Origin of the sequence: Streptomyces sp. 3N207, assembly GCF_052246355.1 — a bacterium.
GTDB lineage: Bacteria > Actinomycetota > Actinomycetes > Streptomycetales > Streptomycetaceae > Streptomyces.
Genome location: NZ_JBQQBV010000003.1, coordinates 400,700 through 505,405, shown reverse-complemented (window position 1 = coordinate 505,405; position 104,706 = coordinate 400,700). Strand labels below are relative to the sequence as shown.

97 protein-coding genes and 1 pseudogene (1 of these 98 running past the window's edge) are annotated in these 104,706 nt (G+C 71.2%); 46 read left to right on the top strand and 52 right to left on the bottom strand.

The window, feature by feature from the left end:
- Both ACTWP9_RS07810 and ACTWP9_RS07805 read right to left on the bottom strand, forming a co-directional pair.
- The coding region (locus ACTWP9_RS07810) for a carbon starvation CstA family protein (RefSeq protein ID WP_443245241.1) at window positions 1–917 on the bottom strand (917 nt) is incomplete at its 3' end.
- A 209-nt stretch (window positions 918–1,126) separates the two neighbouring features.
- A complete protein-coding gene (locus tag ACTWP9_RS07805) occupies window positions 1,127–1,921 on the bottom strand; it encodes a GntR family transcriptional regulator (RefSeq protein WP_443245240.1) in 795 nt (264 codons plus the stop codon).
- A gap of 286 nt (window positions 1,922–2,207) precedes the next feature.
- On the opposite strand from ACTWP9_RS07805, the gene ACTWP9_RS07800 reads away from it, so the two are divergent.
- From ACTWP9_RS07800 to ACTWP9_RS07770, 7 genes are all read left to right on the top strand, one after another.
- Complete coding sequence (locus tag ACTWP9_RS07800; RefSeq protein WP_443245239.1) at window positions 2,208–3,485, top strand: extracellular solute-binding protein; 1,278 nt, start codon at window positions 2,208–2,210, stop codon at window positions 3,483–3,485.
- Window positions 3,486–3,547: 62 nt separating this feature from the next.
- Window positions 3,548–4,555, top strand: a complete 1,008-nt coding sequence (locus ACTWP9_RS07795) for a carbohydrate ABC transporter permease (protein ID WP_443245238.1) — start codon at window positions 3,548–3,550, stop codon at window positions 4,553–4,555.
- Window positions 4,555–5,385 carry a carbohydrate ABC transporter permease gene (locus ACTWP9_RS07790; protein WP_443245237.1) on the top strand — a complete coding sequence of 277 codons (831 nt, stop codon included), beginning with the start codon at window positions 4,555–4,557 and terminating at the stop codon, window positions 5,383–5,385. Before ACTWP9_RS07795 ends, ACTWP9_RS07790 begins: the two co-directional genes overlap by 1 nt.
- Before the next feature lie 90 nt (window positions 5,386–5,475).
- On the top strand, window positions 5,476–7,017 hold the full coding sequence (locus tag ACTWP9_RS07785; protein WP_443245236.1) for a glycoside hydrolase family 3 protein: 1,542 nt from the start codon (window positions 5,476–5,478) through the stop codon (window positions 7,015–7,017).
- Between the two features lie 90 nt (window positions 7,018–7,107).
- Window positions 7,108–8,169: an SIS domain-containing protein gene (locus tag ACTWP9_RS07780; RefSeq protein ID WP_443245235.1), complete on the top strand. Its 1,062-nt coding sequence runs from the start codon at window positions 7,108–7,110 to the stop codon at window positions 8,167–8,169.
- Between the two features lie 14 nt (window positions 8,170–8,183).
- On the top strand, window positions 8,184–8,834 hold the full coding sequence (locus ACTWP9_RS07775; protein ID WP_443245234.1) for a class II aldolase/adducin family protein: 651 nt from the start codon (window positions 8,184–8,186) through the stop codon (window positions 8,832–8,834).
- A gap of 306 nt (window positions 8,835–9,140) precedes the next feature.
- Window positions 9,141–10,616 carry a histidine kinase N-terminal domain-containing protein gene (locus ACTWP9_RS07770; RefSeq protein ID WP_443245270.1) on the top strand — a complete coding sequence of 492 codons (1,476 nt, stop codon included), beginning with the start codon at window positions 9,141–9,143 and terminating at the stop codon, window positions 10,614–10,616.
- A 170-nt stretch (window positions 10,617–10,786) separates the two neighbouring features.
- Here the strand turns inward: ACTWP9_RS07770 and ACTWP9_RS07765 are convergent, their stop codons facing one another.
- Window positions 10,787–11,050, bottom strand: a complete 264-nt coding sequence (locus ACTWP9_RS07765; protein ID WP_016469673.1) for a WhiB family transcriptional regulator — start codon at window positions 11,048–11,050, stop codon at window positions 10,787–10,789.
- Between the two features lie 313 nt (window positions 11,051–11,363).
- The gene (locus ACTWP9_RS07760) at window positions 11,364–12,332 is read right to left on the bottom strand and encodes a diacylglycerol/lipid kinase family protein (protein WP_443245233.1); all 969 of its coding nucleotides are present in this window, start codon (window positions 12,330–12,332) and stop codon (window positions 11,364–11,366) included.
- Between the two features lie 108 nt (window positions 12,333–12,440).
- Between ACTWP9_RS07760 and ACTWP9_RS07755 the strand changes: the two genes are divergently transcribed.
- Window positions 12,441–12,845, top strand: coding sequence for a hypothetical protein (locus tag ACTWP9_RS07755; RefSeq protein WP_443245269.1), 405 nt, complete (start codon window positions 12,441–12,443; stop codon window positions 12,843–12,845).
- 93 nt (window positions 12,846–12,938) lie between these two features.
- Here ACTWP9_RS07755 and ACTWP9_RS07750 read toward each other — a convergent pair whose 3' ends face one another.
- From ACTWP9_RS07750 to ACTWP9_RS07730, 5 genes are all read right to left on the bottom strand, one after another.
- The gene (locus ACTWP9_RS07750; RefSeq protein WP_443245268.1) at window positions 12,939–13,868 is read right to left on the bottom strand and encodes an RNA polymerase sigma factor SigF; all 930 of its coding nucleotides are present in this window, start codon (window positions 13,866–13,868) and stop codon (window positions 12,939–12,941) included.
- Between the two features lie 20 nt (window positions 13,869–13,888).
- On the bottom strand, window positions 13,889–14,302 hold the full coding sequence (locus tag ACTWP9_RS07745) for an anti-sigma regulatory factor (RefSeq protein ID WP_019354516.1): 414 nt from the start codon (window positions 14,300–14,302) through the stop codon (window positions 13,889–13,891).
- A gap of 521 nt (window positions 14,303–14,823) precedes the next feature.
- Complete coding sequence (locus ACTWP9_RS07740) at window positions 14,824–15,744, bottom strand: 1-aminocyclopropane-1-carboxylate deaminase/D-cysteine desulfhydrase (protein ID WP_443245232.1); 921 nt, start codon at window positions 15,742–15,744, stop codon at window positions 14,824–14,826.
- Window positions 15,745–15,786: 42 nt separating this feature from the next.
- Complete coding sequence (locus ACTWP9_RS07735) at window positions 15,787–16,377, bottom strand: N-acetylmuramoyl-L-alanine amidase (protein ID WP_443245231.1); 591 nt, start codon at window positions 16,375–16,377, stop codon at window positions 15,787–15,789.
- A gap of 93 nt (window positions 16,378–16,470) precedes the next feature.
- Window positions 16,471–18,237 carry a hypothetical protein gene (locus ACTWP9_RS07730; protein ID WP_443245230.1) on the bottom strand — a complete coding sequence of 589 codons (1,767 nt, stop codon included), beginning with the start codon at window positions 18,235–18,237 and terminating at the stop codon, window positions 16,471–16,473.
- 250 nt (window positions 18,238–18,487) lie between these two features.
- On the opposite strand from ACTWP9_RS07730, the gene ACTWP9_RS07725 reads away from it, so the two are divergent.
- Window positions 18,488–19,843, top strand: coding sequence for a transcriptional regulator (locus tag ACTWP9_RS07725; protein WP_443245229.1), 1,356 nt, complete (start codon window positions 18,488–18,490; stop codon window positions 19,841–19,843).
- An 85-nt stretch (window positions 19,844–19,928) separates the two neighbouring features.
- A complete protein-coding gene (locus ACTWP9_RS07720) occupies window positions 19,929–20,459 on the top strand; it encodes an NUDIX hydrolase (RefSeq protein WP_443245228.1) in 531 nt (176 codons plus the stop codon).
- 85 nt (window positions 20,460–20,544) lie between these two features.
- Here the strand turns inward: ACTWP9_RS07720 and ACTWP9_RS07715 are convergent, their stop codons facing one another.
- Window positions 20,545–20,778: a hypothetical protein gene (locus ACTWP9_RS07715; protein ID WP_443245227.1), complete on the bottom strand. Its 234-nt coding sequence runs from the start codon at window positions 20,776–20,778 to the stop codon at window positions 20,545–20,547.
- Between the two features lie 160 nt (window positions 20,779–20,938).
- Here ACTWP9_RS07715 and ACTWP9_RS07710 point away from each other — a divergent pair, with 160 nt between their 5' ends.
- Window positions 20,939–21,877: an EamA family transporter gene (locus tag ACTWP9_RS07710; RefSeq protein ID WP_443245226.1), complete on the top strand. Its 939-nt coding sequence runs from the start codon at window positions 20,939–20,941 to the stop codon at window positions 21,875–21,877.
- A 79-nt stretch (window positions 21,878–21,956) separates the two neighbouring features.
- A complete protein-coding gene (locus tag ACTWP9_RS07705; protein WP_443245225.1) occupies window positions 21,957–23,147 on the top strand; it encodes a methyltransferase in 1,191 nt (396 codons plus the stop codon).
- A gap of 34 nt (window positions 23,148–23,181) precedes the next feature.
- On the opposite strand, the gene ACTWP9_RS07700 is transcribed toward ACTWP9_RS07705, so the two are convergent.
- Window positions 23,182–24,144, bottom strand: a complete 963-nt coding sequence (locus tag ACTWP9_RS07700) for an AraC family transcriptional regulator (RefSeq protein WP_443245224.1) — start codon at window positions 24,142–24,144, stop codon at window positions 23,182–23,184.
- 280 nt (window positions 24,145–24,424) lie between these two features.
- On the opposite strand from ACTWP9_RS07700, the gene ACTWP9_RS07695 reads away from it, so the two are divergent.
- Complete coding sequence (locus ACTWP9_RS07695; RefSeq protein WP_443245223.1) at window positions 24,425–25,264, top strand: ANTAR domain-containing protein; 840 nt, start codon at window positions 24,425–24,427, stop codon at window positions 25,262–25,264.
- Window positions 25,265–25,514: 250 nt separating this feature from the next.
- Here the strand turns inward: ACTWP9_RS07695 and ACTWP9_RS07690 are convergent, their stop codons facing one another.
- From ACTWP9_RS07690 to ACTWP9_RS07640, 11 genes are all read right to left on the bottom strand, one after another.
- Entirely contained in the window at window positions 25,515–25,775 is a 261-nt protein-coding gene (locus tag ACTWP9_RS07690; RefSeq protein WP_443245267.1) for a gas vesicle protein K, read from the bottom strand.
- Between the two features lie 104 nt (window positions 25,776–25,879).
- On the bottom strand, window positions 25,880–26,119 hold the full coding sequence (locus ACTWP9_RS07685; protein ID WP_443245222.1) for a gas vesicle protein: 240 nt from the start codon (window positions 26,117–26,119) through the stop codon (window positions 25,880–25,882).
- The gene (locus ACTWP9_RS07680; protein WP_443245221.1) at window positions 26,106–27,026 is read right to left on the bottom strand and encodes a GvpL/GvpF family gas vesicle protein; all 921 of its coding nucleotides are present in this window, start codon (window positions 27,024–27,026) and stop codon (window positions 26,106–26,108) included. Before ACTWP9_RS07680 ends, ACTWP9_RS07685 begins: the two co-directional genes overlap by 14 nt.
- Window positions 27,023–27,433: a gas vesicle protein gene (locus tag ACTWP9_RS07675; protein ID WP_443245220.1), complete on the bottom strand. Its 411-nt coding sequence runs from the start codon at window positions 27,431–27,433 to the stop codon at window positions 27,023–27,025. Before ACTWP9_RS07675 ends, ACTWP9_RS07680 begins: the two co-directional genes overlap by 4 nt.
- A 12-nt stretch (window positions 27,434–27,445) precedes the next feature.
- The gene (locus ACTWP9_RS07670; RefSeq protein ID WP_443245219.1) at window positions 27,446–28,486 is read right to left on the bottom strand and encodes an SRPBCC family protein; all 1,041 of its coding nucleotides are present in this window, start codon (window positions 28,484–28,486) and stop codon (window positions 27,446–27,448) included.
- A complete protein-coding gene (locus ACTWP9_RS07665) occupies window positions 28,479–29,141 on the bottom strand; it encodes a hypothetical protein (RefSeq protein WP_443245218.1) in 663 nt (220 codons plus the stop codon). The genes ACTWP9_RS07670 and ACTWP9_RS07665 overlap by 8 nt, the downstream gene beginning before the upstream one ends.
- The gene (locus ACTWP9_RS07660; RefSeq protein ID WP_443245217.1) at window positions 29,138–29,494 is read right to left on the bottom strand and encodes a gas vesicle protein GvpG; all 357 of its coding nucleotides are present in this window, start codon (window positions 29,492–29,494) and stop codon (window positions 29,138–29,140) included. Before ACTWP9_RS07660 ends, ACTWP9_RS07665 begins: the two co-directional genes overlap by 4 nt.
- Window position 29,495: 1 nt before the next feature.
- The gene (locus tag ACTWP9_RS07655) at window positions 29,496–30,275 is read right to left on the bottom strand and encodes a GvpL/GvpF family gas vesicle protein (RefSeq protein WP_443245216.1); all 780 of its coding nucleotides are present in this window, start codon (window positions 30,273–30,275) and stop codon (window positions 29,496–29,498) included.
- Between the two features lie 3 nt (window positions 30,276–30,278).
- The gene (gene gvpJ / locus ACTWP9_RS07650) at window positions 30,279–30,806 is read right to left on the bottom strand and encodes a gas vesicle protein GvpJ (RefSeq protein ID WP_443245215.1); all 528 of its coding nucleotides are present in this window, start codon (window positions 30,804–30,806) and stop codon (window positions 30,279–30,281) included.
- Window positions 30,807–30,857: 51 nt separating this feature from the next.
- Window positions 30,858–31,187 carry a gas vesicle protein GvpO gene (locus ACTWP9_RS07645; RefSeq protein WP_443245214.1) on the bottom strand — a complete coding sequence of 110 codons (330 nt, stop codon included), beginning with the start codon at window positions 31,185–31,187 and terminating at the stop codon, window positions 30,858–30,860.
- A gap of 78 nt (window positions 31,188–31,265) precedes the next feature.
- Entirely contained in the window at window positions 31,266–32,930 is a 1,665-nt protein-coding gene (locus tag ACTWP9_RS07640) for a serine/threonine-protein kinase (protein WP_443245213.1), read from the bottom strand.
- Window positions 32,931–33,176: 246 nt separating this feature from the next.
- Here ACTWP9_RS07640 and ACTWP9_RS07635 point away from each other — a divergent pair, with 246 nt between their 5' ends.
- Genes ACTWP9_RS07635 through ACTWP9_RS07625 form a run of 3 tightly spaced genes read left to right on the top strand, consistent with a single transcriptional unit; the run spans window position 33,177 to window position 36,041 of the window.
- Window positions 33,177–34,262 (top strand): type III polyketide synthase, encoded by a 1,086-nt coding sequence (locus tag ACTWP9_RS07635; RefSeq protein ID WP_443245212.1) that lies wholly within the window; start codon window positions 33,177–33,179, stop codon window positions 34,260–34,262.
- On the top strand, window positions 34,259–34,843 hold the full coding sequence (locus ACTWP9_RS07630; RefSeq protein WP_443245211.1) for a cupin domain-containing protein: 585 nt from the start codon (window positions 34,259–34,261) through the stop codon (window positions 34,841–34,843). The genes ACTWP9_RS07635 and ACTWP9_RS07630 overlap by 4 nt, the downstream gene beginning before the upstream one ends.
- Before the next feature lies 1 nt (window position 34,844).
- A complete protein-coding gene (locus ACTWP9_RS07625; RefSeq protein WP_443245210.1) occupies window positions 34,845–36,041 on the top strand; it encodes a cytochrome P450 in 1,197 nt (398 codons plus the stop codon).
- A gap of 166 nt (window positions 36,042–36,207) precedes the next feature.
- On the opposite strand, the gene sodN is transcribed toward ACTWP9_RS07625, so the two are convergent.
- The gene (sodN, locus tag ACTWP9_RS07620) at window positions 36,208–36,603 is read right to left on the bottom strand and encodes a superoxide dismutase, Ni (protein ID WP_209241145.1); all 396 of its coding nucleotides are present in this window, start codon (window positions 36,601–36,603) and stop codon (window positions 36,208–36,210) included.
- Window positions 36,604–36,765: 162 nt separating this feature from the next.
- Between sodN and ACTWP9_RS07615 the strand changes: the two are divergent.
- A pseudogene (locus tag ACTWP9_RS07615) lies at window positions 36,766–37,047 on the top strand (S24 family peptidase); the annotation flags it as partial.
- Window positions 37,048–37,139: 92 nt separating this feature from the next.
- Here ACTWP9_RS07615 and ACTWP9_RS07610 read toward each other — a convergent pair.
- The gene (locus ACTWP9_RS07610) at window positions 37,140–37,820 is read right to left on the bottom strand and encodes a CGNR zinc finger domain-containing protein (RefSeq protein ID WP_443245209.1); all 681 of its coding nucleotides are present in this window, start codon (window positions 37,818–37,820) and stop codon (window positions 37,140–37,142) included.
- A gap of 77 nt (window positions 37,821–37,897) precedes the next feature.
- On the opposite strand from ACTWP9_RS07610, the gene ACTWP9_RS07605 reads away from it, so the two are divergent.
- A complete protein-coding gene (locus tag ACTWP9_RS07605) occupies window positions 37,898–38,680 on the top strand; it encodes a class I SAM-dependent methyltransferase (RefSeq protein ID WP_443245208.1) in 783 nt (260 codons plus the stop codon).
- Window positions 38,681–38,850: 170 nt separating this feature from the next.
- Here ACTWP9_RS07605 and ACTWP9_RS07600 read toward each other — a convergent pair whose 3' ends face one another.
- On the bottom strand, window positions 38,851–40,047 hold the full coding sequence (locus tag ACTWP9_RS07600) for an NAD(P)-dependent malic enzyme (protein ID WP_443245207.1): 1,197 nt from the start codon (window positions 40,045–40,047) through the stop codon (window positions 38,851–38,853).
- A 531-nt stretch (window positions 40,048–40,578) separates the two neighbouring features.
- Between ACTWP9_RS07600 and ACTWP9_RS07595 the strand changes: the two genes are divergently transcribed.
- From ACTWP9_RS07595 to ACTWP9_RS07575, 5 genes are all read left to right on the top strand, one after another.
- Window positions 40,579–41,535 carry an ABC transporter substrate-binding protein gene (locus ACTWP9_RS07595; RefSeq protein ID WP_443245206.1) on the top strand — a complete coding sequence of 319 codons (957 nt, stop codon included), beginning with the start codon at window positions 40,579–40,581 and terminating at the stop codon, window positions 41,533–41,535.
- Between the two features lie 79 nt (window positions 41,536–41,614).
- Window positions 41,615–42,574, top strand: coding sequence for an amino acid ABC transporter permease (locus tag ACTWP9_RS07590; RefSeq protein ID WP_443245266.1), 960 nt, complete (start codon window positions 41,615–41,617; stop codon window positions 42,572–42,574).
- Window positions 42,571–43,332, top strand: coding sequence for an amino acid ABC transporter ATP-binding protein (locus ACTWP9_RS07585; protein ID WP_443245205.1), 762 nt, complete (start codon window positions 42,571–42,573; stop codon window positions 43,330–43,332). The genes ACTWP9_RS07590 and ACTWP9_RS07585 overlap by 4 nt, the downstream gene beginning before the upstream one ends.
- A gap of 85 nt (window positions 43,333–43,417) precedes the next feature.
- Complete coding sequence (locus tag ACTWP9_RS07580) at window positions 43,418–44,323, top strand: TIGR03620 family F420-dependent LLM class oxidoreductase (protein ID WP_443245204.1); 906 nt, start codon at window positions 43,418–43,420, stop codon at window positions 44,321–44,323.
- 111 nt (window positions 44,324–44,434) lie between these two features.
- Complete coding sequence (locus ACTWP9_RS07575) at window positions 44,435–45,397, top strand: zinc-binding dehydrogenase (RefSeq protein ID WP_443245203.1); 963 nt, start codon at window positions 44,435–44,437, stop codon at window positions 45,395–45,397.
- 24 nt (window positions 45,398–45,421) lie between these two features.
- Here ACTWP9_RS07575 and ACTWP9_RS07570 read toward each other — a convergent pair whose 3' ends face one another.
- Together ACTWP9_RS07570 and ACTWP9_RS07565 are read right to left on the bottom strand one after the other, a co-directional pair.
- Complete coding sequence (locus ACTWP9_RS07570) at window positions 45,422–45,952, bottom strand: DUF6624 domain-containing protein (protein ID WP_443245202.1); 531 nt, start codon at window positions 45,950–45,952, stop codon at window positions 45,422–45,424.
- 73 nt (window positions 45,953–46,025) lie between these two features.
- Complete coding sequence (locus ACTWP9_RS07565) at window positions 46,026–46,832, bottom strand: class I SAM-dependent methyltransferase (protein WP_443245201.1); 807 nt, start codon at window positions 46,830–46,832, stop codon at window positions 46,026–46,028.
- Window positions 46,833–47,070: 238 nt separating this feature from the next.
- Between ACTWP9_RS07565 and ACTWP9_RS07560 the strand changes: the two genes are divergently transcribed.
- Window positions 47,071–47,667, top strand: coding sequence for an NADAR family protein (locus ACTWP9_RS07560; protein WP_443245200.1), 597 nt, complete (start codon window positions 47,071–47,073; stop codon window positions 47,665–47,667).
- Here the strand turns inward: ACTWP9_RS07560 and ACTWP9_RS07555 are convergent.
- From ACTWP9_RS07555 to ACTWP9_RS07540, 4 genes are read right to left on the bottom strand one after another with little or no spacing between them, the layout of a single operon-like run.
- On the bottom strand, window positions 47,642–48,763 hold the full coding sequence (locus tag ACTWP9_RS07555; RefSeq protein ID WP_443245199.1) for an NAD(P)H-dependent flavin oxidoreductase: 1,122 nt from the start codon (window positions 48,761–48,763) through the stop codon (window positions 47,642–47,644). The genes ACTWP9_RS07560 and ACTWP9_RS07555 overlap by 26 nt on opposite strands.
- Window positions 48,760–49,527, bottom strand: coding sequence for a CoA-transferase subunit beta (locus tag ACTWP9_RS07550; RefSeq protein ID WP_443245198.1), 768 nt, complete (start codon window positions 49,525–49,527; stop codon window positions 48,760–48,762). The genes ACTWP9_RS07555 and ACTWP9_RS07550 overlap by 4 nt, the downstream gene beginning before the upstream one ends.
- Window positions 49,524–50,387 carry a CoA transferase subunit A gene (locus ACTWP9_RS07545; protein WP_443245197.1) on the bottom strand — a complete coding sequence of 288 codons (864 nt, stop codon included), beginning with the start codon at window positions 50,385–50,387 and terminating at the stop codon, window positions 49,524–49,526. Before ACTWP9_RS07545 ends, ACTWP9_RS07550 begins: the two co-directional genes overlap by 4 nt.
- A 4-nt stretch (window positions 50,388–50,391) precedes the next feature.
- The gene (locus ACTWP9_RS07540; RefSeq protein WP_443245196.1) at window positions 50,392–51,153 is read right to left on the bottom strand and encodes an enoyl-CoA hydratase family protein; all 762 of its coding nucleotides are present in this window, start codon (window positions 51,151–51,153) and stop codon (window positions 50,392–50,394) included.
- Window positions 51,154–51,239: 86 nt separating this feature from the next.
- Here ACTWP9_RS07540 and ACTWP9_RS07535 point away from each other — a divergent pair, with 86 nt between their 5' ends.
- On the top strand, window positions 51,240–51,998 hold the full coding sequence (locus tag ACTWP9_RS07535; protein WP_443245195.1) for an SDR family oxidoreductase: 759 nt from the start codon (window positions 51,240–51,242) through the stop codon (window positions 51,996–51,998).
- A gap of 14 nt (window positions 51,999–52,012) precedes the next feature.
- Window positions 52,013–52,960, top strand: a complete 948-nt coding sequence (locus ACTWP9_RS07530; protein ID WP_443245194.1) for an SDR family oxidoreductase — start codon at window positions 52,013–52,015, stop codon at window positions 52,958–52,960.
- A 126-nt stretch (window positions 52,961–53,086) separates the two neighbouring features.
- On the opposite strand, the gene ACTWP9_RS07525 is transcribed toward ACTWP9_RS07530, so the two are convergent.
- The 4 genes from ACTWP9_RS07525 to ACTWP9_RS07510 are packed head-to-tail and all read right to left on the bottom strand — an operon-like array spanning window position 53,087 to window position 56,592.
- On the bottom strand, window positions 53,087–53,905 hold the full coding sequence (locus ACTWP9_RS07525; RefSeq protein ID WP_443245193.1) for a hypothetical protein: 819 nt from the start codon (window positions 53,903–53,905) through the stop codon (window positions 53,087–53,089).
- Between the two features lie 46 nt (window positions 53,906–53,951).
- Window positions 53,952–55,115 carry an acetyl-CoA C-acetyltransferase gene (locus tag ACTWP9_RS07520; protein ID WP_443245192.1) on the bottom strand — a complete coding sequence of 388 codons (1,164 nt, stop codon included), beginning with the start codon at window positions 55,113–55,115 and terminating at the stop codon, window positions 53,952–53,954.
- Window positions 55,116–55,133: 18 nt separating this feature from the next.
- Complete coding sequence (locus ACTWP9_RS07515; protein WP_443245191.1) at window positions 55,134–55,748, bottom strand: TetR family transcriptional regulator; 615 nt, start codon at window positions 55,746–55,748, stop codon at window positions 55,134–55,136.
- Window positions 55,749–55,797: 49 nt separating this feature from the next.
- Window positions 55,798–56,592: an SDR family oxidoreductase gene (locus tag ACTWP9_RS07510; protein WP_443245190.1), complete on the bottom strand. Its 795-nt coding sequence runs from the start codon at window positions 56,590–56,592 to the stop codon at window positions 55,798–55,800.
- 134 nt (window positions 56,593–56,726) lie between these two features.
- Between ACTWP9_RS07510 and ACTWP9_RS07505 the strand changes: the two genes are divergently transcribed.
- Genes ACTWP9_RS07505 through ACTWP9_RS07495 form a run of 3 tightly spaced genes read left to right on the top strand, consistent with a single transcriptional unit; the run spans window position 56,727 to window position 59,827 of the window.
- Entirely contained in the window at window positions 56,727–57,671 is a 945-nt protein-coding gene (locus ACTWP9_RS07505; protein WP_443245189.1) for an enoyl-CoA hydratase, read from the top strand.
- A 2-nt stretch (window positions 57,672–57,673) separates the two neighbouring features.
- Window positions 57,674–58,858, top strand: coding sequence for an acyl-CoA dehydrogenase family protein (locus ACTWP9_RS07500; RefSeq protein ID WP_443245188.1), 1,185 nt, complete (start codon window positions 57,674–57,676; stop codon window positions 58,856–58,858).
- 6 nt (window positions 58,859–58,864) lie between these two features.
- Window positions 58,865–59,827 carry an acyl-CoA dehydrogenase family protein gene (locus ACTWP9_RS07495; protein WP_443245187.1) on the top strand — a complete coding sequence of 321 codons (963 nt, stop codon included), beginning with the start codon at window positions 58,865–58,867 and terminating at the stop codon, window positions 59,825–59,827.
- Between the two features lie 30 nt (window positions 59,828–59,857).
- On the opposite strand, the gene ACTWP9_RS07490 is transcribed toward ACTWP9_RS07495, so the two are convergent.
- Both ACTWP9_RS07490 and ACTWP9_RS07485 read right to left on the bottom strand, forming a co-directional pair.
- On the bottom strand, window positions 59,858–60,565 hold the full coding sequence (locus tag ACTWP9_RS07490) for a permease prefix domain 1-containing protein (protein WP_443245186.1): 708 nt from the start codon (window positions 60,563–60,565) through the stop codon (window positions 59,858–59,860).
- The gene (locus ACTWP9_RS07485; RefSeq protein ID WP_443245185.1) at window positions 60,562–60,936 is read right to left on the bottom strand and encodes a PadR family transcriptional regulator; all 375 of its coding nucleotides are present in this window, start codon (window positions 60,934–60,936) and stop codon (window positions 60,562–60,564) included. Before ACTWP9_RS07485 ends, ACTWP9_RS07490 begins: the two co-directional genes overlap by 4 nt.
- A gap of 103 nt (window positions 60,937–61,039) precedes the next feature.
- Between ACTWP9_RS07485 and ACTWP9_RS07480 the strand changes: the two genes are divergently transcribed.
- The gene (locus ACTWP9_RS07480) at window positions 61,040–61,540 is read left to right on the top strand and encodes a hypothetical protein (protein ID WP_443245184.1); all 501 of its coding nucleotides are present in this window, start codon (window positions 61,040–61,042) and stop codon (window positions 61,538–61,540) included.
- A gap of 190 nt (window positions 61,541–61,730) precedes the next feature.
- On the opposite strand, the gene ACTWP9_RS07475 is transcribed toward ACTWP9_RS07480, so the two are convergent.
- On the bottom strand, window positions 61,731–62,285 hold the full coding sequence (locus tag ACTWP9_RS07475; RefSeq protein WP_443245183.1) for a transglycosylase SLT domain-containing protein: 555 nt from the start codon (window positions 62,283–62,285) through the stop codon (window positions 61,731–61,733).
- Between the two features lie 347 nt (window positions 62,286–62,632).
- On the bottom strand, window positions 62,633–63,778 hold the full coding sequence (locus ACTWP9_RS07470) for a sensor histidine kinase (protein WP_443245182.1): 1,146 nt from the start codon (window positions 63,776–63,778) through the stop codon (window positions 62,633–62,635).
- A gap of 324 nt (window positions 63,779–64,102) precedes the next feature.
- On the opposite strand from ACTWP9_RS07470, the gene ACTWP9_RS07465 reads away from it, so the two are divergent.
- From ACTWP9_RS07465 to fxsT, 11 genes are all read left to right on the top strand, one after another.
- Entirely contained in the window at window positions 64,103–64,315 is a 213-nt protein-coding gene (locus tag ACTWP9_RS07465) for a hypothetical protein (RefSeq protein ID WP_443245181.1), read from the top strand.
- A 175-nt stretch (window positions 64,316–64,490) separates the two neighbouring features.
- Window positions 64,491–64,670 carry a DUF6104 family protein gene (locus ACTWP9_RS07460; RefSeq protein WP_433099658.1) on the top strand — a complete coding sequence of 60 codons (180 nt, stop codon included), beginning with the start codon at window positions 64,491–64,493 and terminating at the stop codon, window positions 64,668–64,670.
- A gap of 186 nt (window positions 64,671–64,856) precedes the next feature.
- Window positions 64,857–65,897 (top strand): DUF4097 family beta strand repeat-containing protein, encoded by a 1,041-nt coding sequence (locus ACTWP9_RS07455; protein WP_443245180.1) that lies wholly within the window; start codon window positions 64,857–64,859, stop codon window positions 65,895–65,897.
- Between the two features lies 1 nt (window position 65,898).
- Window positions 65,899–66,990 (top strand): helix-turn-helix transcriptional regulator, encoded by a 1,092-nt coding sequence (locus tag ACTWP9_RS07450; protein WP_443245179.1) that lies wholly within the window; start codon window positions 65,899–65,901, stop codon window positions 66,988–66,990.
- 201 nt (window positions 66,991–67,191) lie between these two features.
- Window positions 67,192–67,635 (top strand): CU044_2847 family protein, encoded by a 444-nt coding sequence (locus ACTWP9_RS07445; protein ID WP_443245178.1) that lies wholly within the window; start codon window positions 67,192–67,194, stop codon window positions 67,633–67,635.
- A gap of 335 nt (window positions 67,636–67,970) precedes the next feature.
- A complete protein-coding gene (locus ACTWP9_RS07440) occupies window positions 67,971–70,325 on the top strand; it encodes a VMAP-C domain-containing protein (RefSeq protein WP_443245177.1) in 2,355 nt (784 codons plus the stop codon).
- Between the two features lie 11 nt (window positions 70,326–70,336).
- Window positions 70,337–71,401, top strand: coding sequence for an AAA family ATPase (locus ACTWP9_RS07435; protein ID WP_443245176.1), 1,065 nt, complete (start codon window positions 70,337–70,339; stop codon window positions 71,399–71,401).
- 7 nt (window positions 71,402–71,408) lie between these two features.
- The gene (locus ACTWP9_RS07430; RefSeq protein ID WP_443245175.1) at window positions 71,409–74,612 is read left to right on the top strand and encodes an SAV_2336 N-terminal domain-related protein; all 3,204 of its coding nucleotides are present in this window, start codon (window positions 71,409–71,411) and stop codon (window positions 74,610–74,612) included.
- A gap of 254 nt (window positions 74,613–74,866) precedes the next feature.
- Window positions 74,867–75,229, top strand: a complete 363-nt coding sequence (locus tag ACTWP9_RS07425) for a hypothetical protein (RefSeq protein WP_443245174.1) — start codon at window positions 74,867–74,869, stop codon at window positions 75,227–75,229.
- A complete protein-coding gene (locus ACTWP9_RS07420; RefSeq protein ID WP_443245173.1) occupies window positions 75,216–76,580 on the top strand; it encodes an aKG-HExxH-type peptide beta-hydroxylase in 1,365 nt (454 codons plus the stop codon). The genes ACTWP9_RS07425 and ACTWP9_RS07420 overlap by 14 nt, the downstream gene beginning before the upstream one ends.
- A 60-nt stretch (window positions 76,581–76,640) precedes the next feature.
- The gene (gene fxsT / locus ACTWP9_RS07415; protein ID WP_443245172.1) at window positions 76,641–79,661 is read left to right on the top strand and encodes an FxSxx-COOH system tetratricopeptide repeat protein; all 3,021 of its coding nucleotides are present in this window, start codon (window positions 76,641–76,643) and stop codon (window positions 79,659–79,661) included.
- 116 nt (window positions 79,662–79,777) lie between these two features.
- Here the strand turns inward: fxsT and ACTWP9_RS07410 are convergent, their stop codons facing one another.
- The 4 genes from ACTWP9_RS07410 to ACTWP9_RS07395 all read right to left on the bottom strand — a co-directional run bounded on the left by ACTWP9_RS07410 (window position 79,778) and on the right by ACTWP9_RS07395 (window position 86,763).
- Window positions 79,778–83,653: a multifunctional oxoglutarate decarboxylase/oxoglutarate dehydrogenase thiamine pyrophosphate-binding subunit/dihydrolipoyllysine-residue succinyltransferase subunit gene (locus ACTWP9_RS07410; RefSeq protein WP_443245171.1), complete on the bottom strand. Its 3,876-nt coding sequence runs from the start codon at window positions 83,651–83,653 to the stop codon at window positions 79,778–79,780.
- A gap of 224 nt (window positions 83,654–83,877) precedes the next feature.
- Complete coding sequence (locus ACTWP9_RS07405) at window positions 83,878–85,101, bottom strand: ATP-binding protein (RefSeq protein WP_443245170.1); 1,224 nt, start codon at window positions 85,099–85,101, stop codon at window positions 83,878–83,880.
- 21 nt (window positions 85,102–85,122) lie between these two features.
- Complete coding sequence (locus ACTWP9_RS07400) at window positions 85,123–85,920, bottom strand: response regulator transcription factor (protein ID WP_443245169.1); 798 nt, start codon at window positions 85,918–85,920, stop codon at window positions 85,123–85,125.
- Window positions 85,921–85,989: 69 nt separating this feature from the next.
- Complete coding sequence (locus tag ACTWP9_RS07395; protein WP_443245168.1) at window positions 85,990–86,763, bottom strand: spermidine synthase; 774 nt, start codon at window positions 86,761–86,763, stop codon at window positions 85,990–85,992.
- A 413-nt stretch (window positions 86,764–87,176) separates the two neighbouring features.
- Here ACTWP9_RS07395 and lon point away from each other — a divergent pair, with 413 nt between their 5' ends.
- The gene (gene lon / locus ACTWP9_RS07390) at window positions 87,177–89,663 is read left to right on the top strand and encodes an endopeptidase La (RefSeq protein ID WP_443245167.1); all 2,487 of its coding nucleotides are present in this window, start codon (window positions 87,177–87,179) and stop codon (window positions 89,661–89,663) included.
- Between the two features lie 80 nt (window positions 89,664–89,743).
- On the opposite strand, the gene ACTWP9_RS07385 is transcribed toward lon, so the two are convergent.
- Window positions 89,744–90,697: a lysozyme gene (locus ACTWP9_RS07385; RefSeq protein WP_443245166.1), complete on the bottom strand. Its 954-nt coding sequence runs from the start codon at window positions 90,695–90,697 to the stop codon at window positions 89,744–89,746.
- A gap of 237 nt (window positions 90,698–90,934) precedes the next feature.
- On the opposite strand from ACTWP9_RS07385, the gene ACTWP9_RS07380 reads away from it, so the two are divergent.
- On the top strand, window positions 90,935–91,504 hold the full coding sequence (locus tag ACTWP9_RS07380; protein ID WP_443245165.1) for a MarR family winged helix-turn-helix transcriptional regulator: 570 nt from the start codon (window positions 90,935–90,937) through the stop codon (window positions 91,502–91,504).
- A 21-nt stretch (window positions 91,505–91,525) separates the two neighbouring features.
- On the opposite strand, the gene ACTWP9_RS07375 is transcribed toward ACTWP9_RS07380, so the two are convergent.
- Complete coding sequence (locus ACTWP9_RS07375) at window positions 91,526–92,155, bottom strand: roadblock/LC7 domain-containing protein (RefSeq protein WP_443245164.1); 630 nt, start codon at window positions 92,153–92,155, stop codon at window positions 91,526–91,528.
- Window positions 92,156–94,858 carry a sensor histidine kinase gene (locus tag ACTWP9_RS07370; protein WP_443245163.1) on the bottom strand — a complete coding sequence of 901 codons (2,703 nt, stop codon included), beginning with the start codon at window positions 94,856–94,858 and terminating at the stop codon, window positions 92,156–92,158. It lies immediately after the preceding gene.
- A gap of 653 nt (window positions 94,859–95,511) precedes the next feature.
- Between ACTWP9_RS07370 and ACTWP9_RS07365 the strand changes: the two genes are divergently transcribed.
- Window positions 95,512–96,339, top strand: a complete 828-nt coding sequence (locus ACTWP9_RS07365) for a protein phosphatase 2C domain-containing protein (RefSeq protein ID WP_443245162.1) — start codon at window positions 95,512–95,514, stop codon at window positions 96,337–96,339.
- A 62-nt stretch (window positions 96,340–96,401) separates the two neighbouring features.
- Here ACTWP9_RS07365 and ACTWP9_RS07360 read toward each other — a convergent pair whose 3' ends face one another.
- The 6 genes from ACTWP9_RS07360 to ACTWP9_RS07335 all read right to left on the bottom strand — a co-directional run bounded on the left by ACTWP9_RS07360 (window position 96,402) and on the right by ACTWP9_RS07335 (window position 102,153).
- Window positions 96,402–97,382, bottom strand: a complete 981-nt coding sequence (locus tag ACTWP9_RS07360; RefSeq protein WP_443245161.1) for a C40 family peptidase — start codon at window positions 97,380–97,382, stop codon at window positions 96,402–96,404.
- A 715-nt stretch (window positions 97,383–98,097) separates the two neighbouring features.
- Window positions 98,098–98,982 (bottom strand): protein kinase domain-containing protein, encoded by an 885-nt coding sequence (locus ACTWP9_RS07355; protein WP_443245160.1) that lies wholly within the window; start codon window positions 98,980–98,982, stop codon window positions 98,098–98,100.
- A 371-nt stretch (window positions 98,983–99,353) separates the two neighbouring features.
- Window positions 99,354–99,635, bottom strand: coding sequence for a hypothetical protein (locus ACTWP9_RS07350; RefSeq protein WP_443245159.1), 282 nt, complete (start codon window positions 99,633–99,635; stop codon window positions 99,354–99,356).
- A 4-nt stretch (window positions 99,636–99,639) separates the two neighbouring features.
- The gene (gene soxR, locus ACTWP9_RS07345) at window positions 99,640–100,254 is read right to left on the bottom strand and encodes a redox-sensitive transcriptional activator SoxR (protein WP_443245158.1); all 615 of its coding nucleotides are present in this window, start codon (window positions 100,252–100,254) and stop codon (window positions 99,640–99,642) included.
- 119 nt (window positions 100,255–100,373) lie between these two features.
- Window positions 100,374–101,114: a TetR/AcrR family transcriptional regulator gene (locus tag ACTWP9_RS07340; protein ID WP_443245157.1), complete on the bottom strand. Its 741-nt coding sequence runs from the start codon at window positions 101,112–101,114 to the stop codon at window positions 100,374–100,376.
- A 91-nt stretch (window positions 101,115–101,205) separates the two neighbouring features.
- Window positions 101,206–102,153: an AurF N-oxygenase family protein gene (locus ACTWP9_RS07335; protein WP_443245156.1), complete on the bottom strand. Its 948-nt coding sequence runs from the start codon at window positions 102,151–102,153 to the stop codon at window positions 101,206–101,208.
- A gap of 237 nt (window positions 102,154–102,390) precedes the next feature.
- On the opposite strand from ACTWP9_RS07335, the gene ACTWP9_RS07330 reads away from it, so the two are divergent.
- Both ACTWP9_RS07330 and dnaK read left to right on the top strand, forming a co-directional pair.
- Complete coding sequence (locus ACTWP9_RS07330; RefSeq protein ID WP_443245155.1) at window positions 102,391–103,500, top strand: ferritin-like domain-containing protein; 1,110 nt, start codon at window positions 102,391–102,393, stop codon at window positions 103,498–103,500.
- A 55-nt stretch (window positions 103,501–103,555) separates the two neighbouring features.
- Window positions 103,556–104,706, top strand: partial view of a molecular chaperone DnaK gene (gene dnaK, locus ACTWP9_RS07325; RefSeq protein ID WP_443245154.1) — the 5' portion only. Its footprint extends 826 nt past the window's final position; only the first 1,151 of its 1,977 coding nucleotides appear in the window; it begins with the start codon at window positions 103,556–103,558; the stop codon falls past the right edge of the window.

Genomic DNA, 104,706 nt, shown 5'->3' with positions numbered 1-104,706 from the left:
ACACCGACGGCCAGCAGCCCGATGGTGCCGATCTTCATGAACGTCGACAGGTAGTCGCGGGGCGCCAGCAGCATCCACACCGGGAGGATGGAGGCCACGAAGCTGTAGACCAGGATCCAGATGACCAGCGTGCTGGGCTCCAGGGTGAAGGTGTCGGCCCAGGACGACTCCGCGACCCACCGCCCGGAGACCAGCGCGAGCAGCAGCAGCGCGATGCCGATGAGGGAGACCTCGGTGACCCGCCCGGGCCGCAGCACCCGCAGGTAGAAGCCCATGAACAGGGCGATCGGGATGGTCATGCCGATCGAGAAGGTGCCCCAGGGCGACTCGGCCAGTGCGTTGACGACGACGAGCGCCAGCACGGCGAGCAGGATGATCATGATGGCGAGTACCGCGAGCAGCGCGGCGGCGCCGCCGATCGGGCCGATCTCCTCACGCGCCATCTGCCCCAGCGATTTGCCGTCCCGCCGCATGGAGAAGAACAGCGTCACCATGTCCTGCACGGCGCCCGCGAAGATCACGCCGACGATGATCCAGATGGTGCCCGGCAGATACCCCATCTGGGCCGCCAGCACCGGGCCGACCAGCGGTCCGGCACCCGCGATGGCGGCGAAGTGGTGGCCGAGCAGCACGCGCCGGTCGGTGGGGTGGAAGTCGATGCCGTTGTTGAGCCGCTCGGCAGGTGTGGCCCGCGTCTTGTCGACGCGGAGCACCCGCGTGGCGATGAAGCGCGAGTAGAAGCGGTAACCGATGGCGTACGAGCCGAGGGCGGCCGCCACCATCCAGGCCGCCGAGATCTCCTCGCCGCGGGCGAGCGCCAGCATGGTCCAGCCCGCGGCGCCGATCAGCGCGACGGCGGTCCAGACGGCTATGGACCGTGGGCTGAGCTTTCTTGCCGGCTGTGCAGTGCTGCGCACGCGTTCCTCCTCGACCTCACCCGCCGACCGTTCGGGGCGGCGGGCAATACCACGACGGCAGGCCGACGGTAGAACAACCGCCTGATCAGCGCCATACCTGAGGAGCGATGAGCACGATCCGAGAGCCGGGTGTGGGCAAACCGTGATCTGCGGCTCCACCCCCGGCCGGCTGCCACGGCGGGCACCCTCCGGGGTAGCAGCAGGCGCTGTCAGTCCGCCGGGCGCTGGAGGGTGGCCACGAATTTGTAGCGGTCGCCGCGGTAGACCGAGCGCACCCACTCCACCGGCTCCCCGGCGGTGTCGCGGGAGTGCCGGGAGAGCATCAGCATCGGCAGTCCGACATCGGTGCCGAGCAGCCCGGCCTCGCGCGGGGTGGCCAGCGAGGTCTCGATCGTCTCTTCGGCCTCGGCGAGATGGATGTCGTACACCTCGGCGAGCGCGGTGTAGAGGGAGGCGTATTTGACCAGGCTGCGGCGTAGCGCGGGGAACCGTTTCTGGGACAGGTGGGTGGTCTCGATGGCCATCGGCTCACCGCTGGCCAGCCGCAGCCGTTCGATGCGGAGGACGCGTCCGCCGGTGGGGATGTCCAGCAGTGCGGCGAGCCGGTCGTCGGAGGTGACGTAGCCGATGTCCAGCAGCTGGGAGGTGGGTTCGAGGCCCTGTGCCCGCATGTCCTCCGTGTAGGAGGTCAGTTGCAGCGCCTGGGAGACCTTGGGCTTGGCGACGAAGGTGCCCTTGCCCTGGATGCGCTCCAGCCGTCCCTCGACGACGAGCTCCTGGAGCGCCTGCCGCACGGTGGTGCGCGAGGTGTCGAACTCGCTGGCCAGCGTCCGCTCGGGCGGTACGGGGGTGCCGGGCGGCAGGGTCTCGGTCATCTCCAGCAAGTGCCGCTTCAGCCGGTAGTACTTGGGCACGCGCGCGGTGCGGGCTGCCGATCCGTTGCCGCCGGCGGTTTCGGTGTCCGCCGCGGCCGGCGCGACCGCGCCGCCCCCGTCCGTGCTCATGGCCCGCCTTCCCAACCCATGTCGTGCTGCCGTCACCGGCTTCCTCCGTGTATCTAGCGGCTCACATCGTGGCACGGCCCCGGCGTGGGCGGGCGTCCCAGCTCAGATGTCGTTCCGATAACGGAACCGACAGCGAGCTTTATACACCGTTGACACCCCTAAAGGTCTAGGCCAAGCTGCGCATGGTTCTTATTGGTCTAAACCAACTCCGGGAAACGTCGGGAAACTCCGGGAATCCACCCCGGGTTTGCTGGGCGGAGCGTTCCAGTGTGCAGGGGAGAATGCTGTGGTACGCAGACAAAGAGGGCTCATAGCCGCGGCGGGTGTCGCGGTGCTGGCGGTGAACGTCGCGGCCTGTGGCTCCGACGGCGACGACAAGAGCGGGCCCGACAGCTTCAAGGGCCAGACCCTGACCCTCTGGGCGATGGACGGCTCCACGCCCAAGCAGTGGACCAAGGACGTCAAGGCGGCCTTCGAGAAGAAGACCGGGGCCAAGCTCAAGCTCGAAGTCCAGCAGTGGAACGGCATCCAGCAGAAGATCACCACAGCCCTCTCGGAGTCCGACCCGCCGGACGTGATCGAGGTCGGCAACACCCAGACCCCCGCCTACGCCCGCACCGGCGGTCTGGCCGATCTCAGCGACCTGAAGAAGGGGCTGGGCAAGGACTGGACGCCCTCCCTCAACAAGTCCGCGGTCTACGACGGCAAGCAGTACGCAGCGCCGTGGTTCGCCGTCAACCGCACGGTGATCTACAACAAGGAGATCTGGGCCGAAGCGGGCATCAAGGGCACGCCCAAGACTCGCGAGGAATTCTTCGACGCGCTCCAGAAGATCGACAAGAAGACCGGCGCCGAGCCGCTCTACATGCCCGGCCAGAACTGGTACTTCCTGGACGGCCTGCTCATCGGCCAGGACGCCGACCTGGTGAAGAGGAAGGGCGGCAAGTGGGTCTCCAACCTCTCCGACCCCAAGGTCGGCAAGGCCATGGAGATCTACAAGAAGTACGCCTCCTACTCCAAGGCACCCAAGAACAAGGACGAGGCCACCCCGCAGCAGGCCGAGGTCTTCGCCAAGGGCAGGACCGGCGCGTTCATCGGGCTGAGCTGGGAGGCGGCGACCGCGATCGAAGCCAACAAGAAGCTCGAGAAGGACATCGGCTACTTCACCATTCCGGGTGAGACCGCCGGCAAGCCCGAGGGGGTCTTCCTCGGCGGCTCCAACCTCGCGATCGCCGCGGGCAGCGAGAAGCAGGAACTTGCCAAGGAGTTCCTGAAGATCGCGCTGTCCGACAAGTACGAGGGCGCGCTCGCCAAGGAGAGCGGGGTCATCCCGAACAAGTCGGCCCTGCAGAGCAATCTGAAGGGTAACCCCGCCGCGGAGGCGGCTGCGCCGGCTGTCGAGGGCGGCGGGCTCACGCCGCTCATCCCCGAGTGGGGGGCCGTGGAGAACCCGCCCAACCCGATCAAGACATATATGACGTCGGTGCTGAACGGAAAGTCGCACGGCGCCGCTGCGCGGGGCGTCGAGGGCGAGATGAACAAGAGGCTGTCGCAGAAGCAGTGACCCTCTTGCAAGGGCGGTTGTGGGGGCGGCTGCTGCGGCCCCACAGCCGGGTTGGAGTTCGGATGTCTGTGAGAACCCAAGAGGCGCCACCGCGGGGCAAGGTGCCGGTCAAGGCGGTGGGGACCCCCGGGCCGCCGCCGCGTGAGGCGCGGGTTGCCAGGAAGGGCACGCTGCCCTATCTCCTGCTGTTGCCCGCCCTCGCGCTGACCGCCGTCTTCCTCGGTTATCCGCTGGTCACCAACGGCATGTTGTCGTTCCAGAACCTCAATATGACGCAGCTGATCCAGCACCTCACCGAGTGGAACGGGGGCACCAACTACACCGACACGCTGGGCAGCGAGACGTTCTGGCGGGTCACCCTGCGGTCGGTGATCTTCACGGCGGTCAACGTCGTCGTCATCGTCGTCGTCGGCACCCTCGTCGGACTGCTGCTGGCGCGGCTCGGGCCCAGGATGCGGCTGCTGTTGTCGGTCGGGCTGGTGCTCGCCTGGGCGATGCCGATCATCGCCGCGACCACCGTCTACCAGTGGCTGTTCGCCCAGCGGTTCGGCGTCGTCAACTGGGTGCTGGCCAAGCTCGGCTTCGACTCGATGGCGGACTACAACTGGACGGGAAGCCAGCTGTCCACCTTCTTCGTCATCTCGCTGCTGATCGTGTGGACCTCCGTCCCGTTCGTCGCGATCAACCTCTACGCCGCGACGACCACGATCGCCAACGAGCTGTACGAGGCGGCGGCGCTGGACGGCGCGGGGGCGTGGCAGAGCTTCAAGAGCGTCACCTTCCCGTTCCTCAGACCGTTCCTGCTGGTCGCGACGTTCCTCGAAGTCATCTGGATCTTCAAGGCGTTCCCGCACGTCTTCGCCATCAACGAGGGCGGCCCCGACCGGCTGACCGAGACGCTGCCCGTCTACGCCTTCGTGGAGGGCGTCGGCAACCAGCACTACGGCACCGGCGCGGCGATCTCCGTCCTCACCATCCTGATCCTGCTGGCCCTGATGTCGTACTACCTGCGCCTGGTGCTGCGGCAGGAGGACGCCGACGAGACCGACAACAAGGGGAAGAGGGTCTGATGCAACGGTCACTGCTGGGCCGGGTATGGCCGAACGTCACCGCGGTGATGCTGTTCGTGGCGTTCGCCTTTCCCGTGTACTGGATGTTCAACACGGCGTTCAAGCCGAACGGGCAGATCATCAGCGAGGACCCGGTCTGGTTTCCCACCTCGCCGACCCTCGAACACTTCAGGACGGCGGTCGACGCCGAGCACTTCTGGACGCTGGTGCGCAACTCCGTCACCGTCACGGTGCTGGCCGTCGGAATCTCGCTCCTGGTGGCGCTCTTCGCCTCGTTCGCCCTGGCCCGGATGCGGTTCAAGGGGCGCAAGGGGATCGTCCTCACCTTCATGATCGCCCAGATGGCGCCCTGGGAGGTCATGGTCATCGCGATCTACATGATCGTGCGGGACGCCGAGATGCTGAACAGCCTGGTGCCGCTGACGCTCTTCTACACCGTTATGGTGCTGCCGCTGACCGTCATCACGCTGCGCGGGTACGTCGCGGCCGTGCCCAAGGACCTGGAGGAGTCGGCCATGGTGGACGGCTGCACCCGGCTCCAGGCGTTCCGCCGGGTCATCTTCCCGCTGCTGGCCCCCGGTCTGATGGCCACCTCGCTGTTCGGCTTCATCACGGCGTGGAACGAGTTCCCCATGGTCCTCATCCTCAACAAGGACGCCGAGGCCCAGACGCTGCCGCTGTGGCTGTCGCAGTTCCAGACCGCCTTCGGCGACGACTGGGGTGCCACGATGGCGGCAGCCTCCCTGTTCGCCGTCCCGATCCTGCTGCTCTTCCTCTACCTCCAGCGCAGAGCAGTCGCCGGCCTCACCTCCGGCGCGGTGAAGGGGTAGCCGATGGCCGACAGGACCGAAGGGAAAGCCGTGCAGCACCGCCGCCGCAACCCCATGGCTCACCAGTGAAGTGAAGGGACACCGCTCCGCATGACCACTTCCGTACGAGCGTCCGACACCCTCACCCGCGACGCCCTCGCCGTCCTCCAGCCCGGCTTCACCGGGACCTCGGCACCCACCTGGCTGCTGCGCCGGCTGGACGAAGGGCTCGCGTCGGTCGGTCTGTTCGGGCGCAACATCGACTCTCCCGAGCAACTCGCCCTGCTCACCGAGCAGCTGCGCGACGTACGCCCGGAGCTGCTGGTCGCCATCGACGAGGAGGGCGGCGACGTCACCCGGCTGGAGGCCAGGACCGGCTCCTCCTACCCCGGCAACCTCGCCCTCGGCCATATCGACGACCCCGACCTCACCCGGGCCGTGGCGCACGAACTCGGCAGCAGGCTCGCCGCGGCCGGAGTGAACCTCAACTGGGCGCCCTCCGCCGACGTGAACTCCAACCCCGACAACCCCGTCATCGGCGTACGGTCCTTCGGCGGCGACCCCAAGCTGGTCGCCCGGCACACCGTCGCCTACGTCGAGGGCCTCCAGGCTGCGGGCGTCGCCGCCTGCGTCAAGCACTTCCCGGGGCACGGCGACACCGCTGTCGACTCGCACCACGCCATGCCCCGCATCGACGCCGACCTGGAAACGCTCAGGGCCCGCGAGCTCGTACCCTTCGCCGCGGCCGTCGACGCGGGCAGCAAGTGCGTGATGAGCGCCCACATCCTGCTGCCGGCCCTCGACGACGCCCGCCCCGGCACCCTCAGCCCGGCGGCACTGACCGGCCTGCTCCGGGCCCCGCGCAGCGAGGGCGGCCTGGGCCACCAGGGGCTCATCGTCACCGACGGCATGGAGATGCGGGCCATCTCCGCCACCTACGGCCTCGAACGCGGCAGCGTCCTCGCGCTCGCCGCCGGGGCAGACGCGATCTGCGTGGGCGGCGGACTGTCCGGCGAAGACACCGTGCTGCGGCTGCGCGACGCGCTGGTGAGGGCCGTACGCGACGGCGAGCTGCCTGTGGAGCGGCTCGCTGACGCCGCAGCACGGGTACGCGGTCTCGCCGCGTGGGCGCAGGGGGCGCGGCGGTCGGACACGGGGGGACTGGCCGACCCCGCTCTCCGCGCGGATCCGGCCGCCACCGGTGCGGGCATCGGACTGGAGGCGGCGCGGCGCGCGCTGGTCGTGACCGGGCTGGAGAACTACCGCCGCCCCGCCGGGCCGCTGTTCGTCGCGGCGCTCACCACCGTCGCCAACATCGCCGTCGGCGATGAGACACCCTGGGGGCCCGCGGCCGAACTGGAACGCATGGTTCCGGGCACCAGGACCGGTACGTACGCAAGCACGGACGGGAAGGTGGGCGCAGCGGTGCTCGCCGATGCGGGGGAGCGGCCCGTCGTCGTGGTCGTCCGCGATCTGCACCGGCACCCGTGGATGGCCGACGCGGTGGAGCAACTCGTCGCCGCCCGGCCGGAGACGGTGGTCGTCGAGATGGGGGTCCCCCAGGCCCCTCCGCAGGGCGCCCTGCACGTCGCCACCCGAGGCGCGGCCCGCGTGTGCGGAAGGGCCGCCGCCGAGGTGATCGCCCGCGGGTGAGAGCGGGCAGGGCAAACCACACCGTTTCGGCCACGCCGTAGGATCGGACCGCGACTCACATCCACTTGACGCACCCCCGGAGGGACCCGCATGTCCTCGAACGCCCCGTCCGAGCCGGGCACCGTGATGGCCGGCGAGATGGCCGAGCAGCCGACCGTGCTGCGCCGCATCCTGGACGAGGGCGCCCCGGCCATCCGCGAGGTGGCCGAACGGATCGCCGCGAAGAACCCCCGCTTCGTACTGCTGACGGCGCGTGGCACCTCCGACAACGCCGCGCTGTACGCGAAGTACCTGCTGGAGATCCAGCTGGGCAAGCCGTGCGGGCTTACCTCCATGTCGACGACGACCGCGTACGGCGCGCAGCCGGACCTCAACGACTGCCTGGTCATCACCATCAGCCAGTCCGGCGGCAGCCCGGACCTGGTGGCCTCCACCGAGGCGGCCCGCGAGGCCGGCGCGCTCACCCTCGCGGTCACCAACAACGCCGACTCGCCGCTCGCGCAGGTCAGCGAGTTCCACATCGACGTACTGGCGGGCCCGGAAAAGGCGCTGCCCGCCACCAAGACCTACACCGCCGAGCTGCTGGCGCTGTATCTGTTCGTGGACGGTCTGCGCGGCGGCAGCAGGGCCGAGGCCGCCAAGGCGCTGCCCGAGCTCGCCGAGGCGGTGCTGGCCCGAAAGAGCGAGGTCAAGGCGCTGGCGGCGCGCTACCGGTTCGCAGAGCGCATGGTGCTCACCGCCCGCGGCTACAGCTACCCGACGGCGAAGGAAGCCGCGCTGAAGCTGATGGAGACCAGCTACATCCCCGCACTCTCCTACTCCGGTGCCGACCTGCTGCACGGACCGCTGGCCATGGTGGACAACATCTCGCCGGTGATCGCCGTCGTCGCCGACGGCAAGGGCGGCGAGGCGCTCGGGCCCGTGCTGGAGCGGCTCCGGGACCGGGGCGCCGACCTGGTGGTCATCGGCCGCCAGGAGGAGGTGGACCGGGCCTCGGCCGGGTTCGCGCTGCCCACCGAGGGGCTGCCGGAGGAGCTGCAGCCCATCGTGCAGATCCTGCCGCTGCAGATGCTCGCCTACGAGGTCACCATGGCGCGCGGCCAGGACCCGGACGCGCCGCGTTCGCTGGCCAAGGTCACCAAGACCCGCTGAGGGAGGGACGGCGGATGACACAGCCGGCCATGAAGCAGGCGTCCACCGTCGACGGCCTGATAGAGCAGCTCATCGATGTCGGGGCGACCGCCGTGCGGCGGGGCTTCGTGCTGGCCAGCGGCGGCAATCTGTCCGCCCGGCTGCCGGGCTCCGAGGAGTACGTCGTCACGGGCCAGGGGACCTGGCTGGACCGGCTGACGCCCGAGGACTTCTCCGTCATGAACCTGGCGGGCCAGGTCGTCGGCGGCAACCAGAAGCCCTCCAGCGAGTGGAAGCTGCACCAGCGCACCTACCGGGTTCGGGGCGACGCCAATGCGATCGTCCACATGCACCCGCAGCACGCCGTGCTGGTCGACGCGCTCGGCCACCCGATCCGGCTGCTGACGCTGGACCACGCGGTGTACGTACGGTCCATCGGCCGTACCGACTTCTACCCGAACGGGTCGGACGAGCTGGCCGACACCGCCGCCGAGCAGGCCAAGGAGCACAACTGCGTGCTGCTGGCCCACCACGGCTGCTCGGCCCTGGGGGAGGACGTGGGGATGGCCTTCCGGCGGGCGATGAACCTGGAGGAGGCCGCCACGGCCACCTACCGCGCCCTGCTGCTGGGCGACCGTACGACGTGCTTCCCGGTGAGCGCGGACGAGGCCATCCAGCACGCCTGACAGCCGCGTCCGGGGCCGCGAAAGGCCCGGAACGCACTTCGGGCCGCGGCGCCGGCGCGGGACCCTCAACCCGCCCGGCACCGCAGCCCGGAGCTACAAGACCCGGACGCTGTCAGGGCAGAGAGCGCCGCGGGCCTCGATCTGCCCTCCTGTGCGGGGAGGGCAGAAGTTCTTTCGGGAGGATTCTGGACTAGACCACGGCCGTCTGTCTACGGATCGCGCGGTTCTGGTCATCGATTCTCCACCGCGCCCCGACCGGCGTCCGCCCGCCCCCCGGCCTGTCGTACCCTCGGCCCCGTGCCCTCCATGAACGACCTCGTACGCCAGCACACTGCTCTCTCCGACGTGGAGCTGGAGTGGCTGCACCTGCTGGTGTCCGAGTGGCAGCTGCTCGCCGACCTCTCCTTCGCCGATCTCGTGCTGTGGGTGCCCACGCTGGACGGCACCCGCTATGTCTCGGTCGCCCAGATGCGCCCGAACACCGGCCCGACCTCGCACCAGGACGACATGGTCGGCCATCTGGTGCCCCGGGGCCGCCGGCCGCTGCTGGATGCCGCGCTGGACGAGGGCAGGATCGTCCGGGAGGGCGACCCGGAGTGGCGCGAGGAGGTGCCGGTACGGGTCGAATCCATCCCCGTCCGGCGCGAGGGCCGGGTGCTGGGCGTCATCGCACGCAACACCAACCTGCTGACCGTCCGCACCCCCAGCAGGCTGGAGCTGACCTATCTCCAGAGCGCCTCCGACCTCGCCCAGATGATCGCGGCGGGCGGCTTCCCCTTCCCTGGGCACGAGGTGGACATGGACCATGTGCCGCGGGTCGGCGACGGACTGATCCGGCTGGACGCCGACGGGCATGTGCAGTACGCCAGCCCGAACGCGCTGTCCGCCTACCACCGGCTGGGCCTGGCCACCGACCTGGTCGGCCTGCACCTGGGGGAGGCCACCGCCGAACTGGCCCCCTCCCGCGGCCCGGTCGACGAGGCGATGGTCAAGCTCGCCAGCGGCTGGGCTCCGCGCGGTGCGGAGGTGGAGGCCAACGACTGCATCGTGCAGTTGCGTGCCATCCCGCTCAAACCCAAGGGCACCCGCATCGGTTCGCTCATCCTGCTGCGTGACATCACAGAAGTGCGCCGCCGCGAGCGCGAGTTGATCACCAAGGACGCCACCATCCGGGAAATCCACCACCGGGTGAAGAACAACCTCCAGACGGTGGCCGCGCTGCTGCGCCTCCAGGCCCGCAGGATGGACTCCGACCGCGGCAAGGAGGCGCTCAACGAGGCGGTGCGCCGGGTCGGTTCCATCGCCATCGTGCACGAGACGCTCTCCCAGAACCTGGACGAGCGCGTGGAGTTCGACGAGATCGCCGACCGGGTGCTCGCGATGGTGGCCGAGATCTCCCCCGGCCGGATCGCCGGACGCCGTACGGGGCGCTTCGGCATCCTCGGTGCCGAGGTCGCCACACCGCTGTCCATGGTGCTCACCGAAGTCCTCCAGAACGCCATCGAGCACGGTTTCGGCCCCGAACAGCAGGGCTCCGTCGAGGTGCACGCCGTCCGCGGGGCGGCCGCGGGCCATGACGAGGCACGGCTGCTGGTCACGGTCCAGGACAACGGCCGCGGGCTGCCGGCCGGCTTCGACGCCAAGAACGGCGGCAACCTGGGCCTCCAGATCGTCCGCACCCTGGTGGAAGGCGAGTTGGGCGGCACCTTCGACATGCTCCCCGGCCCCACAGGCGGCACCCGAGTCCTCTTCGACCTCCCGGTGGCGACGGAGAAACGTTGACTCGGCAATCTGCGCAGCAAAAAGCGCCGAGCCCCCGGTCCTTGGGCCAGGACGGGGGCTCGGCACTTTCAAGCTCTGCGTTTAAGTTGTGCGGGCGCTCTGCGTGCTGCTAGGCGCTCCGAGTGCACTGCGCGCTGCGTCTCGGGGTGCAGCTGGTGCAGGGCTGGGCGTCAGGCGGTCGCGGCGTTGTTCCGCGCCCGGTTGCGGGCGGCACGGCGCTTCATCGCGCGGCGCTCGTCCTCGCTGAGACCACCCCAGACACCGGAGTCCTGACCTGACTCCAGAGCCCACTGCAGGCACTGCTCCATGACGGGGCAGCGGCGGCAGACGGCCTTGGCTTCCTCGATCTGCAGCAGCGCAGGACCGGTGTTGCCGATGGGGAAGAACAGCTCGGGGTCTTCCTCGCGGCAAACGGCGTGGTGACGCCAGTCCATGGCTGCTACCTCTCCTCGTGTGTGGTGCTTGTGAATGTGAACGCTTTCACGAATCCCTCGACGGGGGAAGTGGGGCCTCACAGATGTGATGCGGGTCCCACTGGAGTCAAAGGAAGGGATTCCGGCTCTCAAGGGGGCCCTGATGACGGGGCCGTCCCGATCGCCATGAAGAGACTCGCAAACCTCGGCGGCGGATACAACCCCTTCCGGAAACTTTTTTTTGAATCCTTGGTGTCGACTAGCTCACAGCCCTCATTCGAGGGGGTGGATCCTGGCCTAAACGTTCGAGTGGAAGGACTTTCGCCCCTTCCACTTACACAATCACACGCAGTGCACGCCGTACGCCTGTGAAGCTCACGCTCGTACGCAGTCCCAGATGGTCACCGTCCATCTGAAACGGCAGCGGTACCTGCGAATGCAAGGTGAACCGGGTGAGGTCGTGCAGCGTCACTGCGTGCTTGCCGCGGGGGCCCCGGTCCGGGCTGGAGGTCAGCAGCTGAGTGCCGTAACGGCTCACCGCCAGCGGCGTCAGTCTGCGCAGGCCCAGCACGTCGAGACCGGTGTCGAAGGACGCCTCCGGCGCCGCGTAGAGCGGCTTGTTCCCCAGGTACGACCACGGTGCCGTGTTGCACACGATCGAGAGCGCCAGCTCCGTCGCGGGCTCGGCGCCCTCCCGCTCCAGCGTGATCGTCCCCTTACGGCGGTGCGGCTCGTTCAGGAACTGCCGTACGACCTGGCGCACATAGAGCGGATGTGTGGAGCGCTTGCCGCGCTCCCGCTGCTGTTCGACCCTGCCGATCACCCCGGCGTCGAACCCCAGACCCGCCGTGAAGGTGAACCAGCGCTCGGGGATCTCGGCGTCGTCGGTCCCCGGTACGCCGCCGGCGATGCCCAGCCCGATGGTTCTCTCCGAGCGCGCCTCCAGCGCGTCCAGCAGATGTCCGGTCGCCTCCACGACGTCGTTGGGCATCCCCAGCGCGCGCGCGAAGACATTGGTGGAGCCGCCCGGCACCACGGCCAGCCGCGGCAGCTGCTCCGGGTCGGGGCCGTCGTGCAGCAGGCCGTTGACCACCTCGTTGACCGTGCCGTCCCCGCCGAGCGCGATGACCAGCTCGGCGGCGCCGCCCTGCGCCGCCTGCCGGGCGAGGTCGCGGGCGTGGCCCCGGTACCGGGTGGTCGCGACCTCCAGCTTGAGGTCGCTGGCGAGCGCATGCGCCAGCACATCACGGGTCCGTGCGCTGGTGGTGGTGGCTGCCGGGTTGACCACGAGTAGTGCGCGCATGGAGTGAGCGTACCTACCGCGTGGTACACGGCCCAGCCCCGCCGGGGGCCGGAGGGCTAGGCTGCGGGCGTGAACGAGAGCGGGACCGAGACGGATACGGAAGATTCGATGGAGACGCAGCCGAAGGTGCACGGGCCGCGCAGAATCGTGGCCGCCGCCGTGGTGACCGGTGTCGAAGGGCTGGTCGTCGCCGCGTTCGGGATCGTCTCGCTCGTGATGCTGGTCACCGGCCGGCCGGACGACATGATGCAGGCCGCCACCCTCGCGGTGACCGTTCTCGCGCTGTCCGTGCTGCCGCTCGCCGCGGCGCGTGGACTGTGGCTGCGGCGTCGCTGGAGCCGGGGGCCCTCGATGATCGTCCAGCTGATCGCGCTGCCGGTGGCTTGGCAGATGGCGCAGAACGGGGGCGCGTTGCTGGCCGCCGCCGTCGCGCTGGCGCTGGCCGCCGTCGCTGCCCTGGGGTGCCTGGTGAACCCCACGGCCACCGAAGCCCTCGGCATCGGCCCGCGATGAGCCCGGAATAAGCCCGGAATGAGAGAGCCCCCTGCCCCGCAGGGGGCAGGGGGCAGGGGGAAGATCACTCCGAAGACCGCTCCGGCGGGAGGATCACTCCTCGACCAGCAGCCGGTCCCGTAGCTGGGCCAGGGTCCTGGCGAGGAGCCTGGAGACGTGCATCTGGGAGATGCCGACCTCCTGGGCGATCTGTGACTGGGTCATGTTGCCGAAGAACCGCAGCAGCAGGATCTTCTTCTCCCGCGGCGGCAGCTCCTCCAGCAGCGGCTTGAGGGATTCCCGGTATTCGACGCCCTCCAGGGCGTCGTCCTCGGCGCCGAGGGTGTCGGCGACGGCCGGGGACTCGTCGTCGGTGTCGGGCACGTCCAGCGACAGGGTGCTGTAGGCGTTCGCCGATTCCAGGCCCTCCAGGACCTCTTCCTCGGAGATCGACAGCCGCTGGGCGAGCTCGTGCACGGTCGGCGCCCGGCCGTGCTGCTGGGAGAGCTCGGCGGTCGCGGAGGTGAGGGAGAGCCTCAGCTCCTGGAGACGGCGGGGCACGCGCACGGCCCAGCCCTTGTCGCGGAAGTGGCGCTTGATCTCGCCGACAACCGTGGGTGTCGCGTACGTCGAGAACTCGACGCCGCGCTCGGGGTCGAAACGGTCGACCGACTTGATCAGACCGATCGTCGCGACCTGCGTCAGGTCGTCCAGCGGCTCGCCGCGGTTGCGGAAGCGGCGGGCCAGATGCTCGACCAGGGGCAGATGCATACGCACCAGATGGTTGCGCAGCTCGGCGCGCTCGGGGCCGTCGGGCAGCTTGCGCAGTTCGACGAAGAGCGCACGCGCACCGCCGCGCTCCTGCGGATCGAATCGGCGGGAGTCGCCGCCTGCGGCCCGCTCACGCCGCTCGTGCTGCTGCTGGTCCATAGCGTCCGCCCGCTCTGCCTGCTTGGGTCGCTGCATGCTGGGGTCGGCCGGGTGCGGCCGGGGCTGTTGCTCAGGAATGCCCCGGGAGACCGCCCCCGGGCGGCCTGACCACATCTGACTTGCCTCGTGCTCGGTCACGACGCTCCGGGCCCCGCACCGCGCTTCTTGTGCAGGCTGATGCTGACCGTACGGTCATCCGACACTGCTGAACCCACCTCACCGGCCAGGGCCGAGAGCACCGTCCACGCGAAGGTGTCGCGCTCGGGAGCACGGCCATCGGTCGTCGGCGCCGAGACGGTGACGTGCAGCGAGTCGCCGACGAGTTGGAAGACACAACTGAGTACGGAGCCGGGGACGGCCTGCTGGAGCAGGATCGCGCACGCCTCGTCCACGGCGATCCGCAGATCCTCGATCTCGTCGAGGGTGAAGTCCAAGCGGGCCGCGAGCCCGGCGGTGGCCGTCCGCAGCACCGACAGATAGGCACCCGCCGCCGGCAGCCGGACCTCGACGAAGTCCTGCGACGCGGGCTCGCCTGCGATCTGGGACACCCTCACCTCCAAGGTGACACGAGCCGGTTGGGCCTCGCGGGCCGAAGCGGCTGTTGGTTCGCTTTCGTCAGTGACGCTATCGCGATCCGTGTCACGATGCCGCACGCATCGATCACTGCCGCCTCATTCGCGAGCGTCACCCATAGTAAACATATGGGTACTGTCTGTGGCTAGGGGGTGGAGGCCCCAAATCCTCCGCGATTACGCTGCGTTGGTTTTACGGGGCCACCCTGGGCCGCTTCCAGGGATCGTTCCCCGGACTCCGGCGGCCACCCTGTGTGTCCGGTCGTCGGGGGCCGGGGTGTCGCTGGAAGGGCCTGTCATGTCAATACCCGTCACCTGATGCGTTCATAGCCCCTCGAGGCACACCCTCCGACAAGGGCCGAAACCTGCCCCTGTGGGCGACCCCGGGGTGGACCCGAGTTGCCTGAGGGGTGCGAGGGGTGACTACTCAGCGTAAAAATGAAGGGGAATGCGGTGCGGCGGCGGGTGCGGAGAGTGACGAAATTTGTGACTCAGGGTTATGGCTTTGCGGGGAACGACTGCCCCGTCACGACCGCCGTCACGGTGCTGCCCCGGGGGAAGGCGCCCTCCGCCGCCAGATTCGTGAGGGCGAACAGCAGCTTGGCGACATAGATCTCGTCCAGCGCGGGCAGCCCGTGGTGCCCGGCGAAGTCGGCCGCGAAGTCGGAGAGCCGAGGGCTCACCTTCGCGTAGCCGCCGCCGTGGAAACGTCCCTCCAGCCACCAGTCGCCGCGCGGCCCGCCGAAGGACTCCCGCTGGAGCCGTGCCACCTCACCGGCGAGGAACCCGCCCTTCAGCACCGGCACGCCAAGAGCGCGCTGACCTGCGGAAAGACCCGCCGCCATCCCGGCGAGGGTGCCGCCGGTGCCACATGCGACGGCTGCCACATCGGTACGCCCGCGCAGTTCTCCGCCCAGCAGGGCGCACCCGCGTACGGCTGCCGTGTTACTGCCGCCCTCGGGGACAACGGCGCATGCGCCGAAGCGGGCGCGCAGCTCGTCGTGGAAGTCCGGATCGGCCCGGCGGCGGTATTCGGCCCGCGAGACGAAGTGCAGCAGCATGCCGTCCTGGGCGCAGCGCGCCAGGGACGGATTCAGCGGCCGGCCGGCGAGCTCGTCGCCGCGGACCACCCCGACCGTGTGCAGCCCGAGCAGCCGGCCCGCCGCCGCGGTGGCCCGGAGATGGTTGGAGTAGGCGCCCCCGAAGGTCAGCAGCCGACGGTGACCGGTCTCGGCCACGGACCGCAGGTTAGGGGCGAGTTTCCGCCACTTGTTACCGGGGAGTGCGGGGTGTATGAGGTCGTCGCGCTTCAGGAGGAGCCGCAGCCCCCGGCGCGTGAACCGCTCGTCCTCGACCTCCTGGAGCGGGGACGGCAGCCGTGGGGCGAGCGGGGCGAGCGAGTCGAGCTGGAGCGGCACCCTCCCATTGTGGTGCAGGGGCAGGGGGTGCCGCCCGGTCCCTCATTTCAGTCGCTCGGCGATCCGCTCGCGCATGTCGTCCATGGTGAAGCCGCGCGGGTCGCTTTTCTGGTCCGTCCACTCCAGATGGCCGATGACCGAGCGGGCGCCCCACCCGTGGTGCCGGCACAGCGCGGCGGCGGCCCGCTCGATCGCGTCCAGCTGCTCGTCGGGCCACGGGTCCTTGCCGTCCCCGAGGTTCTCGCACTCGAAGCCGTAGAAGTATCTGTTCCCGTCGGTGTTCTGCTGGTTCGGCCGCGGGGTGGCGCGCTCGGCGATGACGGCGCGCAGCACGTCGTCATCGCCCGAGCCCGCGTGGTTGGCCCGGCCGTGCCCCGTCAGGTGCACCGTGCCGTCCTTGGTGATGCAGCCGTGCGAGAGGGGACCCGGCAGCTCCGGATGGCCGTCGTAGATCAGGTCGACCGTCTCGGCCGAGCCGCTGGTGACGGTGTGGTGGATCATGATGCCGTGCACCGGGCCCCACGGCCCCTGCTGGTTGCGGTTGTGGTTGCGCCAGTCGCGGACCTCCTCGACCTGTACGCCCTCTTTCTTGAGGGCCTGGACGAAAGCGGTCGCGGTGATGGGTGTGGCCATGCTCGCCCCCGTCTGCTGGGTGTGTCCGGTCGCCGATGCCGCTGTGCTGCTGCCGGAACGTGCCCCAGCTACATACCCGTTATCGGGCTCCTTCTAGCCGACCTGCCCCACACCTGCCGGTGGGCTCGCCCGTACGAGGAGCGAACGCACCCGGCGGTCGCGCGCGTACGGGCGCAACAGCCCCGGTATCCGGGAGCGGGCCGCCAGCACCCGGCCCGAGCGGACCTGCGCCGACACCTCCAGGAAGCCGCTCCAGGTGGCGCACGCCTCCTCCAGCCGCCCACGGGAGAGCAGCAGTTCGGCCAGCTCCGCCTGGCACAGGGCACGCGTGCGGCGCTCGGCGGTGGGGCGCGAGGACAGCGAGGCCCGCAGATCGCGGATGGCGCCCTCGCGGTCGCCCAGCGCCACCCGTACCTGGCTGGACTGGTAGAGCAGCGCCGCGCTCTGATACGTGCCGACCGGCTCGCCGCTCGGGCTCTCCGGGCCCGTCGTCAGATCGGCCGGCGCGCGGGCCAGCTGGCGCTCGGCGCGGCCCAGCGCGTCCAGCGCCCGGTCCCGCTCGCCGCATGCCGCGTCGGCGACGGCCAGCCCCGCGTACAGGAAGGCGCGGGCCGAGGGGTCGGTGTCCGCGGGCGCCGCCGCCAGGGCCGCCTCGGCGAGGGCCAGGCTCGCGCGGGGGTGGCCCAGTTGGTGTGCCTGCGAGCTGAGCGCGCGGCGGGCCAGTGCCACCCCCTCCGGGTCCGCCGCCTCCTCGGCGAGTTCGGCGGCGGTGAGGAAGGCACGCTGGGCGAGGCCGTGCCGCTGTTCGTCGGCGTAGACCCGGGCCAGCAGATAGCTGAGCCGTGCGGCGCCCGCCTGCATTCCACGCTGGTGCACGCCCTCCTCCCCGCTGCGCAGGGTGCGGACGAGCCCGGAGAGGTAGGCGGCGAGCGAGGTGCGGATGTGACCGCCGCCGTGCCGGTCCGCCTGGAGCGCGAAGAACCGGGCGTGCTCGTGGACCGAGGCCACCTCACCGGGACCCGGACTGCTGGTGGGGCGGGAGCCGCGCGCCGTGCAGGTGTTGCGCGCGCCGGGCAGCGGAGCCGGAGTGGGGGCACCCGGCTCCGCGGCGGGGTGGGCGCCGGCGGGCGCTGCGGAGGCCGCATCGGCCGCGCCGTCCCGGTGGCCGGCCCCGGATCGCCGTACCGTCTCGGCGAGCAGCCTCAGGGTGTACGGCGCCGGGGGAGGGGCGTCGGCGCGCGGTGGCGGGACCACCGGGGCGGTGAGGGCGGTGAGCTGGTCGGCGGGGCGGGACGGCCTGCCCAGCCCGAAGAGCCGTACGTCAACCGGGTGCGCACGCACCGCTGTTCCCGTCCCGGCGTCGGCCGGGGCGTGCGCCTCCACGGTGCCGGCGGTCGCCGGTGCAGGTTCTCCGTACGCGAAGTGCCCGGGCTCCGCGGCGGGTTGCGGTCCGTCTCCTGGATCGGAGGCGTCGTCGTCCCCGTCACCTCCCCCGGATTCCGTCCGGGGGGACCCCCAGCCGCGCGAGCGCGCTGCCGCGCCCGCGTGTCCGCCCCGTGCGCCGTGCATGCCCAGGTCCGCCACCGTGACCCGGCGGCCGAGGCGGCGGGAGAGCGCCTCCGCCATGAGGTGCTGGACCCGGGGGTCGGGGCGGCTGCCGCGCAGCCAGTGGGCGACTGAAGTTCTGTCGTACCGAAGGTGGATGCCGACCTCGGCGCCGAGACGAGCCAGTGCGCGCGCGAACGCCGCCTGCGTCCACTCGGTCTCCTCCAGCAGGGCGCGCAGCGCACGGTTGGGGGTGCGGCTGCGGGACCGGGAGCTCGGGTACGCCGTGGCACGTACGGGGTCAGCGGGACACATAGTCGTTCCCGGGGTGGAATTTGATGGGGTCGTTCACGGTTCTGCCTCACTTCCGGAATCGGGTGATGTCTTTCCGTAGCTCTCCGTGTGCTGAATGTGCTGTCATGCACGCGGACGGTTTCAGGTAAGCGCATCGCTCGCGGCTTCGGGAGCATGTGCCGGGCGCACGACTGCGTGGTGCTTTCACACCCCGTGTGAACGCAGGTCCGTTACTCTGCGAAACAACACGTTGGACCCGACGGAGGGCGGCATGGAGCCCAACAGTCAACTGGACGCGCTCCTTGACCAGTCAGGAATGTCGCGGGCTGGTCTTGCGGCGAGAGTCAATCGATTAGGCAACCAAGCAGGGGTAACCCTGCGTTACGACCACACGGCCGTGGCGCGCTGGCTCAAGGGGCAGCGTCCGCGCGGCAGGGTCCCCGAGTTGATCTGCGAGATCCTCGGCCGCCAGCTTGGCAGGACCCTTACCCTCAGTGACATCGGGATGGATGTCACGGCGGCAGCACGGCTCCCCGGCCCCCCGCCCGGCCCCGAAGAGGCGGGACTCGACCGGTTCGTGGAGCGCGCCGCCTCGCTGTGGCGCTCCGATCAGGTGCACAGCGACTGGCCCGGCCCCTCCCTGCTGACCGGCGCCGCGGCAGTCGCCCCCGTATGGGAGTGGGAGAACCCTCCCGAGGACCGGGACGTCTCGCACGCGGGCGGACCCGAGGTCACCGGCGCCGATGTAAGCGTGCTGCACGCCGCGCGGGGCCACTACGAGCACCTCTACCGCAACGCCGGCGGGGTCGCCACCCGGGCCCGCGTCGTCGGCTTCCTCAACGGCGAGGTCGCCCCGCTGCTGCGCGGCAGCTACAACGACACCACCGGCCGCGAACTGTGCCGCGCCGCAGGCACGCTGGCGGCCATCAGCGGTATCTGCGCCTACGACGCCGACGCGCAAGGGCTGGCCCAGCGCTACTTCCATCAGGCACTCCGGCTGGGCAAGGCGTCCGGTGATCTGTTCTTCGGCGGCTATGTGGTCGCCCTTCTCGTCAACCAGGCGCTGTTTCTCGGCGACACCCGCCATGCGCTCGCCTGCGCCCAGGCCGTGCTGCGCACCACCGGGCCGCACATCAGCCCCGCGCTCGCCACGGATGTGTACGCGATGCAGGCCAGCGCGTACGCACGGCTGGGCGACCGGCACAATGCGCACGACTGCATGCGCCGGGCCGAGGAGTACTCCGAGCGCATCCGTCCCGAGGAAGAGCCCGAGGAGACCAGCTACGTCCAACCCGGCCTGGTCGAGGTGCGGTTGGCCGAGGCGCTGATCCTCCTGGGAGAGCTGTCCGCGGCTGCCCGGTACGCGCAGGAGGCGGCGCGTGCGCCCGCGCACGTCCGTGGCCGCGTCAACCGGCTCGCCACCCTCACCGACGTGGCGCTGCACGCCGGGGAACCGGAGCGCGCGGCGGCCAGCGCGGCGGAGATGGTGGACACCGCGCAGGGCATCGAGTCACAGCGGCTGCGCGGGCGCATGCGCAGGGTCAGGAAGCAGCTGGAGCAGCACCCCGGGACTTCGGCGGTCGAGGCGGCGAAGCTCATCGAGGACTCGCTGAGCGTGCCGTTCTGAGCCGGGGCGCGTGGAGCGCCTCTGTCAGTGGGAGCGCACGACATGCTGGGATGTGCCCAACCTCCGTCGGGAAGGGGGCACATACGTGCGATGGAAGAACCTGGGTGAACACACTGTGTACGAGAACCAGTGGCTTCGGGTGAATCTGGCGGACGTGGAACTGCCGGACGGGCGGCATCTGGATCACTATCTGATCCGGCTGCGGCCCGTCGCCATGGCGACCGCGGTCAACGAGCGCAACGAAGTGCTGCTGCTGTGGCGGCACCGCTTCATCACGGACAGCTGGGGGTGGGAACTGGCGGCGGGCGTCGTCGAGGAGGGCGAGGACCTCGTCGAGGCCGCGGCACGGGAGATGGTGGAGGAGACGGGCTGGCGTCCCGGACCGCTCCGCCACCTGATGACGGTCGAGCCGTCCAACGGGCTGACCGACGCACGGCACCACATCTACTGGTCACCGAGTGCCGAGTACGTCGGCCCGCCCGAGGACGACTTCGAGTCCGAGAAGCGGGAGTGGGTCCCGCTCAAGGAAGTGCCCGACCTCATCGCCGCGGGCGAGGTGCCCGCGGCGAACATGGCCGCGGCGCTGCTGATGCTGTATCGCGTCCGCTTCGGATAGGCCGGACGATGGTGTTGCGGTTGTCGCTTCTTCGTCCCCCAGCCTCAAGCCGGGAGGTGCCCCCAGGCTCTGCCGGCGTCCGAGGTCAGCTCCTGAGGAAGCTGTCACCGTTCTGGGCCACGTGCTCCTGGACGGCGGCCAGGGCGCGCTGGACCTCCTGGGCCGAGCCGGTGCCGTTCTGCTCCGCGTAGTAGGCGGCGCCGAGGCGGCGCAGCAGGTCGTTGCCCGCGCGCTGGGCCTGGACCTCCTCCATCTTGCCCTTGCCCTGCGCGATGCCCCGCTGAGCCTGCTCCTTGGCGCGGTCGAGAAAGCCTGCCATGGTCCTGCCTCCGTCGTGTGCGGCTGTACCGGCCGGGTCGGCTCCGGTACTGGGCTCAACGTATGCCGTGATCAGCTGGTTCCCCACCGTTCACGGCGATACCGAAAAGGCAGGCCGGAGCATTTCACGCGATCGCCCGAGGGCGCTTAGCGTGTCGTGCATGACCGCCGCCGACCGCTCTGCCGCACCCGCCGCCGACCTCGCCGCTCCCTCCTCAGGAGGCGCCACCGGTACGGCGCCGGGAACGTCCGGGGTGGGCGGTCCGCGGGCCGGGCCGGGGGCCGTCGGACTGGTGCTCGGCAGCGCCTTCTCGCTCCAGTTCGGGTCCGCCGTCGCGGCGCTGCTCTTCCCGCGTGCCGGGGCGCTGGGTGTGGTGGCGCTGCGGCTGATTTTCTCCGCGGTGCTGCTGCTGGCCCTTTTCCGGCCGAGGCTGCGGGGGTACACACGTGCGGACTGGCTGGCGGTTGTCGGGCTCGGGGTCGCCCTCGGCACCATGAACAGCCTCTTCTACCAGGCCATCGACCGGATCCCGCTCGGCGCGGCCGTCACCCTCGAACTCCTCGGCCCGCTCACGCTGTCCGTCATCGCCTCGCGGCGGGTCATCAGCCTGGTCTGGGCGGCGCTGGCGGGAGCCGGCGTCTATCTGCTGGCAGTCGGCGACTTCGGGCGGCTCAATGTCGCCGGGGTGGCCTTCGCGCTGGCGGCGGGGGCGATGTGGGTGGCGTACATCCTCTTCAACGCCCGCGCCGGTGCGCGCTTTCCCAAGGTCGACGGGCTGGCGCTGGCCATGGGCATCGGGGCGCTGGTGAGTGCGCCGCTCGGGGTGGTCAGCGCCGGTACGGCGCTGCTGGACCCCGTCACGCTGGGGCTCGGCGCCGCGGTGGCCGTGCTCTCCTCGGGGCTGCCCTACACCCTGGAGATGCTCGCGCTGCGCAGGATGCCGGCCGCGACCTTCGCCGTGCTGATGAGCCTGATGCCGGTCGCCGCGACGACGGCGGGCTTCGTGGTGCTGCACCAGAACCTGGGCCCGGCGCAGCTGCTGGCCATCGCCCTCGTGGTGGCGGCCAGCATGGGTGCCGTACGCACCTCGCGCGGCTAGGGGTTGAACGCACCGGCTGTACGCAGCTCGCGCGGGAAGCGCGGTCAGCGGTGTCGGTGCGCGCGGTTACCGTTGTCCGGTGAGCGCACAGCCTGAGGACGAGGCCGGGACCGTCAGCTGGGAAGAGGGTGGCCGGGAGCGTACTGCCGCCTGGCGGTCCGAGAGCGGGGCGCGACCGCCGCGGCGGATCGCCGTCGCCGACGACCGGATGGCGGCCGACATCGCCTACAAGCTCGTCTGCGAGGGCACCGCGCTGCTGTGGCGCGGCGACTACCACGGTGCCCGGCAACTGTTGGCGGCGCTCGGCCGCCGGGTGGACCGCAAGCCGCCCAAGCAGGGCGCGACACCCCGCGAGAGCTTCCACCTCTACCGGCAGGCACGCTCCCGCCGCGCCCGGGTGCTCGGCATGCTGCTGGTGCAGCTGGAGACGGCGCCCGACGGTTCGTATGCCGTGCCGCTGCGCCGTGCGCCCGACGTGGGCCCGGCCTGCGTGGCGGCGTACGGCCCCGCGGGCGGCGCTGTCGGCGAGCTGGCGCTGGTCTCGCTGCGCGAGTTGCAGGGCGTGCTCGGCGCGTACGAGTGGTGGCGCAAGGGCGTGGCCGTCGAGGCGCTGGGCGGCGAGACCATCCACCCGTATCACGGGGTCTTCTCACCGGTGCGCGGCGAATACGTCGACCTGGTGGCGCAGGCCCCGCTGCCCCGCCAGGAGGCCGGGGAGCTCGTGGCGTTCGACGTCGGCACCGGTACGGGCGTCCTCGCCGCCGTGCTGGCCCGGCGCGGGGTGGGCAGGGTGATCGCCACCGATGTGGGGGAGCGGGCGCTGGCCTGTGCGCGGGAGAACGTGACGCGGCTCGGCGTGGCGGGGACGGTCGAGGTCATACGGTGCGACCTGTTCCCGCCCGAGTCCGCAGGGCAGGCCGACCTCGCCGTCTGCAACCCGCCGTGGCTGCCCGCCAAACCGACCTCCGTACTGGAGCAGGCTGTCTACGACCCCGACAGCCGGATGCTGCGGGGCTTCCTCGGCTCACTGGCCGGACGGCTGGCGCCCGGCGGCGAGGGCTGGCTGATCCTCTCCGACCTCGCCGAGCACCTGGGGCTGCGGCCCCGCGAACAGTTGCTGGAGTGGATCGAGGGCGCCGGTCTTCAGGTCGCCGGTCATCTCGATGCCCGTCCCCGGCACGGCAGGGCCGGCGACCCGGAAGCCCCCTTGCACGCGGCGAGAGCGGCCGAGACGACGCGGCTGTGGCGGCTGCGCCACGCGGCGGGCTGAGCCGGCCGGTCCCGGACGGCCGCCGCGGATCCGGTCAGGTGCGGAGCGTGTGGCTGGGAGACACCCCGTACCGCTCGCGGTACTGCCCCGCGAAACGCCCCGCCTTGGCGAAGCCCCAGCGCGCGGCCACCGCGGCGACCGTCACCTCCGAAGGGTCGGCGGCCTGCAGATCACGGTGCGCCCCCTCCAGCCGGACCCGGCGCAGATATGCGGTCGGCGTGGTCTCGCAGTACCGCGCAAAGGCGTGCTGGAGGGCGCGCGGACTGGTACGGGCCGCCTGCGCAATGTCGCGCAGGGAGAGGGGGCGTGCCGCGTTGGCATCGATGTACGCCATGGCCCGGCGCAGCGCCGCGGGCGCCAGCCAGCCGGGGGACGGCAGCCGGGACCGCTCCGCGGAGTCGTGGGGGAAGGTCGCCAGCGCGGCGGTGGCCAGCAGCCGCGCCGCCTCGTCCAGGATCAGCGGGCTTGCCGCGGCCTGCGGGTTGCCCAGCACATCGTGGCTGACGTGCCGGACGACGGCCTGCCAGTAGCGCGCCCGCTCCGGAGAGAGGGGGCGTGCGAAGGAGAGCCGCGCCGTCGCCGTCTCCGTTCCCGCCAGGTCCGCCGCGACCTGCTCCACCTCGCGCAGCCCGATACGCACGACACCCAGCCGCAGGTTCTCCCACCTCACCAGCGTCGGCGCGTACGGATCGCACAGGTGCAGGTCGCCGGGGCCGGAGCGGAGCTCGTTGCGTCCGGCGGTGACCTCCAGCGTGCCGCCGAGCACCTGTACCACGTAGACGCAGTGGTGCGGTTCGGCCTCCGCCCGCACCCGCATCGAGTGCGCGAAGCGCTCCACACCGATCGATCCCGCCTGGGTGAGCGCGGCGTCGAACCTGAACCGCTCGCGGTCGCCGAAGAGTTGCGGGGTGTGGTCGGCGTAGGTCCGCCGCAGGAAGTCCTCCGCCTCCTGCGGATCGGAGGTCCTCATCCGGATACGGCGCACAGGGTCGTCCATGGCCCCGTACCTCCTCGCTCGGGCCGCGGGCCGCCGACGCTTTCCTTCTCAACCGGCGATGCTAGGCCCGCGCGACGGCCGGGCGCAGCCCACATCGCGAAGGCGACAGCCGGAAAACGACACGGGGGCAGAGCGCCGCTTGCGCCGTGGACGAGACGCGCGCTGTTCTGACCCCTGCCCTGTCGTGTGCCCTTCTCGTCCCGAACCGTACGGGACGGCCCCGACTTGACGGATTCGGCGGAAGCGACGGAGCAGAACAGACCGGAGTCCCGGAGTGAAGATGTCTGTGCCCAGCTCCCGTGCGGCGGCCGTACCCGGGCCGTTCGCCGACGCGGACGTACGCGAACGGGAGCTGGTCGAGGCGCTGTTGGACCTGGCAGGCGGAGCCGCGGCCGACGACTCCGCGCCGGGTACCGGCACAGCGGACGGCAGCCATCCGAAGCTGACCGCGCTGGCGGTGCACGCCTGCCGCCGCCTCGCCCGCGAGGGCCTGCGCTGCGAGGCAGCCGCACACCTGGGTGCCCCCATGGGCGCTGACCCGGCGCCGTACGGTGAGAGCGGCCCACGTGCCGCGCGGCTACGGCTGGTGGAGCACGAGCAGTGTGAGGGCCCCGCAACGGACACCCTCCGCACAGGGCTGGCTCTCCCCGGCCTGCCCCTGGACGACGCCGCCCTGCGCCGCTGGCCCCGGTACGTCCCGGCGGCGCTGGAGGCGGGCGTACGTGCCGTGCACACCGTTCCGTTGCCGGGCGGCCCGCGGCCGAAGGACGTACCGGGCGCGGGCGTGCTCGTCGTCCATCTGCTCGACGACGGTCCGCTCGGCCCCGCCGCCACCGGAGCGCTGACCGCGCTGGCCCGGGCGTGCGCACTGGGCCTGGCGCATCAGACCGCACTGCGCCGCGGGGACGAACTGCAAGAAGCCCTCGGCAGCAGGGTGGTGATCGAGCAGGCCAAGGGCGTGCTCGCGGAGCGCCGGCGCGGCTCCGTCGACGATGCCTTCCGTGCGCTGCGGGCCTACGCCCGCTCCCGGCAGCGCCCGCTGCACCATGTGGCCCGCGATGTGGTCGAGGCGCGGCTGGCGGACCCGCCTTTCGAGCGGCGCACGGACCCGCCGCCGTGAGTCCGGGGGCGGAACCGGTGGACGGAGCCGGGCGCACGACACGGCCCGGGGCGTTGAGGGGGTTGCAGGGCCGCCCCGGGCCGTTCGGGCCCGCCGCCGATAGGCGCGGCGGCGGGCCCCACACCGGCGGGGGCTCGCCGTCCAAGCCCCCGAGGTGTGCCCCGGCGGACGAGCCACCGGGGTCTCCCATCATCCTCTTTCCGGACCGCGTTCGGCTCGACTTCGGTCAAAAGAGCGCGAGTTGACAACCTCAGCGCTCAAGCAGCGTCCCCAGCGGGCCGAGGTCGAGGTTCAGCTCGTCCCGCGTGAGCCCGTGCTGTGCGCACAGCTCGTCCATGCGTTCGTCCAGCAGCATCAGCGTCGTACCGATCCGCTCGATCTGGTCGTCGGTCACATCACCCTGGTCGCAGCGGTGCAGGGCCTGGCGTTCCATGAGCTGGCGCAGCAGCTCCACGACCGTGAGAACGAGGCAGACCAGGTCCCGCCCTACCCGGTCGGGGTCCAGCTCCAGCCGCCCGTTCGCACCGCGGACAGTACCGCGGACCGGTTCGCGCCCCGGTCCCGGTCGGGCCGGTCCCGCCTCTGACGGTCCTGCTTCCGCCGGTCCCGCCTCCGTCACAGCGGACCCCCGTCGCCCCACGGTGCGGCCACGCGTTCGTTGACCGAGGACAGCAGCGCGTTCAAGGAGAGCCGCACCAACGGCACCTCCGCGATCGCCAGCACCAGATCACCGCTGACCACGACACCGGTCGCCAGCACCCGGTCCAGCAGGTCCACCAGCGGTACCCCGATCGGTGCCCCGCTCTCCGGCCCCTCCCACGGCACGACCTCGCCGATATGTTCACCCACGGGCATCCGGCCCACCCCCGTCCACGAACGAGTACGGCACCCACGGCCCGGTGACCTCCACCTCGACGCCCCGGCACGTGGGGGCGCGCCGCACGTCTTCCACCGCTTCGGCGACCTCACGCTCGCGCCCCTCGGCCACCAGATACGCGGCGTTCAGCAGCTGCGCGCCGCGTTCGCCGGTGAGTGCCGTGTCGTGTGTGCGGAGTCGGCGGCTCGCCACCGCGATGCCACGCAGCGCCCGGTCCACCGCGTCCGCCGCGTCGAGCCCGGCCTGCTGGCGCCGCTCGCGCTCCTGGCGTGCGCCGCGTACCCGCTCCAGATACGCGCGCCCGGAGCGCCCGCCGCGGCTTGCGGCTTCCGCGGCGTCCGCGCCCGCAGCGCCGGGCTCCGCAGGTGGCCCCGTTGGTGTCCGCGCCGGGGTCACCGTCGCGGACCTCTCCGGCCGGGCGGTGGTCTCCCGCCGTGCGTACACCTTGACGCCCCACTCGACCCGGCCCGCGATGCGCTCCAGCACCGTATGAAAGCGGCGCTCGTCCTCGCGCAGCGCCACCCGGGCTCGTTCGTCGCCCAGATACAGGGTCGCCAGCGGCAGCGGCACCGTCGGAGCGCTGCCGGCCACGGCGGCGATCACCGCGTGGTGGGCGCGGGCGCAGCGCTCCAGCTCCGTGCGGTCGGTCAGCCGTTCCCGCAGCGACTCCTCGCCGAACTCCGCCGCGGGGACGTCCTGGACCACCGCATCCAGCGAGCCGAACCGCAGCAGACGTACCGGGGACCCCGGGGCCTGGCCCGGCAGCCCGGCTACGGCGGCCGGATCGCCGCCGCGGCAGACTGCGAAGACATACGTGGCGGTGGCCGCCGCGGCATCCGACTCCGGCGGCGTCCGCGGTCCGGGTTCATCCACCGTCTGTGTCATCTGCCGCCCGCCTCCTTCACGTGGTGCCAGCTGCGGCGTCGGCGCTCGTTGTCCCAGCCCGCGTCCCGCCGCTCGTCCCGGCCTTCGCCGGCGCCCGCCTCCAGCTCGGCGACCCGCTCCCGCAGCCGCTGGTTCTCCTCGTCGACGGCGTCCCGGTGGGCGCGGGTGGAGAGCGCTGGATCGGTCTCCCACCAGTTGATGCCGGCCTTCTTCGCCGTCTCGACGGAGGAGACGAACAGCCGCAGCCGGATGGTGAGCAACTCGATGTCGAGCAGGTCGATCTTGATGTCTCCCGCGATCACGATGCCCTTGTCCAGCACCCGTTCGAGGATGTCGGCGAGGTTGGCCGGGCCGGACGGGGTGGAGGGTGCGTGGCTGATGGGCCGTTCGGCGGTGCTCTCGGTCATGGCCGGCCTGCCTCACCGTTGGTCATCCTCGGCCTCCTCCTCGTCGGCGTAGTCCTCGTCTTCGTCCTGGTCTTCGTCCTCGTCCTCGTTCCCTTCTTCGTCCCCGCCCTGGTCTTCGTCCTCGTTCTCGTCGTCCTCTTCCTCCGCCTCGCCGTAGTCCTCGTCCTCCTCGCCCTCGGCGCGCTCTTCCTCGTCGGGCTCCCGGCCCTCCCGCTCCTCCTCTTCCTCCTGCCGGACCACGTCCTCGTGGCTGCGGACGACCTCCCCGTCCCGGATCTCGCCGCGCCAGCCGTCCACCTCCTCGGCCTTGAGCGTGACGTAGCGCTGGAAGTGCTTGAGGTCGAGGCGGAGCCGCCTGCCCTGGGCGCGCCAGATGTTGCCGGTCTTCTCGAAGAAGCCCGAGGGGTAGTACTCGACGACCGCGGTGATGCGGGTGAGGTTCTCATCGAGACGGTGGAAGCTGACGGCGCCCTTCGTGGTGCCCTTCGAGCCCTCGGAGGTCCAGACGATCCGCTTGTCCGGGATCTGCTCCAGCACGGTGGCGTCGTAGCTCCGCGTCGAGGGCCACACGCGGACCTTCCAGATGGACTTGGTCTCGTCGTCCTCGTCCCGCTGCGCGCTGCTGACGCCGTTCATGAAGCTGCCGAAGTCCCAGTACTGCGTGAACTGGTCGTAGACCGGGCGCAGCGGTCGGCCGATGTCGATGTGCTCGATGATGTTGATGGCCTTGAGGTCTCCGGGCTTGCTGCCGCCACCACCGAAGGCTTCCTTGGTCTTCTCGACGACCTTGTCCTTGGCGCCCTTGATCTTCTCCTTGGCGACGGCCTTGCCCGGGCTCTCGCCCTGGAGCGTGCGGGCTGCCACCCCGGCGACACCGCCGCCGTCGCCCTTCCCGTCGCCGGGCAGCAGCTTGCTCGGGTCGGCGACATTCGTCAGCTTGTCGGTGGCCTTGCCGACGGCCTGCCGGCCGACCGCGCCCAGATACTCCAGCAGCTCCTCGCGCACCCGGTGCAGGGGCGAGTCGCCGTCGTCCGTCTTCTTCTGCTCAGCCATGGCGCCTACCTCCTGCGGCCCCGGACCGTTCTGCGGGCTTCCGGCGCGTGCCGTCGGCGGACGGCCTCCCGCCGGTCCCGCCGGACGACGGTTTCTTCTTGGGCCGGTCGGACTGCGAGGTGCTTCTGGGGCGGTCCGACGGTGGCTTCCTGCTGCGCCGGTCCGCGGACGAATCCGCCCCGGACGGCGCTTTCCGCTCGCCCTCGCCCCGTTCACCCTCGTCCTGCTCGCCCTCCTCGCGCCGGCCGGCTTCCGGGCCCTCGCGGTCCTCGCGGTCCTCTCCGCCCTCGCGGTTCTTGCCTTCCTCGCCGTCACCGTCGTCCGGCGACCCGCCCTCCCCGCCTTCGCCGAGCCGGGTCGTACGGTCGCGGAGCGAGTCGGCCAGGGACTCCAGGCGGCGGTTGGCCGCCGAGCTGACCGCGGTGCGTGCGGCCGCCATCAGCTGGTGCTTGACCTGGTCGGTCAGCTCTTCGAACTGCGGCGTCGCGGCGATCTTCCGGACACCTGCTCTGAGCAGCTCCTGCGGATCGAGGCCGAGCTTCCGGCCCGCCACCACCGAACCGAGGGTCAGGGCCAGCTTGGCCTTCCTGGTGCGGCCGAGGAGGTAGCCGCCCGCGACAGCGGCGAGGACGGCCGTCTTGCAACTGTCAGTCATGACTGGTCCCTTGAGCTCGATCTGTCCCGGTCTGTTCTGTCGTCGGGGGAGTCCGCCCCGGATTCTTCGTCCTCGATCACGGTCCGGACCCGGGTGCGGGTCGTCACCACGTTGGGAGCGACGACGGGCCCGCGCTGTTCCAGCTGGTCGAGCAGGCGCTCCTCCTCCTGCTCGAACTCCTCCTCGGTGAGCTCTCCCGCCTCGTAGGCACGGTTGAGCTCACCGAGGCGCGCCCGCAGCGTGGCCGGGTCGCACACCTCCTGCTCCGCGGCCTCCAGCAGCCGGTCGGCCACCCATTCGACACCCCGCACCGGCGCCAGCGGCAGCAGCAGCACTCCGCTGAAGAGCCCCATGTCAGCTCCCCACCACGGCGTGCTCGGCGCCCGGACGGCCGGCCGACACCGGTTCGGCACCCTCCTGGGGGACGAAGCTGTAGCAGGGCAGCGGACCCGTCAGCCGCAGCTCGACGCGCTCCGCGTGCACGGCGGCACAGCGCTCCACCTCCGCACGGAAGCGTTCGCCCGCCGCCTTCGGCACCAGGAACGACCCGTTCAGCACGCAGCCGGGCACGTCCGGGCCGCGTACGAACCCGTCCGCGAGTGCGGTCAGTCCGGGCAGCGCCTCCTCGACCGCCTCCCTCGCGCGACGTGCCAGCCCCTCTGCGACCGCCTGGCCGAGCCGCACGTTCCCCTCGTACGAGGGCCTGCTCCGCACGTCCGCCAGCAGCCTTCGTACGCCCGCGTCGGCCCGGACCAGGGCCTCGATCTCGGACTGCGCCGGGGTGGCCTTGAGGTTCATCTCGGTGCGGTCGCACAGGCGTTCTAGGGCTGCCAGATGTGCTGCCGCGGCGGCCTCGACGGCCCGCTCCACCGTCGCCGCGTCCTCGGCCACCATGCCGAACCGCATCGGCAGCACCGGCGCATCGTCCCCGAGCCGCGTCAGCAACTCCTGATGTGCCATCAGGTCGCGGCGGCGTGCGCGGAGGTCGTCCGGTACCTCGCTGACCACCGCCGCCAGCTCGCCCACCGGCAGCAGCCGCACCGCTGCCGCGGGACGGCCCACGCCGCGGACGTCCGGCGGGAGACTCCGCCCCGCGTGGACGATGCCGTAGACGTACACCCGGGAGCTGTCCATACCTCATGCCTCCTGAGCGCGACGGGTCCCGCGCGTCGTCCGGCCGCTGCCCGAGCTGCGGGAGGCGGCGGAGCTGTCGGCGGTACGGCGCTTGCGGGGCTTCTCGGCGTGCTCTGCCTCCTCCTCACCCCGGTCCTCGGCCTCGTGCTCCTCGTCCTCGTCGTCCTCGCCCGCCACCCCGATGGCTTCCTTGACCTTGCCGCCGACCTTGCCGCCGGCTGACTTGACGGCCCTCTTCGCGCCCGTCGTGGTCACGCCGCTCGCCATGTTGGAGAAGAGCTCGGGCACCGTCCTGCTGGCCGCGTCCTGGTTGAGGTCGAGCCGGTTGCAGACCTCGGCGAAGCGCAGATATGTGTCGACGCTGGCAACCACGATCCGGGCGTCGATCTTGAGGATCTCGATACCGACGAGGGAGACCCGTACGAAGATGTCGATCACCATGCCGCGATCGAGGATCAGCTCGAGGACGTCGTAGAGGGTTCCGGCTCGCGGGACGCACACCGCAGCCTCGTTGTAGGTGGTCGTCGTCATGGGTGGCTCTTCCTCTCGGAGGGTGACGGGCACCTCGGGCGGGACGGACCGTCAGTCGTCGCTCGCGCCACGCCGGTAACGTCGGATCCTTCGGTACTGGGTGAGCTCTCCCTTGCCGTCGAGCTCCACCTCGTAGGTGGCCAGGAGGCTCGTGGTGTCCGGGATGCGCGGCACCTCCAGCACGTCGACGTGCACGCGCCAGCCCTCCTCCGCGCGGCGTACTGCCGACACCCCTTCGGCCCGGTGGCCGATGAGCCGGCTCAGGCCGCGGCAGGCCCGCCGCGCCGCTTCCTCCGGACCCTTCGTACGGGAGGCGGACCGTTTCGAGGCAGCCGTGGACTTCGTCGCCGTCCGCGTGTGCCGTTCACGTTGCTCAGGCATGAACACAGTCTGTTTTCATGCGAGCACTTTTCGCACACGGAGTTGATCCGTACGGGCGCTACCCCAGAGCTGGGGCGGTCACTTCGGCACTGCGCACAAGGTGCGGGCGGAGGCCGTGACCGGCACGGTGCCGGCGGTGCAGCGCCGGGTGCCGTTGACATACAGCGGGGGGTACAGGCTGCGTACCTCGTACGCGGCGGCCGCGGACCAGCACGGCACCTTCACCCACTCGCTCTGCACCCTGGCCTGCCGGCCCTCGCCCTCCTGCGAGGTGTCGTAGTAGAGGCAGTCGCCGACCTTGGCCGACGCGGCGGAGTCGTGCAGCTCGTGGCTGACCCAGCCGGAGAAGCCCTCGTGCTGCCCGTACAGCAGCAGTGCCAGACCCACGGCGGCCAGCACGAGGAGGAAGCAGCCCGCCCCGGAGTTGTCGGAGGAGGTGCTGCTCGCCGCTCCGGACGTGCTCGATCCCGAGCCGGCCGGGGACGCAGCGGACGACGACCCCGCGGACGACGACCCCGTGGACGAGTGCGCCCTGGAGGAGGCCGGTGCCGAGGTCCCGGCGCTGCTCAGCAGCAGATCCCTCCCTCGCTTACGGGCAGCGAGTCGTACGGTCTCACCGGGCTTGGCCTTCAGCGGCCACACTCCGCGGTTGAGGCCGGAGCTCGTCACCTCGACAGTGCGGGCCTTGGCCTTGACCTGGAAGGTGGCGGTCGTCCCGCTTGCGGCCCAGCCCACGGTCACCTCGTCCGCCCGAACCCGGAGCGGGACCCCGGACTCGTTGACGATCTTCAGTTGCACCTTCTGGGCGGAGGACGTGACCGGCTTCTTCGCCGGAGGGATCTTCTTGGTCGTGGTCCTCGTCGGCAACTCGGCCGTGCTTCCGCTGCCCTCTCCCGTCGTACCCTCCGCCGGTTTCTTCGGCAGGTCCTTGCCCTTGAGCATGGCCGTCGCCTCGGCGACCGAGGGCCGGTCCGCGGGAGCCTTCGCCAGCAGCGCGGTGACCAGTGGTTCGAGGGGGCCGGCCCGCCGCATCGTGGGGGCTTCCTCGTACGCCACCGCGTGCAGGGAAGCCGGACTGGAGTCCCGCCGGAACGGCGAGACGCCCTCCAGCGCCTCGAACAGCGTCACCCCGAGCGAGAACAAATCGCTGGCGGCCCCGTACTTCTCGCCCCTGGCCCGCTCCGGCGCCAGATACGGGGCCGAGCCGACGACCACCCCGGTCGCGGTCAGGCCCGTGCCGGCCTCGGAGGAGGCGATACCGAAGTCGGTGAGCAGGATCTGCCGTTCCTCGGTCACCATCACGTTGGCCGGTTTGACGTCGCGGTGCACGATGTTCTGCCGGTGCGCGGCGTCGAGCGCGCCGAGCAGGGACTTGGCGAGCTTCTTGGCGGCGGAGACGGACACCGGCCCCTTGGTCAGGCGCTCCTGGAGCGTGCCGCCGGAGACGAGCTGCATCACGATCCAGGGGCAGCCGTCCTCGACGAGGACGTCATGGACGGTGACGATGTTCGGGTGGTCGCGCAGTCTGGCGGCGTTGAGTGCTTCCAGCTCGGCCCGCTTCAGGCGCTCGGCCCGCTCCTCGGGTGCCATCACGTGCGGCAGCCACAGCTCCTTGAGCGCCACCCGGGTCTCCAGCCGCCCGTCGTGGGCCTCCCAGACCCGGCCCATACCGCCGGAACCGAGCGTGCGGAGCAGTCGATAGCGAGCTCCTATCACATCGCCCTGCTGGGCCCCCTGTGTCACTGTTCCCCCGAATGAGCGCGTGAGCTTGCGGGCCCGGACACCTCTTGTGCCGGGCAACTGACGGAAGTTGAGCATCGCCGCGCGCACGCCACCAGGCAAGAGGGCCCTGAAGCCCCGGACTTCGAAGGCTCGACGTTCATTCCGCTTATGGGAGATTGACCAACAGAGGGAAAATTGCCGGTGTTTTGGGTCAATTGCCCCCACAGGTGGAGTATCCGCTGATACCAGAACGTCGTTGACTCCTGTATGGCGACATTGTGCAGACCTGCTGTGCAGGTCCCGCCACATGTGATCACGATGGCGGACACTCTCGCACTGGCGCGTTCCCGGCACCCGGACCATCCTCAGCTCCCGCTCGTGCTGCGGCTGATCGAGAACACCGGCGTCCTGACGAGACATCTCGTACAGCCGCTGGAACTGACGCTGCAGCACCCGGGCTTCGAGGCGCGGAACACGGTGTACGAGACCGAGGCGAAGGCCCGGGTACCGCAAGTGATCTCCCGGGCGCTGGAGGCCGCCGAGCTGGACGCCGAGGACATCGACCTCATCGTCTATGTGTCCTGCACGGGCTTCATGATGCCTTCGCTCACCGCCTGGCTGATCAACACCCAGGGGTTCCGTTCCACGACCCGCCAACTGCCCATCGCACAGCTGGGATGTGCGGGCGGCGGGGCGGCGATCAACCGGGCGCACGACTTCTGCACGGCACACCCCGACGCGAACGTCCTCATCGTCGCCTGCGAGTTCTGCTCGCTGTGCTACCAGCCGGCCGACGTCGGTGTCGGTTCGCTGCTGTCCAACGGCCTGTTCGGGGACGGTGTGGCCGCTGCCGTGGTCCGCGGTTCGGGCGGGACGGGCATCCGGCTGGAGCGCAACGGCTCGTATCTGATCCCCGACACCGAGGCGTGGATCTCCTACGACGTGCGGTCCACGGGCTTCCACTTCGTGCTGGACAAGCGGGTGCCGTCCACCATGGGCCCGCTGGCGCCGGCCCTCGGCGACCTGGCGGCGCTGCACGGCTGGGACGTGAGACGGCTGGACTTCTACATCGTGCATGCCGGTGGCCCCCGCATCCTGGTCGATCTGGGGGAGTACCTCCAGGTGCCGCAACACGCCTTCCGGTTCAGCCGGGCCACGCTGACGGAGTACGGCAACACGGCCAGCGTCGTGGTCCTGGACGCGCTGCGCAGATTGTTCGAGGAGGGCGGGCCCGGCGACGGTGCGGTGGGGCTGCTGGCCGGTTTCGGGCCCGGAATCACCGCGGAGATGACGCTGGGCCGGTGGCGGAGCGCCGTCGGCAGCCGCCCGGAAGGAGTGCTCAGTCCCTCATGACCGATACCGGACACCAACAGCCCGCCAGGCAGGCTCCCCGCCCGGGCCCGGGCCGGGGCCTGGTCGTACCCCCGGGCCAGGGCCGCACCGTACGGACCGCAGCGCAGCAGGTGACCTACAAGGTGACGGGGGAGCACTCACGCGCCGCGTCCAGCTTCGAGGTGGTGGTACCGCCGGGCTTCGACGTCGGTGCGCACGTCCACGCCCACACCGAGGAGCTGTTCTACGTGCTGGAGGGCGAACTCGACATCTTCGCCTTCGAGCCCCGCGTCCGTACCCGCGACAGCTGGCGGGGCTGGCAGTCGGCGGCGGGCGACCGCGTCGTCCGCGCCACCGCCGGCACCGTCGTACTGGTACCGCCGGGCTGTCCGCACGCGTTCGCCAACCCGACCGGCACCCCAGCCCGGATGTTCTTCCAGTCGGCACCCCCGCCGGACCACGAGCGGTACTTCGACGAGCTGTTGGACCTCATGGCCGCCGGCGGCCCCCCGGACGAGACAGCCGTCGCCGAGCTGCGCACCCGCTACGACATCGAACAGCTCACCCCGCTGCGGCACGGCCCCCCGACCGAGGAGCGGTGACATGTCCGAGTGTCCGCTGTACGAGGTCCCCGACGACCCGCCGGAGCTGAGCTTCGATCCGTTCCTGCGGACCGCCCTGCTGAAGCCGCCAACCCGGATCCGGCTGCCGTACGGCGAGGGGGACTGCTGGCTGGTGACGCGGTACGACGACGTCCGGTTCGTCACCTCCGATCCCCGGTTCAGCCGGGACATCGTGGGCCGACCCACGCCCAGGATGACCAGACATCTGATCCCGCTGGACCGCGCGGTGAGCTTCGTCGACCCACCCGATCACGCGCGGGTGCGCGCCGTGGTGGCCCCGGCCTTCAGCCGGGCCGGGGTCGAACGAGTACGGCCCTGGGCGCAGTCCGTGGTGGACGGCCTGGTGGACGACATGCTGGCGGCCGGGCCGCCGGCCGACCTGGTGCGGTACGTCACCTCGCCCTTTCCGCTCGAAGTGGTGGGAGAGGTGCTCGGCGCCCCGCCCGAGGACCGGCCGCAGCTGCGCGACTGGGCCGACGCGCTGCTCACCAGGGCCCCGGACGACGCGGCTGAGGAACGTGCCCAGCAGATCAAGAGCGCGGCCCGCGCCTACTTCCGCCGGCTTGCGGCACAGCGCCGCCGTCGGCCGGCCGACGATCTGATGACGCGGATGGTGGAGGCGGTCGACGCGGGCCGGCTGGACAAGGAGGAACTGCTCGCACTGGCCACGCTGATCGGGCTCAACGGCTGGCACGCGGTGCGCAACAACGTCTCCAACATGGCCTATCTGCTGCTGACCCGCGACGAGCTGCGCGAGCGGCTGCCGGCCGCACCGGAGCTGCTGCCGCAGGCGGTCGAGGAGTTGCTGCGCTGGATCCCGCACAAGAACGGCGTGGGCCAGCCGAGGATCGCCACCGAGGACGTGGCGGTCGGGGGCGCGCTGATCCGGCGCGGCGAGGTGGTGCAGGTGTCGTATGTGGCGGCGTGCCGGGACCCCGGGCGCTTCCCCGACCCGGACGCGATCGACGTCCACCGTCAGGGCCCGCCGCATCTGGCCTTCGGACACGGACCGCACCACTGTGTGGCGCCGCTGCTGGCCCGGATGGAGGCCGAGGTGCTGCTGTCCACGCTGCTCAACCGGCTGCCGGGGCTGCGGCTGGCCGTTCCCCGGGAGGAGGTCTCCTGGCAGCAGCACGTGCTCATCAGGGGACCGGTCGGACTGCCGGTCAGCTGGTGAACCGGCCGGTGCCGTCGCCCGGAGCGCCCGGGGCGTAGCCGAGCGCGGACCGGCGGAGACGACCGCGCCCGGTCCGTGGTGGCCGAGGCTGTCGGCGGTGTACGGACCGGGCGCGACCGGTGATCTCGCGGTGGAAAAGCCGCTGACCATGAGGCTTGAGGGTGATTCAGCCCTTCTTCGTCTCCCAGAAGATCTTGTCGATCTGGGCGATGTAGTCCAGCGCCTTCTGCCCGGTGGCCGGGTCGGTGGATCCCTTGGCCGTGCTGAGCGCCTTGAGGGTGTCGTTCACCAGCTGGTGCAGCTCCGGGTACTTCTCGAAGTGCGGCGGCTTGAAGTAGTCGCTCCACAGCACCGAGACGTGGTGCTTCGCGAGCTCCGCACGCTCTTCCTTGATAGTGGTGGCCCGGGCCCGGAAGTGCGGGTCGTCGTTGGCCTGGTACTTCTCCTGAATGGCCTTCACGGACTCGGCTTCGATCCGGGCCTGTGCCGGGTCGTAGACACCGCACGGCAGGTCACAATGGGCGCTGACCTGCACCTTGGGGGCGAACAGTCGGGAGAGCATAAAAGCCATCCTTCCTCGTGATCGTCTTCTCACGTGCGAGATTACTCCGTGTGGGAAGTCTTTTCGCGTGTGCCCCCACGGGCTTAGGACAAAAGTCCGGTGACGGGCTGGATCTGCTGGAGTAATCGGGCCGGAGGCGGCCTTGGACCGGAGGCGCAAAAGATGCCGGAGCGTATGCCACAGGGCGGTCCGACCCACGGTGCTCAGGACCGGGAACGGGACGGTCACGGTGGGCCGCTGAAGCGGATCGGTCTGGCCGAGGTCTACAACCCCTCGATGGAGCCGACGCTCTTCCCCGGGGACCAGCTGGTCGTCACCTACGGCGCCGCCGTACGCCCGGGCGACATCGTCGTGCTGCGTCATCCCTTCCAGCACGATCTGCTCATCGTCAAACGCGCCGTCGAACGGCGGCCCGGCGGCTGGTGGGTGCGCGGCGACAACCCGCGGGTGAAGAACGACAGCCGGGAGTTCGGTGCGGTGCCCGACGACCTCGTCGTGGCCCGGGCGTGGCTGCGGCTGCGCCCGCCGCGCGGTCTTCAGCGCTCGCCGGGCTCGGTGCTGCGCTGGTCGGCCTCCGCCGTGCGCCCGTTGGTCGGGCCGGTGCGACCGCGTCCGCCCGCGGACGGGTCCGGCGCCTCCTCGGGGCCGGCCGGGCTGCTCTCCAGGCGCTTGCGGGCGCGGTAGGCCGCCACGTTGGCGCGGGTCGCGCAGCGGTCCGAGCAGTAGCGGCGCGAGCGGTTGGTCGAGGTGTCCAGATAGGCGTTCCGGCAGGGCGAAGCCTGGCAGATGCCCAGCCGGTCCACGCCCAGGTCGGTGAGGTGGAAGGCGAGCCCCATGCAGGCCGTCGCCGCATAGGCGGCGGTGGCGTTGGCGGGCTGCTCGGCCAGATGCATGTGCCAGCGGGGCCGCCCCTCGTCGTCCAGGTCGCCGTGTCCGGAGATCTGCGGACTGGTCGGGAACTCCATCAGCAGTGCGTTGAGCAGATCGACGGCTCTTACCTCGTCGCCCTCGGAGGCCGCGGTGAAGACGGCGCGCAGCCGGGTGCGGACGGCGCGGAGCCGGTTGACATCGGCCTCGGTCGCCCGGCGCGCCATGGTCCCGTGTGCGCCGAAGAGTTCGCGGACGGCCTCGATGGAGGTGAGGGTGTCGTCCCCACGCTCGGGCTGCTCGCTGTTCACCAGTCGCACAGCCAGATCTGAGTAATAGTTCAGTTCCACTTGTGATCCTTACGGCGGGCGTTCTATCGTCGGTAATGGTTGAAGGCACTACGAGCGTATTACGGCGGAGGACGGGAATGGCGACCCACGCGCAGCACGAGGCCGACTGGCGAGGCTGGCAGGAGAGTTGGGACCGACAGCAGGAGACGTACCTGCCCGACCGCGAGGAGCGGTTCCGGGTCATGCTCGACATGACCGAGGCCCTGGTGGGCCCCGAACCCCGGGTGCTCGACCTCGCCTGCGGTACGGGCAGTATCACCGACCGCGTACTGAAGCGGATGCCGAACGCGAGGACCGTCGGCGTCGACCGTGACCCCGCGCTGCTGGCCCTCGCGCGCGGCACCTTCGCGGAGGACGAGAGGGCCCGGTTCGTGACGGCCGACCTGAGCGAGCCCGACTGGCCGACCGCACTGGAGGGCCCCTATGACGCCGTACTGACCGCAACGGCACTGCACTGGATGCGCACCGAGCCGCTGCGTGGGCTCTACGCACAGATCGCGGGGCTGGTACGGGAAGGCGGGGTCTTCATGAACGCCGACCACATGCCGGACGAGTCGACGCCGCGGATCAACGCCGCGGTGCACGTCTTCGACGAGGACCGGCGTAAGCGGCAGCGGGACGAGGGCGCGCTCGACTGGGCCGGATGGTGGCGGGCGCTCTCCGAGGACCTCGCGCTGGCGGCGGTCGCCGAGGAGCGGTTCGCATTGTTCGGAAACCCCGCCGAGGTGCGGCACGACCACAACAACGAGGAGTTCCAGAACGCGGAGTGGCACGCGGCCACCCTGCGGGAGGTCGGCTTCGCCGAAAGCCGCGTTGTGTGGGCTTCGCCCACGGATGCCCTGGTGCTCGGCCTGCACTGAGAGCGGCCCTGGCCGTCAGGGCCGCGCCCCGTCAGGGGCGCGGGGAACTGCTCCCCCAGCCTCCGGCCGGGAGGTGCCCCCACTAGCCACAGACAACCCGCAGTCCGCAAGCATCGGGCAGGAGCACCCCCTCACCGGGCGCCGGAGAGGGGGAGGCCCAACGTTCCGGTCTAGCGGCGTGCAACGCCCTCCGCGCGGGCGGCGGCGGCGACCGCCGAGGTGACGGCGGGGGCGACGCGCTCGTCGAAGGGCGAGGGGATCACGCGGTCGGCGCTGAGCTCGTCGGCCACCACAGCGGCAAGCGCTTCGGCGGCGGCCAGCTTCATGCCCTCCGTGATGTCCGTGGCACGGACCTGGAGCGCACCGGCGAAGACGCCGGGGAACGCCAGCACGTTGTTGATCTGGTTCGGGTAGTCGCTGCGCCCGGTGGCCACCACGGACGCGTACTTGCGGGCGACGTCGGGGTGGATCTCCGGGTTCGGGTTGGCCATGGCGAAGATGAACGCGCCCTCGGCCATCGTCGCGACGGCCTCCTCCGGCACCGTGCCGCCGCTGACACCGATGAACACATCGGCGCCCTCCAGGGCGGCCTCCAGGGAACCGGTGATGTTCGCCTTGTTGGTGAAGCCGGCCAGCTCCTTCTTGACCTCGGTGAGGTCGCCGCGGTCGCGGGAGACGACGCCCTTGCGGTCGCAGACCGCCACGTCCCCGATGCCCGCCTCCACGAGGATCTTCGCGATGGCGACACCGGCGGCACCCGCGCCGGAGATGACGGCGCGCAGCGAGCCCAGCGCGCGGTCGCTCAGCTTCGCCGCGTTGCGCAGCGCGGCCAGCGTGACGATGGCCGTTCCGTGCTGGTCGTCGTGGAAGACCGGGATGTCCAGCTTCTCCTTGAGGCGGGCCTCGATCTCGAAGCACCGCGGTGCCGAGATGTCTTCGAGGTTGACCCCGCCGAACGAGGGGGCGAGCCGGGCCACCGTCGCCACGATCTCGTCGGTGTCCTGGGTGTCCAGCGCGAGCGGCACCGCGTCGACGCCGCCGAACTGCTTGAAGAGGATGGCCTTGCCCTCCATGACCGGGAGCGAGGCCCCGGGGCCGATGTCGCCCAGCCCGAGCACCGCGCTGCCGTCGGTCACCACCGCGACGACCTGGGACTTCCAGGTGTAGTCGTCGACGAGTTCGGGCTGCTCGGCGATGGCGCTGCAGACTTTTGCAACGCCAGGCGTGTAGGCGAGGGACAGGTCGTCGGCGTCCCGCACCGGCACGGTCGCCTGGACGGCCATTTTGCCGCCCCGATGCAGGGCGAACGCCGGATCGATGACGTCCGGCTCCAGCCCGTCCTTCTGATTGACGATCTCCGCTGCCACTGTGTTGAACCCCTTTGTCGAATCTGTGTGAGGGTGACCGCTCCCTGCGGTGAGGAACGGGCGGGCACCGCGTCCGCTTCCCGGGCCGGCGGATGGCCGCGGCCCGGAGGGAGGTACGGACGCCGGGCGCGCCGCACACGCGCCCTGGTCCCCGGGTGAGGGGTGTAATCGACCTTTCTACCCGACACCGGCCGCCGGGGACGACCTACTTCCGGCCGCTCCGATATCCAAGCTGGCGGAATGCGGGACAAAGTGCCTCGACTCCGACTCGAAGTCCGCACAGTGAGACAGCTTGGCGGTGTGAGAGACGGCACTCCGGCTGTCCGCCCCCTTTACGACCTTTCGACGTGCCCTGTAATCGGAGTCGAATATCCGTTATCCGATTTTGACCTCGGAGGCGTCCTGCTGCCGCTTGTCCGGATGGCAAGATGCCCCCCATCGTTCATCTGTTCATCCGTCGGACACGGTCGCGACATCCGAAGGTGTGTGCCCGACCCCACGGCTTCCCCCTCACCTCAGGAGGACCCGCCCATGACCGAAAGCAGGCTCATGACCGCCGGCCGGGCCGCACGTGTGGCCAGGCGCCGCGCCGCGATCGTGCCGGTCGCCCTCGCGGTCGGTGGCTCCCTGCTGCTGGCCGGCTGCGGTGACCAGACAGCGGGCGCGAACGGCGGCTCGGGCGGCGGGAGCGGCAAGCTCAACGCCATGCTGCCGGAGAAGATCCGCAGCGCGGGCGTCATCAAGGTCGGCACCGATGCCGCGTACAAGCCCATGGAGTACAAGGAGGGGGCCGACATCGTCGGCCTCGACCCGGACCTCGCCCATGCGATGGGCAAGAAGCTCGGCGTCCGCTTCCAGTTCACCAACGGCACCTTCGACGGTCTGATCACCTCCATGCAGACCGGCCGCTTCAACATGATCATGTCCGCGATGACGGACACCAAGGACCGCCAGGAGGGCCTGGACGAGAAGGGCAAGAAGGCGGGCAAGGGTGTCGACTTCGTCGACTACCTCTCCGCCGGCTCCTCGATCCTGGTCAAGAAGGGCAACCCGGAGAAGATCGACTCGGTCGACCAGATGTGCGGCAGGAAGGTGGCCACCCAGCGTGGCACCACCTCGCACGAGATCCTCAAGGCGCAGACGAAGAAGTGCGTCAAGGAGGGCAAGAAGAAGATCGACATCGAGCCGTACAACACCGACGACGAGGCCCGGGTGCGGCTGAAGGCCGGCGGTGTCGTCGCCGACATCTCCGACTTCCCCGTCGCCGCCAACGCCGCCAAGTCCGGTGCCGACTTCGAGGTCGTCGGCGAGCAGATGCAGTCGGCCCCCTACGGCATGGCCGTCAGCAAGGACAACAAGAAGCTCCGCGAAGCGCTCCAGGCCGCCATGAACGCGATCATCAAGGACGGCTCGTACAAGAAGGCGCTGGAGAAGTGGGGCGTCCAGGACGGCGGCGTGAAGAAGGTAACGATCAACGCCGGTACCTGAGCCACCCGCGAAGGCCCCCACGAGAAGCACCCCGCACGACGCCGAGGACGCTGAGAGGCAAGCCCCCGTGACACCACCCATCACCGACAAGACCCCCGCCGGCGGGGAGCCCCCGTCGAAGGAAGCGCCGGAGGCCATCAAGGCCATACCCGTACGGCACTACGGACGGTATGTGTCCGCCGTCGTGGTCCTCGGGCTGCTGGCGCTGCTCGTACGCGCCTTCGCCACAGCCGAGGGGCTGCGCTGGCAGGCGGTGGGCGACTTCTTCTTCAACGACCAGATCCTCGAAGGCGTCAGGAACACGCTGGTCGTCAGCGTGCTGTCGATGCTCATCGGGCTGGTGCTGGGAATCGTCCTCGCGGTCATGCGGATGTCGAAGAACCCGGTGACCTCGTCCGTCGCCTGGGGCTACATCTGGTTCTTCCGCGGCACGCCTGTCTATGTGCAGCTGCTGCTGTGGTTCAACCTCGCCCTGATCTTCCCGGTCTTCAACATCATGCCCATCTACAAGGACGAGATGACCGACGTCATGACCCCGTTCATGGCGGCGCTCCTCGGCCTCGGCCTCAACGAGGCCGCGTACATGGCGGAGATCTGCCGGGCCGGCATCCAGTCGGTGGACGAGGGCCAGACCGAGGCGTCGCAGGCGCTCGGTATGACCCAGGGACAGAACATGCGGCGCATCGTGCTGCCCCAGGCGATGCGGGTGATCGTGCCGCCCACCGGCAACGAGTTCATCAACCTGCTGAAGACCTCCTCGCTGTGTTCCGTCGTGATGTACGAGGAACTGCTGCGCAAGGCGCAGAACATCGGCAACAACTCCAGTGCGGTGGTGGAGATGCTGCTGGTGGCCACCATCTGGTACCTCGTCGTCACCAGCGTCTTCAGCGTGGGCCAGTACTACCTGGAGCGGCGCTACGCACGCGGCTCCCTCCGCCAGCTGCCCGACACCCCGTGGCAGCGCATACGCAAGAACGTCTTTTCCATGAGCCGCGGCACCGGCTCGGGGGCACAGGGAGCCGGAGGGGTCGGCGCATGAGCACGATGGTCAAGGCCGAACGCGTCTGCAAGTCGTTCGGGCACGTCGAGGTCCTCAAGGGCATCGACCTGGAGGTGAAGACCGGCGAGGTCTTCTGCATCGTCGGACCCTCGGGTTCCGGCAAGTCCACCTTCCTGCGGTGCATCAACCACCTGGAGAAGATCAACGCCGGCCGGCTGTACGTCGACGGCACGCTCGTCGGCTACCGCGAGAAGGGCGGCAAGCTCTACGAGCTGCGGGACCGCGAGGTCGCGGCCCAGCGGCGCGACATCGGCATGGTCTTCCAGCGCTTCAACCTCTTCCCGCACATGACGGCGGTGGAGAACGTGATGGAGGCGCCCGTCCAGGTCAAGCGGACCCCGCGGGTCGAGGCGCGCAAGCGGGCCATCGAGCTGCTGGACCGGGTGGGGCTGGCCGACAAGGTGGGCAGCTACCCCGCGCAGCTCTCCGGCGGCCAGCAGCAGCGCGTCGCCATCGCACGGGCGCTGGCCATGGACCCCAAGCTGATGCTCTTCGACGAGCCCACCTCCGCGCTCGACCCCGAGCTGGTGGGCGAGGTGCTCGACGTGATGAAGGCACTGGCCCGGGACGGCATGACGATGGTCGTCGTCACCCATGAGATGGGCTTCGCGCGGGAGGTCGGCGACTCGCTGGTGTTCATGGACGGCGGCGTCGTCGTCGAGTCCGGCGACCCCAAGGAAGTGCTGGGCAACCCGCAGCACGAGCGCACCAAGTCGTTCCTGTCGAAGGTGCTGTAGCCGACGGCCGGGCCGCGGCGATCCGTGCTGCGCCGCCAGCTGTCGTTCCTGGAATAGCAGGCTGCGATGTGATGCTGTGTCGGCCATGGCATACAACGCACATCTCGGCAGGGTCGGCATCTGGGCCGCCGCGCTGCGTACGGAAGACACGGCACGGCGGCCCCAGGTCGAGGAGGCCGCCGCCGAACTGGAGGAGCTGGGATACCGCACCCTCTGGATCGGCGGCAGCCCCTCGCCCGACATGGCGCACCAGCTGCTGGCCGCCACCTCGCGGGCGACGGTCGGCACCAGCATCCTCAGCATCTGGCAGCACGCGGCCCCCGAGGTCGCCGCGCGGCACGCCCAGTTGACGGAGGAGTACGGCGGCCGCTTCCTGCTCGGCCTCGGCGTCAGCCACGCGGAGGCGCAGAGCGGCCACACGCTCGACCATCCGCTGGCCGACCGGCCCTACTCGGCCATGCGCTCCTACCTCGACGTACTCGACAACGCGCCGCACCCGGTGCCCGTCGAGGGGCGCGCGCTGGCGGCGCTCGGCCCGAAGATGCTCCAGCTGGCGGCCGAACGCTCGCTGGGCGCCCTGCCCTATCTCGTCACGGCCGCGCACACCGCCGAGGCCCGCGACATCCTCGGCGCCGACCCGCTGCTCGCCCCCGAACTGAAGGTCATCCTCCAGCGCCCCGGCGCCGACCGCTCCGCGGCCTACGCCACAGCGCGCGACTACCTCTCCTTCTATCTGGCCCTGGCCAACTACCGGAACAGCCTGCTGCGTCTCGGCTTCGCCGAGTCCGACTTCGCCGACGGCGGCAGTGACCGCCTCATCGACGCGGTCGTCGCCATCGGCGACGCGGAGGCCATCCGCGCCCGCGTGGACGAGTTCTTCACCGCCGGCGCCGACCATGTGGCCCTCCAGGTGGTCACCCCCGGCATCGGCACCGACCTCCCCCGCGAGGAGTGGCGCACCCTGGCTGACGCGCTGCCACTGAGTGACTGAGCCCACCCGGGGGCGGGCGCGCCCCCGGGCGGTGCGCTGACGGCGTGAGATGGGTCGCTCACAGGCCGGTTGGTCTGTCGGGGGAGTGCGGGAGCGGCGTAGCGTCGGGGCATGTTTGCTGCTTACGCCGCTCGTATCGACAAGGAAGAGCCGCTCAGCGGCCTGGAGCTGGGGCACAGGCCGGAGCCGAAGGTGCCGCCCGGGTGGATGACCGTGGCGGTGAAGGCGGCGTCGCTCAACCATCACGACCTGTGGTCGCTGCGCGGTGTGGGGCTCGGCGAGGAGTCGCTGCCGATGATCCTGGGCTGCGACGCGGCCGGGATCGACGACGACGGCAACGAGGTCGTGCTGCACTCCGTCATCGGGCAGACCGGACACGGGGTGGGTCCGCGTGAGCCCCGGTCGATCCTCACCGAGCGCTACCAGGGCACGTTCGCCGAGCGGGTGGCCGTACCGCAGTGGAATGTACTGCCGAAGCCGAAGGCACTCTCCTTCGAGGAGGCGGCCTGTCTGCCGACGGCCTGGCTGACCGCGTACCGGATGCTCTTCACCAACGCCGCTGTCCGGCCCGGCGACTCCGTGCTGGTGCAGGGTGCGGGCGGCGGTGTGGCCACCGCCGCCATCGTGCTGGGGGCCGCCGCGGGGCTGCGGGTGTTCGCCACCAGCCGTGAGGAGTCCAAGCGGAAGCGGGCGCTGGAGCTCGGCGCTGAGGCCGCCCTGGAAGCGGGCGCCCGGCTGCCGCACAAGGTGGACGCCGTACTGGAGACGGTGGGCGCCGCCACCTGGTCGCACTCGGTCAAGTCGCTGCGCCCCGGCGGCACTCTCGTCATCTCCGGCGCCACCAGCGGCCCGAACCCGCCCGCCGCCGAGCTGAACCGGATCTTCTTCCTGGAGCTGAAGGTGGTCGGCTCCACCATGGGCACCAAGGAGGAGCTGGCCGGGCTGCTGAGCTTCTGCGCCGCCAAGGGCGTACGGCCCGTCATCGACTCCGTACTGCCGCTGGACCGGGCCCGCGAGGGCTTCGAGAAGATGGCGGGCGGCGACCTGTTCGGCAAGGTCGTGCTCACCGTCTGAGCCTTGGTACGGCGCGGCCGGGGGTCACCTCTTCGGCGCGTGCTGCGCTGTGTACTCCGCGAACGGCGGGATGCCTGCCTCGGCGCGGTAGGCATCCAGCTGCTCCGCGTCCTCGACCGGCCACGGAATGGGCGCCCCGTCGGCGGTGACGCCCTGGATCTGGGTGCCGTAGCGCTGCGGCAGTCCCGCGTTGACGTGCAGCCGGTCGCGGAGGAAGGCCAGCCGGGAGCAGCCCTCCGGTCCCGCGGTGCCGTCCTCGACGGCCTGCTCCAGCAGGTGCAGGGCCAGCCGCTGCACGTCCAGTTGCCGGTCCGCGTGCTGGGCCACCAGCCAGGCACCCAGGGCAGCTTCCTCGCCGACCTCTTCGGCGGTCGGCCAGTGCCCGTGCTGCTCCAGCAGGGTGCGCAGCCGGTCGCCGTGCTGCGCGGTCAGCCGCCGCCAGGCGAGCTGCTGAGCCGGGTCGTCGCTGTTGGCCCTGGGCGCGGCGGCCTGGTCCGCGGCCTTCATGGTGATCAGTTCGTGGCTGAGTTCGGAGTGCTGTTCGCGTGCGGTCATGGCAGCGACTCTAGGAGCCGTTTCCGCGCCGGATATCGTCCTGGGAGACGGTGACGAGAGCCCCTCCGAGCAGTCATACTTGAACAGACGGCGAGGCCGGGACGGGCTCCGCCATCACACGGATCTTGGACTGGCCGTGGCCCAGGAGCTCCCAGTCGTTCATGAAGCGGGCGCTCAGACCGTGCCGCTCCGCAAGCCCCGTCAGCGTCTCGGTGCGGTAGTAGAAGTCCTCGCGCAGCACGTGGTGTTCGGTACCGACCGTGCGGTCGAACGTGAAGTCGAAGTAGCCGCCCGGGGCGAGCACCCGGCCCACGTGGGCCAGACACTCCTCGATGACGTCGAGCGGCGAGTGCGAGAAGACGCTGTGCGCGTGGACGACGTCGAAGTGCGCGTCGGGCAGGAAGTCCAGCGTCAGATCGTGGGTGAGCGTCAGATGCGGCAGCTTGGTCTGCAGGCCCCGGCCGGTGAGCGTCTGCTTCGCGGCGATCAGCACATCGGGGGAGATGTCGATGCCGTAGTAGTTGCCCGGCTCCAGATAGTCGATGAAGCGCCAGCCCGCGCGGAGGTTGCCGCAGCCGATGTCCAGCATCCGCGCGGTGGGCGTCAGACCGTGTTTGCGCAGATAGTCGAACTGGAGCAGGCCCAGCCTCAGCCACTCCTCCCGCGTCGGGCTGCCGACCGCGGCGTCCGGGCTGCGCCGGGTGTCCGAAGCCATCACCGCGCGGTAATAGCTGACGTGGTCACGGTGCTTGAAGGCCAGCCACCTGTCCCGGCCCGCACGCCGGAGGTAGCCGGGGACGCGCTGCGGGTGGGCCAGGGCGTACCGGGTCTTGTGGGCGAGGGCTGTCCGGTTGACGACGAGGTTCTTCCTGCTGGCCATACGTCCTCCGGCTGCGAGGCGTCAGGCGCGTGCGTGGCCGCCCGACGAAGGGTCCGGCGCGCTCGTACGACGAACGCTCTGCTGCCAGTCTTGGCATCGGTTTGCGGGAGACGCGCCGTCGGGCTGCGCCGTACGGGCCTGACTGCCACCCGGAGGGGTGACCGGCGAAAACCGCTGGTCCGTGCGGGTGACCTCCTGCAAGGGTGCGGGGAGAGGGGCGCCGACGGGAGGGGGAGCGATGAGCGGGACGGCTGCGAACGGAACCGCCGCGCGGGACCGGAATGAGCTGTGCGGGATAGTGCGGAGGGGCCACCGGGTGAAGTACCTGTTCTTCTGGGGCCACCGGCCGCCCAGGGGCGGGGGCGTCGGTCCCGGCTGCCTCAGCCAGTGGTGGCCCGCCCGGTTCACGGTGGACGGGGTGGAGTACGCCAGCGCCGAGCACTTCATGATGGCCGGCAAGGCGCGGCTGTTCGGTGACGCGGAGACGGAGCAGCGCGTGCTGGCGGCACCGCATCCGGGCGCTGCCAAGGCACTCGGCCGTCAGGTGCGCGGCTTCGACGAGGAGACCTGGGCCCGGGAGCGGTACGGCATCGTCGTACGGGCCAACTCCGCCAAGTTCGGGCAGGACGCCCGGCTGCGGAAGTATCTGCTGGGGACGGCCGGGCGGGTGCTGGTGGAGGCCAGCCCGCTGGACCGTGTCTGGGGCATCGGGCTGGCGGCCGACGACGAGCGTGCTGCCGACCCGGAGCGCTGGCGCGGTGCCAATCTGCTGGGTTTCGCGCTGATGGAGGCCCGGGAGGAGCCGGCGGTCACGCGGCCGGGGGCGGATCGCTGACCCGCGCACCCAGCTCTCTCAGCAGGGCCGCCGCCTGCCGGACCGTCCGCTCCACCAGCTCGGCGACGCTCGGCAGATCGTCGATCACCCCCGCGACCTGCCCCGCCGCCATCACTCCGGCGTCCGTCCGGCCGTCCACCATGGCGGCCTTGAGCAGCATCGGGGTGTTGGCGGCGAGCAGCACCCGGCCCAGGGACAGGTCCTTCCCGTGCCGCAGGGCCCGGCCGTCGCGCAGCATCGCCGCCCATGACATGCCCGAGTACGTCTTGAACGCGGCTGCATGGCGCAGCGCACGCAGCAGCGCCGCGACTCTGCCGGCGGACTCCAGGGCCGCGACCATCTCGCTGCGCAGCATCCGGTGCGGCAGCCCGTCGACCTTCGTGGTGACGGTGATGTCGCTGACCTGGGCCGCCAGATAGCGGGCCTTCACCGCCTCGGGCACCGTCGACTCGCGGGTCAGCAGAAACCGGGTGCCCATGGCGGCGCCCGCCGCGCCGTAGCAGAGCGCGGCGGCCAGCCCGCGCCCGTCGTGGAAGCCCCCCGCGCCGACAACGGGGATGGAGGCACCCCTCATGGCGTCCACCACCTGCGGCAGCAGCACGGAGGTGGCGATCTGCCCGGTGTGTCCGCCGCCCTCGCCGCCCTGCACCAGGACCGCGTCCGCGCCCCACTCGGCGACCTTCTGTGCGTGCCGTACGGCACCGACGGACGGGATGACGACGACCCCCGCGTCCTTGAGCTGCCCGATCAGCTCCCGGGAGGGAGCCAGCGCGAACGAGGCGACCCGCACTCCCTCGTCGATGAGCAGCCGCACCCGGTCGGCCGCGTCGCCCGCGTCGGCTCGCAGGTTGACGCCGAACGGGGCAGCCGTGCGGGACTTCACCTCCCGTACGGCGTCGCGCAGTTGCGGCAGCGTCATGGTCGCCGACGCCAGGATGCCCAGCGCGCCCGCCTCGGCCGTTGCGGAGACCAGCCGCGGGCCGGCCACCCAGCCCATGCCGGTCTGTACGAGGGGGTGGCGTACGCCGACGAGGGAGGTGAGCGCGGTGCGGAGCGGGGAATGCGGCGGATCGGCCGGTTCCGGGCGGGGGGTCATGTGCGCACCTCGCGGTCGCGGGCGCCGTGCGGGTCCAGCACGTCGCGCAGCAGCCGCAGTTCGTCGGCGGTCGGCTCACGGGTGACGGGCACCCGGCCGGGAACCGCCAGCTCGAACCCCGTCCGCTCGCGGACCTGTGCGACGGTGACGCCCGGGTGGACGCTCGCCAGCCGCATCCGGTGGTCGGGTGTCGCGAAGTCGAGCACCGCCAGATCGGTGACGACCCGGCGCAGCCCGTGGAACCGCGCTGCGACCGGGCCCGCCTCGGCCGCCCGGTCGAAGCCCACACCGCTGACCATGTCCACGCGGGGGACGAAGACCCGTGGCGAGTGCCGGGGCACCCAGTAGGAGACCGGGTGGTTGACGGTGTTGGAGGGGGCGCCGCGCGCGCCGAGCAGCTGCCGTTTCGGGCGCGCCCAGTCGCCGATGCAGGAGATGTTCTGGTTGCCGTACTGGTCGAGTTGGCTTGCGCCCATCATCATGTGCCGCTTGCCGCGCGCGGCGAGGGAGAGGTGCTTGCGGTACGGCAGCCAGCCCTCGATCGGCGCGTGGTCCTCCGGCGTGCTCAGCAGCATCGCCTCGCCGTCGGTCAGCAGCAGCTGCGGGCCGAACGTCAGCCGTGCCAGCCGGGCGCCCAGGGTGGGGACGGTGCCCGCCGTCGCGGCCAGCACCTCGCCGTCGCCGCGCCACGCCTCGGCGCAGGCGACGACACAGACCTCGGCCCGGGTGGCGGTGCCTGAGGTGGCGGTGCCTGGTGTGGTCACGGGGTCGCCTCCTTCCGCAAGTGGCTGTCGACAGCGCGCTGATAGGCGTCCTCGCCCCCGGCCAGGTAGCGTGCCTCGAACTCCCGCCAGCTGTCCGGGTCCCCGGCGGCCTGCACATAAGTGCGCTGGAACGCCTCGTCGCGCCCGTAGTCGGGGGCGCAGCTGGTGAAGTGCGCGCCGCGCGGGGTATGCAGCACACCGGTGACGTTCTGCCGCTGCACCAGCAGCGACTGCGGCGGCCCGGCGAAGCGGTCGACGACGTGTTCGCACGAGAGATAGGCGCGCTCGGCCGCCTCCGTGAACAGGTCGTCGAAGAAGGGGTCGGGACCCAGCGACTGTCCGTTGCCGCGTACATCGGCGCGGTTCATGTGCACCAGCGCCACGTCCATCGTCAGCGCGGGTGCCGCCAGCAGCTCCTCGCCGTCCGCGTACGGCGAGGTGACCGTACGCAGCCGGGGGTTGCGGCGCGGGATGTCGGAGCCGAGTCCGCCGCGTACGGGCATGAACGGCAGCCGGTGCGCCGCCGCCGTCAGCCCCCACAGGAACATCGACTCGTCCCACTCCTCGAACTCCAGGGCCCCCGTTTCGCGGGCGGTGCGGAAGTGCGGCTCCAGCGGCACCGAGTCGAGCGTCACGAACGGCGCGATCAGCTTGCGGATCCGCCCGGCCGCGGCGAGCAGTCCCACGTCGGGTCCGCCGCACGAGACGACGGTCAGCTCCCTCACGCCGGTGCGCAGCAGGGCCCGTACGAGTGCCATCGGCTTGCGCCGCGCGCCCCAGCCGCCGATGCCGACGGTCATACCGGACTCGATCCGTCCGGCGAACTCGGTGAGCGAGAGCCGCTTGTCGAGGTCGGTCACCTGCTCAGCTCCCTTCGGCGGCACGCGCTTCGACGAAGGCGTCCCGGTGCCGGTCGGAGACGCCCGCGAGATCGGCCTCGAAGGTGAAGCCCTGCTCGTAGCGGTAGCTGCGGCGCACATCGACCGGGTCGATCCCGTTGAGTGCCTCCTTGGCCAGCCGGAGCAGATACCCGTCCTTGACGGCGATCCGGCCGGCCAGCTCCAGGGCCGTCTCCAGCAGGGTGTGCCGGTTCGCTGCGAGGGCCCACACCGCGCCGTGCTGGTGCAGTTCGCGGGCCGTGACGGTGCGGCCCGTGTAGTAGAGGGGGCGCACCAGGTGCGGCGGCAGCATGCGGGACAGGTGGGTGGCCGCGCCCAGGGCTCCGCGGTCGAGTTCAGGGAGGCCGAAGGTGGCGTCCTCGGTCGCCACGACGGCGTCGGCGTTGCCGACCAGGCCGATTCCGCCGCCCAGACAGTGGCCGTGCACGGCTGCGATGACGGGCACCTCGCACTCGTACACCGCCGCGAACGCCGCAGCGCAGCCGCGGTTGGCGCCGATCAGCGCTTCATGGCCCGCGGTGCGCTGCATCTCCTTGATGTCGACGCCCGCGTTGAAGCCCCGGCCGGTGCCGGTCAGTACGACGACGCGGTGGCCGGAGTCGCGGCCCGCGGCCGTGAGGGCTTCCGCCAGGTCGTACCAGGCTTGCACCGGGAGGGCGTTGACGGGTGGGTGGTCGACGGTCACCACTGCGATGCCGTCGCGTGGTGTGGAGGTGGAGACAGACATCGCGGGATCAGCTACCTTTCCCTTTCCACCTAACGTTTGTTTGGTGCAAGCTAGCAGCGCGGTCGTCCCGAAGAAAGAGCCCACTCATGAGCGTTGCTGTCGTCACCGGCGGAACCCGCGGGGTCGGTGCGGGCATCGCCCGCGCGTTCCTCCGCGACGGCGCGGAGGTCGTCGTCTGCGCACGCAACCCACCCCCGCACCCCCTCACGGCCGAGGGCCGCCGGGCCCGCTATCTCCCTCTCGACGTCCGGGACCCGGACGCGGCGGCGGAGTTGTGCCACCGCGTCGCCCGCGACCACGGCTCCCTCGACGTGCTGGTCAACAATGCGGGCGGCACCCCGTATCGCCCGCTGTCCGAGGGCGCTCCCCGCCAGCACGCCCGCATCTTCGAGCTCAACCTCCTGGCACCGCTGCACCTCTCCCGCGCCGCGTACCCCGTCATGCGCGGGCAGCCGGGCGGTGGCGCCGTCGTGATGGTGGGCAGCGTCAGCGGCGGGCGTCCGTCGCCGGGGACGGCGGCGTACGGCGCCGCGAAGGCAGGGCTGGAGAACCTGGCGCGGTCGATGGCCATGGAATGGGCCGCGGACGGGGTGCGGGTCAACACCGTCGTCCTGGGGATGGCCCGCACCGAACTGACCGAGCTGCACTACGGCGACGAGGCAGGCGTCGCGGCCGTCAGCGCGACCGTACCGATGGGGCGGCTGGCGGAGCCCGAAGAGGTCGGCGCCGCCTGCGTGTTCCTGGCCTCCGACGCCGCGCGCTACATCACCGGCGCTTCCCTCGCGGTGCACGGCGGCGGCGAGCGGCCCGCCTTTCTGGACGCCGCGAACGTCAACAAATCCTGAGCCCGGAGGTCGTCATGCCCCAGCAGCGAGCCACCCCCACCCAGGACCGCCCCGCCGAGGGCCGCGTCGTCATCGTCACCGGCGCGGGCCGTGGGCTGGGCCGCGCGCACGCCCTCGCGTTCGCCCGCACGGGCGCCAGGGTCGTCGTCAACGATCTGGGCGTCGCCCTCGACGGCACGGACAGCGCGGAAACCGCTGCAACACCCGCCGGGCAGGTGGCGGCCGAGATACGGGCGATGGGCGGCGAGGCGGCCGTCAGCACGGACGACGTGGCCGACAGCGAGGGAGCGGCGCGGCTGGTCCGTACGGCGCTGGACCGGTTCGGCCGACTGGACACGCTGGTCAACAACGCGGGGTTCCTGCGCGACCGGATGCTGGTGAACCTCGGCGAGGACGACTGGGACGCGGTCGTACGGGTGCACCTCAAGGGGCACTTCCTGCCGATGAAGCACGCGGCCGGGTACTGGCGCGCCGAGTCGAAAGCAGGGCGTTCGGTGCGGGCCCGGATCGTCAACACCTCGTCGGGCGCTGGGCTGTTGGGCGCCGTGGGACAGGGCAACTACGCGGCGGCGAAGGCCGGTATCGCGGCGCTCACCCTCGTCGCCGCTGCCGAGTTCGGCCGCTACGGAGTCCAGGTCAACGCGGTCGCACCGGCGGCCCGCACCCGGATGACGGAGCGGACCTTCGCGGCGGACATGGCCGCGCCCGCCGACGGACGGTTCGACGTAATGGCCCCCGAGAATGTCTCGCCGCTCGTCGTCTACCTCGGCTCCGACGCCTGTGACGGCATCACCGGCCGCGTCTTCGAAGCGGAAGGCGGCCGGATCACCGTCATGGCCGGCTGGCGCCGCGCCACCCACACGGACAAGGGTGCCCGCTGGGATCCGGTGGAACTGGACGCTCCGCTTCGCAATTTGCTTGCGGAGTCGCCTGACCCGGAGCCGGTGTACGGCGCGGAGTGAGTCCGCGCAGAACCGGCGCCCCGTAAGGGGCGCGGGAAACTGCTCCCCCAGCCTCCGGCCGGGAGGTGCCCCCAAAGCCACAACGCAACCCGCAGCCTGCGGACAACGGGCAGGGGCACCCCCTCATCACCCCACAGGCCCAGCCACCCTGGTCACCGGGCCACCAGCCAACAGCTCCGCATGGCGAAGGGCGAAATCCCCGTTCGGCAGCAACCCGGAAAAGTGCTCGCCGCGCACCTCACCGGGCAGAAAGCCGCGCAGCGAATGCCGCATGCGGCGGCCGTAGTCCACCGGCTCACCCCACCCAGGCGGCGCCTCGTCGCTGCCGTACAGCACCCAGTGGTCGACCGGAACCTTCCCCACCATGCCCGGCGGCCGGCCGGTGTGGGCGTCCAGCGCGGGTGCCGTCAGTACGTCCGGGTCGATCGGCGGGTACCACATCAGCAGCGGCTTGGCCTGTGCCGCCTCGGTGTTGTCGAAGCAGCACACGGCCATCGCGTACCCGGGATAGCGCTCGGCGTAGAACCGCATCAGCTCCGGGTCGAGGGCCGGCCGCTTGTGCGCGGGCACCCGGTGGAGCGCGGAAGGCAGCGCGGTGGGGTCGGAGGCGAGCAGCACGGTGTAGATGTCGTGCTCGAAAACCTGCACCCCGTACGCCGGCTGCTCCCACCCCATCCAGGCCATGCCGCCCGCAGCCCGGGACCTGGGCCGTACGGCGTCCACCATTCGCTCCAGCACGTCGGAACTGCGCCCCACGTCCAGGAAGTTGTCCTGCGTCATTCCCCGCGCGGGCAGATGCAGCAGCATGGCGTTGGGGCCGTCGGCGCGGTTGACGGCGGTGTTCTGGTAGCCGAGGACGTGCACCGGACCGTGCTCGGAATGGTGCAGCCGCCCCATGTACAGCGTGGTGCCGGAGAACTCGGCCGGGCCCATGGAGACACACATGGGCTCACGATCTCAAACCCCCTCGCGGAGCCTGCCCGCGGGTTCGTCAGAGCCGTTCGATGATCGTGACGTTCGCCTGGCCGCCGCCCTCGCACATGGTCTGGAGCCCGTACCGGCCGCCGGAGCGCTCCAGTTCGTGGAGGAGGGTCGTCAGCAGTCGGGTGCCGGTGGCGCCGAGAGGGTGGCCCAGGGCGATGGCGCCGCCGTTGACGTTGACCTTGTCCGGGTCGCAGCCGGTCTCCCGCAGCCAGGCCAGGACGACGGGGGCGAACGCCTCGTTGATCTCGACCAGGTCGATGTCGGCCGGCGTCATCCCGACCCGCTTCAGTGCGTGGGCGGTCGCCGGGATCGGGGCCGTCAGCATGCGGATCGGGTCCTCGCCGCGTACGGAGAGATGGTGCACGCGGGCGCGCGGGACGAGGCCGTGGGTGCGTACGGCCTCCTCGGAGGCGAGCAGCACGGCCGAGGAGGCGTCCGAGATCTGGGAGGAGACGGCCGCCGTCAGCCGTCCGCCCGGCACCAGCGGATCGAGGGCCGCCATCTTCCCCAGGCTGGTGCCGCGCCGCGGCCCCTCGTCCACCGCGTGGTCCGCGTAGGGGGCGATCTCGCGCTCGAACCGGCCCTCGTCGATGGCGCGCAGCGCCCGCTGGTGCGAGCGCAGCGCCCAATGCTCCATCTCCGTACGGCTGATGCCCCACTGCTCGGCGATCAGCTCCGCGCCGTGGAACTGGTCGACGGGCGCGTCAGCGTAGCGGGCCCGCCAGCCCTCGGAGCCCTGGAAGGGCCCTGCGGTGAGGCCGAGCGGTTCGGCCGCCTGGCGGGAGGCGTAGCCGATGGGGACCTGCGACATGTTCTGCACCCCGCCCGCGACCACCAGGTCGGCCGTGCCCGACATGACCGCCTGCGCCGCGAAGTGCACGGCCTGCTGCGAGGAGCCGCACTGCCGGTCGACGGTGACCCCGGGCACCGACTCGGGCAGCCCCGCCGCCAGCCACGCCGTGCGCGCGATGTCACCGGCTTGCGGGCCCACGGTGTCCAGGCAGCCGAAGATGACGTCCTCGACCGCCTCCGGGTCCACTCCGGCCCGCTCCACCAGCGCGCGCAGCGCGTGCGCGCCCAGGTCCGCGGGGTGCACTCCGGCCAGCGCCCCGCCGCGCTTGCCGACGGGCGACCTGACCGCCTGGACTATGTACGCCTCACCGCGGGACATCGGGTCACGCTCCTTGGATCATCGGGCCACCGGACGGGTGGCGATTCCGTCGAGCACCATCGAGGTGTACTGCTCGGCGACGTCTGCCGCGCTCTTGCGCCCCCAGGGCCGGAACCAGACCGCCGCCACCCACACGGTGTCGCGGACGAACCGGTAGGCGACGGGAACGTCCAGCTCGCTGCGGAAGCTGCCGTCGGCCACTCCGCGCTCCAGCGTCCGCGTCCACAGCTTCTGGAAGCGCTCCTGGGAGTCGGCCAGATACCGGAACCGCTCCTGGGAGGCCAGCCTGCGGGCCTCCTTCTGGTAGATGACGACTGCCGGACGGTGCCGCTCCATCTGCCGGAACGACTCGGCGACCAGCCCCTCGAACGTCTCGCGCGGCTCCAGCCCGGCCTCCTCGATCCGCTGGTAGCCCGCCCACAGATCGGTCAGGAAGGCGCTGAGGATCTCGTCGGCCATCGACTCCTTGGAGTCGAAGTGGTAGTAGAGGCTGCCCGCCAGCATCCCGGCGCGGTCCGCGATCGTGCGGACGGTGGTCGCGTTGTAGCCCAGCTCCGCGAACACCTCGGCCGCGGTCGCCAGCAGCTCGGCACGGCGCCCGGCACCGGGGGCGGTCTTCTTCGGCGTCACCATGAGTCCATTGTCCGCCGGAGCGCGTCGGGTTTTTCGGCTGCCGTGGTGCTCATGGGTGCTGGCTGCTGACGGCGACCGTCTCGCCGGTCATGTACGAGGAGTAGTCGCCGGCCAGAAAGACGATCACGTTGGCCACCTCCCACGGTTCCGCGTACCGTCCGAACGCCTCCCGCGCTGTCAGCTCCGCCAGCAGCTCCGGCGTGGTGACCTTGACCAGGTTCGGATGCATCGCCAGGGAGGGCGCGACGGCGTTGACCCGTACGCCGAACTCCGCCGCCTCCAGCGCGGCGCAGCGGGTCAGCGCCATCACGCCCGCCTTGGCAGCGGCGTAGTGCGCCTGGCCGCGCTGGGCCCGCCAGCCGACGACCGAGGCGTTGTTGACGATCACACCGCCGTCGCCCGGCTGGTCGCGCATGGCACGCAGCCCTGCGCGGGTACAGCGGAAGGTGCCGGTCAAGGTGGTGTCCAGCACCCGGGACCACTGCTCGTCGGTCATCTCCACCAACTCTGCCGTACCGCCCAGACCCGCGTTGTTGACGAGCACGTCGATCCGGCCGTGGCGCGCTGTGCAGGCGTCCAGCAGCGCGCCGACCTCGCCCTCGTCGGTGACGTCGCAGCGCACGGCCCCCACCCGGCCTGGACCGAACTCCCGGGCCAGCATCTGCTCCGTCTCGCCCAGGCGGCGCTCGTGCACATCGCCGAGGACGACGCCTGCGGCACCTTCCTCCAGTACGCGGCGAGCCGTCGCCCCGCCGATCCCGCTCCCGGCCGCCGCCGTGACGACCACGGAGCGACCGGCCAGCAGACCGTGCGGTGCCGGGCAGGCGGGTGCGGCGCTGCTCATACGGCGGCCCCTCGCGGCTCTCGACGTGATGGCGGAGCCACGTTAATCTACCAAACACTTGTTAGGGAAGCCTGCGCGGCTTAAGGAAGAGTGCGCAGCCCCGTGTGATGCAGCCCCGTGCGAGGAGAGCCCGCATGCCCGACGACCGCCCAGCGGCCCCGGAAGTGGTGATGTACGAACGAGTCGGCGCCGTCGCCCGTGTCACCCTCAACCGGCCCGAGTACCGCAACGCCCAGAACTCCGCGATGACCTACGCCCTCGACGCGGCGTTCCGGCGGGCCGCCGACGACGACGCGGTCCGCGCCGTCGTCCTCGCCGGCGCGGGCAAGCACTTCAGCGCCGGGCACGACATCGGTACGCCGGGGCGTGATGCGCATCTGTCCTTCCCCCGCAAGGCCGGACTGTGGTGGGACCACGTCGGCAAGGAGGGCGGTGAGGCCCGCTACGCCCGTGAGTCCGAGGTCTATCTGGGGATGTGCCGCCGCTGGCGCGAGCTGCCCAAACCCGTCGTCTGCGCCGTGCAGGGCGCCTGCGTCGCGGGCGGACTGATGCTCGCCTGGGTGTGCGACCTGATCGTGGCCAGTGAGGACGCCTTCTTCGCCGACCCGGTGGTACGGATGGGCATCCCCGGCGTCGAGTACTTCGCCCACCCGTGGGTGATGGGGCCGCGCGTCGCCAAGGAGTTCCTGTACACGGGGGACCGGATGACCGCCCGGCGCGCGTACGAGATCGGCATGGTCAACCGCGTCGTCCCGCGCGCCCGGCTCGCCGCCGAGGCCGAGGCGCTGGCGGCCCGCATCGCCGAGATGCCGCGCTTCGGCCTCGCCCTGACCAAGCGTGCCGTCAACCAGGCCGAGGACCTGATGGGCCTGCACCATGGCCTGGACTCGGTGTTCGGCCTGCACCACCTGGCGCATGCGCACAACGCCGAGACGGGCACCGACGCGCTCGGCGGAATGGACGCACGCGCGATGCGGGCGGCGGACCGCGGCGCCGGGCGCCCCGCGCGGGACGCCGGTTCGGGGGACGGGGCCGATTCCCGGACGGGGGCCGCGGACGGCTCCGGGAGCGGGGCCTGAGCATGGACCTGGAATTCAGCCCCGCAGAGGAGGACTTCCGCGCCGAGGCCCGCGCCTGGCTGACGGCGCACGTACCCGCCGAGCCGCTGCCCTCGCTGGAGACGGCCGAGGGCTTCGCCGCGCACCGCGCCTGGGAGCGCGAACTGTACGAAGGCGGCTGGTCGGTCGTCGCCTGGCCGCGCGAGTACGGCGGTCGCGCGGCGAGCCTCACCGAGTGGCTGGTCTTCGAGGAGGAGTACTACGCGGCCGGTGCGCCCGGCCGCGTCAGCCAGAACGGGGTCAACCTCCTCGCCCCCACCCTTTTCGCACACGGCACCGAGGAGCAACTGGCGCGCATCCTCCCGCCGATGGCCGCCGGGGAGACGATCTGGGCGCAGGCATGGTCCGAACCGGAGGCCGGCTCCGACCTCGCCGCGCTGCGCTCCCGCGCCGAACGCACCGCACACGACGGCGGCGGCTGGTTGCTGAGCGGCCACAAAACCTGGTCCTCGCGTGCCGCGTTCGCCGACCGCGCCTTCGGCCTCTTCCGCACCGACCCGGAAGCGGAACGGCACCGGGGACTGAGCTATCTGATGTTCCCGCTCGACGCGCCGGGCGTCACCGTACGGCCCATCGGCCGGCTGGACGGCAAACCGGCGTTCGCGGAGATCTTCCTGGACGGCGTCTTCGTACCGGACGCGGACGTCATCGGCGAGCCCGGTCAGGGATGGCGCGCCGCCATGTCCACCGCGGGCAACGAGCGGGGGCTCACGCTGCGTTCGCCGGGCCGCTTCACCGCCGCCGCCGAACGGCTGCGGCAACTGTGGCGGGAGCGGGCCGCACCCGGCGGCACGGCACTCGCCGAGCGGGTGGCCGACGCGTGGATACGGGCCCGCGCGTACCAACTCGCGGGGTACGCGGCAGCGTCGGGGGCTTCCGCCGGCTTCGGCGATCCGGGGGCGGGGGAGCAGTCGGCTGCTCCGCCCTCCATGAACAAGATCTTCTGGTCCGAGCTCGACATCGACCTGCACGAGACCGCGCTCGACCTGCTCGGCCCCGGTGCGGCCGAGATCGCCGAGGGACCGCCGGAGTCCGGCTGGCTGGACGGCTGGATCTTCGCCCTCGCCGGTCCGGTCTACGCCGGGACCAACGAGATCCAGCGCGACATCGTCGCCGAGCGCGCACTCGGCCTGCCGCGGGGACGCTGAACCGCCATGCGCTTTCTGCCGGACCGGGACCACCGCAGCTACGCCGCGACGATCCGCCGCCTGCTCGCCGACGCGGGCGCCCACAAGGCCGCCCGCGCCTGGGCCGCGGGCGACCACGTCCCGGGCCGCGCCCTGTGGCGCTCCCTCGCGGACACCGGCCTGCCCGCTCTCGCCGTCCCGGAGAGGCGCGGCGGCCTGGGCTGGTACCCGCCCGAACTCGCCTCCGCATTCGTGGAGATCGGCCGCGCCGGAGCCCCTGGCCCCCTGGTGGAAACCGTCGCCCTGGCTGCGGGTCTGAGCCCCGCCTCCCCATGGCTCGCCGGTCTCCTGACAGGGGACCAACTGGCAACCGTCGCCGATCCGGAAGCCGGGTACGCGGTGGATGCCCATGTCGCGGAGGTGGCGTGCGTGCTCGTCGACGGGGGCTTGGCCATCGCCAGGCTCCAGGGGACGCCGTTGCCTTCCGTCGATCCGAGTCGTCATCTGGTGCGCTGTGTGCCCGGTGACGCCGTGCCCGCCCAGGTGCCGCGGATCCGGGCGCTGGCCACCCTGCTGACCGCCGCCCAACTGCTCGGCGCAGGGCAGGCGCTGCTGGAGGCAAGCGTGTCGTACGTGGGGGAGCGGCGGCAGTTCGGGCAGCCGGTGGGATCGTTCCAGGCCGTCAAGCACCAGTTGGCGAGCGTTGCCGTGGAGCTGGAGTTCGCACGGCCTCTGCTGTACGGCGCGGCGCTTGCCGTACGGGGCGACGCCGCGGCCGACCCGCGCGATCTGCCCGCGGCAAAGGCGGCCTGTTCGCGTGCCGCCTACCAGGCGGCACGCACCGCGCTCCAGGTGCATGGCGCCCTGGGCTACACGGACGAGTACGACCCGACCCTCCTGCTGCGCAAGGTCCGCGCCCTGTACACCGCTTGGGGCACCCGGGCCGCCTGCCACGCCGCCGTACTCGACGGCGAGCCGCCCCCGGGCTGACCGCGCCGGGGGCTCCCTCCCGGCAGGCGCTCACCCCTCCAGGGCGTCGGCAGCTGGTACGAGGCAGCGGCGGCAGACGCGGACCGAGGTGCTCAGCACGGCGTGCGAGGCGGCGGACAGTGCGCCCGCCAGCACGAGCAGCGGCCACTGCGCGGTCACGAACGCCGTGCAGGCCAGCGCCAGGGTGGCCACCGCCATACCGACGCTCGCCCCCGTCCCCGTCCAGGCGACCACACGGGGCAGCGCGTGAGGGCTGGGAAACCGGCGCGCCAGCACCCCACCGGTGGCAGCGAGGGCAACGGCGGCCAGCAGCGTACTGACGGCCGCGAGCAGCGCCAGCGGAGCGGCCGGCAGGCCGACTGCGGTCCGCGCCAGCGCCCAGCACACCAGCAGGAAGGGCACGCAGAGCGCTGCCGCGCGTGCGGTGTGGCGGGTCTGGACGACCGTCAGCTCACGCTGGCACGCCGGCACCAGTTCGGCCACCGGCCCGAAGTCCCGTACCGCCCTGCGCGCTGCCTCGGCGCGGGGCATGCCCTCGTGGACGTAGGCGTCGGTCGCGTCCAGCAGGCCGTCATGAATCTCCGTGACCATGCGCGACTTGACCCGCGCGGGGCCGACCAGAGCGGTGCTCAGCGCCGCGGTGTAGTCCACCAGCGGGTCGGGATGCTGTTGCTGCCCGCTCATCTCGCGCACGCGGTTCACGTTGCTCTCGTCGCTCTTCACGCTCTTCTCGTTCATGTTGCGGGCCTGGGCCGGGCGGTTGCGCTGGGGGTCGAGGTCCGGGTCCCCGCAGGCGCGTCGAGGACCGCGCCGATCGCTGCCGTGAATTCCTGCCATGCGGTCCGTTCCTCCGAGAGTGCGCGGCGGCCGGCGTCGGTCAGCGTGTAGCAGCGTCGGCGCCGTTCGCCGACGGACTGCCAGTCGCTCGCCAGCAGCCCCAGCCGCTCCAGCCGGTTGAGCGCCGGGTAGACGGTGCCTGTCCGTAGCTCCAGCGCGCCGCTACTTCGCTCCTGCACCGCGGTGATGATCGCGTACCCGTGCAGCGGGCCGGGTTCCAGCACAGCCAGCAGCAGTCCGTCGAGATGCCCTCGCACCGCCTCCGTCTTCATAGGGGCAGTGTAGGCACAGAACATATTGGTGTGCTACCTATTGGCAGCCAACGTATATGCGTTGGCTGCCCACATATCCACCCGCTCGAACCGGGGGTCCTAGGTGACCAAGCTGCTGCTCTCCCTCCATGTACTCGCGGCGATCCTGGCCGTGGGGCCCATCTCGGTCGCCGCGTCGATATTTCCGCGGGCTGCCAGAGAGTTGCTGACCGCTGGGGAAGGTGCCCGCAAGGGACGCGGCGCGGGAGCAGCCGCGCTGCTGCACCGCATCTGCAAGGGATACGCCGTCTTCGGAGTGGCCGTACCGGTCTTCGGCATGGCCACCGGCATACAACTCGGCGTAATGACCGACATATGGCTGGTCGCCTCCGTCATCCTGACGACCCTCGCCGCGATTCTCCTCGGCGCCGTCGTCCTGCCCCGCCAGGCGCGGCTGCTGGGTGCCGCGGGCATCGGTCTCGACGAGGGCGAAGCGGCCCCCGAGATACCCGACCCGCGCGCCGCCGCTGCCCGACTGGCCATGGTGACCGGCATCTTCAACCTGCTGTGGGCGGTGGTGGTCGTCCTGATGATCGTCCGCCCCGGCTCGACGACGGGAGCCTGACGCCTGCTCACAGTCGATTGGTCGGGCGGCTCACCGCTGCCGCTCGTACGTTGCCCCGGCCTGGGGCCGGCGATGAAAGCGCGTCTGCTGAGGCAGGGGTGCAGAAGCAGCGAAGGAGCGGGTGGGAGGTGTTCCTCCCACCCGCTCCTGTTCGCATGCGGTGTGTGCTGGGTGTGGCCGTGGTTCGGCCTTAGTAGGCGGAGTCGACGTTGTCCATGGAGCCGTAGCGGTCGGCTGCGTAGTTGCAGGCGGCGACGATGTTGGCTACGGGGTCGGTGAGTTTGTCGGGGGTGCCTTCGACGTGGAAGCGGTCGAAGGTGGGCTGGATGACCTGGAGCAGGCCCTTGGAGGGGGTGCCCTTCTTGGCGTTGATGTCCCAGTCGTTGACCGCGTTGGGGTCACCGGCCGATTCGCGGATGATGTTGCGCTTGATGCCGTCGTAGGAGCCGGGGATGTCGTGCTTGGCCATGATGGCGCGGGCCTCACGGATCCAGCCGTCGAGGTTGTCCGCGTACTTGCCGCCGGCCTGCTGGTCGTCCGCCTTCTGTGCCTTCTTGGCGTGTGCGGCCTGCATGCTCACGTGCTGCGCGGTCGAGGCGGCGCTCTCGATGGCGGCGGGCTTGGCGGGGGCCTCGGCGTGGGCGGTGCCGGCCAGTGCGGTGGCGGCGATACCGGCCGCGCCCAGGGCGGTCAGGCCGGTGGTGGCGAGGCGGGCGGGCTTGAGGGTACGCAGGGTGTTACGCATGCGAGCAGAGGAGCCTTTCGTGGGGGGACGTTCCGGCCGCGCGCCCCGGGGCGTCCCGGTCTCGTCGCGGCCTGGCACCCACCCTGGGAACCGGCTCCCCCACCCGGCAAATATGTGACGTACGATCCAGAATCGTGACAATCTGGACAGAGGGTCGGCCATGCCCCTTCCGCCCCAGGTCAGAGCAGCGCAGACATACGAAGCGATATGAAGCTGCCTCGTAAGTGATCTGGGTCCTATGGGCGCCCTCACAATCCACCCCCGTCGAGCTCCCGCGTTCTGCACCCGCAGCGAGATCGTCTGTACGCGCGGTAGGCGGATTCGGGCGCCCCGGCGGGGAGGGTCTGTCAGCTCGGCCAGGGGAGGGCGGCGTACAGCCGGTAGTCGGGGCCGTCCCAGCCGTGTTCCAGGATGCCGCCCGCGAGGAGGGTGCGCTCCTTCAGCCCGATGAGGCCCTGCCCGGCGCCGGGGATCCCGGGGCCGGGGTCCGCACCGTCACGCGGTGCGCCCTCGCGCTTCGCGGGGTTGCGGATCTCGACCGTCAGGCCCCTTCCCGAGGCGCCCCGTACGGTCACGGAGACCGGGAGGCCGGGGCCCGCTCCATGCTTGCGGGCGTTCGTCAGGCCCTCCTGCACGATGCGGTACGCCGTACGGCCGGTGATCGCGGGCGCCCTCTCCGGACCGCCCGCCACGTCCACGTCGAGGGTGACGCGGGCTCCTGCCTGCCGTGACTCGTCCGCGAGCCGTTCGACGTCGGCGAGCACCGGCTGCGGACGATCGCCGTCCTCCGGTGCGCGCAGTACGCCGATGATGTCCCGCAGGTCCTCCAGCGCCTGGTGCGCGCTGTCCCGGATGACGGCCGCCGCCCGCCCCACCTGCTCCGGGGCGCCGCCCGGGTTGAACTCCAGGGCGCCCGCGTGAACGCTCAGCAGCGAGAGCCGGTGCGCCAGTACGTCGTGCATCTCGCGCGCAATGTCCTCCCGCGCCTCGCGCCGTGCCTCGGACGCGGCACGTGCGGCCCGCTCGCGCAGCGAGACGACGAGCTGACGCCGGGAACGTACGTACAGGCCCCAGCCGATGGCCCCGGCGAGGAGCGCGAAATAGGTGAGGGACGACGCCGTGCGCGGGTCGTCGGCCGCCGGTCCGCTCGCCAGGAAGATCGGCACCGGTGCGAACGCCAGGACCGACAGACACGCCGTCACTCGCGGCGGCCTGTCCACCGCCACGGTGAACAGCGCGACGAGGATCGGGCCCGTGATGAAGTGTGAGAAGGGCTCGGCGAGCAGCAGCACGACGGCGAGCGGCACCGGCAGCCGTCGCCGCAGGAAGAGCGCCGCACACGCCAGACCACCGGCCAACTGGTCCACGAGTAGCGCGGTTTCCGAAGTGCCGGGGGCGATCGCCACCGAGTCGGCGCTGAGCACCAGGAAGCACCCGGCGAACAGGAACGCGCCGATGTCGACGGCCCACTCCCGCACTCCGCGGCGCCTCACCCGTCCCTCCGCCCCGGCCCCTGCGCGCCCTCCCGTGCGGCGAGTCCACAGCGCCGTACGGCGAACCCACCGCGCCGCGCGGCGAACCGGCCCCTCCGCGCGGCGAACCGGCCACCGTGTGCGGGTGAACCCTCGCCTCGTATTACGGCCAATCCCGAGCAGCCCCATGGGGCGAATCTAAGGCTCGCCGCCGCCTGTTAGGGCCGGGCTGCCCGGAGGTATCGACTTCGGTATGACACCTGCGCGCCGATCGCAGACTTCCGTCGCCCCCGCCGACCCCGAAGCCGGATCCCTGGTCCGTTCCGCACGGGTCAGCCTGCTGCCATGAAGAACCTTCTGGGTTTCGTCTCGTTCCTCCTCATCGCACAGGGCGCGGGCGGCCTCATACATGAACTGACCGGTGGCCGGTTCCACCTGTGGACGCTGGTCCACCGCATCGGCTTCCTCGACGGCTACGAGATCTACGCCTGCGTCCTGTCGATAGCCCTCGGCATCGCGGTCGGCGCGGCCTCGGACGCGGTGAAGCGCCCCGGCTGACGTGGGCGGGAGCACGGCCCGGGCCCGGCTCGGGACGCGGGCGGCCCGGCATACTCTGGGGCGGAGGCGTCCGGCCGCGCTCTCACCCCAGTACGTATCCGATTCCGAAGTACGTACCCGACGTACGTATCCCCTGTACGTGTCCGACCGCATGTACCCGACCAGGAGCAGAACCGTGTACTTCACCGACCGTGGCATCGAAGAGCTGGAGCAGCGGCGCGGCGAGGAAGAGGTCAGTTTCGCGTGGCTGTCCGAGCAGCTGCGGACCTTCGTCGATCTGAACCCGGACTTCGAGGTGCCGGTGGAGCGGCTGGCGACCTGGCTGGCGCGGCTGGACGACGAGGACGAGGAGTGAGGGCGGGCCGTACCCGCTGAAGCCCGTGCGGCGAGCGCTCCGTCCCGACTGCCGCCCCTCCCCGCGAGGCTTGCGCGTAACGCGATACGCGACATATCGTGTCTGCATCGAGACGCGATATGTCGTTGCGCGTGGGCAGGTGCCGTGTGCCCGTACGCCGCAGCGCCCGAGCCTGGGGAGGCCGCAGTGCCCGCACCCGACAGCCGCTCGTGGCAGATCACCGAGCCGCGGCGGATCGAGTTCGACGATCCGGTGACCGAACTGGATGTCCGGGTGGTGAACGGGACCGTCAACGTCGTCGGCACCGCCGATGCGACCACCCGCGTCGAGATCGGCAAGGTCGAGGGCCCGCCGCTGCTGGTGCGGCGTGAGGGCGGCAGACTCGTCGTCGCCTACGAGGACCTTCCCTGGCGCGGATTCCTCAAGTGGCTGGACCGCAAGGGCTGGCGGCGCGAGGTGGAGGTGTCGGTGCGGGTTCCGGCGGCTGCCGCGCTGACGGTCGGCGTGGTGGGGGCCAGCGCCGTCGTCTCCGGGGTACGTGGTCGCACCCGGGTGGCCGGAGTCTCGGGCGGCACCACGCTGGTCGGACTGGCCGGTCCCGTAAGAGCCGAAACCGTCTCGGGCAGCGTGGAGACCCAACGGCTCTCCGGATCACTGCACTTCTCCACCGTCTCCGGCGATCTGACGTGCATCGACGCCTCGGCCTCCAAGATCAAGGCCGACTCCGTCAGCGGCGCGATGATCCTCGATCTGCGGTCGCCCCGGGTGGGCGAGCACGCCGACATCCGGCTCTCCAGCGTCTCGGGCGAGCTCGCGCTCCGGCTCCCCGACGACGCGGATCTGACGGTGGACGCCTCCACCGCGGGCGGCGCCGTCTCCAGTGCCTTCGACGAACTGTCGACCGGCGGCGACTGGGGCGCCCACCGCGTGACCGGCACCCTCGGCGCGGGCCGCGGCGCCCTGCACGCCGTCAACGTCTCCGGCGGCCTAGCCGTCCTGCGCCGGCCACCGGGCGACGACCCGGTGGAAGACCCGGTGGAAGACGTGGACCGCGTGGACGACCTCGGCCCCTGGGACGGCATGGACGACCTGGACGGTCCTGGCGACGGCTCGCCGTCCGCGGAAGACCTCGGCGACGCAGGCCAGGACGCCGCCGCAGCCGGCGGCCCGCATCCCCCCGAGCGCCCCGGCACCCTCGGCAACCCCTCTCCGGCGAAGGACCTGTGACATGCCTCCCGTCTTCGCGCACGGCCGCCTGCGTCTGTACCTGCTGATGCTGCTCGACGAGGCACCGCGTCACGGCTATGAAGTGATGCGTCTTCTCGAAGAGCGCTTCCAGGGGCTGTACGCGCCGTCCGCCGGCACCGTCTACCCACGGCTGGCCAAACTGGAGGCCGAGGGCCTGGTCAGCCACACCACCGAGGGCGGCCGCAAGGTCTACGCGATCACCGAGGCCGGCCGTGCCGAACTGGCCGACCGGCAGGCCGAACTCGCCGAGCTGGAGGTCGAGATCCGCGACTCCGTCGCCGCGCTCGCCGCGGACATCCGCGAGGACGTCAGTGGTACCGCCAGCGACCTGCGCCGCGAGATGCGGGAACAGGCGCGGAACACGCGCGGCCGGGCCAAGGGTGGCCGCGCCCGTCCCGGCGCCGATGCCGCCTCCCGCACCGGCGAGCCCTCCGGCTGGGACGACGGCTGGGAGGGCGGCTGGGCCGGCGTCTGGGGGGACAAGGAGGCGTGGCGGCGCGCCAAGGAAGAGATGCGCCACGCCAAGGACGAGTGGAAGGAGCAGGCCCGCAAGGCCAAGGAGGAGGCCCAGCAGGCCAGGCGCCAGGCGAAGAAGGAGCGCGAGGCGCACACCGAGGCGCTGGCCGAGGTGCGGCGTATCGCCCGCCAGGTGCAGGAGCAGGTGCAGACCCGGATGCGCGCGGGGGACTGGCCGGGCGCGGTCCGCGACGGCATGTCCGAACTGGCCCGCGAAATGGGCGATCTGGGCCGCCTGACCGGCCAGACACCGCCCTGGCCTCCGGAGGACGGCCCGCAGCCGTCCGATGCGGAGTCCTACGCCGAGTCCGAAGTGCCGCTCGCCGAGTCCACGGGTGATCCGGTGCGCGACCTCGAACGCCTTCTGGACCGTTTCCGCGACGACGTTCGGGACGCGGCCCGTGACCACGGCGTCAGCGAAGCCCAACTGCGCGAGGTACGCCGCCATCTGTCCACCGCGGCGGCCCATATCGGCGCCGTGCTGCGCAGCCCGCACGCCGGCAAGGAACGGCCCGGCAGAGAGGGGACCGAGGGCACCGGCTCGGGCGACAGCTGACTCCCGCCCCCCGAGCCCTGGCAGCGTACTCTCCCGCCTCGGCCCGGTGACAGCCCCTCCGGACTTCCTAGTGCGCGTCGTCCGGCACGGTCGCGCCATGGGCTCGCGCGGGGTTCAATGTGACCTCGCGCAGGGCACGTTGACGCGAGTGGGGCACGAGTGGGGCACGAGTAGGTCGAGCGGGGAAACGAGGGGGCGCACATGGAGCGGGAGATCCGGGAGATCACGTTGCCGGGCGGGGAGACGGTGCTGGCCCGGGTGCATGTCCTGGACGAGGACGAAGCCCCCCTCGGCGCCGAGGATTTCGAGTACGACGACGTCGGCATCCGCGACCAGCTCATAGCGCGGGCCCAGCAGCTCAACGAGGTGATCGGCGGCGTGGGCTCCGCCGTCCTCGGCGCCGCCCGGCACGCAAGGCCGGACGAGGTCAGCGTCACGTTCGGCGTCGAGCTGGCCGTGAAGTCCGGCAAGGCGCTCGCCGCCGTCCTCGCCGAAGGAGAGGCCAAGGGCTCGGTCTCCGTCACCCTCACCTGGCACAAGCCCGAGGCGACGACGGACGACCGGATGACCGACGACCCGACGACGGACAGCCCGAGCAGCCACCCGGGCACCGGCAGCAACACCACGGCTCCGCACGGCCGATGAACACCGGCGGGCGAGTGCGCACACCGGGGCCGCGGACTTGCCGTCCTCTGCGACCCTCCCCGGGGTACGCGCGGACGGCTCCCGGCCCCGCCCGGCCCCCGGTTGCGTACGCGGGGAAGAGGCATCGCCGAGCCCAAGTGCCGTCCCGTTGAAACGGGTTGGGGGACCCACCTCTCCCGGGTGTCACACCCGGCGACTAGCCTGCTACCTCATACACCTCACACAGGGAAGCCACGGGGGAACGGGGCGTAGAGGGGGAGCGCTGTGACTGGAGTGCGAGCCGCGCGACGCGGGGGGCCACGATTCGGCGTGCTGCTGTGCGCGCTCTGTGTCGTATGAACGCCCCCGCGAACCTCGCCGACTCCGTTCGCGCATCTGTCGTGCGCATCGGGGCACCCCCCGACGGGTACGACGGAAGCAGCGGGACAAGCGACGACAGTCGTCGCAGCGACAGGAACCGGCGAGCGTTCTGGGGGAGCGGTTTCTTTGTCGCGCCCGGATGGGTCCTCACGTGCGCCCATGTCGTCGGCAAGGGTGCCGCACCCGTATGGAGGGGGGAGCGCGCCATCGGCATCACGATCGGGGACACCGCGGACACAGCGGCAGCTGCCGGTGCGGCCGATGCCGTCGGCGCAGCCGACCTGAGCAGCGCGGGCCGGCCGGACAGCGTCGAGCGCCCCTCCGGCAGCACCGTCCTCCTCGGTGAGCTGGCGTTCGTGCTGCCGCTGCCCGAGGACCCCCTGGCGCCCCCGTCCCCTTGGCCCTTCCCCGACCTGGCGCTGGTACGTGTGCCGGGCGCCGAGGACGCGGACTGCCTGTGGTTGAGCGACCGTTCGGTGCTGACACCCGCGGACATCGGGCTGTACGGCTGGGCGCCCGCGGAGGTGCGGGGCGAGCAGATGTTCTTCACCGGTCTCGGGAAGGCCACCGGGGTCGTCGGCCGCCCGCTCATGCTCAGCGGCGACCAGCTGACCGAGGGCTGTTCGGGCGGGCCCGTGCTCGACCAGCGGCGCGGCACGGTGCTCGGCGTCAGCAAGGGCGCGGGCCGCAGGCCGGGCTCGGGCCTGGCCACACCCGTCACCGCGCTCCGCAAGCTGTGCGACGCGGGGCCGCGCGGCGCCCGCGTGCTGCACGAGGTGCTGTCCGCACACGACAGGCACCATCTGCGGCGCTACAACGGCTTCGGCCACAGCTGGCACCGGCAGCACACACGGCTGGGCCCGTCCGGCGGGGAGCCCGCCTACGGTTTCACGGTGGACCGGCGCGCCGAGCTGTACGCGCTGTTCGCCGAGGTGGAGCCGCCCACCGGTGCAGGCCAGGTGCTGCAACTGGCCAACGAAGCCCGCAACATGGTGCTCCGCTGGCCCTACACGCTGCGGGACCACGACCCCCGCTCCTGGCGGGAGGGCGCCGGACTGCTCTACGACCCGCGGGACGACAGCACGACGGAAGAGGAGCCCTCCCCCGACCTCGCGCTGGAGGCGGTGGTGCTGTACGCCGCGAAGGTGACCGCCGCGCTCACCCGTTCGGGCAGGGCGCGTACGCCACGGGCGGCCCGCGCGCTGGCCGACCTGCGCGAGTGGGTGGAGCGGACGGCGCGGACGCTGCTCAACGACGTCATCCGCGCCCGCGTCCCCGGTGTGCTGGACGGCCACCGTCCGGCGTCGGCGGCGCGTGCCGACGTACTGGTCGAGATCGAGCCGGACATCTACGGGTCGGGACGGCACGGCTGGCGGGTGGCACTGGTCCGTTCGGCCGACCGTGACGACCTCCTGGGCGGGGAAGCCACCGACATCGGGGACGTTGGAGGTGCAGCCCTCGGGGACACCGGGAACGGCGCCCAGGCCGAGGACGGCGAGCGCGAGGAGGTCACCGTCGAGCAGAGCCGGGAGGACGTGCCGCGCTCGCGGCTGGAGGAGGCCGTGCGCGGGGCGCTGTCGCAGGCGCTGGACCAGTGCGATGTGGACGACCATCTGGCCGCGGTGGAGTTCCTGCTGCCGCGCGCGCTGTTCGACGAGCGGGTGGACGCGTGGCGGGCCCGGCCCTACGACCCGTCCGACCCGTTCAACCCGCACACCCTGCCGCTGGGCCAGCGCAGGCTCGTGGTGGTGCGCGACAGGACCCGTAAGGACCAGGGCTTCACACCCGAGTGCCGCAGCCGCGCCGCCGCCGTTCTCGACGGCCCCATGGAGGCCGTGCCGCTGCGCCGGGAGGTGCCGGTTTCGGGCCACAGTGCGGGTGTCCCCGAGGGCGGTCAGGCTGCCTACGGGCGGCTGCTGACGGCGCCTCCCGGCGCCGTGCCGGTGTACTGCGCGCGGACCGGCAGCGGCCCGGGAGCCCGCGCCATGGCGGCGGCGCTCGGCGCGGGCCACGCCGTGGCGCTGTGGCGGCACTCCTACAGCGACGAGCACGACCACGACGACTGCGCCGAGTTCCACGAACAGGCAGCCGAACTGCTGCGCGAGGCACACTCGGCGCGGCGGCTGCCGCTGCACATCCGGACCCTGCGCAACAGGAACGCCGACGTGACCGACGACACAGCCGGAACAACTGGCGTGAACGAGGCGCTAATTGATCCCTCGTCGGCCTGGGCACGGCATATCGTCCTGCTTTACGATCCGCCCCACAGAACCTCGGGGGACGGACCGCTGCGCGAACCACCGCTCATGCCCAGACCGCCGACAGCGTAGAGGAGCACACCGTGAGCGATTGGCGCATCTACCGCGGCGCGGGCGTACCGCACGAGGGTGTGCGCGAGCTGCCCGAGCCGCCGCCGTGGCGTGACTTCACCGGCGCCGGCACCGGGCCCGACTCCCCCGGCGGGGCGAGCGGTGACGACCCTGAGGGCGCCGACACCGCCCGGCGACTGGGCGCCCGGCGCCGCCTGGTGGAGAGTCTCCATCCGCGCCCCGAGGAGGTCGAGGCCGTCAACGCGGCGCTGTATCTGCGCCGTCCGCTGCTGGTCACCGGCAACCCGGGCACCGGCAAGTCCACCCTCGCGCACGCGGTCGCGCACGAGCTGGGCCTGGGCCGGGTGCTGCGCTGGCCCATCGTCAGCCGTACGACGCTGCACGACGGGCTCTACCACTACGACGCCATCGGCCGGCTCCAGGACGTCCAGCTGGACCGTGCCGTGGCCGGAGACGGCAGCACCCCGCCGGCCCGTCCGCCGGTCGGGTCGTATCTGCGGCTCGGCCCGCTCGGTACGGCGCTGCTGCCCGCGCGGCCCACCGAGCCGGACGGAGTGCCGCTGCCGCGGGTGCTGCTCGTCGACGAGCTGGACAAGAGCGACATAGACCTGCCCAGCGACCTGCTGAACGTCCTGGAGGACGGCGAGTTCACCATCCCCGAGCTGGAGCGCATCGCCGACCGCGAGCCGGTCACCGAGGTACTGACGGCGGACGGCGACAAGGTCCGGATCGAGGGCGGCCGGGTGCGCTGCACCGTCTTCCCGTTCATCGTGCTCACCTCCAACGGGGAGCGCGACTTCCCGGCCGCGCTGCTGCGCCGCTGCATCCAGCTCGACCTCAAACCACCGGGCGACGAACAGCTCGCCGCGATGGTCTCCGCGCATCTGGGGGAGGAGGCGCTGGAGGACGGCGCCGAACTGGTCCAGCGGTTCCTGCGGCGCGAGCCGGGACAGGTCCTCGCCACCGACCAACTGCTCAACGCCCTGTTCCTGACACAGCGCGCCTCGGGCGTCGAGCGGGTCACCCGCGACCGGCTCGCCGAGATGCTGCTACGCCCTCTCGACCGCCCGAGGTGACCGTCACATGAGTGCGGCGTCGACCCCGCCGCGGCAACCTCGGGACCCTGCGCGGTCCACGGCCGGCTCGTGGCCCCCGCAGCGGTCCGTGCGGGACGTGGCGGAGCTGGTGGCACGGCTGCGGGCCGCCGGCTGGGACCCGGAGGCCGAAGAGATCGCCGAGGCGCTGTGGCTGGCCCGCTTCGGGGTGGGGCGGACTGGAGGAGGGCCCGACGCGGACTCCACCGGGCCGGGCTATCCAGGGAACCGGACGCCGCAGCCGGAGCCTCCCATGCCACCAGCCGAGGACCACGACGCCACCGAGCCGGGAGAGACCCCCACGACCCCGGAGCGCACGGCCCCGGTCTCCCTGTTCGCACCGCGCAGACACGGCGGGTCACCCCCGGCGGGCTTCCCGGTGCGGGCACCTGCGGCGGGAGCACTGTCCGGGCTGCTCGGACTCCAGCACGCGCTGCGCCCGTTGCACGGCTACCGGCCGCCGCTGCCACCCGCCACCGGAGCGCTGGACGAGGATGCCACCGCGGACCTGAGCGCCCGCTCCACCGCGGTACGGCCCGTCTTCGGCACCGAGGTCCGCCGCTACAGCGAGATCCAGCTCATCATGGACGCCTCGCCCACCGCCTCGGTGTGGCAGCCCACCCTGGAGCGGCTGCGGCAGACCTTCGAACAGCTCGGCGCCTTCCGCGATGTCCAGGTGCGCTATCTGCACCGCGCCCGCGACGGCGCCCCGCTCATCGGCACCGGACCCGCCGAGGGCCCCGCACGGCTGCGCCCCGCCGACGAGTACCGCGACACCACAGGGCGCCGCCTCACCCTCGTCGTCAGCGACTGCGTGGGCGCGCTGTGGCAGGACGGCCGCGCCCAGCGCCTGCTGCACCACTGGTCCGGCCGCTCACCGCTGGCCGTCGTCCAGCCGCTGCCGCCCCGGCTGTGGCCGCGTACCGCGCTGCCCGCCGAACCCGGGCAGCTGCTGCGGGAACGCCGGGCCGGCGGACGTATCACCTTCGAGCCGGACAGCTACGGCCCGCTCCCGCCGGCGGACGCGGTGCCGGTGCCGGTGCTGCTGCCCACACCCGAGGCGCTGGGCAACTGGGCGCGGCTGCTGGGCACCGACAGCGAGCGTGCCGTGGCCGGTGCCGCCGCCTGGGTGCTGCCCCGGCACCCGGCGATGCCCCCGCCGCGCACCCCCGCGGGCGGCGTACCGGCGCGCACCCTGCTGCGCGAGTTCCGTAACACCGCCTCGCCAGGCGCCCTCGATCTGGCCGTGCACCTGGCCGTGGTGCCGCTGCTGCTGCCGGTCATCCATCTGGTGCAGGAGGCGATGCTCCCCGACACCGGTCCGATGGAGCTGGCCGAGGTGCTGCTCTCCGGGCTGCTGACCCGGCTGCCGGAGGAGGAGGACGAGCCGGACGCGGCGGGCTGCCGCAGGACCCGGCTGCACGGCCCCCGCTACACGTTCGCACCCGGCGTCCGCGAGCTGCTGCTGCAATCCCTGGACCAGGGCGCCGCCGTGCTCATCCTCAAGCATCTGTCCGCCTACGTGGCGCAGCGCTTCGGCAGGGGCACCCGCAACTTCGCCGCCATGGCAGTCGCCCAGCTCACCGGCCGCGCCGAGGCGGAGCGCGCGGGCCGCGACCCGGACGGCACCGTCGGGGACGGCGCGGAGCCGGACGAGGCCGAGAACGGCGACGAACTGTTCGCGACCATCCCCGCCGAAGTCGTCCGCTTCTATCTGCCCGAGCAGACCGCGGCCGACCAGGTGGCCGAGACCGAACGGCTGCTGCGCCAGTGGCGCGCCCAGGGGGACATCCAACTGCTGCACCGGGCCCGCTCGGTCGGTGAGGCGGCCCGCGCCGCGGACCGCGACAGCCCACGGGCCCGGCTGGTGCTGGGCCGGGTGCTGCACGCACTCGCCGGTACGGCGGCCGTACGGCGCAGCCCGCAGGGCCCCGAGCCGCTGCTGCGGGACGCCGCGGAACTGCTGACGGACAACGAGCCCGGCGCGCTGCTGGAGCGCGCCGGTGTCGAGCACTCGCTGTGGCAGGTGCGCGGCGGCACCCGGCATCTGCTGCGCGCGGAAGGACTGCTGCGTTCGCTGGCGGGCCACACCACGGCCGCGGGAGACACGGCGGACCCGTCACTGCCGCCGGACGCCGAGCGCACCCGTAAACTCCGGCTGGGCCGGGTGCTGCTCGCACTGGCCCAGGCCGCACCCGAACACCGCCACAGGGCGGCCCCCGAGGCCGTCAGCGAACTCCGCGAAGCGAGCGACATGCTGGCAGACCGCGCGCCAGGGTCTCCCGAGCCCTCCAGCGCACCCGCGACCTCCCAGGCCGGGCCCGCAACGGCCGGGAGCGCACCGCCGACCGGGCAGACATCTGACGCCCGAGCCCGCGACGAGAACCAGGCGCAGCGCTGCGGCGCCCTCCTCGACCTGGCGTCCGCACTGCGGTTGAGCGGCGCCCCGCCGCAGGAGCGTCTCGATGTGCTGGAGGAGGCCGGGGCCCTCGCGGGCGAGCGGTCCGGACTGCGGCTGCGCTGTGCGAGGGAGCGCGCCCGCGTGCTGCGCGAGACCCGCGACTGGGAGGCGGCTGCCGAGGCGTACACGGAGGCCGAACGGCTGTCGGAACGCGACAGCGCTCAGCGCGGCGAACTGCTCATCGAGTGGGGCGAGATGCTGCTCACCGAAGCGGGCGACCTGGGGCGCGCAGAGGGGCTGCTGCGCGAGGCCCTCACCCGCGCGCCGTCCGGCAGTCCGGCTGTGGCCAGGGCGGCGCTGCTGCTCGGCCGCGTCCTGCTGCTGCGCTACGAAGGTGAGAGCTTCCTGCCCGACCTGTATGAGGGGTGCCATCTGCTGGAGCATGCCGCACGCCAGGGCGCCGAAGCGGAGGCGCGTGCGCAGGCGTGGCTGCGGCTGGGAAGGGCCCGTGCGCTCTTCCCTGAGGCTGCCCCGGAGTCCCAGCAGGCGGCAGCCGAGTTCTCCAAGGCGCTGGAGGAGCTTGCCGAATCGCGCGAGCACGGCTCCGTCACCGCTGCCCGCGCCCTGCACGGCAGGGCCGAATTCCACCGCTCTCAGGGGCGTACGGAGGAGGCGCTGGCGGACTACCGCGCGGCGGAGGCCGAGTGGCAGTTGCTGGCCGGCCAGCTGGCGGACATCCCCTGGGCCGAGGTACGCGACACCAGGGACCGGGTCGCCGAACTGGCGGGCTGAGCAGCGACGAGGGGATGGACCGGCACGGTGCGCGTGACCGGACCCGCGCGGTGAACGGGGTCGAACGGACGCGGAAAACGGGGGAGAAGAGACGCGGTGAACGGGGGGAGGGACCGATGCCGCGTGCAGGGGAAGGCGAGGACCGGCCGAATGCGGTGGCATGGCGATTCGAGCGTGTTTCCGGATACCTGCCCCGGGAAAGAGACATCATCCGTGTTACCGCCCCCGGGTGGGGTCCTAGGGAGGAGAAGAGCGTGCCGAAGCGGACCGAGGGCGCGTCCCGCAGCCCGGGCCGTGGGCCCGACGCCGCACCGCCGCCGCCCCTGCCCGATCTGACGGGTGTGACCCTGCGCGCGCTCCGGACCTGCGACGATCCCGCCGTAACCGCCGCTGTGGAGAGTGCGCTGCGCGCTCCCGAGGAGCTGTCCCGGGTGTGGCGCTCGTCCGGCACCAACGGCGGTGGCGGCAAGCTGCGGCGCTCCGGCGTCGCGCAGACGAACAGCGCCCGGGCAGCCGGGAAACGGGGCGTGATCCGGTCAACCTTCGGCTCGGTCCACGGCACCTCCGGCCCGCCTCCGGGCACGGGAGACAGCGTGGACCGCCATGAACCCCTTTGAGATACCGGGCCCCCAGCTGCGCCGGATGGGGGCGACGCGGCCGGTACCGGGAGAGGCCGCAGCGCTGCACGGCTGGCTGCACAGCAGACGCCTCGTCCTGCTCAAGACGCTGCTGACCCGGGCCGAGCGCGCCCGGCTGCCCGCTGCGGCGGCCCGCGCGCTGCGCGAGCACTGGGCGCTGCTGGAGGACGCCGAACTCCACGACGCCGCCGCCGCGCGCGACGCCCTCGGCTATCCGGCTGCGGGCAACTGGCTGGCGAACGCGCTCGCTGCGCCGTCCGGCGACGGCTTCGTGGCGGCGCTGGCCGGTCTCGGCCCGCTCGCCGCCACCGTCGCCACCGCCGCCGGCTGCGACTTCCGCCTCGACCTGACGGCACAGGACCAACGCCTCACGCTCCCGGGCCTGGGCTCGTACCGGACCGGTGCGCAGCGGGTGCGCATGGTGGCGACGGCGGACACGGTCACTTTCCTTCCGCAGGGCGGACGGCCGACCTCCCTCCTGCGCCAAGCCTTACGCGGCCCGCAGGCACCGGCGCCGACACCGCCGCCAACGCCCTGGCGCCCTCTCGGCCCGCTCCCCGGCGCCCCCGCCGTCCTCGACGACCAGGACCCGCACCTGGCCCAGGAGACGGGCCGCGCAGGGCTGGCCGGGCTGCTGCCGGCCACCGTGACGGCCCCGGACGAGGCGTACGAGTGGCGGGAGCTGTGGGCACGTGCACTGGACCTGCTGCACGAAGCCGACCCCGAGCGGGCCGCCGAGGTGGCGACGCTCGTCCGTGCCGTCGTGCCGGTCCTGTGGAAGCCCGACGGGCGTGCCAGCGCCACCCGGCTGGCGGCGCCCTGGGCAGTGCTGACGACCCTTCCGCAGACGCCGGAGGAGATGGCCGAGGTCCTCGTCCACGAGGTGCAGCACAGCAAGCTCGCGGTGCTCGGCGGTGTCGTACAGCTCAACCACGAGTCCGCGGAGGCCGTCTACCGCGTCGGCTGGCGCAGCGACCCCAGGCCGTTGGGCGCCGTGGTGCAGGGCACGTACGCGCATCTGGCCCTCGCCGATCTGTGGGGCAGGCTCGCCCGCCGGGCCTCCGCAACGCCCGCGGAGCGTGCTGCCGCCCGGCGCCGTGCCGCCGACTACGGGGCCCAGGTCGACCACGCTCTTTTCCTCCTTCTGGGCTCTGGTCAACTGACCCGGGAGGGCACAGAGTTCGTGGAGGGCATGCGCCACCGCTACCAGCGGCTGAGCTCCCCGGGCGGGCGGGCCGTTGCCGGATACGCGGACGACGCAGACGACGCAGCCAACGCAGGGAACACGGAGAACGCAGCCGGCAGGCTCACAAACGGTCACTTTGGGTAATCTCGCCGTACACGTCGCCCGCGGGGCGGCGACGGCTGCTGGACGAGGGAGAACGCAAGCATGGTCGCTCAGCGGGAACCGGCTCAGGGCGGGGCGCCCGGAGGGGAGTCCGAGCACTTCGTAGTTGTCTTTCCCGGTTATCACCGGAGCTGGGGCAACTGGATCGCACACCGGCTGGAGAGCCATGGGCATCGCACCACGCTCCAGCGCTGGGACCCGGACCGCGAGCAACCGCTGGAGGAGGCGCTGGGTGACCTCCAGCTCGCCTCGGGACGTGTTCTGCTGGTCATCAGCGATGTGTTCCTCCAGCTCGGTCCGCGCACCGAGGCCGACTGGAACTCCGTGCTGCGGGGCTATGTCGCCGAGCACGCCGAGCGGTTCGCGGCCGTCAACCTCACCAACCGCGAACTGCTGCCCGCAACCGCGGTGCTGGAGCCCGTCAACCTGTGGGGCGTCGGCGAGGAGGAGGCCGAGCGGCGGCTGCTGAACCGGCTCGGACTGCGGCCCCGCCGCGTCCCCGTACCGCAGCCAGGACACGCCAGCCGCTACCCCAACGACCCGCCCGCCGTCTGGGGCGAGGTGCCCCGCCGCAACGCCCGCTTCACCGGCCGCGACGTCATTCTCGGCGACCTCCAGCAGCGGCTGATGGACGCCGAGCACGGCGCCGCCGTCTGCACCCTGGTCGGCACGGCGGGCATCGGCAAGACACAGATCGCGTCGGAGTACGCGCACCGCTTCGCACCCGACTACGACGTGGTCTGGTGGGTCAACTGCGACCAGCGCAACACCCAGCGCGACACCTTCAGCTCGCTCGCGGCCGAGATCGGTCTCGACAGCTCCGGCGAGGTCGGCGAGCGGGTGCGTGCCGTACGGGAGGCGCTGCGCAGGAACGAGCCCTCCGGGCGGTGGCTGCTGATCTTCGACGGCTGGGAGGAGCCCGAGGACGCCGCCGCCTACCTTCCGCAGGGCGGCAGCGGGCATGTGCTGATCACCTCGCGCAACAAGAGCTGGCGCTCCATCACCGACATCAGGCAGATCAGCGCCTTCCGCCGCCCCGAGTCCACCGGCTATCTGATGCGCCGTGCTCCGCACATCACCGTCGAGCAGGCCGACCAGGTGGCCGGCGAGTTCCAGGACCTGCCGCTCCAGCTGGCGCAGGCCGCGTCCTGGCTGGGCGAGGAAGGCATGGAGGTCCCCGAGTATCTGCGCATGGTGCGCGGAGTGGGCCTCACCCGGCTGGAGTCCAACACCATGCCGGACGACTACCCGTACTCTTCGCTGACCTCCTGGTCGATGCTGCTCAACAAGCTGCGCAAGTCCGAGCCGCGTGCCGTGGAACTGCTCTCCCTGTGCGCGGTCTTCGCGCCCGGCCGGATCCCGCTGGGCCTCGCCCGGGGTATCCCCGCGGCCGAGCTGCCCGACAATCTGCGCTGGCTCAGCAGCGACCGCTCCGGCTGGACCCGCGCGCTCGACTCCCTCGTCAACTACTCGGTGCTCACCCGCGAGGCCCGCACTCCCTCGATGGGCGACGGCGACCAGAGCGACTCCGTGCACATGCACCAGGTGGTCCACAGCGTCGTCGGCGAGCTCACCCAGGGCCGGCAGAACGACGTCTACCGCGACACGGTGCACCGGCTGCTGGTCGAGGCCGACCCGGGTGCTCCGAACGACAGCCGCCAGTGGGGCCGGTACGCCGAGATGCTGCCCCATCTGCTCGCCTCGGCGGCGCCCGCCAGCAAGGAGCGCCGCGTCCAGGAGATGCTGCTCAACTGCCTGCGCTACTGCTATGCCAGCGGTGAGTACTCCCTCGGTGCCGAGCTCGCCGAGAGCATCCGCGCCGGCTGGGAGACCTTCCTGGACGCCACTGCGGACCAGCTGCTGGTCCTCACCACCCTGCAGGGCAACCTGCTGCGGGGCGGCGGACGCTTCCGCGAGGCGCAGGCCCTGGACAGCGCCAGGCTGGAGCGGCTGCGTGACCTGCCGCCCGCCGACGGTGCCCATGAGGAACACGTCATGGACGCCACCAGCTGCCTCGCCTCCGATCTGCGGCTGCTCGGCCAGTACGACGAGGCGCTGCAGTTGCAGAAGCAGGTCGTCGAGGTCTCCCGTCGGCTGTACGGCCCGGAGGAGTGGACGAGCCTGCTGGCGCAGCACAATCTCGCCGTCGGCCTGCGGCTGCTGGGCCGCTACGAGGACGCCTACGAGACGGATCTGGACACCCTCCGCAAACGCGAACAGGTGCTGCGCGCCCGGCACCCCAACACCCTGGCCTCCGGCAACGCCTGCGCCCGCGACCTACGGCTGATGGGCCGCTATCAGGAGGCGCTGGCCCGCCAGGACCTCGGCATGCGGCTGCATCTGCAAGTGCTCGGCTCCCAGCATCCGCAGACCCTCATGGCCCGGCACAATCTGTTGCTGTGCCAGCGCAGGGCGGGCACCCCGCGGCAGGACCTCGCCACTGCCATGGCCATCCTGCTGGAACAGCACGAGCAGGTGCACAGCCGTACCCACTACTCCACGCTGTCGCTGCTGACCGACTACGGCAACTTCCTGCGCGAGCACGGCGATCTGGTGCAGGCCCGCGAGCTGCTGACCGAGGCGGAGGATGCCTTCCGCGCACTGCTGGGCCCGGCACACCCGGTTCCCACCGCGATGCAGTCCAACGCCGGACTGGTGCTCCAGGCGGAGGGCGAACGCGACGGCGCGCTCAACATGTTCGAGCAGGCGCTGGCCGGTCTCACCACCCTGCTGGGCGCCGACCATCCCGCCACGCTCGGCTGCGCCCTGAACACCAGCGGCGGCCGCAACTTCAGCGAGGCCCTGGAGGACGCCTACGAGCTGAGCCGCGACACCCTGGAACGCTGCCGACGGGTGCTGGGCGAGGACCACCCCCTCACCCTGTCGTGCATGGTGGCCCACTCCGGCGATCTGCGCTCCCTGCGGCGCCGGGAGGACGCCCGCGCGCTGGAGAGCGAGGCCCTGGAGCGGTTCACCCGCTCGCTGGGCGCCCAGCACCACCACACCCTCTCGGCCCGCCAACGCACCCGCCCCTACTGGGACTACGAGCCGTACCTGGGCTGAGCCCCGCGCGGTAACGCCGAAGGCCCCCGCGCACACGGCCGAGGGCTCCGCCCCACGGCCGAGGGCCCCCGCCGCATCGCGCGGCGGGGGCCCTCAGCTTCGTACGGCAGGACCGCTCAGATCTCGAAGACCTCCTTGACGAGCTGCGCCTGCTCCTCCGCGTGCCGCTTGCCCGAGCCCACGGCGGGCGAGGACGAGGACGGCCGGGAGACGCGACGCAGCCGGTCCGCGTTCGGGACGGGCTCCGAGCCGATGATCAGGTCGAGGTGGTCGACCAGGTTCAGGGCGATGAACGGCCATGCGCCCTGGTTGGCCGGCTCCTCCTGCGCCCACACATACTTCTCGGCGTTGGCGAAGCGCGCCATCTCGGTCTGGATCTCCTTGCCGGGCAGCGGGTAGAGCCGCTCCAGCCGGATGATCGCCGTGTCGGTCAGCCCGCGCTTGGTCCGCTCGGCGTCCAGGTCGTAGTAGACCTTGCCGGAGCAGAAGACGACCTTGCGGACCTTGGCCGGGTCGAGCTGGCCGCTGTCCAGCAGCGTGTCACCGATCACCGGGCGGAAGCCGCCGCTGGTGAACTCCTCCGTCTTGGAGGCCGCCGCCTTCATCCGCAGCATCGACTTCGGGGTGAAGACGACCAGCGGCTTGTGGTGCGGGTTGTGCACCTGCCAGCGCAGCAGATGGAAGTAGCTGGAGGGCAGCGACGGCATCGCGACCGTCATGCTGTTCTGCGCGCACAGCTGGAGGAACCGCTCGATGCGGGCCGAGGAGTGGTCCGGGCCCTGGCCCTCGTAGCCGTGCGGCAGCAGCAGGGTGACACCAGAGGTCTGGTTCCACTTCTGCTCGGCCGAGGAGATGAACTCGTCGATGACCGTCTGCGCGCCGTTCATGAAGTCACCGAACTGCGCCTCCCACATCACCAGCGCCTCGGGCCGGGCCAGCGAGTAGCCGTACTCGAAGCCCATCGCCGCGTACTCGCTCAGCAGCGAGTCGTAGACGTTGTAGCGGGCCTGGTCGTCGGAGAGGTACAGCAGCGGCGTGTAGTCGTCCCCGGTGTTCTGGTCGAGCAGCACCGCGTGCCGCTGGCCGAACGTGCCGCGCCGCGAGTCCTGGCCCGCCAGCCGGACCGGGGTGCCCTCCATCAGCAGCGAGCCGATGGCCAGCGTCTCGCCCATGCCCCAGTCGATCGTGTCGTCCTCGACCATCTGCGCGCGGCGCTGGAGCTGCGGCGTCAGACGGGGGTGGACGGAGATCCGCTCGGGGATGTTGACCTGCGACTCGGCGATCCGCTTGACGACCTCCTGGCTGATGGCCGTCTCCACATGCACCGGGAACTCGGCCTGCGGCGCCGGGACCTCGGCCGGGGCCGGTGCCGACGTGGCGTCCCGGACCTCGGTGAAGACCTTCTCCAGCTGCCCCTGGAAGTCCTGGAGCGCCTGCTCGGCCTCCTCCAGCGTGATGTCGCCCCGGCCGATCAGCGACTCGGTGTAGAGCTTGCGCACCGAGCGCTTGCGGTCGATCAGCTCGTACATCAGCGGCTGGGTGAACTTCGGGTTGTCGGTCTCGTTGTGACCGCGGCGCCGGTAGCAGATCAGGTCGATGACCACGTCCTTGTTGAACGCCTGCCGGTACTCGAACGCCAGCCGCGCCACCCGGACCACGGCCTCCGGGTCGTCGCCGTTCACATGGAAGATCGGCGCCTCGACCATCCGGGCCACGTCCGTCGAGTACATCGACGAGCGCGCCGACTCGGGAGCCGCGGTGAAGCCGACCTGGTTGTTGATGACGACGTGGATGGTGCCGCCGGTGCGGTAGCCGCGCAGCTGCGACATGTTGAGCGTCTCGGCCACCACGCCCTGGCCCGCGAACGCTGCGTCACCGTGCAGCGCGATCGGCAGCACCGTGAAGTCCGTGCCGCCCTTGCCGATGATGTCCTGCTTGGCGCGTGCCACGCCCTCCAGGACCGGATCGACGGCCTCCAGGTGGGAGGGGTTGGCGGTGAGCGAGACCTTGATCTGCTCGCCGTCCAGCCCGGTGAAGACGCCCTCGGCACCCAGGTGGTACTTCACGTCGCCGGAGCCGTGCATCGACTTCGGGTCGAGGTTGCCCTCGAACTCCCGGAAAATCTGCGCGTACGGCTTGCCCACGATGTTCGCCAGCACGTTCAGCCGGCCGCGGTGGGCCATGCCGATGACGGCCTCGTCCAGCCGCGACTCGGCAGCCGCGTCGATGACTGCGTCCAGCAGCGGGATGACGGACTCGCCGCCCTCCAGCGAGAACCGCTTCTGGCCGACGTACTTGGTCTGCAGGAACGTCTCGAACGCCTCGGCGGCGTTGAGCCGGCGCAGGATGCGCAGCTGCTCCTCGCGCTCCGGCTTGACGTGCTGGAGCTCGACCCGGTCCTGGATCCACTTGCGCTGCTTGGGGTCCTGGATGTGCATGTACTCGATGCCGGTGGTGCGGCAGTACGAGTCACGCAGCACGCCCAGGATGTCGCGCAGCTTCATCATGGACTTGCCGGCGAAGCCGCCGACCGCGAACTCCCGCTCCAGGTCCCACAGGGTGAGTCCGTGCTCGGTGATGTCCAGGTCGGGGTGCTTGCGCTGCTTGTACTCCAGCGGGTCGGTGTCGGCCATGATGTGGCCGCGCACCCGGTAGGAGTGGATGAGGTCGAAGACGCGCGCCGCCTTGGTGACGTCGTCGTCGTGCGAGGCGTCGATGTCCTGCATCCAGCGCACCGGCTCGTACGGGATGCGCAGCGCCTTGAAGATCTCGTCGTAGAAGTTGTTGTCGCCCAGCAGCAGGTTGGCCACCAGGCGCAGGAACTCGCCCGACGCCGCGCCCTGGATGACGCGGTGGTCGTAGGTGCTGGTGAGCGTCATCACCTTGGAGACGCCGAGCCGGTTGAGAGTGTCCTGGGAGGTGCCCTGGAACTCCGCCGGGTACTCCATCGCGCCGACGCCCATGATCAGGCCCTGGCCCGGCATCAGCCGCGGCACGGAGTGGACGGTGCCGATGCCGCCGGGGTTGGTCAGCGAGCAGGTGACGCCGGAGAAGTCCTCCATCGTCAGCTTGTTGTTCCGGGCACGGCGGACGATGTCCTCGTACGCCTGCCAGAACTCGAAGAAGGTCAGCGTCTCGGCCTTCTTGATGCCCGCGACGACCAGCTGGCGCTCGCCGTTCGGCTTCACCAGGTCGATCGCCAGGCCCAGGTTCACATGGTCCGGCTTGACCAGGGTGGGCTTGCCGTCCTTCTCCGTGAAGGAGTGGTTCATCGACGGCATGGCCTTCAGTGCCTGCACCATGGCGTAGCCGATCAGGTGCGTGAAGGAGACCTTGCCGCCGCGGGCGCGCTTGAGGTGGTTGTTGATGACGATGCGGTTGTCGAACAGCAGCTTCACCGGGACCGCACGCACGGACGTGGCCGTGGGCAGCTCCAGTGAGGCGTTCATGTTCTTCGCCACGGCCGCTGAGGGACCGCGCAGCGCCACGTACTCCGGGCCCTCGGCGGCCTCGGCGGCGGGCGCCGCCTTGGCGGCCGGAGCCTTGGCGCCGCCGGCCTGAGCGGGCTGCTGCGCCGCCGGCTTGGCGGGCGCCGCCTGCTTCGGCTGGGCCTGCTGCGGCTGCCCCGGTCCGGCGGGCTCCGCCTTCGCCGGGGCCGGAGCGCTCGGCTGGGCGGGCTGCTGCGGGGCAGCCTGCCCGGCGGCGGGCGCGGCCGGTGCCTGGGCCGGTGCGGCCTTCGCGGGCGCCGGGGCGTTGTCCCGTGGCGTGCCCGCGCCGTCCGGCGCCGGGCTTCCGTCGGTGGACTCCGGCTGATAGTCAGCGAAGAAGTCCCACCAGGCTCGGTCTACCGAGTTCGGATCCTGGAGGTACTGCTGGTAGATCTCGTCGACGAGCCACTCGTTCGGCCCGAACGAATGGCCAGGGTCCTTGCCCTGTCCGTCCTTCGGTTCCGTAGTGGTGCTCGATGAGCTGTTGGGGGACTGTGACGACACGGCGGCAACCGCCCTCTTCCGCTTCCTTAGGTGGTGGACAGCGGAAATAAAGGCTACGCCTCTCCGGACGATTGGTGGAGTCCGGGCCGCTCTTGGTCACGTACATCACATCGCAGCAGCGGTTTCGGGGCATTATTTGGCGGGAATCACTGACGGTTTTGCCCCGATGCCGGAACCGGGCAGCCCTCATTTCGCGTCCGCGGGCTCTCACCTGCGAGGGTACGTCAACTCTGGACGTTGCCGGTGCCCGGAAGAGTGAGCTGTATGCGACAGCCGCGAGGTGATTCGGCCACCCTGATCCGGCCCCCGTGCAGCTCCACCGCCCATCGGGCTATGGCCAGCCCCAGACCGGTGCCGCCGCCCGGGCTGATCCCGCCCCTGAGGCCCGTGACCGACTCGGTGCTGTGCGTGCCGCTGAACCGGTCGAAGACCCGCTCCCGCTCCGACTCGGGGATGCCGGGACCCTCGTCCAGCACCTCGACCTCCAGGCTGCCGTCGTCGCCGGTGCCCGCGCCGGCACCCGGGCCCGGCCTGGCCTTGACCGTTACGCGGCCGTGCTGCGGGCTGTGCTTGACGGCGTTGTCTATCAGGTTGGCCACCACCTGGTGCAGCCGTTCGGGGTCGGCGTAGGCCATCAGCTCGGGCGGTGAGACATCGAGGTGGAGGTGGACGTCCTTACGGGAGTGGCCCGAGCCCTTGCTCATGTTGGCCTCCTTCAGCACGCCCGCCAGGTACGGCCACACCTCGAAGCTCCGCGAGCGCAGCGGGACCACACCGTTGTCCAGCCGGGAGAGGTCCAGCAGATGGTCCACGAGCCGGCCCAGCCGCTCGGTCTGCGACAGGGCCGTGCGCATCGTCTCCGGGTCGGCCTCCGAGACGCCGTCCACGACGTTCTCCAGCACCGCACGCAGCGCCGCGATGGGGGTGCGCAGCTCGTGCGAGACGTTTGCCACCAGCTCCTTGCGGTGCTTGTCGACGGCCTGCAGATCGGCCGCCATCCGGTTGAAGTTCGCTGCCAGCTCGCCGAACTCGTCCCGCCGCTCGCCGCGCACCCGTCGGGAGTAGTCGCCGTTGGCCATCGCCTTGGCCGCGTCGGTCATCTCGTCCAGCGGCGCCGTCAGCGACTGCGCCACGAACTGGGTGATCAGCAGCGAGGCGACGATGGAGATGATCGTGATGACGCGCAGCTCGGTCGCCGACTGCATGGCGAACAGCGCCAGCAGCGTGGTGATCACCACGGAGACGATCACCAGCGCACCCAGCGCCGCCTTGACCGACCGGTAGGGGTCGACCGGGCGTAGACCCTCCCACAGCCGCTCCCACGCCTGTGCGCCGTGCCGGACGGCGGCCCGCTTGCAGCGGGCCAGCGCACGGTTCAGGAGGCGGGCCAGGGAGCGCGCGAGAGAGCGCGTACGGGCCGTCAGGGAGAAGGACACGGAAACGGACATCTCGCTCCGTCCCCTCCGCCGTCAGGAGCTCTCCGTCGCGGCGCCCGTCACGGGCGCCGCAGCGCCACCGTCCGGGCCCGGGGTCTCGAGGGCGTATCCGACACCGTGGACGGTGCGGATGCGCTCCGCGCCGATCTTGCGCCGTAGGGCCTTGATGTGGCTGTCGACGGTGCGGGTGCCGGAGGCGTCGGCCCAGTCCCACACCTCGGCCAGCAGCTGCTCGCGCGAGAGCACCGCGCGGGGCGAGTGCGCCAGGCACACCAGCAGGTCGAACTCGGTGGGGGTCAGATGCACGTCCTCACCCGTGACCCGCACCCGCCGCTGCGCGTGATCGATCTCCAGCTCCCCGAGCCGGAGTATGCCGCTGCGCGGCGTGTGCGCGGCCAGCGTCGCGCGCTCCACCCTGCGCAGCAGTACGTGCACCCGCGCCGCGACCTCCCGCATGGAGAACGGCTTGGTCATGTAGTCGTCGGCGCCCACACCGAGGCCGACCAGCATGTCCGTCTCGTCGTCCCGCGCCGTCAGCATCAGCACCGGCACCGGGCGCTGGGCCTGTACCCGGCGGCAGACCTCCAGGCCGTCGAAGCCGGGCAGCATCACATCCAGCACCAGCAGGTCCGGCTGCCACGCCTCGGCGGTGTCCACCGCAGCGGGCCCGTCGCCCGCCGTCTGCACCTGGAAGCCCTCGGCCCGCAGCCGTCGCGCGATGGCGTCGACGATGGTGGGGTCGTCCTCCACGACCAGGATGCGACGCTGGGCGCCCGGGGTGGTCGCGGCAGCAGCGCCGCCAGGTGTCTGAGTGGTGTTCTTCTGGTCCATACGACCCCGCCCCTGTGGCTCTTCCGGCTTTCCTGGGACAGCAGCGTAAGGGCCTGCTGACGGCTTCGGCTACGCCGGTCGTGCTGCGAAGTGGACCACGTCGGGGACGCCTCGGGCGACGGGGATCTCATCGGTCCTAACGCGGCAGAATCCCGCATTACGCAGACATCCCTCGAATGTCGGCGACGGTTGCGCCGACCACACGGCCAGTACGCCGCCGGGCGCGAGGGCCGCCCGGCAGGCGGTCAGCCCGGCGGGGGAGTAGAGGGAGGCGTTGTCGTCGGTGACCGTCCAGTCCGGGCCGTTGTCGATGTCCAGACACATGGCGTCGAAGCGTCGCCCGGCGGCCGCCGACTCGTGCACGTACGCCACCAGTTCGGCCTCCACCAGCTCCGTACGGGCGTCGGCCAGCGCCTGGCCGGAGATCGCGGAGAGCGGCCCTGTACGGTGCCAGTCGAGGATCGCGGGTTCCCGCTCGACGACGCTGATCCGGCCCCAGCGCGGCTCGCCCGCCGCCTCGGCCAGCGAGAAACCGACCCCCAGTCCGCCGATGAGCAACCGCGGTCCGGCCCGCCCGGCCAGCTCGTCCAGCGCCGCACGCACCAGCAGCCGCTCCGAGCGTCCGTCGGAGGTGTCCATCAGGAAGCACCCGTTGGCGATGATCTCGTAGTGCGCCCCCCGCTGCCGCAGCACCACCTCACCGTAGGGACCGTCCCGCCGCTCCACGGTGACCGGCGACCCGGGGGCCGACGGTCCGGTGACCGGCGACCCGGTGGCTGGCGGTCCGGCGGTCGGCGCCGACTCCCGGACCGCTGAGATCGGAGCACTGGCTGACTTCGACATGGGGGCAGGGTAGGACGATCGCCGTCGATCCTCGATGTCCTTCGCAGTTCGAGTCTGCGAGCTGGACGCCAGACGGTGACATAGGCGGCCGGGAGCCGGGAGCGATCACGTGGGTGGCGTCTGTGGACGGCGAGCTCGTGGGCACGTCCGAGCTGGGAGAGCGCGGTCGTCTTCCTGGTGCCCGAGGCGCCGCTGATGATGCCCCGGCGGGCGGAGACCTGCTGGCGGTTGAGCTGGATCAGCAGCGCCGGACTTCCTGAGACCCCTCGCAACGTTGCACCGGACCTCGCAAGGTTCACCTGCAAAGGACATCGATCGCTGACAGCGAACAGATCTCCCGGAAGCAGGGGAACATACGCAGCCTCAAAAGCATTGAGTGGGTATTACTCAACTTGCCTGCCTAGGGAGAGATCATGGCTGCTGAGTCCCTGGAGTCCACACCGCTCACCCTGCCTGTGCTGCCCATCGACGCCGAGGACGGCGTGGTGCTGCCGGGAATGGTGGTGCCGCTGGATCTCTCGGACAGCGACGTGAGGGCCGCCGTCGATGCCGCGAAGTCAGCGGCCTCGGACGCGCCGGACGGTGCGAAGCCCCGGGTGCTGCTGGTCCCACGGGTTGAGGGCAACTACGCCGAGATCGGCGTGGAGGGCCGGGTGGAGCAGATCGGACGCCTCGCCGACGGCGACCCCGGCGCACTCATCCGCGGTCTGCGCCGGATCCGCGTCGGCACCGGGACGACAGGGCCCGGAGCCGCACTGTGGGTGGAGGGCGCGCCGGTCACCGAAACCGTGCCCGACCCCCTGCCCGGCCAGGTCGCCGAGCAGATGAAGGAGTACAAAGCCCTCATCACCGACTGGCTGCGCAAGCGCGGGGCCTGGCAGGTCGTGGACCGGGTGCAGCAGATCGACGACGTCGGCCAGCTCGCCGACAACGCCGGCTACTCCCCGTTCCTGTCCACCGAGCAGAAGCTGCAGCTGCTGGAGACCACCGAACCGGTCGAGCGGCTGAGGATCGCCACGGCCGCACTGCGCGAGCACCTGGCCGAGCAGGACGTGGCCGAGTCCATCGCCAAGGACGTCCAGGAGGGCGTCGACAAGCAGCAGCGCGAGTTCCTGCTGCGCCGCCAGCTGGATGCCGTCCGCAAGGAACTGGCCGAGCTGAACGGCGACCCCGAGGACGAGAGCGAGGACTACCGGGCCCGCGTCGAGGCTGCCGACCTGCCCGAGGAGGTCAAGAAGGCCGCCCTCAAGGAGGTCGACAAGCTGGAACGCTCCAGCGACCAGTCGCCGGAGGGCAGCTGGATCCGCACCTGGCTCGACACCGTCCTGGAGATGCCCTGGAACGAGCGCACCGAGGACGCCTACGACATCTCCGGCGCGCAGGCCGTCCTGGACGCCGACCACGCCGGGCTGCAGGACGTCAAGGAGCGCATCACCGAGTACCTGGCTGTCCGCAAGCGGCGCGCCGAGCGCGGCCTCGGTGTCGTCGGCGGGCGTCAAACAGACACTGCCGCGCGCAGCGCGTCCACAACGGGTGGTGGTGGGCGACGGGCGGGCGGAGGGGCGGTGCTGGCGCTGACCGGGCCTCCCGGGGTGGGGAAGACCTCGCTCGGTGCAAGCGTCGCCCGCGCGATGGGCCGTAAGTTCGTCCGGGTCGCGCTCGGCGGCGTCCGGGACGAGGCGGAGATCCGCGGCCACCGGCGTACCTACGTCGGCGCCCAGCCCGGCCGTATCGTCCGTGCCATCAAGGAAGCCGGTTCGATGAACCCGGTCGTGCTGCTGGACGAAGTCGACAAGGTCGGCTCCGACTTCCGCGGTGACCCGGCAGCGGCGCTGCTGGAGGTGTTGGACCCGGCGCAGAACCACACCTTCCGGGACCACTACCTGGAGGTCGAGCTCGATCTGTCGGACGTCGTCTTCCTGGCCACCGCCAACGTCCTGGAGGTCATCCCGCAGCCGCTGCTCGACCGGATGGAGGTCGTCGAGCTCGACGGGTACACCGAGCACGAGAAGATCACCATTGCCCGGGACCACCTGCTGCCCCGCCAGCTGGAGCGGGCAGGGCTGGAGAGCGGTGAGGTCACCTTCGAGGAGGCAGCACTGCGCAAGCTCGCCGCCGAGTACACCCGTGAGGCGGGCGTCCGCTCCCTGGAGCGGTCGGTCCAGCGGGTGTTGCGCAAGGTGGCGGCCAAGCACCAGCTGGGCGAGGCCGAGCTGCCCTACACCGTCGGGGACGACGTGCTGCGTGAGCTGATCGGCCGCCCGCGGCACACCCCTGAGGCCGCACAGGATCCGGCGGAGCGCCGTACGGCGGTGCCGGGCGTGGCTACTGGGCTGGCCGTCACTGGTTCAGGGGGTGACGTTCTCTTCGTGGAGGCGTCGCTCGCCGACCCCGAGACGGGTGCCTCCGGGCTCACCCTGACCGGCCAGCTCGGCGACGTGATGAAGGAGTCCGCGCACATCGCCCTCTCCTACCTGCGCTCGCGCGGCGCGGAGCTGGAGCTGCCGGTCGGCGATCTGAAGGAGCGCGGCATCCATCTGCATGTGCCCGCGGGTGCCGTGCCCAAGGACGGACCCAGCGCCGGCATCACCATGACGACGGCCCTGGCCTCGCTGCTCAGCGGTCGTCAGGTGCGGCCCGAGGTGGCGATGACCGGTGAGGTCTCACTGACGGGGCGGGTGCTGCCCATCGGCGGCGTCAAGCAGAAGCTCCTGGCCGCGCACCGCGCCGGGGTGACCACGGTGATCATCCCGAAGCGGAACGAGCCCGACCTGGACGACGTCCCCGCGGAGGTGCTGGACGACCTCGACGTCCACCCCGTCGCCGACGTCCGCCAGGTCCTGGAGCTGGCCCTGACCCCCGCGCAGACCCCGGCCCGGGAGACGCCGGTCGCGGCGTGACGGACGCGACCGGCAACAGAGTGGCCCCCACCGCAGGGTGGGGGCCACTCACATGTGAGGGGTTCGCAAGCCGTGCGGGGTCAGCCGCCGTTGGCCAGAACCTTCAGCCGGTCCATCGCTCCGTTGAAGTAGTTGTGGTCGCCCACGGTCGGGCCGCTGGAGGTGTACTGCCAGAAGGTCCAGAATCCCCAGCCGGCCGGGAGGGTGCCCGGCGAGGAGGCGTAGCGCGCGATCCAGAGCGGGTTCGAGTTCCCGAACGCACCGCTGTTGCCGGTGCACTGGGTCCACCAGCTCGTGGTGGTGTAGATGACCGCGTCGCGTCCGGTCTTCGCCTTGTAGGTGCTGGTGAAGTCCTTGATCCAGTTCACCATCGCGCTCTTGCTCAGGCCGTAGCAGGTCGCACCGTAGGGGTTGTACTCGATGTCGAGCACGCCCGGCAGGGTCTTGCCGTCCTTGCTCCAGCCGCCGCCGTTGTTGACGAAGTAGTTGGCCTGGGTGGCCCCGCTGGAGGAGTTGGGCAGCGCGAAGTGGTAGGCGCCCCTGATCATGCCGACGTTGTAGGAGCCGTTGTACTGCTGGGCGAAGTAGGGGTTCTTGTAGCTGGTGCCCTCGGTCGCCTTGGAGTAGGCGAAGCGGACCCCGCTGTTCCATAGGGTCGACCACGCCACGTTGCCCTGGTGGCTGCTGACGTCCACGCCGTGGACGGTTGCGAGCAGGCCCGCCCGCTTCTTGTCGGGCGGGGTACCGTCGGTCGAGTCCGCCTCGTGCATCCGGACACCAGCGCCCATCCACGCTTCCCCTGGCTTGCCGGGCTCCTTGGGGTTGCCGCGCAGGCCCTCCGTGCCCTTGGCCGAATCCGTGGACTTACCGGACGCGGTGGACGTGGCCGACTTTGTACCGCTGTCCCCGTTGTCGGGAACTGCCGATGCCGCGCCCGGAAGTGCCAGGACGAGCGCGAGAAGGGAGACGAACATCCCGACAACAGCCGCGATTCCGCGTCTGTGCCGGGCCGTACCGGATCTGAAGCTGGGCATCTCTGCCTCCGGAGCCTCGATGGTGGGGGTCTGGTACGTGCGTAGTATTTACTGGTGTGGGGGGTTTTGCTCTGCGACGCGCGGAGTGACTACACGCCAATGGTGTGCCCATGTCAGGGCGAACGTACGCGCGTAGACCGGCCACGCGGAAGATGCCCTGCCGTCTGCCGTTGGTCTACTCCTGCGAAATACTGACGGAGCTGGGACTATCGGGCTGGGCTGGAGATAAGTTTCTTCATGGAAAACGCCGGAGACACCACTGACGTGCACAAGAACTCCACGGACTCCACGGACGCTGCGAACGCCGCGGGCTCCCCGAACGCCGCGGGCTCCCCGGATGTCGTGGACGCTGCGGACCCCGCCGAGCCGTTCGGTCCCGAATGCCTCGACGTGGAACGCGAGTTGGCCGTCTTCCTGCGCCGTGCCCGCGCCTCGTCCGGCGAGATGGCCCGGCAGGTCCACCCCGACCTGGAACCCGCCGCCTACGGGCTACTGGTGCGCCTGGAGGACGCGGGCGAGCAGCGTGCGACCGAACTGGCCGCCTACTTCGGCGTCGGCAAGGCGACGATAAGCCGTCAGCTGCATGCACTGATCCAGCTCGGCCTGGTGGACCGGCGGCCCGATCCCGCGGACCGCCGCGCCTCGCTGGTACGCCTCACAGCGGAGGGCCGCGAACGGTTTACGCGGGTACGGGACGCGCGCCGTCTGTCGTACGCGCGCAAACTGGCCGCCTGGGACCGCCGGGAGATCGCCGAGCTGGCCCGCCTCCTCCACCGCCTCAACTCGCTCGCCGACCAGGACGAGTGAGCCGGGCAGTCGGCCCCTCTCCTACCGGCCGACGACCGCCTCCGCACCGGCCTTCACGTCCACCGCCCCACGCAGTTCGTTCCGCAGCTCGGGCGTCAGCACATGGCCCGCCCGCCCCACGAAGAGGCCCATCTGATAGCCGACCGCCCCCATGTCGCAGTCCGCCGCGGCGTGCACCCCCAGCAGTGAGCCGTCCCCGATGGCCATGACGAGCAATGCGCCCTCGTCCATGGACACCATGGTCTGCTTCACCGCGCCGCTCTCCATCAGGCCGGCAGCGGCGACCGTCAGCGCGGCCACTCCGGAGACGAGCGCAGCCAGGTCGCCGCTGGAACCCCTGGGGCCCTTGGGACCGCGCGCCCAGTGACCGCCGCGCCGCCGCCGTACGGGCATTCCGCCCCGTACGGCGCCCGAACTCCCCGGAACCGCGGCTTCCTCGATCCGCGGCGTCGAAACTGCCTCCGCAGCGGCCGGCACGGACGTTCCGTGCTCGACCCCCAGCGCGGGATCGGATGCGAGCAGCAGCAGACCGTCGGACGAGACGACGGCCACGGACCGGATGCCCGGCACCTCTTCGACCAGTTTGTCGAGAAGCCACCGGAGGTTACGTGCCTCCGGACTGCCGGACGTACCTGTGGTGAGCGGGTTCACTTACGAGCCTCCTGTGGCAGTACCACCGTCAACCTGCGCCCCCGCTCGCTCTTCCGCATGGTCGGTGTCCTCGGTCTGCTGCTCAGCCCGTGATGCCTGCCCGGGCTGCTGGTCCTGCTGGTCCTGTCGGTCCTGATGGTTCTGCTGGTCCTGGCGGTCCTGGTGATTCTGTGCGGTCTCGGTGGTCGTGTGGCCGGGTTCCCCCACCGCGGTGTGCGCCATGGAGTCCCGCAGGCCCTCCCGGGTGCCCTGCTGGAATCCGTCGAGCTTGCGCCGCAGTTCCTCCGGGGTGGCGCCGCCCTTGCGGGGACGCGGTGCGGTGGGCTCACGCGGCGTCTCCCTGCGGATCCGCTGAGGCAGACCCGGATGCGCGACGGACCCTGGTGGCTCCGCCTGGTCTCCCTGCTCCGCCGATCGGTTCGCTCCCGCCGCCCCCTCAGGCTCCTCCGCCTGGGTGGGGGCCTGGTCATCGGTCCGGGAGTGCTCGTCCTCGACGCGGGCGTGGTCGCTCCCTTCCGCAGGGAGACCGCTCTCGTCGACCCCGTCGGACGGCTGTGCGCTGCCGATTCCGTCAAGCACCAGCACGTGCGGGACGGTCACGTCGGCCACGGTGCCGCCGCCGTCCCGTTCGCGCAGCCGCACCCGTATACCGTGCCGTGCCGAGAGCCGGGCGACCACGTTTGTGCCCAGCCCGCAGGGACCACTCACGCCCTCCGCCACCTGCGGCTCGTCCAGCCGGGAATTGAGCTCGGCGAGCTGCGGACCGGGCATGCCCTCGCCATCGTCTTCCACGGACACCAGGGCCTCGCCGCTCTCCAGCATCCGCGCGCTCAGCCGTACCCCGGTCTCGGCGGGGGAGAAGGCGGCGGCGTTGTCGAGAAGTTCGGCGACCAAGTGGCTCAGATCGTCCGCGGCGGAACCGTCGACCCGCACCTCCGCCGGCAGCGCCCCCAACTCGACGCGTTCGTACTGGGCTATCTCACTGACGGCGGCACGCAGTACATCCAGCAGCGGTGCCGGGGCGGCGGTCGCGGACGGCGCACTGCGCTCGGGGCGCTCCGTGCCCGCCAGCAGCAGCAGGTTCTCGCTGTGCCGCCGCATCCGGGTCGCCAGATGATCCAGCTTGAAGAGAGTGTCGAGCCGGTCGGGGTCGGCCTCCTTCTCCTCCAGCCCCTCGATGATGCCGAGCTGCCGCTCGACCAGCGTGAGCGTGCGGCTGCCCAGATCGGCGAAGGCGCTGTGGTCCGCCGTCGCTGTGGTCTCGCCGACGCGCGCGCCAGCGCTACCGCCCGCACTCCCGCCCGCACCCGCACTCAGGCCCGTGTACGCACTCGGGCCCGCACCCGCACTCGGGCCCGCGTACGCTTCCGCACCACTGCCCTGCGGCGCCGACGCCGTCAACTGCTCGCGCGCCGCCTCAAGCTCGGCCTGCAGCGCGGCGAAGTCCTCACTCAGCAATTGGTGCTTCTCGGTCAGCTGTGCCTTCTCGACCGCCAGCTGGTCCTGCTCCCGCTCCGCGCAGGAGGACCGGCGCCGCAGCTCGGCGGCGGTGGCACACAGCGTGTTGAGCGCTCTCACCACATCGGCGAACTCGTCGTTCCTGCCGCGGAAGGTGATCGGCTCCTCGCCCGCCGGGTCCTTGGCGAGCCGCTGCGAACCGCGTTTGAGCACCGACAGCGGACGGGTGAGCGACCGCGCCATGGCGACGCTGACCGCGACGGCGATCAGCAGACAGCCGCCCACCAGCCCGGCCCGCAGTTGCAGCGCCGTCACATCGTCGTCCCGCAGCCCTTCGAGCCGCTTGACTTCCGCCACCGCGAACGACGACTGCACTCCGCGCATATGGGCCAGCCGCGCCGAGACGGAGCTGTCGAACCGCTCACGGTCCAGGGCCCGGGCGCCGCCCGTGAGGTGGTTGCGCGAGGTGACGGCCGTCAGATAGCGCTCGGCGACGTTGACGTCCGTGCCGTTGACGGTCGTGCTGTAGCTCTCCCGGGCCTTGGCGTCGGCCGTCTCCTCGAAGTCCGCGAGCGCGGCCTGCTCCCGAAGGCGCGTCTGCCCCGCCGCGGTGACCAGCGGCCGCTGGGAACCCTGTCCCGCCAGCGCCCCCTCCAGCAGGCCGCGGGTGGCCGATGCCTGATCGACGGCGCGTGACAGGTCGGGGATCGCCGCCGCGGTCCGGTTCTCCGCTCGCGCGGGCAGGCCGTCGGCGATGCCACGGGTGAGGTGACGGAGCGTCTGGATGACCTTGGAGTAGGACTCGTAGGAGTCCAGCGGGCCGGCTTTGCCGTTCATGGCGTGCTGCCGGATGGCGGGCAGCTTCTTGACGGCCTTGGCGACCGCGTCGGGGGAGGCAGACGGAGCGGCAGCCCCGGACCCGGACGGCGCGGAGGACGCGGCCTCGCGCAGCTCGCGGGCCTGCCGATCGACCCGGTTGCGCTGGGCTTGGCTGACGCCCGTACCGCCCTTGCCGCTGCGGCCGGCAGCGATGTACTCGACCATGCTGTCGCGCTCGTCCGCGACGGAGTGGGACAGTGCGATGGCCTGCTGGTCGAGCCGGGCGAGGTCGACGAGATCCTGCGCGTCGGCGGCATCCCGGGAGCCCGCGACAAGGGTGGGTGCTCCAGCCGCCACAACCGCCACGGCACCCACCGCGACGGACAGCAGCAGCCTGTTGCGTACCCGCGCACGCCTACGTCCCACAGGGGTGGCCGGCTCCGCGTCCGCGGAGGCAGTGGCGCCGTCCGCGGAGGCAGTGGCGCCGGGGCCGGTCGCCGTGGCCTGGGGAACGTCCGCTCTGTGACGTTGCTTCTTCCGCACCCGCACTCGCAATCTCGTCCCGCCTCTCCCGGAGGGCCCGGGCGGCACAGTCCAACGTGTGTGGCGAGAGGGTGGCCCCGCCCCCGCGCCGGCACCCTCTGCGACCTTCGGTTCCCAGCTACCTCTCCGGGCCTCGGGCGGCGCGGTGCTCCGCAGCGGTGTCCCCACACTCGACGACCGACCTTGGCAGTGCGCTCCTGAGGCGGGTGAGAATCCCCTGCTGGGCCACCCGAAGGAGTGAACATCACTCCTCGGCAGCGGGACAACTCGGCCTGAGCCGGGCGCTGTCCGCTTCCCGGGCACTGGTTGGAAATCCGTCCGACGTCCTGGCAGGATGCCTGCCGGACTTTGCGGAAGGGCAGATTCCGTTCTGTTCCCGGTCGTTTTCCGGCCGCATGCCTCGCGCGCCCGAGCGCGCGCTACCACAGCCGCAGGAGGGCGCGGCGGCACCGAGTACCGGTCTCCGGCCGACCGGGGCACGCCCGCCACGGCGGTCACCGGGCACTCCAAGATCGACCGTCCGGCAGACTGCCGTCATGCGCATCGACATGGTCACCGAGCCCGGTAGTCCTCAACGGCCCAACGAGGACTATGTGTCGGCCGCCCTGCCTGCCTCCGGCTCGGGCGGAGCGCTCGTCGTGCTGGACGGTGTCACTCCGCCGGAGGGAGGGGATGGCTGCCGTCACGGAGTGCCGTGGTTCGTGGCGCGGCTCGGTGGTGCGCTGCTCGAACTTTCGGGCGCCCGCCGGGACATGACTCTGGCCGAATGCCTCGCCGTCGCAGTGGCCCGCACGGCGGACGCCCACCGCGAGACATGTGATCTTTTTCACCCACGTACTCCCCAGGCAACCGTCGTCGCCGCCCGGTGGGACGACGAGCGGGTCGAGCACCTGGTGCTGTCCGACTCCGCGCTCCTCGTGGAGGCCGCCGATGGCACCGTGCATCCCGTTCTCGACCGGCGCCTGGCCGAACTGCCGCCCGCCGTGCAGGCACTGCGCGACCGCGTGCGGCTGACGGGCGAGGAATCGGACCGTGCGGCCTACGTACGCGCCGTCGAAGGGCTGCGCAACGCGCCGGACGGCAGCGGTTTCTACACGGCAGCCACCGACCCGGGCGTCGCGGCACAGGCGGTGACGGGAAGTCATCCGAGATCCGATGTCCGTGCCCTGCTCGCCCTCACCGACGGCGCCACCCGCTGGACGGAGACCTTCCGCCTCGGCGACTGGGCGGGCCTCTTCGCCCTCGTCCGTAAAGAGGGGCCACGTGCCCTCATCCACCGTGTCCGCACGGCCGAGTCGGAGTCGCCGCGCCGCCGTGGCAAGCGGCACGACGATGCCACGGTGCTCCTGGCCGAACTGGACTGAGGCGGCAACCCGCACTGCCGCCACGGTCGCCCCGCCGAGGGATACCCTCCACCGCACCGGCCTCATGCCCGCGATCCGTCCGGGCGGACCGCGCCGAGCGGTGGGTCGGCGGCGAGCGGGGTCAGCCGCACCGCGCTCCCCGGCCGAGGGGCCTGCACCACCCGGCCACCTCCCGCGTACATGCCCACATGTGTCGCCCCCTCGCGGTAGATGACCAGGTCGCCGGGGCGCAGCGCATCCAACGGGACCCTCGGCAACTGCCGCCACTGCTCCTGGCTGGTGCGTGGGATCTCCCGGCCTGCATGGCGCCACGCCTGCGAGGTGAGCCCCGAGCAGTCGAACGCCCCCGGGCCCTCGGCGCCCCACACATACGGCTTGCCGACCTGCTTCAGCGCCCAGTCGAGAGCCTTCCGTCCCGCCGCGGAAGGGGAGCGCGTCGCGCCGCTCGGGTCGAGTGCTCCGGAGTCCACCAGCTGCTGCTGCGCAGCGTCCGTGCGGTCCCGTTCCAGCTCGTGCAGCCGAGCGAGCTGCTCCCCGTTCAGCGACGAGAGCAGCATCTCCACCTTCTTCAGCCGCTTGTGCACCTCGTTGCGCTGCTTCTTCTTGCGCTTCGCCAGCCGCTCCTGCCGTGCCACCGCGGCACGCGCCCGCTTGGCCGCCGATGCGTGCCGCTGCTTTCCGTCGGTCAGCTTCCGTACCGTGGCCGCTTGGTCGCCCGCCGCTCGCTGGAGCAGATGTCCGCGCTCCAGCAGCTGGTAGGGGTCGCGCGCGAGCAGCATCTGCACCGTTGGCGGGATGCCGGTCGCCTCGCCCCGGTACTGCTGCCGGGCCAGCTCGCCGGCCTGCGTCCGCCCGGTCGCCAGCGCGGCGCGGGCCCCGGAGAGCTTGGTTTGCGCCCGGCTGGCCGCCGCACGCTGGGCCTTCAGTTTCTCCGCCGTGCCGTTGTAAGCCTCTGACGCTTCCTCAGTGCGCTCGTACAGCAGACTCAGCTCACCCAGCAGCTCGCCGACAGACTTGGAGCCCGTGCCAGGTGGCTCCGCCACAGGCCCGGGATCCGGCCTGCCGGGCGCTCCCACCTCTGCAGTCGGCATCCCACTCATACCCGCCGGTGCAGCCGAACCCGCCGGGGCCGCAGGCCCCAGCACGGTCACGGCCGCGAGCACGATTCCGAGCAGCACCGCACCGACACCCGGCCTGGCCGCAGCGGCCGGCCCTCCTCCACGCGCCCTTCGCTCCCTCGCCTCACACAACACCCGCAACAACGCCCACAACACTTCACACCTCGCTCCCGAGCGGCGTCTCCCCGTCGTCGACCGCTCTGCCGCGATCGTGGCACGGGCAAGGCCACCGGCTCAGGGCGAGCGAAGCGGCTGGGCGCACGTCTCTCACTCGATCGAGAAACCCGAGGTCCCGCTCCCGGCGTCGGCGTACCGAACCGGCGCAATCCGGCGCGGGCGGGAACGCGCCGAGCAACGACGACGAGGGCACGCCGCCTTGCTGGTCCCGGGCAATTCAGGCGCAGTGCGGGAAGCCGGCGAGCCGAAATCGCCTGTCCCTACCCCCACTCCACCGCCCTGTCCAGCGCCTTCGGCCCGACCCTCGTCACCCGTACGTGTGAGGAACCACGCCTGTCCCCGTACCCAGACCCTCGGCGCCCCGACCCCGGACCAGACCGCCCGATCAGCGCCCCAAGCCCCTCCACCCCGATCGACGACCCATCCCCTCCGCCCGATCAGCGACCCCATCCCCTCCGTCCGATCAGCGACCCCATCCCCTCCGTCCGATCAGTGCCCGCGCGGCGTCCGCTCGCTCGCCGATCTCGTGGAGGTACGGCTCCGGAAGCCACTCACGCGCCGGACGGGTTGCCGTGCCGGAGAGGTCCAGGGTGTGCGCAAGAGATTCCGGTTGCGGGCGGGTCTCCGGCGTCTTGTGCAGGCACGACAGCAGCGGCACGCACAGGGCGTCGGGCACCCCCGTCAGGTCCGGGCCCTCCCGCGCCGAGGGCAGCGGGCTCCCCGCGAACGGATGCCGCGCGCTCGCCGCGACCACCAGTACGGCACCCAGCGCGAAGACGTCCTCGGCCCTCCGCGTCGACGGCCCGAAGCCCGCGCCGCCGACCGCCGCGGAACGCCTGCCCAGCGCGATGCCGTAGTCGACCACGCGTGGCCCGTCGGCCGTCAGCAGTACGTTCGCGGCCCGCAGGTCCCCGTGCGCGGTTCCCGCCGCGTGCAGTTGCACCAGCGCACGGGCAAGTGCACCCCCCAACGCGCGGACGGACATCTCCGGCAGCGGCCCGTACATGGCCACCAGCGCGGACAGCGGCACGCCCGGCACGAACGCCTCGGCGGTCCAGGGCTGCTCGCTGTCGAGTTCGCAGCCGAGGAAGTCGGCGACGAAGGGGCTGTCGACCGCGTCCGCGACCCGCGCGGTCTCCTGTCGCAGCCGTGCCCGCAGCTGTCGGTCGCGCAGCAGTTCGGGCCGTACGGCGCGCACCGCGGCTGCCCGCTTGCGCGCACCCCGCCGAGGGGCGCCCCTGCCCAGGTAGACAGTGCCCGCCCCGCCGTGCCCGAGCACTCCGAAGAGCCGGAACGGGCCGAGCCTCTGGGGGTCCGTCTCGCGCAGCCGCGCGATGCCTTCGATCACGTCAGCAGAAAACCGTCTCTCCACGGCGCTGTCCAGGCTGTGCGGACCATCCGGGACCGGCCCACCGCTCCCGCGGAGAGCGCCCCACCGGGTCGGCCGGTCCAGACCACTGGCGTCAGCTGGCGCCGCCGCAGACCATCGCGGCAGCTCCCGCCACGGCGAACCACCGGGTCGACCGTCACTGCCGCGTCCCGGCCTCAGCCACCACCGGCCGCGATCCACGCGTCAGCCACCGCCTGCGGCAATCCGCCGGCGTCAGCCACCGCCTGCCGCGATCCATCGGCGTCAGCCGCCACTGCCGCGATCGATCCCATCAGCCACCGCCTGCCGCAATCCTCCGGCCTTAGCCACCGCTGCCGCGATCAACCCCGTCAGTCACCGCTGCCGCGCCTCCTGCGCCACGGCAGTCGCTCCAAGGGGCCCTTCGCGGGCTGCCCCTCGGGTTCGTAGACGTACGCCCAGCCCCGTGGCAGTCCCAGCCGGTTCACGGCGGCCGGCTCCAGTCGGTAGACATGGACCACTGGCGGGCCGCCGTCCGGATCGGGTACCGGGACTTCGTAACTGCGCGGTGGTCTCCCGGTCGGGCCCAGCGGGACGGACAGTGTCCGCCCGTCCAGCGGTCCGCCGCGGAAGGCGGTCTCCTCGCTGCGCACCGTCTCAGACCGCTTCGCCGTCGGTCACAGCAGCGACCGCCGCACTGTCGGAGCCCGCACAAGAGCCCCCGTCGTCCGGGCCCCCGCAAGAGCCCTCGTCGTCGGCCGGCTGACCGCCGCAAGCATCACCGGACCGGTCGCCGTGCGCCGGGTCAGGGCCGCAGGGCTGGGCGAGCTGGCGGGCTCCGGGGCCCTGATCGCCGAGTCGGTCCTGCGGATTGACCAGCGCGCACGCCGTCAGTGACAGACAGCCGCAGCCGATGCAGTCGGTGAGGTGGTCGCGGAGCTGCTCCAGCAGCGCGATCCGCTGGTTGAGGTCTTCCCGCCAGCACTCCGAGACGGCTGCCCAGTCGTCCCGGGTGGGCGTACGGCCCTCCGGCAGCAGGGCGAGTGCTTCCCGGATGGCGGCGAGCGGCAGGCCGAGCCGCTGGGAGGCCCGGATGAAGGCGACGCGGCGCAGTGTGTCGCGGCTGTAGCGGCGCTGGTTGCCTGAGGTGCGACGGCTCTGGATGAGCCCTTCGCGCTCGTAGAAGCGCAGCGTGGAGGTGGCGACACCGGCGCGTTCGGCCAGCTCTCCGACGGTGGCTTCCTTGGCCTTCCATGACAGCTGAGACGGCATGGGCTCAGCTTAGCCCAGTCTTCAAGTAATCTTTAAGTCCATAGAGCCGCTGCTCACCAGGCCGTCCCGCACAGCAGGCGCCCGTCCCGTTACCCGAAACAGACGGCCGCACTCAGCTCTCACAGCAGGTGCCCGGAGTCCGCGACCACCGGCAGCACCCTGCGCACCAGTTCTGCGACGGCACCGTCGGACTCCTCCAGTGCCAGCGCCCGCCGGACCACGGTGGCGGTCTCCGCGTCGCCGGCTGCCGTGGCGGTCAGCAGAGCGACGAAGTGGTCCATCAGCCAGTCCCGCAGCTGAGGCAGCGGCGGCTGCTTGTCTTCGTCCAGCCAGATCAGGGATGCGGCCTCCACGGCCGAGATCCATGTCCGCACGGCCATCCGCAGGCGGGGCGATCCGCGGCCCTTGCTGCCCTGGTCCGCTGCCAGATGGGCGAGGATCTGCTCGGCCGCGTCCCTGCGCACCTCGTCGACTATGGCGTTGGTGCGCGAGGTCTCCACCACGCTGCCGCCCTGCATCAGTGCCATGAAACCCGCGTCGTGCTCGTCGACGAACGCCAGATAGCGGTCGAGTGCGCGGGCCAGCCGGGTGGTGAGCGGGCCGGTGGGCGGCTCGGCGAAGCACTGTTCGAGCTGGTCGGCTGCGCTGCGCAGCGCAGCCTCGTACAACTGCTGTTTGCCACCGGGGAAGTAGCGGTAGACGAGCGGGCGCGACACTCCGGCGGAGGCCGCGACATCGTCCAGCGACACATCCTCGGGCGGCCGGTGTGCGAACAGACCCAGCGCGTGCCCGAGCAATTGACTGCGCCGCTCCTGCACGCTCAGCCTGCGATACGCCGGGGCGGTGCCGCTGCTGCTCATGCAGTGCAGCGTAACTGCCCCGGCAGGCGACGGCGTTCCCCGCGTTCCCCGGAATTCCTCACACGTGCTTCACGGGGCTCTCACCGGCAGCTCATTTCGGCAGCAGGCCCGAGCTCACCCACAGTTTGCGGCCTACGCCCCGTAGTACGCCGATGTCGTCCAGGAAGTCGGTCAGCCGCTTGGCGCCGGTCTGCATGACCTCGCGGCGGTGGCCGCTGGCCTTCACCTGGGCGACGGCCTCCTTCTTGTCGAGCCCGACGTCCTCGTAGACCTGCGGGTTGACGAAGGAGATGGAGAAGACGCGGGCGGCCTCGCCCGAGCTGATCCGGGTCAGTTCGGCCTCCCAGCGCGGGCACTTGACCATCTGGCGGCGCAGCTCCTCGCGTGCGTAGCGCACATGCCGGGCCTCCTCGATGACGTGGATCCGCGTCACGCCGCGTACCAGTGGCTGGATGCGCTCGTCCGGGAAGGTCAGCCGCTGCATCCAGTCCAGGATCTCCTCGCCCAGCAGTGTCGCGGTGAACGAACCAGGGGTCGTGGAGACGGTCTTGAGCAGCCGTGCCAGGTTGTGGTGCAGCCTCGATACGGGGTACGCGGGCGCCCCGGCCCGCTTGATCATGCGTGCGAACATCATCGAGTGCCGGCACTCGTCGGCGATCTCGGTCAGCGCGTAGCGGACGTGGTTACTGGTCAGCGGCTTGTCGTAGATGTGCCGCACCAGCAACTGCATCAGGATCACCTCGAACCAGATGCCCAGCGAGGCGAGCGAGGCCGCCTCGTGCCGGGCCAGATCCATCCGCTGCTCCTCGGACATCCGCTTCCACAGCGGGGTGTCGTAGAGCGACACCAGCTCCGGTGGCCAGAACCACTTGCCGTCCTCGAACGGTGCTTCCCAGTCCAGTTCGGTGTCCGGGTCGAAGGAGTGCTTCCTGGAGGACTCGAGGAGGCGCTCGGCGACCTGCTCGCGATCCTTGAGCAGGCCGAGGGCGTCCCTGAGGACCTCGCGTTCCATGTCGGCGATGTCAGGCGCTGTCGTCATGCTGAGGCACCTCTTCGTTGGGGGTGCCGGCGATCTCGTTCGAGTGTTACCGGCGGTCACGTCTGCTTGTCGACTCTTATGAGACTGCCTGTCAGTAAGGACGTCAATCCCCCCTGCGCAACTTGTTGACCGAGCGGTAACACGCGTGTGAGCCTGCCAACTACCCACCCGTAACGGGCAGTCCCGAACCAACCCCCCACCACCACGCGGGGCAGTCCGTGACTGAAGGAGATGTCAGTGTCCACACACGATCTCTACGTGCACACAACCGACGCCCCCCTCTGGCAGATCGCCGCATCCGGCAGCGCCCGCTTCTCCTGGGAGTACGACGACGGGCGCGACCGTCTACTGGCGCTGTACCAGAAGGGCAAGGACAAGCAGTGGGACGGGCAGCGCCGCATCGACTGGGACCTGGAGGTCGACCCGTACGACCCGCTGGGGACCCCTGATGAAGTCATGACGCTCTACGGGACGCCCTACTGGGACAAGATGAACGAGGCCGAGCGCGGCGAGCTGCGCCGGCACTACGCCTCCTGGCAGTTCAGCCAGTTCCTGCACGGTGAGCAGGGCGCCATGGTGTGCGCCGCGCGGATCGTGGAGTCGGTGCCCGACATGGACGCGAAGTTCTACTCCGCGACACAGACCATGGACGAGGCCCGGCACGCCGAGATATACGGCCGCTTTCTCCACGAGAAGATCGGCATGCTCTACCCGATCAACGACAGCCTCCAGTCGCTCCTCGGCGACACCCTCCGCGACTCCCGCTGGGACATGCCGTACCTGGGCATGCAGGTGCTGATCGAGGGCCTGGCGCTGGCCGCCTTCGGCCTGATCCGGGACACCACCGACAAGCCGCTGCCCAAGCGGATCCTCGCGTACGTCATGCAGGACGAGGCCCGTCACGTGGCGTTCGGCCGGATGGCGCTGCGGGACTACTACAAGCAGCTGTCCGACGCCGAACTGCGCGAGCGCGAAGAGTTCGTCATCGAGGGCTGCTATCTGATGCGCGACCGGCTCAAGGGCGCCGAGGTGCTGGAGAACTTCGGTATCCCGCGGGCCGAGGCGGACACCTTCAGCGAGCAGTCCGAGAACCTGCAGCTCTTCCGAAAGCTCCTCTTCAGCCGCATAGTCCCCTGTGTGCGGGACATCGGCCTGTGGGGCGAACGCCTCCAGCGCGCCTATGTCGACATGGGCGTCTTCGAGATGGGCAACCAGAACCTCGACCTCCTGATGGCCCAGGACGAGGAGATCGCCGAGAAGCTGGACGCCGGACGCTTCGCCGCCGAGGAAGCCGAACGGACGGCTGAGGTGGCCGAAGCCATCGAGGAGGGCAAGACTCAGGTGTAGCCCGTCCGGCACTCCCGCGCCCGCGGAGGCCGGCACTCCTGAGGAGGACGGCCTTATGGCACGCGCTGTCGGAATCGACCTCGGCACCACCAACTCGGTGGTCAGTGTCCTGGAGGGCGGTGACCCCACGGTCGTCGTCAACGCCGAGGGCGCCCGGACGACGCCGTCCGTGGTGGCGTTCGCCAAGGGCGGTGAGGTGCTGACGGGCGAGATCGCCAAGCGGCAGGCGGTCACCAACGTCGACCGCACCGTCCGCTCCGTCAAGCGCCATATGGGCGAGGCCAACTGGCGCTTCCCGGAGTCCGGCAGTATCGACGGCAAGTCCTTCACCGCCCAGGAGATCTCGGCCCGCGTCCTGCAGAAGCTCAAGCGGGACGCGGAGAGCTATCTCGGGCAGGACGTCACCGACGCGGTCATCACCGTTCCCGCGTACTTCAACGACGCGCAGCGCCAGGCCACCAAGGAGGCCGGCGAGATCGCGGGCCTGAGCGTGCTGCGCATCATCAACGAGCCAACGGCAGCCGCACTGGCCTACGGCCTCGACAAGGAGGAGGAGCAGACGGTCCTCGTCTTCGACCTGGGCGGCGGCACGTTCGACGTCTCGCTGCTGGAGATCGGCGAAGGCGTACTGGAGGTGAAGGCCACCGCGGGCGACACTCATCTGGGTGGTGACGACTGGGACCAGCGGCTGGTCGACCACCTGGTCAAACGGTTCAGGGACGGCCACGGCATCGATCTGGCCAAGGACAGGATGGCGGTGCAGCGGCTGCGTGAGGCGGCCGAGAAGGCGAAGATCGAGCTGTCCTCGTCCACCGAGACGACGATCAATCTGCCCTACATCACCGCGACGGCCGAGGGCCCGCTGCACCTGGACGAGCAGCTGACCCGCACCCAGTTCCAACAGCTGACGGAAGACCTGCTGGAGCGCTGCAAGACGCCGTTCCACCAGGCGGTGAACGACGCGAACGTGCAACTGTCCGACATCCACCATGTGATCATGGTCGGCGGCTCGACCCGGATGCCCGCGGTGACAGAGCTGGTCAAGGAGCTCACCGGCCGGGACCCGCACAAGGGCGTGAACCCGGACGAGGTCGTCGCCATCGGCGCCAGCCTCCAGGCGGGTGTGCTCAAGGGTGAGGTCAAGGACGTCCTGCTGCTGGATGTCACCCCGCTGTCCCTCGGTATCGAGACCAAGGGCGGCATCAT

Coding starts and splice junctions, on each gene's coding strand:
- ACTWP9_RS07805 (WP_443245240.1), bottom strand. CDS start 1,921: ATGAGCACGGACGGGGGCGGCGCGGTCGCGCCGGCCGCGGCGGACACC.
- ACTWP9_RS07795 (WP_443245238.1), top strand. CDS start 3,548: ATGTCTGTGAGAACCCAAGAGGCGCCACCGCGGGGCAAGGTGCCGGTC.
- ACTWP9_RS07790 (WP_443245237.1), top strand. CDS start 4,555: ATGCAACGGTCACTGCTGGGCCGGGTATGGCCGAACGTCACCGCGGTG.
- ACTWP9_RS07785 (WP_443245236.1), top strand. CDS start 5,476: ATGACCACTTCCGTACGAGCGTCCGACACCCTCACCCGCGACGCCCTC.
- ACTWP9_RS07780 (WP_443245235.1), top strand. CDS start 7,108: ATGTCCTCGAACGCCCCGTCCGAGCCGGGCACCGTGATGGCCGGCGAG.
- ACTWP9_RS07775 (WP_443245234.1), top strand. CDS start 8,184: ATGACACAGCCGGCCATGAAGCAGGCGTCCACCGTCGACGGCCTGATA.
- ACTWP9_RS07770 (WP_443245270.1), top strand. CDS start 9,141: ATGAACGACCTCGTACGCCAGCACACTGCTCTCTCCGACGTGGAGCTG.
- ACTWP9_RS07765 (WP_016469673.1), bottom strand. CDS start 11,050: ATGGACTGGCGTCACCACGCCGTTTGCCGCGAGGAAGACCCCGAGCTG.
- ACTWP9_RS07760 (WP_443245233.1), bottom strand. CDS start 12,332: ATGCGCGCACTACTCGTGGTCAACCCGGCAGCCACCACCACCAGCGCA.
- ACTWP9_RS07755 (WP_443245269.1), top strand. CDS start 12,441: ATGGAGACGCAGCCGAAGGTGCACGGGCCGCGCAGAATCGTGGCCGCC.
- ACTWP9_RS07750 (WP_443245268.1), bottom strand. CDS start 13,868: ATGTGGTCAGGCCGCCCGGGGGCGGTCTCCCGGGGCATTCCTGAGCAA.
- ACTWP9_RS07735 (WP_443245231.1), bottom strand. CDS start 16,377: ATGGCCACACCCATCACCGCGACCGCTTTCGTCCAGGCCCTCAAGAAA.
- ACTWP9_RS07730 (WP_443245230.1), bottom strand. CDS start 18,237: ATGTGTCCCGCTGACCCCGTACGTGCCACGGCGTACCCGAGCTCCCGG.
- ACTWP9_RS07725 (WP_443245229.1), top strand. CDS start 18,488: ATGGAGCCCAACAGTCAACTGGACGCGCTCCTTGACCAGTCAGGAATG.
- ACTWP9_RS07715 (WP_443245227.1), bottom strand. CDS start 20,778: ATGGCAGGCTTTCTCGACCGCGCCAAGGAGCAGGCTCAGCGGGGCATC.
- ACTWP9_RS07710 (WP_443245226.1), top strand. CDS start 20,939: ATGACCGCCGCCGACCGCTCTGCCGCACCCGCCGCCGACCTCGCCGCT.
- ACTWP9_RS07700 (WP_443245224.1), bottom strand. CDS start 24,144: ATGGACGACCCTGTGCGCCGTATCCGGATGAGGACCTCCGATCCGCAG.
- ACTWP9_RS07695 (WP_443245223.1), top strand. CDS start 24,425: ATGTCTGTGCCCAGCTCCCGTGCGGCGGCCGTACCCGGGCCGTTCGCC.
- ACTWP9_RS07685 (WP_443245222.1), bottom strand. CDS start 26,119: ATGCCCGTGGGTGAACATATCGGCGAGGTCGTGCCGTGGGAGGGGCCG.
- ACTWP9_RS07680 (WP_443245221.1), bottom strand. CDS start 27,026: ATGACACAGACGGTGGATGAACCCGGACCGCGGACGCCGCCGGAGTCG.
- ACTWP9_RS07675 (WP_443245220.1), bottom strand. CDS start 27,433: ATGACCGAGAGCACCGCCGAACGGCCCATCAGCCACGCACCCTCCACC.
- ACTWP9_RS07670 (WP_443245219.1), bottom strand. CDS start 28,486: ATGGCTGAGCAGAAGAAGACGGACGACGGCGACTCGCCCCTGCACCGG.
- ACTWP9_RS07665 (WP_443245218.1), bottom strand. CDS start 29,141: ATGACTGACAGTTGCAAGACGGCCGTCCTCGCCGCTGTCGCGGGCGGC.
- ACTWP9_RS07660 (WP_443245217.1), bottom strand. CDS start 29,494: ATGGGGCTCTTCAGCGGAGTGCTGCTGCTGCCGCTGGCGCCGGTGCGG.
- ACTWP9_RS07655 (WP_443245216.1), bottom strand. CDS start 30,275: ATGGACAGCTCCCGGGTGTACGTCTACGGCATCGTCCACGCGGGGCGG.
- gvpJ (WP_443245215.1), bottom strand. CDS start 30,806: ATGACGACGACCACCTACAACGAGGCTGCGGTGTGCGTCCCGCGAGCC.
- ACTWP9_RS07645 (WP_443245214.1), bottom strand. CDS start 31,187: ATGCCTGAGCAACGTGAACGGCACACGCGGACGGCGACGAAGTCCACG.
- ACTWP9_RS07635 (WP_443245212.1), top strand. CDS start 33,177: ATGGCGACATTGTGCAGACCTGCTGTGCAGGTCCCGCCACATGTGATC.
- ACTWP9_RS07630 (WP_443245211.1), top strand. CDS start 34,259: ATGACCGATACCGGACACCAACAGCCCGCCAGGCAGGCTCCCCGCCCG.
- ACTWP9_RS07625 (WP_443245210.1), top strand. CDS start 34,845: ATGTCCGAGTGTCCGCTGTACGAGGTCCCCGACGACCCGCCGGAGCTG.
- sodN (WP_209241145.1), bottom strand. CDS start 36,603: ATGCTCTCCCGACTGTTCGCCCCCAAGGTGCAGGTCAGCGCCCATTGT.
- ACTWP9_RS07605 (WP_443245208.1), top strand. CDS start 37,898: ATGGCGACCCACGCGCAGCACGAGGCCGACTGGCGAGGCTGGCAGGAG.
- ACTWP9_RS07595 (WP_443245206.1), top strand. CDS start 40,579: ATGACCGAAAGCAGGCTCATGACCGCCGGCCGGGCCGCACGTGTGGCC.
- ACTWP9_RS07585 (WP_443245205.1), top strand. CDS start 42,571: ATGAGCACGATGGTCAAGGCCGAACGCGTCTGCAAGTCGTTCGGGCAC.
- ACTWP9_RS07580 (WP_443245204.1), top strand. CDS start 43,418: ATGGCATACAACGCACATCTCGGCAGGGTCGGCATCTGGGCCGCCGCG.
- ACTWP9_RS07575 (WP_443245203.1), top strand. CDS start 44,435: ATGTTTGCTGCTTACGCCGCTCGTATCGACAAGGAAGAGCCGCTCAGC.
- ACTWP9_RS07570 (WP_443245202.1), bottom strand. CDS start 45,952: ATGACCGCACGCGAACAGCACTCCGAACTCAGCCACGAACTGATCACC.
- ACTWP9_RS07565 (WP_443245201.1), bottom strand. CDS start 46,832: ATGGCCAGCAGGAAGAACCTCGTCGTCAACCGGACAGCCCTCGCCCAC.
- ACTWP9_RS07560 (WP_443245200.1), top strand. CDS start 47,071: ATGAGCGGGACGGCTGCGAACGGAACCGCCGCGCGGGACCGGAATGAG.
- ACTWP9_RS07555 (WP_443245199.1), bottom strand. CDS start 48,763: ATGACCCCCCGCCCGGAACCGGCCGATCCGCCGCATTCCCCGCTCCGC.
- ACTWP9_RS07540 (WP_443245196.1), bottom strand. CDS start 51,153: ATGTCTGTCTCCACCTCCACACCACGCGACGGCATCGCAGTGGTGACC.
- ACTWP9_RS07535 (WP_443245195.1), top strand. CDS start 51,240: ATGAGCGTTGCTGTCGTCACCGGCGGAACCCGCGGGGTCGGTGCGGGC.
- ACTWP9_RS07530 (WP_443245194.1), top strand. CDS start 52,013: ATGCCCCAGCAGCGAGCCACCCCCACCCAGGACCGCCCCGCCGAGGGC.
- ACTWP9_RS07525 (WP_443245193.1), bottom strand. CDS start 53,905: ATGTGTGTCTCCATGGGCCCGGCCGAGTTCTCCGGCACCACGCTGTAC.
- ACTWP9_RS07520 (WP_443245192.1), bottom strand. CDS start 55,115: ATGTCCCGCGGTGAGGCGTACATAGTCCAGGCGGTCAGGTCGCCCGTC.
- ACTWP9_RS07515 (WP_443245191.1), bottom strand. CDS start 55,748: ATGGTGACGCCGAAGAAGACCGCCCCCGGTGCCGGGCGCCGTGCCGAG.
- ACTWP9_RS07510 (WP_443245190.1), bottom strand. CDS start 56,592: ATGAGCAGCGCCGCACCCGCCTGCCCGGCACCGCACGGTCTGCTGGCC.
- ACTWP9_RS07505 (WP_443245189.1), top strand. CDS start 56,727: ATGCCCGACGACCGCCCAGCGGCCCCGGAAGTGGTGATGTACGAACGA.
- ACTWP9_RS07500 (WP_443245188.1), top strand. CDS start 57,674: ATGGACCTGGAATTCAGCCCCGCAGAGGAGGACTTCCGCGCCGAGGCC.
- ACTWP9_RS07495 (WP_443245187.1), top strand. CDS start 58,865: ATGCGCTTTCTGCCGGACCGGGACCACCGCAGCTACGCCGCGACGATC.
- ACTWP9_RS07490 (WP_443245186.1), bottom strand. CDS start 60,565: ATGAACGAGAAGAGCGTGAAGAGCGACGAGAGCAACGTGAACCGCGTG.
- ACTWP9_RS07485 (WP_443245185.1), bottom strand. CDS start 60,936: ATGAAGACGGAGGCGGTGCGAGGGCATCTCGACGGACTGCTGCTGGCT.
- ACTWP9_RS07475 (WP_443245183.1), bottom strand. CDS start 62,285: ATGCGTAACACCCTGCGTACCCTCAAGCCCGCCCGCCTCGCCACCACC.
- ACTWP9_RS07465 (WP_443245181.1), top strand. CDS start 64,103: ATGAAGAACCTTCTGGGTTTCGTCTCGTTCCTCCTCATCGCACAGGGC.
- ACTWP9_RS07450 (WP_443245179.1), top strand. CDS start 65,899: ATGCCTCCCGTCTTCGCGCACGGCCGCCTGCGTCTGTACCTGCTGATG.
- ACTWP9_RS07445 (WP_443245178.1), top strand. CDS start 67,192: ATGGAGCGGGAGATCCGGGAGATCACGTTGCCGGGCGGGGAGACGGTG.
- ACTWP9_RS07440 (WP_443245177.1), top strand. CDS start 67,971: ATGAACGCCCCCGCGAACCTCGCCGACTCCGTTCGCGCATCTGTCGTG.
- ACTWP9_RS07430 (WP_443245175.1), top strand. CDS start 71,409: ATGAGTGCGGCGTCGACCCCGCCGCGGCAACCTCGGGACCCTGCGCGG.
- ACTWP9_RS07420 (WP_443245173.1), top strand. CDS start 75,216: ATGAACCCCTTTGAGATACCGGGCCCCCAGCTGCGCCGGATGGGGGCG.
- fxsT (WP_443245172.1), top strand. CDS start 76,641: ATGGTCGCTCAGCGGGAACCGGCTCAGGGCGGGGCGCCCGGAGGGGAG.
- ACTWP9_RS07405 (WP_443245170.1), bottom strand. CDS start 85,101: ATGTCCGTTTCCGTGTCCTTCTCCCTGACGGCCCGTACGCGCTCTCTC.
- ACTWP9_RS07400 (WP_443245169.1), bottom strand. CDS start 85,920: ATGGACCAGAAGAACACCACTCAGACACCTGGCGGCGCTGCTGCCGCG.
- ACTWP9_RS07395 (WP_443245168.1), bottom strand. CDS start 86,763: ATGTCGAAGTCAGCCAGTGCTCCGATCTCAGCGGTCCGGGAGTCGGCG.
- lon (WP_443245167.1), top strand. CDS start 87,177: ATGGCTGCTGAGTCCCTGGAGTCCACACCGCTCACCCTGCCTGTGCTG.
- ACTWP9_RS07385 (WP_443245166.1), bottom strand. CDS start 90,697: ATGCCCAGCTTCAGATCCGGTACGGCCCGGCACAGACGCGGAATCGCG.
- ACTWP9_RS07380 (WP_443245165.1), top strand. CDS start 90,935: ATGGAAAACGCCGGAGACACCACTGACGTGCACAAGAACTCCACGGAC.
- ACTWP9_RS07365 (WP_443245162.1), top strand. CDS start 95,512: ATGCGCATCGACATGGTCACCGAGCCCGGTAGTCCTCAACGGCCCAAC.
- soxR (WP_443245158.1), bottom strand. CDS start 100,254: ATGCCGTCTCAGCTGTCATGGAAGGCCAAGGAAGCCACCGTCGGAGAG.
- ACTWP9_RS07340 (WP_443245157.1), bottom strand. CDS start 101,114: ATGAGCAGCAGCGGCACCGCCCCGGCGTATCGCAGGCTGAGCGTGCAG.
- ACTWP9_RS07335 (WP_443245156.1), bottom strand. CDS start 102,153: ATGACGACAGCGCCTGACATCGCCGACATGGAACGCGAGGTCCTCAGG.